Genomic DNA, 114887 nt, shown 5'->3' with positions numbered 1-114887 from the left:
GACCTTGCGGACCGTGAAGGTCTCGCGCACGCCGGCGCCCTGACGGCGGATGACCACGCCCTTGAACTGCTGCACACGGGAGCGGTTGCCCTCGATGACGCGGACGTGGACGTTGACGGTGTCACCCGGGCGGAAGGCCGGGATGTCGCTGCGCTTCGACGCGGCGTCGACGGAGTCGAGAAGGTTCATGACCTACTGCTTTCTTCGCTGATGCCACAGGTCATCAACGGGAAGTTGAAAAGGGATGTTCGAGCTGCCGTTCCGTCGGGCGGGCGTCGTTCCCCCTGTGGCAGGGGCGCGCACCGGACGCACACAGCAGCGGCCTATTCTTCCACGGCCTCGCTCGTGCGCCCAAATCGGCCGTCCGTTCCCGGTGCCCAGCCCAGCGCGGCGAGGATCTCGCGGTCCTTCTTGTCGAATGCGGCGGGGTCGGCGCGCTCGATCAGATCGGGGCGGTTGCGGTCGGTGCGGCGGAACGCCTCGTCGCGGCGCCACCTGGCGATCTTGCCGTGGTGGCCGCTGAGCAGCACCTCGGGGATCGTACGGCCGCGCCACTCGGGGGGCTTGGTGTAGACGGGGCCCTCCAGGAGGTCGGCCATCGCGCCGGGCGCGAAGGAGTCGTCCTGGTGGGAGGCGGCGTTGCCGAGGACGCCGGGCAGCAGACGGGCGATGGCCTCGACCATGACCAGGACGGGTGCCTCGCCGCCGGCCAGGACGTAGTCGCCGATGGACACCTCGCGGACGTCGAGGCGGTCGCCGTACTCCTCGATGACGCGGCGGTCGATGCCTTCGTAGCGGGCGGGTGTGAACACCAGCCAGGGGGCTTCGGAGAGCTCGACGGCGAGCTGCTGGGTGAAGGGCGCGCCGCTGGGGGTGGGGACGACCATGACGGGCCGCCCGTCGCCGGAGGCGAGGATCTCGTCCAGGGCCTCGCCCCACGGCTCGGGCTTCATGACCATGCCGGGGCCGCCGCCGTAGGGGGTGTCGTCGACGGTGTGGTGCTTGTCGTGCGTCCACTCCCGCAGGTCGTGGATGCGGACGTCGAGCTGCCCGCGGGCGCGGGCCTTGCCGACGAGGGAGACGTTCAGCGGCTCGAGGTATTCGGGGAAGATCGTGACGATGTCGAGCCGCATCAGCTGTCCTCGCGGGCGGAACGGCTGGAGGCGATCTCCGCCTCGCTGTCGTCGAGCAGGCCGGGCGGCGGGTCGATCACCGCGCGCTGCTCCTCGAGGTCGATCTCGGGGACGATCTCGGCGACGAACGGGACCATGACCTCGCTGCCGTCGGGACGCTCGACGATCAGCAGGTCCTGGTAGGGCAGGTGGGAGACCTCGGTGATCCGGCCGACGGCGGTGCCGTCGCGGGTGACGACATCGAGGTCGATCAGCTGGTGGTCGTAGAACTCCTCGGGGTCCTCGGGGACCTCCTCGGGGTCGACCTCCGCGATCAGCAGGATGTTGCGCAGCGCCTCGGCGGCGGTACGGTCAGCGACGCCCTCGAAGCGCAGCAGCAGCCGGCCGCTGTGCACCCGCCCGGTGGCGATGGTCAGCGGCCCGGCGGAGGACGGATCGGTGGCGAGGACGGCCCCGGGGGCGAGCCGCAGTTCGGGCTCGTCGGTGCGCACCTCTACGGTGACCTCGCCCTTGATGCCGTGGGCCCGGCCGATTCGGGCAACTACCAGCTGCACTACTGCTCCTTGCGGCTGAACCGCCGCCGCTTTCGCGAAGGTGGTCTCTCGCCGTCGTGGTTCCTCGATTGATGGTGGCGGCCCACAGGAGATCGCCGCCAACGGGTACGGGCCGGGGACGGCTCGAAAGCCCTCCCCGGCCCGAGCCGGTGTTCAACTTGTCAGCGGACGTCGTCCACGTCGACCAGGTCGACGCGGATACCCCGGCCGCCGATGGCGCCCACGACGGTTCGCAGGGCGCGGGCGGTACGGCCGTTGCGGCCGATCACCTTGCCGAGGTCGTCGGGGTGAACCCGGACCTCGAGAACGCGCCCGCGGCGCAGGGTGCGCGAGGCTACCTGCACGTCATCGGGGTTGTCGACGATGCCCTTGACGAGGTGCTCGAGGGCTTCCTCGAGCATGCTCAGGCCTCGGTCGACTCGGAGGTGGACTCGGCCGCAGCCTCATCCGCCTTCTTGTCGGCCTTCTTCGCCTTCGGGGTGATGGCCTCACCCTTCGGCTCGTCACCGGAAGCCTTGGCGGCGGCCTCGAAGAGGGCGCGCTTGTCGGCCTTGGGCTCGGCGACCTTCATCGGCGCCGGGGCCGGCAGGCCCTTGAACTTCTGCCAGTCGCCGGTGACCTTGAGGATGGCCAGAACGGGCTCGGTCGGCTGCGCACCGACGCTCAGCCAGTACTGGGCACGCTCGGAGTTGACCTCGATGCGCGAGGGGTTCTGCACCGGGTGGTACAGGCCGATCTCCTCGATGGCCCGGCCGTCACGGCGGGTACGGGAGTCGGCGATGACGATGCGGTAGTGAGGCGAACGGATCTTGCCCAGACGCTTCAGCTTGATCTTGACTGCCACGGGAGTGGTGTCTCCTGGTCTTGACGTGGTGGGGCACAACGAGATGCCACGTGGGGTTGCGGTACTCGGGTGCCCGATGGACGCGTCAGCCGGAGGAGAGAGGGGTCCTGTGCGGCTGTCGAGTACAGCTGGCCATTGTGCCACACGCGGTGCGGTCAGCCGACCGCGGCCACCTCGGGGATGCGGAAGGGCTTGCCGCAGCCGCCGCAGACGATCGGCGCCTGGGCCAGCACGGACGGTACGACGCGGACGTTGCGCCCGCAGTCGCACACGGCCTTGACGCGGACGCCGCCTCCGGAGGAGCCGTGCCGGGCGGCCGGGCCGCGGAAGCTGCGGGCGGTGTCGGTGGCGGTGGCCACGGTGTGTGCTTTGAGGGCTCTGGCGAGGCGCTCGATGGTGGGGCGGTAGCGCCTCCGGGCCTCGGGACTGAGTGTGACCAGGGAGAAGCCGCTGCTGGGATGCGGTTCGTCGACATGGTCCAGGCCCAGCTCCTCGGCGATCGCCAGGAACCGGCGGTTGTGGTAGCGGCCTGCCCGGGAGGTGTCGCGGATGCCGCGGGCGGCGGCGATGCCGTGGACTGCCTCGTGGAGCAGCCGTTCGAAGGAGAGTTCGGCGCCGCAGGCGGACGAGGACTCTCCGATCAGGGACTCGGGCGCGGCCAGGTCCGGCAGCTCGGGGTGGTGCCGTTGAATATCGGCCCACGCGAGCGCCAGCTCGGCGGCGAGAACAGGCGGTGTCGTGCTCACGTCGTGACAACGAGCCGGGGTCGCCCAGTGTTCCGATTCCGGGCCATCCCAAATAATTTGCACGTACCAGTCAGTTTCTGGTCATGGGCCGTGCCGTGGGCCAGTCGCCCGCAAGCCGGGGCGTACCCCCGCGTACACCGCACGGCGTAATACGCGCGCCCGCCGGGGCCGCGGTCCCGACGGGGATCGTACGGCCCACCGTAGGGCCACGGGGCACCGTCCGCCGAACGGGGCGGCACGGCGATCGGCGGGCTCCGGCGTGGCGGACCGGCGCGGGCCGGGGCAGGCTGAAACGGCGCGCACGGCGGGGGGCCCGGCGCATACGGGGGCGCGCGGGAGACAACCCCGGCGCACCCTCTGGACGACCGGACGGATGCGCAGTTGTCTGGATTGCGGGGGCGCACAACGCTCGGACACGGGGGCGATCGGCACTGAACAGCTTCGGTTCTCGGCGAATAGGGGCCCTTCCATGTCACCCACGCTCGTGCGGCACCAGCTTCCGGACCCCGCCTCCCCGCACGGAGCGGGCCCTCGCGATCCGGCCGGTTCGCAGGCGCGGGCCCGGGACTGGGCCGAGATCCAGGAGCGGATGCTGGTGCCGCTGTACGAGGCCGCGTACGACCGGCTGGGGATCGGCGCCGGCACCCGGCTGCTGGGGCTCGGCTGCGGTTCCGGGCTCGCGCTGCTGCTGGCGGCGGCGCGGGGGGCACAGGTCAGCGGGGTGGACGCGGACGCGTCGCGGCTGGAGCTGGCGCGGGAGCGGCTCTCACCGAACGGCGGCCCGGGGGCGGCCCGGCTGGTGCACGGCGGGCTGGAGGCGGCGTCCGGGGACGCGCCGTTCCATGTGATCACCGCGTTCCATCCGTCGGACTGCGGGAGCACCGTCGAGGAACTGACGGCGTCGCTGACCGCGGCGGCCGTTCTCGCGGAGCGCGGCGGCGCGGTGGTGCTGGGCGGCTGGGGCCCCGCGGAACGGTGCGCCACCGCCGGGGTGCTGCGGGTCGCACGGCGGCTGGCCGACCCCCTGCACAGGGGCGGCGGCTGGCGGCCCGGCGGGCGGGACGACCTGGAGGACCTGGCGGAACGGGCGGGACTGCGGCCCGACGGCTCGGGGCGGGTGGCCTGCCCGTTCGGCTATGCGGACCTGCCGAGCGCGGTGCGCGGCCTGCTGTCGACGGGAGCCTTCGACGCCGCGCTGGAGGTGACCGAGCGACGGCAGGTGGAGAAGGAGCTCGGCGAGGCGCTGCACCCGCATCAGCGGGCGGACGGGACGGTCTGGATGCCGAACGTGTTCCGGTACGTGGTGGCCCGTCCGCTGCGCTTTGCCTGAGCCCCACGTTGTCGGCTTTCCCGCCGTAGGGGTTTCACTGGTGCGCCTGCGGCGGGCGGTGCCGCTGCGCGGGGCTGACCGGCAGCGGCACCGGGCTTACACGGCTCCGCCGCTACAGCCCGGCACCTCCCCGTTGAGGGTGGGAGAAGACCGGTGGGGGTGTCCCTAATCCCGTACGTGCGAGCAGTGGACGGATCGTGCTCGCCCCCACTGGCCTCTTCTCCCCCCACCGTCGGGAGGGGACGGACCGCAGGACGGAGTCCGGAGGGCCGGCACCGCGGCCGACAACCAACCCCCGCCCGCCGCAGGCGCACAGAGAAACCCCACGGCGGGACAGCCGACGACGTACGGCCAAAGCCAAGCGCAGCGGCAACGTCGGACTAACCCATGAACTTCTTGAACTCCTCCGGGAGCTCGAAGTCCTGCGGCTGCTCACCCTGCGGCAGCCCGAACGGGCTGCCCGCCGGACCGGCCTCGCGGCGGGCGGCCGCGGCCTGCTCCTCGGCCTTGCGCTTCATCGGGTTACCGCTCTTGCGCTTGCCCTTGGCCTGCTTGACCTGCTTCTTCTTGCGGGCGGCGCCGCCACCCATGCCCGGCATCCCCGGCATCCCGGGCATGCCGCCGCCCTGGGCCATCTTCGACATCATCTTGCGGGCGTCGAAGAAGCGCTCGACCAGGTTCTTGACGGTGCTGACGTCGACGCCGGAACCCTTGGCGATACGGGCGCGCCGCGAGCCGTTGATGATCGTCGGGTCCTGGCGCTCGCCCGGCGTCATCGACTTGATGATGGCGGCGGTGCGGTCCACCTCGCGCTCGTCGAGGTTGTTGATCTGCTCCTTCATCTGCCCCATGCCGGGCAGCATGCCGAGCAGCTTGGAGATGGAGCCCATCTTCCTGACCTGCTCCATCTGGGCCAGGAAGTCGTCGAGGGTGAACTCCTTGGGACCCTTCGCCAGCTTGGCCGCCATCTTCTCGGCCTCGGCCTGGCTGAAGGTCTGCTCGGCCTTCTCGATGAGGCTGAGCATGTCGCCCATGCCGAGGATGCGGGACGCCATGCGGTCCGGGTGGAACGCGTCGAAGTCGTCCAGCTTCTCGCCGTTGGAGGCGAACATGATCTGCTTGCCGGTGACGTGCGCGATGGAGAGCGCGGCACCACCGCGGGCGTCGCCGTCGAGCTTGGAGAGGACGACGCCGTCGAAGCCGACGCCGTCGCGGAAGGCCTCGGCGGTGTTGACCGCGTCCTGGCCGATCATCGCGTCGACGATGAAGAGGATCTCGTCGGGGCCGACCGCGTCACGGATGTCCGCGGCCTGCTGCATCATCTCCTGGTCGATGCCCAGGCGGCCGGCGGTGTCGACGATGACGACGTCGTACTGCTTGGTCCGGGCGTGCTCGATGGAGTCCTTGGCGACCTGGACGGGGTCGCCGACGCCGTTGCCCGGCTGGGGCCCGTAGAAGGCGACGCCGGCACGCTCGGAGACGACCTGCAGCTGGTTGACGGCGTTGGGGCGCTGGAGGTCACAGGCGACCAGCAGCGGGGAGTGGCCCTGGCCCTTGAGCCAGCGGCCGAGCTTTCCGGCGAGGGTGGTCTTACCGGCACCCTGCAGACCGGCCAGCATGATCACGGTCGGCGGCTGCTTGGCGAAGCGCAGCCGGCGGGTCTCGCCGCCGAGGATGCCGATGAGCTCCTCGTTGACGATCTTGATGACCTGCTGGGCGGGGTTCAGCGCCTGGGAGACCTCGGAGCCGGTCGCGCGTTCCTTGACCTGCTTGATGAAGGCCCGGACGACGGGGAGGGCGACATCGGCCTCCAGCAGGGCGATCCGGATCTCGCGCGCGGTGGCGTCGATGTCCGCCTCGCTCAGGCGGCCCTTGCCCCGGAGGTTTTTGAAAGTACTCGCCAGGCGGTCGGAAAGCGTATCGAACACGGCGGTCGTCGATCCTCGGGGTCGGGGGCAGGGTGCAGTCGCGTTCTAGGGTATCCGCCCCTGCAAGCTCGGCGGTGCGGGTCGGTGTGCGGTGCGCTACAGCAGGGGTCAGAGCAGGGCTGCCTGCACCGTCTCGGCGAGCTGCCGCGCCTCCGTCTCGGCGAGCGGTGTGCCGTCCTGGCGCGTGACGTAGACCGTGTCCACCGCATTGGCCCCCAATGTGGAGACGTGCGCACTGCGCACCCACACCCCGGCCCCCTCCAGCGCCCGCCCGATCCGGTGCAGCAGGCCGTGCGCGTCCTGGGCCCGTACCTCGATGACGGTCGCGGTGCGGGAGGTGCCGGGGGCGACGGTCACCCGGGGCGGCGGGGCGAGGGTGGCGCGGGCGCGGCGGGCGTAGGCGCGTTCGCGCTCGGCGAGGCGGGCGGGGATGTCGAGGGAGCCGTCCAGGGCGCGGACCAGGTCCGCGCGCAGCCGGCCGGCGTCGGGCAGCGAACCGTATTCGGCGGCCACCCGCCAGGTGAGCAGGAGGACCGGGCCGTTCCCTATGGGATCGAGGGTGCGCAGGTCGGCGGCGCGGACGGTGAGGCGGTGCAGGGCGAGGACCCCGGCGGCGGCGGGCAGCACGCCGGGCTGGTCGGGGACGGCGATGAGGAGTTCCACGCCGACGGGCTCCTGGGCGCCGTCCTCGGCGGGCGCTTCGGCGCGGGTGTGCAGGGCCAGGACGGGGCCGCCGGTGCGCCCGGCCTCGACCGCCAGCCGCTCCTGCTCCGCGGTCGGCTCATCGGTGCCGCCGGTGTCCGGTTCGGCCTCCCCGGCGAGCCGTGCGGCGACCCGTTTGGCCAGGTCGGCGACGAGTCCGCCGCGCCAGGCGCTCCAGGCGGCGGGTCCGGTGGCGAGCGCATCGGCCTCGGTCAGGGCGTGCAGCAGCTCCAGGGTGCCGGCGTTGCCGACCGCGTCCGCGACCGCGCCGACCGTGGCCGGGTCGTCGAGGTCGCGGCGGGTGGCGGTCTCGATGAGCAGGAGGTGGTGGCGTACGAGGGTGCCGATCACGGCCGTGTCGCGGGGCTCGAAGCCGAGCCGGGCGGCGATGTCCCGGGCGAGGGGTTCGCCGGCGGCCGAGTGGTCGCCGGGCAGGCCCTTGCCGATGTCGTGCAGCAGCGCGGCGATCAGCAGCAGGTCGGGGCGGTGCACCCGGCGGGTGAGGGCGGAGGCGCGGACCGCGGTCTCGACCAGGTGGCGGTCGACGGTCCAGGTGTGGACGGGGTTGCGCTGGGGGCGGCAGCGGACCCGCTCCCATTCGGGCAGCAGCCGCGTGACGATGCCCTCGGCCTCCAGGGACTCCCATACGGGCACGGTGGGTGCGCCCGCGCCCAGGAGGGTGATCAGCTGCTCGCGGGCCTCGGCGGGCCAGGGCTCGGGCAGCGGTGCGGCGGCCGCGGCGGTGGCGCAGCGGCGGATGGCGTGGGTGGCCAGCGGCAGCCCGGCCTGAGCGGCGGCGGCCGCGGCGCGCAGCACCAGTACGGGGTCGTGTTCGGGCCGGGCGCTGCGGGCCAGGACGGCCTCGCCGTCGAGTTCGACGACGCCGTCGGCGAGCGGTGAGCGTTCCCCTCTGCCTGCGGTACGGCCGGAGAGCAGGCCGCGCAGGGTGGGCCGGACGGAGCGGGCGCGCAGGATCCGGCTGACCTCGCGCCAGGTGACGTCGGCGGCGTAGGAGACGGTACGGGCGGCTTCGTAGGTCCGGCGGAGCAGGGCGTCGGCGTCCGGCTCGCCGAGGGCGTCCGCGACCTGGGCCTGTTCCTGAAGGGAGAGGCGGTCGCTGGCGCGGCCGGTGACCAGGTGGAGCGCGTCGCGGGTGTCCAGGAGGCGGGTGCGGGCGTCCTCCAGGCCGCCGCGGGGGGCGTCGGCGAGCCAGGAGGCGGCGACGGCCCGTAGCGCGGTGGCGTCCCGCAGTCCGCCCTTCGCCTCCTTGAGGTCCGGTTCGAGGAGGAACTGCAGCTCGCCCTGGCGTTCGGCGCGCTCCTGGCAGAGTTCGTGGAGTTCCGGCAGCCGCTTGGGGGCGCTCTCGCGCCAGTCGGCGTAGGCGGCGGTGCGCAGTGCGGCGGTCAGTCCGGGGTCGCCGCCCAGGTGGCGGGCGTCCAGCAGGCCCAGCTGGACCTTGAGGTCGTCGCGGGCGGCCTTACGGGCCTCGGCGGGGGTGCGTACGGAGTGGTCGAGCTCGAGGCCCAGGTCCCAGACGGGGTACCAGAGGTGGTCGGCGAGCTTGGCGACCGCGCCCGTGTCGGCGCTTCCGTTGTGCAGGAGGAGGAGATCGAGGTCGCTGCGGGGGGAGAGTTCGCCGCGGCCGTAGCCGCCGACCGCGACGAGGGCGATGCCGGAGACGGCGGCCTCGGTGGCGGCGCGGTCCAGCAGCGCGGCGAGCCAGTCGTCGGTCAGCCGGGCGAGGGCGGCCCGGCGGGCGGGCCCGGCGGCCGTGTCGTCCTGGAGAAGGCGCAGGCGGGCGGCGGGGTAGCCGCCGGTTGTCTCGTCCGTCAACAGATGCTCCAAGGCCGCGTCGTGCGCGGTGGGCCGGCCGTCTCCGGCCGGCCCACCGCAACCATCAATTGAGCAGCCCCCGCGGCGAGCGACGACCTCCGCGGGAGCGGTGCCGGTTCCGGCGCGTCAGAGCGCGTCGGGTCCGCGTTCCCCGGTCCGTACGCGCACCGCGTCGTCCACCGGGACGCTCCACACCTTCCCGTCCCCGATCTTGCCGGTGCGGGCCGCCTTGACGATGACGTCCAGCAGCTGCTGTGTGTCGGCGTCCTCGACCAGGACCTCGATGCGGATCTTGGGCACCAGGTCGACGGTGTACTCGGCGCCGCGGTACACCTCCGTGTGCCCGTGCTGTCTGCCGTAGCCGCTGGCCTCGGTGACGGTCAGGCCGTGCACGCCGAAGGCCTGCAGGGCGTCCTTCACCTCGTCCAGCCGGTGCGGCTTGATTACTGCCGTGATGAGCTTCACGCGTCCACCTTCTTCGTCAGGGTCTCGCCGAGTGCCGGGCCCTTGCGGGCCATCGCGCCGCCGCCCGCGCCGGTGAAGTCGTACGCCGTCTCGGCGTGTGCGGCCTGGTCGATGCCGGCGATCTCGTCGTCCGCCTCGATCCGGAAGCCCATCACCAGGTCGATGACCTTGGCAAGGACGAACGAGACGACCAGGGAGTACAGCAGGACGCTGACGACCCCGATGGCCTGCTTGCCGAGCTGGTCGAAGCCGCCGCCGTAGAACAGGCCCTTGGCCTCGCTCTGCACCCCGCCGGTGGCGAAGAGCCCGATCAGCAGCGATCCGGTGATCCCGCCGACCAGGTGGACGCCGATGACGTCGAGGGAGTCGTCGTAGCCGAACTTGTACTTCAGGCCGACGGCCATCGCGCACAGCACACCGGCGATCACACCGATCGCGATGGCGCCGAGCGGGCTGACGCAGCCGCAGGCGGGGGTGATCGCGACCAGTCCGGCGACCGCGCCGGAGGCCGCGCCGAGCGTGGTGAAGGAGCCGTGCCGCAGCTTTTCGTAGGCGAGCCAGCCGAGCATCGCGGCGGCGGTGGCGACCTGGGTGTTGATGAAGGCGACCGCGCCGATCCCGTCGTCGTTGCCGAGCCAGGAGCCGGCGTTGAAGCCGAACCAGCCGAACCACAGCAGTCCGGCGCCGAGCATCACCAGGGGCAGGCTGTGCGGGCGCATCGGGTCCTTCTTGAAGCCGATGCGCTTGCCGACGACGAGGATCACGCCGAGCGCCGCGGCACCGGCGTTGATGTGGACGGCCGTACCGCCGGCGAAGTCGATGACCTCCAGCTTGTAGAGCCAGCCGCCCTCACCCCACACCCAGTGGGCGACGGGGAAGTAGACGAGGGTGACCCACAGGGCGATGAACAGCGCCCAGGCGGTGAACTTCACCCGGTCCGCGAGCGCGCCGCTGATCAGCGCGGGGGTGATGATCGCGAACATCAGCTGGAAGACGGCGAAGACGTAGATGGGGATGTTGTAGGTGCCCCACAGCTCGGTCAGGCCGATTCCGCTGAGGCCGGCGAAGTGACCGTCCCAGCCGATGAAGCCGCCCTTGTCGGTGCCGAAGGAGAGTCCGAAGCCGTAGAAGACCCACAGCAGGGTCACGATGCCCAGGCTGATGAAGCTCATCATCAGCATGTTGAGCACGCTCTTCACGCGGACCATGCCGCCGTAGAAGAAGGCGAGACCAGGGGTCATGACCATCACCAGTGCGGAGCAGATCAGCATGAACCCGGTGTTGGCCGCGCTCAGTTTCGGTGCCTCTGCTGCGAGCGTCACGATGCCTGGGGCCATCGGCGTCTCCTCGTCGTCGATACGGCCCGTGCGGGAGGGGTGGGGTGGGCCGACTTCGCGATGAGGTTGTCGCAGGGTGGTTTCGGCCAAACCTTGCCGGTGTTTCGCGGCAGTGACGAAGATGCCGTGCGTGTTACGCCGAGGTGAACTGCGCTGCAGGGGCGCCATCACCCGTACGGACCACCACAACCCACGCAAAACCCGGCCACGGCGCGCCGCCCGCAGACCTGGCGTGGGGAAGCCGAGTCGGGCTGTACGGGGCGGCGGCCGTGGCCGGGGGCCGGGGGCGGTGGGGTCAGACGGCCTCCATCGCGTGGTCGGGCAGCTGGCGGGCGAGCTCATCGCTCAGCCGGCGCACCTCGGCGACGCCGGAGAACTCGCGGGCCGCGGTGTCCACCGTCTTGCGCAGCCGGGTGTTGACCCGCTCGGAGCGGACCTGTTTGGCGAACGGGATCGCCTGCTGCGCCATCGCGGCACAGGCCTCCGGCTCCTTCTGCAGCAGATGGACGGTGGCCATTCCGATCAGATTGAGGGCATAGGAGCGCTGGTGCTCGGGGTCCTTGCCGAACAGCTCGACGGCGCGCTGCATGACGGGCTCGGCGAGCGAGGCGTAGGTGGGGCTGCGGCCCGCGACATAGGCGAGGTCGCGGTAGGAGTGGGCGTTCTCGGCGTTCAGCTCGGCCTCGGAGAAGAAGCGGATCCAGTCCGGCTCGGGGTCGCCCGGCATGACGTCGGAGAAGGTGTCCTCGGCCATCCGGACGGCCCGCTTGACCTTGCTGGGCTGGCCCATTCCGGCGTAGGCGCGGGCCTCCATCGCATACAACATCGCCTGGGTGCGGGCGGTGGCCGTCTCGCGGCTGCCGTACTGGGCGAGGTGGATCAGCTCCAGCGCATCCTCGGACCTGCCGAGATGGATCATCTGGCGGCTCATGCTGGAGAGGATGTACGAGCCCAGGGGGCGGTCGCCGGCCTCCTTGGAGGCGTGCAGGGCAAGGACGAAGTACTTCTGTGCCGTGGGCTGGAGCCCGATGTCGTAGCTCATCCAGCCGGCCAGCTCGGCGAGTTCGGCGGCGACCTTGAACAGCCGCTTGGAGATCTCCTCGGGGTGCGGCTCCTGGAGCAGGTCGGTGACCTCGTGGAGCTGGCCGACGACCGCCTTGCGCCGCAGGCCGCCGCCGCACTGGGCGTCCCACTGGCGGAACATCGCGGTCGTGGACTCCAGGAGTTCGAGCTCGGGCCGGGAGAGCCGGGCGGGCCGCCGGGAGCGCTCCGGTGCCGGTTCCGCACCGCCCTGGCCGGCGGGCACCGGCACCAGCCAGCGCTGCATCGGCTCGATCAGGCTGGGTCCGGCCGCCAGCGCCAGCGAGGTGCCCAGGAAGCCGCGGCGGGCCAGCATCAGGTCGCTGCGGGAGAACTCGCTGATGAGGTTGACCGTCTGGGGGCCGGCCCAGGGCAGGTCGACGCCGGAGGTGGACGGGGACTGGTGTGCGGTGCGCAGGCCCAGTTCCTCGATGCCGACGACGCAGCCGAACCGCTCGGAGAACAGTTCGGACAGGATCCGCGGGATGGGTTCGCGCGGCTGCTCGCCGTCGAGCCAGCGGCGCACCCGGGAGGTGTCGGTGCTGATGTGGTGGGCGCCCATGTTGCGCGCCCGGCGGTTGACCTGTCGCGCCAGCTCGCCCTTGGACCAGCCACTGCGCATGAACCACGAACCCAGTTGTGCGTTGGGTCGCTTGGCGGCGTCGGTGCCGCCCGTGCCGCCGTTGCCGGCCACTCGGAAGCCCCCATCCCGATCGTTGCTCGGTAGTTGCTCGGTGCTTGGTGCGAACCGCGCACAGGACGCCGCCCGTTGCGGCTCCTGTCCTCGGTACATCTACCCGATCACGTATTCCGGCCACACCTTCTGGCCTGTGCCCGACCGGTGCGTTGCCACCGGCATACCCGTGCGAATGATGCCTCTCCGGGGTTCGCGCACCGAAAGTAATCCTACGATCACGCCCGTCGCGAGGGCGATTGCTGAAACGCCACCATTCGCCACCCCTTCGAATGAACTGCCCGGCAGGCTCTCACGATTGACTTGACAGAGGTCGGAACGGACCGGGCGGAGCGGAGCGCATGAGGGTGTGTGCCGCGCGCCGCACCACCCGGCGCACCACGACACGCCGCGCCGGGCACCGGCACCGCCGATCGCCGACGGTGCGGCGCGGTGCGGGAGTTGGGGGTCCGCCGGGCGGTTCACCGGCTCGTAACCACAGGCAGGCAGCACCCGTTGGAGGGGGCATGGGCTTCACGATCGGCGGCATCCGGGAGATTCGGTCCGGCGCGCGGCGCCGCGCCCGCTCGTCCGAGATCACGGCGGTGGCGGAGTACACCGGGCTGTGGGGCTGGGATGTCGTCCCCGGTGCCCGCGCGGCCCGCTCCGGCAGCGGCCGCACCGACTGCTCGTGCGGTGCCGCCGACTGCCCCTCCCCCGGTGCGCATCCGCTGGACTTCGGCAAGGAGCTGGCGGCCGGGGCGACGCTGGAGGAGGCCACGGCGGCCTGGGCGCAGACTCCCGGTGCGGCCGTGCTCCTCCCGGTGGGCCGGTCGTTCGACATCCTCGACGTCCCGGAGGCGGCGGGCCGTGGCGCGCTGGCCCGGCTGCAGCGGATGGGGCTGCCGCTGGGCCCGGTGGCCGCCACCCCGACCGGCCGCGCGCTGTTCTTCGTCGCCCCCGGAGCGGCCGCCGATCTGCCGGGCCTGCTCTACCGGACGGGCTGGGACGACGCCGATCTCGATCTGCGCCCGCTGGGCGAGGGCGACCACATCACCGCGCCCCCGTCCGACCTCGGCGGCCACGGCCCGATGCGCTGGCTGCGCCCGCCGGCCCTGGAGACGGCGGACCGTCCGCCGCAGGCGCGGCTGGTGGTGGGCACCCTGGCGTATCTCTGCGCCCGGGTGTGCGTCTGACCCTCCGTGCCGCCGGTCCGCGACGGCCGGCGCCGCCCCCGGCCTCGTTACGGTGTGCCGACGGGCTCCGCTGCCCCGGCGCGTCCGAGGAGCGTGTGGAGGACGGCGTCGGCGTGGGTCCACAGCACCGCGCCCCCGATTCCGGGAACGAGGTGCCGGACGGCCCCCGGGATGCGCCGGGTCAGTCCGGCTCCCCGGTCCGGTGAGTGGCCGCCGTCCTCCTCGCCGTACCACAGGTCCACCGGGATCCGGATCGAGGCGAGATCGATGTCCCACCGGCCCATGGCCAGCACGGTGTCCCGGGCGTAGCCCTGCGGTCCCGGGGCGAAGGCCTCCTCCAGCGCCTGGCGGTAGGCGGCGGCGAACCCGGGCTCCTGATAGACCGCGAGGTCACAGTCGGGGCTGCCGGACCTCACCATGTCCCACATGGCGTCCGGCGTGAATCCGGCGAAGATCCGCTCGGCGGCATCCGGGTCGGACGCCGCGAGGTCCACCAGCCGCCGCAGCTCATCCGGCAGCACCGCGGCGAACCGCGGGTCGGCGATCTCGTCGGCCCCGGAGACCACCGCCAGTGCGCCGATCACACGGTGTGCGGCGCAGGCGAGGGCGAACGGCGCCCCCTGCGAATTGCCCACCATGGCGGGCCGGCCGAGGTCCCGCCGGGCGGCGAAGTCCCTGATGTCATGGGCGAAGTCGGCAAAGGTCCGCCCCGGCGCGGGCGAGGAGGCACCCAGGCCGGGCCGATCCAGGCTGATCAGCCGGATTCCCCGTCCCGCTACGGCCTCGGGGCCGAATCCCAGGCGCCGGCTGGTGGCCGCCCCCGGGGAGAGCAGCACCGGCGTACCGTCCGCCGGGCCCCACTCCGCCCAGCCCAGCAGCCGCCCGTCGGGGAGTTGTTCCGCGCCGGTGCGAGCCGGGGCGGCGATGTGCGTCGTCATGATCCCAGCGTGACGACTGTGGCGGGCGCGCTCCAGGGAATTATGCGCGCGGGGCGACAGCCGGCTCAGGAGCTGCCGGTCCGGCATCCCGGGACAGACGTCGGCCCCCGGTGCCCGCTGTGGTGCGGGTCCGGGGGCCGATGACAGCCAGGCGCGTGGCCTGGAGACGGCGTCAGCCGATCAGCGCGTCGACGAAGGCCTCGGGCTCGAACGGCGCGAGGTCGTCCGCGCCCTCGCCCAGGCCCACCAGCTTGACCGGTACGCCCAGTTCGCGCTGGACGGCGACGATGATGCCACCCTTGGCGGTGCCGTCCAGCTTGGTCAGCACCACGCCGGTGATGTCCACGACCTCGGCGAACACCCGGGCCTGGACCAGGCCGTTCTGGCCGGTGGTGGCGTCCAGGACGAGGAGCACCTCGCCGACCGGGCCGTGCTTCTCGACGACCCGCTTGACCTTGCCGAGCTCGTCCATCAGGCCGGTCTTGGTGTGCAGCCGGCCGGCGGTGTCGATCAGGACGACGTCGGCGGCCTCGGCGATGCCTTCCTTCACCGCGTCGAAGGCGATGGAGGCGGGGTCGCCGCCCTCGGGTCCGCGGACCGTACGGGCGCCGACCCGCTCGCCCCAGGTCTGGAGCTGGTCGGCGGCGGCGGCGCGGAAGGTGTCGGCGGCGCCGAGGACCACGGACTTGCCGTCGGCCACCAGGACGCGGGCGAGCTTGCCGGTGGTGGTGGTCTTGCCGGTGCCGTTGACGCCGACGACCATCACGACGCCGGGGATCTCGTCGCCGTTGGTGCCGATGCCGTTGTGGGTGTGCACGGAGCGGTCGGCGTCGGTGCCGATGAGGGCGAGCAGTTCCTCGCGCAGCAGGGCGCGCAGGTCCTCGGGGGTGCGGGTGCCGAGGACCTTGACGCGCTCGCGCAGGCGGTCGACGAGTTCCTGGGTGGGGGTGACGCCGACGTCGGCGGTCAGCAGGGTGTCCTCGATCTCCTCCCAGGTCTCCTCGTCGAGGTGTTCGCGGGAGAGCAGCGTCAGCAGGCCCTTGCCCAGGGTGTTCTGGGAGCGGGAGAGCCGGGCGCGCAGCCGGACCAGGCGGCCGGCGGTCGGTTCGGGGACCTCGATGGCCGGTGCCGGGGGCGCGGCGGGCGCCTCGGGTTCGGCGACGGCTGCCGGGGCCCCGGCCTCGGGCAGTCCGACTTCTTCGATGGTGCGACGTTCTTCGTCGCTCGGGGCTTCGGCCTCCTCGCCGACGTGCGGCTCGGCGGGAGGTGCGGTGACGGAGGGAGTGGCGGGCGCGGAAGGGGCGGCCGGCGGGGACGGCGGCAGCTGCTTCTTCTTGCGGCCGCTGACGACTAGCCCGCTGATCGCGCCGAGCACGACCACGGCGATGACTACAGCAAGGATGACGGTTTCCATAACCCCTCCAGTATCAGCCACGCCCCGCCGGCGGGGACGGCACGCGCCGAACCCGGATGCGCGGCCTCCGGATTCTGTGTCCGGGCGTACGGCACCGGGCCGCGCCCCAGAATCTGGATTTCCGACATCCCGAATTGATTCTGGACGTGTAGCATCCGGATTCACTCCCCGGGACCCGCCCGCGGAGCACCGGAAGGGGAATCTGGATGTTTGACATCCTGGTTTTGGGCGGCGGCTTCGCCGGACTGTGGAGCGCCGCCGCGGCGACCCGCCTGCTGCGCACCCATGCGGACCTGCACCCCGAGGCCGCCGGTACAACGGTCGCGCTGCTCACCCCGCTCCCCGACCTGACCCTGCGCCCGCGCCTCTACCAGGCCGACCCGGCGGGCTTCCGGGTCCCGCTCGACCGGGTGCTGGGACCGGTCGGCGTGCGCCGGATCGCGGCCACCGCGACCGCGGTCGACACCGGGCGGCGCCGGGTCACGGCGGTCGCGGCCGACGGCTCCCGTACGGAAGTGGGCTACCGGCGGCTGGTGCTGGCCACCGGGAGCGCCGTCGTCCGGCCCGAGCTCCCCGGCGCCCCGCTGCTGCACGACATCGACACCCTGGCCGCCGCCGTGAGGCTGGAGGACCATCTGCGGGCGCTGCCCCAGGCGCCGGACGGGCCGGGCCGCTGGAGCGCGGTGGTCGTCGGCGCCGGGTTCACCGGGCTGGAGCTCGCCACCGAGCTGGTCGGCCGGCTGCGCGCCAAGGCTGCCCCCTGCGGCGCCGAGGGCCAGGTGCGGGTGATCCTCGTGGAGCGCGCCGCCGCCGTCGGGGAGGGGCTGGGCGAGGCGGCCCGCCCGGTGATCATCCGGGCGCTGGACGAGCTGGGCGTCGAGCGGCGCCTCGGCGTCACGGTCACCGGCCTCGACGAGCACGCGGTGCACCTCTCGGACGGCAGCGCGCTGCCCGCCCGTACGGCCGTGTGGACCGCCGGGATGCGGGCGAGCGCGCTGACGGAGCGGATACCCGCACCGCGGGACGGCCTGGGGCGCCTCGCCGTCGACGCCCGGCTGCGAGTTTCCGGCGTCGAGGGCAGCATCTATGCAGCCGGGGACACGGCGGCGGCCATGGCGGAGGACGGCCACCCGGTGCCGCAGAGCTGCCAGCATGCGACGCCGCTCGGCAAGGTGGCGGGCCACAACGCGGCCGCCGATCTGCTCGGCCTGCCGCCGGTCGGCTTCGCGCCCGACCCGTACTCCACCTGTCTCGATCTCGGCGCGGCCGGCGCGGTGGCCACGGCCGGCTTCGGGCGCACGCTGCGCCGCGGACCGGACGGCTTCGCGAAGGAGCTGAAGCGCGCCATCAACGAGACATGGATCTCTCCGCCGGTCGACGACCCCGAAGAGCTGCTGCGTCGGGCCGACCACCGGGTGAGCCAGCGGCAGTCCGCTCCGCATCCCGCCTGACCTGCCGTCTTCTGCCTGGTCAGCGGCGTGGGCACGGATTCTCCGACGAGCGCGTGTGACGCTCGCCCTTGTCGGAGGATCCAACGGTATGTACGAGTAGAAGTTAGTCCAAAGTACGATGGTGGACGGCCGCGCAACGCGCGTAGAGTCCTGGCAGCTTCCGGCCAGGCACCACAGCCGCTGCCTGCACCTCCTTCCCGGGGGTGCCTCCAGATCCCCCGCACGGAGACACCTGCACCAATGGGCACCAGCACCGCGTCCACCACTCCCGAAACCGAAGGCGCCGTCGAGACACGAGGCATCGAGCCCGTCCCCGACAACGAGCGCCAGGGCCGCGTCCGCGAGCTCTTCCCCACCTGGGTCGCCGCCAACATCAGCGTGTTGTTGCTCACCATGGGCGCCTCCCTGGTGGTCAACAACGGGCTGAACTTCTGGCAGGTCCTGCTGGTCGCCGGCATCGCCGCCACCATCGCCTTCGGCATGGTCGGCGTGCTGTCGGTCTCCGGTAAGTGGGGCGGCGCGCCGGGCGCGATGCTCTCCCGGGCCGCCTTCGGCGTCCGCGGAAACTACTTCCCCGGCGCGATCCTGTGGGTCGCCCGCTTCGGCTGGGAGACGATCAACGCCGTCACCGGCGCCTACGCCGTCCTGACGGTGCTGAACCTGCTGTTCGGCATCAAGAGCAACAACGTCCTGGTGGTCGTCACCCTGCTCGCCTTCGTGGCCGTTACGTACCTGGTCAGCGGCCTGGGCCGCAAGGCGCTCAACATCTGCAACAAGTACTCGACGTACCTGTTCGGCCTGTTCAGCATCATGGTGCTGGTCTATCTGATCGTCACGATGGACTGGAGCGCGATCTTCGCGAAGAAGGCGGGCACCACCGCCATGGTGATCGCGGGCGTCGGCACCATCGCGGCCGGCGGCATCAGCTGGGTCCCCACCGGTCCCGACTTCGCGCGTTACTTGCCGCACTCCGCGTCCGGCAAGAAGATCGTCGGCACGACGGTCTCCGGCGCGGCCCTGGTGCTGCTCCCGATGGTCCTGATGGGCGGCGTGATGGCCGTCTCCAGCCCGAAGCTGGCCGGCCAGAACACCGACCCGATGTCGTTCCTCGGCACCATCCTGCCGACCTGGCTCGCGATTCCGTACCTGATCACCGCGCTGGTCGGCATGGTGCTGATCAACAGCCTGTCGATGTACTCCGCGGGCTTCACCGCCCAGACCATGGGCGTCAAGCTGCCGCGTGCCCTGGCGGTCAGCATCAACGCCGTCATCAGCCTGGTCGGCGGTCTGTTCATGATGCTGGTGGCCAAGGACTTCATCGGCCAGTTCATCGCCTTCCTCACGCTGCTCGCGGTGTCCTTCTCCGCATGGATCGGCGTGTACGGCGTCGACATGGCGCGGCGCCGCAAGAGGGCTGTGCGCTACGACGCGGACGGCCTGATGGACACCGGCCGCACCAGCCGCTACTGGTACGTCGGCGGCTTCTGCTGGCAGGCCATGACCGCCTGGGCCGTCGCGCTGGCCTCGGGCCTGTGCTTCACCAAGGTCCAGTGGTTCACCGGCCCGCTCGCCACCACCTGGATCGGCGAGAACGGCCTGGGCTGGGCCGCCACGATCGCGATCTCCGCGCTGGTCTTCGCGGTGCTGCCCGCGGCCAGGGAGAACGCCCCGGCGGACGCGCCCGAGCAGGCGGCCGACGAGGTGCCGGCGCAGGCCGGCTGACCTCCGGCGGGCCGGTCCCGCACCCTGGCGGTCTGACGCAACGTCAGCTAGCGTCCCCTTCGCCCACTGCCGGCGAAGGGGACGTCGTCATGTCTGCTCGGCCCAGCACGGTCCTGCGCATCAACCTCGTGGACCCCTCGCCCACCCCCGAGGCACTCGCCGCCCGCTACCGCGCCGCCGTCGAGATGGCCGCCTTCGCCGACGACCGCGGCCTGACCATGGTCCAGACCGAGGAGCACCACGCCACCGCCAACGGCTGGATGCCCTCCCCGCTCACCTTCGCGGGCGCCGTCTTCGGCGCCACGCGCCGTATAGGTGTCACCGTCTCCGCCCTGATCACGCCGCTGCACGACCCGCTGCGGCTGGCCGAGGACATCGCCGCGCTGGACCTGCTCAGCGGCGGCCGCCTGATGACCGTCGCCGGGCTGGGCTACCGGGAGGAGGAGTACGCGGCGCACGGCAAGGACTGGGCGGGCCGCGGCGCGCTCCAGGACGAGGTGCTGCAGACCCTGCTCGCCGCCTGGACCGGCGAACCGTTCGGCTATCGGGGCTGCACGGTCCGGGTCACCCCGCGTCCGTACACCCAGCCGCATCCCCTGCTGCTGATCGGCGGCAGCTCCCGCGCCGCGGCCCGGCGCGCCGCCCGTCTGGGGCTGCCGTTCTTCCCCAGCGCCCGCCTCCCGGAACTGGCGGCCTATTACGAGGAGCGGCGCGCCGCGTACGGCACCGAGGGCTGGGTCCTGCAGCCGCCCGAGCGGACCGCGCTGCTGCATCTCTCCGAGGACCCGGACCGGGCCTGGGCCGAGTACGGATCCCATCTGCTGCACGAGGCGCAGACGTACGCTTCCTGGCAGCCGGCCGGTATCCGCTCCGCGGTGCGCTCCGCCGCCACGGACGCCGGGACGCTGCGCAAGGAGGGCGTCTACCGGATCGTCACGCCGGAGGAATGCGTCGAGCTGGCCCAAGAGGCGGGACCGCAGGGCTCGTTGATACTGCATCCGCTGTGCGGCGGGATGCCCGTCGACGAGGGCTGGCGTTCGCTGCATCTCTTCGCGGAGCGGGTGCTGCCCCGCCTCGAGGCTGGTGCGGCGGCCCGTACAGCCGGTTGACCTGCGGCGATGGTGGCGCCGGGCGGCGTTGTCAGTGGCGGATGTCACTATCTGTCACATGAACTTCTTCGACGGACCGACCGCCGGTTCCCCGCCGCCCGAAGCATCCGCAAACGCCATCGCGCTCGCCGCCTACGAGCCCTGCGACGACGAGGACTTCGCGCCCGCCGACTGGTTCGTGCCGGCCCAGGTGCGGCAGGTCGAGGAGGTCGGCGCCGGGCCCGACGTCCGCATCATGCTGACCGGTTGGGAGGTCTGGCCGGGTTCGGTGACGGTACGACTCGGGGTCTTCCGGCGGCGGATCCGGCCGCAGGGCGAAGCGGAGGACGACGACCCTTCGCGCCCCGGCGGGCTGCGCGTCGGCGTGCAGCTGGCCGACGGGCGCAAGGCCACCACGCTCGACGCCGAGGAGTGGACCGCGGCCGGACCGGCCCGCCCCACCCTCAGGCTGACCGGCGGTGAGGGCGGCGCCTTCCACTATCAACTGCAGCTGCATCTCTCCCAGTTGCCGCCCGAGGGGACCACGCAGCTGGTGGTCGCCTGGCCGGACGAGCGGGTGCCCGAGACCCGCACGGCCATCGACGAAGCAGCGCTGCGGGCGGCGGCCGGTGAGGTCCTGGAGATCTGGCCGGACGCCGGTCCGCCCGCCCCGCCCCCGGACGGCGAAGGGGAGCAGAACTTCCTCTTCGCGAGCTTCGGGCCGCACGAGATCATGGCGCAGCCTCCGGAGCCGGAGCAGTCGGGCCCGGATCTTCCCGACCCGTCGCGCGCGGACTGGGAGGACATGACCTACGACGGCTGGAAGGACGTGGAGCTGGTCCGGGCCCGCCTGGCGAACGGCGCCGACCCCCGCCGTATCGGGCCCGACAGCGCCGAGGCACCGCTGCATCTGGCCGCCGCCCAGAGCCCTCCTGAGCTCGTCGCCGAACTCCTCGCGCGGGGCGCCGAGGTGGATGCCCGCGACGACGACGGCTGCACCCCGCTGTGGCACGCCGTCTGCCGCGGCGCGCAGGGGAACGCCGGGCTGCTGCTGGAGGCGGGGGCGGATGCCTGGAGTCCGCAGCTCGGCGGCCGTTCGCCGGGCCGGCTGGCCCTGACGACGGCCATGGCGCCGCTCTTCGCCGGACTGCCGGGCGCCGTGCCGCTGACGGCCGAGGAGCGGGCCGCCCAGCAGGAGGCCGATGAGCGGACGGCCGTGTTCGCGGGGGTGCACACCGAAGGCGTCTCGATCGCCTTCGTCCCCGGCATCGACGAGGACGAGGCCGTCCGGCGCCTGGGCGGCGCCCCGTGTACCTGCCCGTCCGACGAGGACGACGAGGACGACGACGATCCGGACGACCTCCTGTACGGACTCGATCCCTGGGAGTTCGACGACCCGGAGCGCCATGTCGGGGTGACGGGAGTGCCCGGTGGATGTGTGCTGGTCCAGCCCGCGTCGTACGAGCTGAGCACCGGCTCCGTCCTCGATGCCCTCTCGCCGGGCACCGCCGCCTACGGCCTGTACTTCAACCCCAAGGGCGGCACCTTCGGCACGCTCTCCCGCGACGGCCACACCGAGCTCAGGGAGGAGATCGGCCGGCCGGTCCATGGTGACGGCTCACCCGAGGACTACTGGCTCTACCGGTTCTGGAACTGGGACGTGCCGGACGGAATGTGGAGCGCCGGCATGATCGCGTACGCCTCCGCGCAGGCGGGACTGCGGGTCGCGGACGCCGGACCGATGGACGGCCCGCCGGGGCGCTGGGTGGAGATACCCGAGGGCAGCCCGCTCCTGGACTAGTCCGGCCTCGCACCCCGGAAAAGGTGCTGCCCCGGCTCGGGTGAGCCGGGGCAGCAGCCAACAAGTGAGGAGAAGGACTGGCGGGGGGGGTTAGCCCATCTCCTCCAACGCCTTGCCCTTGGTCTCCTTGACGTACTTGAGCACGAAGGGGATCGAGAGCAGAGCGAAGACCATGTAGATCACGTAGGTACCCGAGAGGTTCCAGTCGGACAGGCTCGGGAAGCTGGCGGTGATGGCCCAGTTGGCGATCCACTGCGCGGAGGCGGCAACGCCCAGCGCGGCGGCGCGGATCTTGTTCGGGAACATCTCGCCGAGGAAGACCCAGACCACGACACCCCAGGAGAGGGCGAAGAAGAGGACGAAGGCGTGCGCGGCGATCAGGGCGATGGTGCCCTCGGTGGTGGGCAGCGTGCCGGCCGCGGTCTTGGCGGAGAAGGCCCAGGCCTCCAGGCCGAGCGCGACGGCCATACCGGCCGAACCGATCAGTGCCAGCGGGCGGCGGCCGATCCGGTCGACGAAGATCATCGCGATCACGGTGCCGATGATGTTGATGATCGAGGTGGTGAAGCTGTAGAAGAACGAGCTGCTCGGGTCGATGCCGACGGACTGCCACAGCGTCGAGGAGTAGTAGAAGGCGACGTTGATGCCGACCAGCTGCTGGAAGACCGAGAGGCCGATGCCGACCCAGACGATCGGCAGGAAGCCCATCTTGCCGAGCAGGTCCTTGAAGGTCGACTTGTGCTCGCGACGCATCGCGTCCTGGATCTCGGTGACCCGGGTGTCGAGGTCGACGGTGTGGCCCTCGACCTCGGAGAGCACCTCCTTGGCGCGGTCGACCTTGCCGACGGAGATCAGGTAGCGCGGCGACTCGGGGATCGCGAAGGAGAGCAGACCGTAGAGGACGGCCGGCACGACCATCACGCCGAGCATCCACTGCCAGGCCTCCAGGCCGGCGATGACGCCGCGCTGGTTGCCGTCGGCGAGGTTGAGGATGCCCCAGTTGACGAGCTGGGAGATGGCGATGCCGATGACGATCGCGGCCTGCTGGAAGGAGCCGAGCCGGCCGCGGTAGGCGGACGGCGAGACCTCGGCGATGTAGGCCGGGCCGATGACCGAGGCCATACCGATCGCGAAACCGCCGATGATCCGCCAGAAGGCCAGGTCCCAGAGGGCGAACGGCACGGCGGAGCCGACGGCGCTGACGGTGAACAGCACCGAGGCGATCTGCATCACGCGGATGCGGCCGATGCGGTCGGCGATCCGGCCCGCGGTCGCGGCGCCGATGGCGCAGCCGATCAGGGCGATGGCGATCACCTGGGCGAGGCCGGCCGAGCCGACGTCGTAACGGCTGCGGATCGCCTCGACGGCACCGTTGATCACGGAGCTGTCATAGCCGAAGAGGAAGCCGCCCATCGCGGCAGCCGCGGTGATGAAGATGACATGGCCGAGGTGGTCCGGGTGGGCCTTGCGGCCTTCCGGGACCGTCGGCTGCGCGGTGCTGGTCAACGTGAACTCCAGTGGCCCGGCTGCGCTGCCGGGCGTCGGGGGCTGGCCCTTCCAGTGGCGCATAGGTTGGGGACACCCACCACTTGAAGGTAAAAGCAACGTTGCAGAGACTATGCCTTCAAGTTTCGAAGTCAATAGGCCGTGACGAATTCGTTTCCTCGTCGGATTCCCAAGGCTCTCGACACCCTTCGTTCAAGTTATGAAGAGAGAGCGACGCGAAGCCGACCGACGATCATCGCAACCGCTGGCTGATGACCTTCGAGACGCCGTCGCCCTGCATCGACACGCCGTAGAGCGCGTCCGCGACCTCCATCGTCCGCTTCTGGTGAGTGATCACGATCAGCTGGGAACTCTCCTGGAGCTCCTCCATGATCCGGATCAGCCGCTGCAGATTGGTGTCGTCCAGCGCCGCCTCGACCTCGTCCATCACATAGAACGGACTGGGCCGTGCCTTGAAGATCGACACCAGCAGCGCCACCGCGGTCAGCGACCGCTCGCCGCCCGACAGCAGCGAGAGCCGCTTGACCTTCTTGCCCGGCGGCCGCGCCTCCACATCCACCCCGGTGGCCAGCATGTCGTCCGGGTCGGTCAGCACCAGCCGCCCCTCACCGCCCGGGAACAGGCGCGCGAAGACCCCCTCGAACTCCCTCGCCGTGTCATGGAAGGCCTCGGTGAAGACCTGCTCCACCCGCTCGTCGACCTCCTTGATCACCCGCAGCAGGTCGGCCCGGGTCTTCTTCAGGTCTTCCAGCTGCTCGCTGAGGAACTGATGACGCTCCTCCAGCGCCGCGAACTCCTCCAGTGCCAGCGGGTTCACCTTCCCGAGCTGCTGATACGCCCGCTCGGCGGCCCTGAGCCGCTTCTCCTGCCCGGCCCGCGCATAGGGCACGGGCTGGTTCCGCGGATGATCCGGGTCCTCGGGCAGCTCCTCGCCCTGCGCCGGCGGCGACGGCGGTACGAGCTGATCGGGGCCGTACTCGGAGATCAGGGCGGCCGGCTCCACTCCCAGCTCCTCCAGCGACCGGGTCTCCAGCTGCTCGATCCGCAGCCGCTTCTCCGCGCCCAGCACCTCGCCGCGGTGCACCGAATCGGTCAGCTTGTCCAGCTCGGACTTGAGCTCCCGGGCCTGTTCCCGCTCGGCCACCAGCGCCGTCTCCCGCTCGGCCTTGGCCCGCTCGGCGGCGGCGCGTTCCTCCTCGGCCCGTACGACCGACACCTCCACATGCGCCAGCAGCTGCCGCGCGCCGGAGGCGACAGCCGAGGCCACCGCCGCCTCGTGGCGCAGCCGGGCGCGCCGCTGCTCGGCCCGCGCCCGCGCCTGCCGCTCGGCGCGCGCCCCCCGGTCCAGCGCATCCGCCCGCCCGGCCAGCGCCTTCACCCGCTCCTCATGGGTACGGGCCTGGAGGCGGGCCTCCATCTCCGTCTGGCGGGCGTTGGCGCCGTCGGCGGCGAGCCGGTCCCGTACGGAAGTGTCGGGCTCCTCGTCCCCCGCGGCCGGGTCCTCCTCGGCCACCGCCAGCCGCGCGGCCAGCTCCTCGGCCTCCTCGGTGGCGCGCAGCAACGCGTCCTCCGCCTTCGCTGCCGCGGCGGCGGACCGCTCCGCCTCGCCCGCGGCCCCCCGCGCCTGTCCGCCGAGCCGTCCGAGGTCCCCCGCGACCTTCGATTTCTCCCGGTCCGCGGCGCGCCGCCGCTCGCCCAGCTCCTCGACCAGCGCGGCACACCCGTCGCGCCGTTCCTTCGCCGCCCGCTGTGCCGCCGCCAGCTCCTCGCAGCGCGTCTCCAGGCCTTCCAGCTCCGCCGCCGCCTCGTCGACCGACGCCTGCACCTCCAGCAGACTCGGCGCCCCGGCCGACCCGCCCTGCGCGAAGTGCGCCCCCAGCAGATCCCCCTCCCCGGTCACCGCCATCAGCTCGGGCCGCGCCGCCACCAGCTCCTCGGCGTCCTCCAGCGTCCCGACCACCACCACATTCCGCAGCAGCCGTGCCACCGCCGCCCTCAACTCCGCCGGTCCGCGCACCAGTTGATCGGCCCGTACGGGTTCGGAACGGGGCGCGGGCACACGGGGAACGACGGGGGCGGGGACAGGGGCGGCGATGTCTCCGGCGGCCGGTACGGGCTCACCGGCCGCCGGAGCGGGACCCGGCACCCGGCCCGCCACCGCCTCGGCCGCCCCGTTGGCCCCACTGGCACCACTGGCACCATTCACCTCACTGGCCCCACCCGCCGCGGTATACGCGGCCTCCGCCGCGCCCGCCCCCTCGACGCGGCCCAGCACCATCGCCGCGCGCCCCGCGTCCTGCTTGCGCAGCATCCGGATGGCCTCGGCGGCGGTGGCGGTATCGGTGACGGCAACGGCGTCCGCGGCCGCGCCGAGGGCCGCCGCCACCGGGATCTCAAAGCCGGGGGTGACGGTCAGCAGCTCCGCCGCCGGGCCGAGAAGGCCGGTCAGACGGTCGGCGGCGGCCAGCAGCGCCCCCGTGCCGTCCTTGCGGCGCAGGCCGAGGGCCAGCGCGTCGTGGCGGGCGGAGGTCGCAGCGCGCGCCCGTTCGGCGGCGGTCAGCGCCTCGCGGGCGGCGGTCAGCCCGCTCTCCGCCGCGGCCAGCTCCCGGCGGGCCGCCTCGTACTGTTCGCCAAGCTCCTCGTCGTCCGCGTCCAGCCCGTCGACCTCGGCCCTGAGCCGCTCGTACGCCTCCTGGGCCGCGGCCGCCCGCTCCTGGGCGCCGTCCCGCGCCTCGGCGAGCCGGCCGATCTCCGCCCGCGCCGAGGCCGCCCGGCCGCGGGCCGCGGTGACCTGTCCGCTGAGCCGGGCGAGCCCTTCGCGCCGGTCGGCGATGGCCCGGGCGGCGTCCCGCAGCCGGCGTTCCTCGTCCGCCAACTGCCGCTCCAGCTCGGCGCGGTGTTCGACGGTGTCCTCCAGCGCCCGGCTCGCCGCCTCCAGCGCGGCCGTCAACTCCGCCTCCTGCTCGCGGATCCGGGCCGCCTCGCGCTCCATGTCGTCCGGGTCGCGCCCCTGGCGCTCGTCCGGCGGGGCCTGCGCGGCGCTCTTGACCCGCGCCTCGGCCAGCGACACCGTGCCGCGTACCCGCTCCGCCAGCTGGGACAGCTCGTACCAGGTCTGCTGGGCGCGCTGCACCCGCGGCGCCAGCGCCCGCACCTCCGCCTCCAGCACCGCCTCGCGCTGCAGCGCGGTGCGCAGCCGGGTCTCGGCGGCCTCCTTGCGTTCCTTGAGCGCGGCCTCGTCCTCGATCTCGGCGCGCAGCGCACGGCGCAGCGTGACGAGATCATCGGCGAGCAGCCTCAGCCGGGCGTCGCGCAGATCCGCCTGGATGACGGCGGCCCGCCGGGCGACCGCGGCCTGCCGCCCCAGAGGTTTGAGCTGGCGGCGCAGCTCATCGGTCAGGTCCTGGACGCGGGCGAGGTTGGCCTTCATCGCATCCAGCTTCCGCAGCGCCTTTTCCTTGCGTTTACGGTGCTTGAGGACGCCCGCCGCCTCTTCGATGAAACCCCTTCGGCCCATCGGGTCGGCGTGCAGTACGGAGTCGAGCTGGCCCTGTCCGACGATGACGTGCATCTCGCGCCCGATGCCGGAGTCGGAAAGCAGCTCCTGGATATCGAGCAGCCGGCAGGTGTCGCCGTTGATCTGATACTCGCTGCCGCCGTTGCGGAACATGATCCGGGTAATGGTGACTTCAGCGTATTCGATGGGCAGCGCACCGTCGGAATTGTCGATGGTGAGCGAGACCTCGGCCCGGCCGAGCGGTGGGCGGCCGGTCGTCCCGGCGAAGATCACGTCCTCCATCTTGCCGCCGCGCAGCGACTTGGCGCCCTGCTCGCCCATAACCCAGGACAACGCGTCCACGACATTCGATTTGCCGGAACCGTTGGGTCCCACGACGCAGGTGATACCGGGCTCGAAGCGGAGCGTCGTGGCGGAGGCGAACGACTTGAAGCCTCGCAGGGTCAGACTCTTCAGGTGCACGCCGTTGGACTCTACCGGCCGTCTCCGGGCGGGCGGCCCCAACATTCCGCCGCCGCCCTTTCGCAGGGTGTACCGGGCCCGGGTATCGCCCCGCGGATGCTTTTGAGCGTGCCTTCGGCCGTGCGGCGGCGTTCCTTTTCGGTTTCACCAGGGAAAGTGCCGGGCACATCATGGCGTAAGGAAGACGCCGCGGTGCGGAAGGGGCCGCAGAGGCGGGACGGATACGGCGACCGGACGGACTCGGCAAAAGGCCGGGGAAACGACGAAGGGACGCCGAAGCGTCCCTTGCAGATCTTGAAGGAGCGGCGGTGCCTCAAGCGGCTGGCGAGCAGCCCGACCGGCCCTGATGTTGTGGGTCAGGTGAGCGCGGGCTCCGCCTGGGGTACGTCGATGTCGAGCATCGAGTCGTCGTGACGTGCGGCAGCGGACAGCATGTCGTTTTCGGCCTGCATCCGAATAAGTTCGGATTCAAGGTCCTGGACGCGCTGCTGAAGCCGTCGCATCTCGGAGAGGACTCGGGGGTCGGAGCCGCCGACGTAACCGAGAAGCGCCTTTGCCATGATGGATGGTCCTCCACACTGAGTGACCGACCGAAGCGGTGTGGGTCGTGAGGGATTCGCACCCGCGGTGCTTGTCATTCCTGGTGTCTTCAATGCCAAACAGCTAAGGTGCGCGGGGATTCCAGAGTCTCACCAAAAGGTTTGAGGGTCAACACGATCACACCCCGTATCCTCGGGTGCCCGAGAGTGCGCGGCCGTCTCGGCTCTGCGCAAGCTCTCCAGAAAGGTCCCGCGGGGTGTGGAGATCATCCGTACAGCGGCAGCCTTGCACGGGTCGGCCGAGTTGGCAACCACCAGGCGTTATCTCCTGCGCGCAGCTGACAAAGGCATAGCCCAAAGATCATTTTTGTCGGCCGTACGGTGAGCGCCGCCGCCCCGCTCAGCGGATTTCGAAGCCGTCGTATCCGCCGCGGGGCGTGTCCCATATCTCAGTGACACCGTCGACCCGGCCGGGCGTGTCACCGGTCCGCAGCCAGTCCAGCAGTTGGTCACAGCGGTCCTTCGGCCCCTCTGCCACCACCTGGACGCGGCCGTCGCCGAGATTGCTCGCGAATCCTGCGAGTTCACCGATACGCAGGGCGTTCGCGCGGGTGAACCAGCGGAATCCGACCCCTTGGACACGACCCCGCACCCACGCGGTCACCCGGACGTCTTCGTTCATGTGTGCACGTTAACCGGCCAATTGCCCGTTGAGCACCTCGGCCCGGCACGCCATGCCGTACAGTCCCCCGACATCGGAACTCACCCTTTCGGGTGAGTCGACTTGACGTCGAGGACGGAAGGAAGACCGCGGATGGGCCGCCATCGACGCTCTGCTCCCCCCGCGCCGGAACCCCTACGTACCCGGTCTGCTGACGCACCGGCAGGCGCGCCGGCGGGCACCGCCCGGCACGCCGGTCACCGCGCCGCGCGCGGCCGCCGGACGGCGCCGGTGCGCACCGGGCTGCTCGGCGCCTCGGCCGCGGTGGCCATGGGGGCCGTCGCGGTCGCTTCCGGACTGATCCCGGGCGGCGGCCAGTTCGAGGTGAGCGGCGGCGAGCGCGGCGAGCGGGTACGTGCCGATTCGCTGCCGGAGGCCGACCTGCCGGGCGGCAGTTCCGTGCGCCCGACGGACCGCGCCACGGCCCCGGCCAGCCGCGGCGCCGAACGGCCCACCGCCCCGCGGACCCGCCCCCGGCCGCCGGCCGGGGAGACCCCCGCCCCGTCCTCCTCGGCGTCCCCGTCGGCCTCGCCCGCCCCGCACCGTACGGCCAAATCCCCGGCCGGAAAGACCGGTTCCTCGCACGGCCCCGCGAAGACCTCCGATCCGGCCTCCGCCCCGGCCTCCGAGACCTCCGCGGCCCCGTCGCAGAGCGCGGACCCCGAGTCGTCCGCCGAGGCCGAGGTGCTCTCCCTCGTCAACCAGGAGCGCGCCCAGGCCGGCTGCGCACCGGTGACCGCCGGCAGGCAACTCGCCGGACTGGCCCGGAGCTTCAGCGACGACATGGCCGAGCGCGGCTTCTTCGACCACACCGACCCGGACGGCGACACGCCCTGGGACCGCGCCCGTGAACAGGGCATCGACAACCTCGGCGGCGAGAACATCGCCCGCGGCCAGGCCAATGCCCAGTCCGTGATGGACTCCTGGATGGACAGCCCCGGCCACCGCGCCAACATCCTCAACTGCGAGTACAAGACGCTGGGCGTCGGAGCGCACTTCGGGCCGGGCGGGCCGTGGTGGACGCAGGACTTCGGGTTCTGAAGTTTCCGCAGGTGGGGTGCCAGGCGCCGGTCAGGATTCCCGGGCGGGCGGCCCCGGACGGTCCCGCAGGGCCCGCTTGCGTTCCTCGCGGCGCACGCCGGCGAAGAAGGTCGCACCGCCGAACTCCGCGCTGACCACCGCCGCGATCGCGGCCATCAGCTCCGGCGCGCCGCCCTTGGGAGGGACCTGCACGAACTCGGTCACGGTCACGGTGGGGGTGGGCGTCGAAGCCGGATGCGGGGTGTCGGCGGGCGGGTGCGTGACGCCGGGACTCCCGGGGAACGTTCCGGCGCCACCCCCGCCGACGGTCTCATGGGGAATCGTGATGGTGGTGCCCGAGTACAGCCCCGCCTCTCGCGCTTTCAGATAACGGAAGACGACGGCGACGAGCAGCAGCACCGACACCCCCATCAGGGCAGCCTCGACCCAGACCAGACGCGACCGCCGCACGCCGCCGCGCCGTTCGCCGTCCCGCCACGACGAGCCGCCCGGCTTGTGGTCGCTCACTCCCCCAGGCTGCGCCACCGGCACGGCGCAGGCGAGCCAGGCATGGCATCCGGGGCCGTCGCGTCAGCCCGCCGGCACGGGCCGCGGCGGCCGCTGGCACCGCGGGCAGAAGTAGCTGGAGCGGTTCATCCAGGGGCGGCGGCGGATGGGGGTGCCGCAGCGGCGGCAGGGTTCGTCCTCGCGGCCGTAGGCGTCCAGGGAGCGGTCGAAGTAGCCGGACTCGCCGTTCACGTTGACGTAGAGGCTGTCGAAGCTGGTGCCGCCGACGGCGAGCGCGGCGTTCATCACGTCCCGTACGTGGCCGAGCAGCTCGGCGGTGCGGGGGCGGGTGAAGGTGGCGGTCGGCCGGTCGAAGTGGAGCTTGCTGCGCCACAGCGCCTCGTCGGCGTAGATGTTGCCGACGCCGCTGATCAGCGACTGGTCGAGCAGGGCCCGCTTGATGGTGGTCCGGCGGCGGCGCAGCGCGGTGTGGAAGGCGGCGTCGTCGAAGGCGGGGTCGAGCGGGTCCCGGGCGATATGGGCGATGACGTCGGGGAGGTGGTCGGCGTCGCCGGGGACGGTGTCGTGCAGGGAGAGGCCGCCGAAGGTGCGCTGGTCGACGAAGCGGAGTTCGGTGTCCAGGTCGTCGGCGAAGCGGATGCGGATGCGCAGGTGCTTCTCGTCGGGGGCGTCCTGGGGCTGGACCAGCAGCTGGCCGCTCATGCCGAGGTGGGCGAGGACCGCCAGGCCGTGGGTGACGGAGGGGGTGACGCGGGGGCCGATGCCTTCGGCGGCGGTCTGTGCGGCCGGGCCGCCGCCGGTCACCGGGAGCCAGAGGTATTTGCCGCGGCGGCGTGCCGTACCCAGGCGCAGGCCTTCGAGGCGGGCCGCGAAGTCGGCCGCGCCGGCCGTGTGGCGGCGGATCGCGCGCGGGTGGCGGACCTCGACGGCGTCAATGGTGCGGCCGCTGACCCAGCGCTCCAGTCCTCGGCGTACGACCTCCACCTCGGGCAGTTCGGGCACGGGAGACGCTCCTCGCGATCGGTCCTGGTCCTGGTCCTGGGAAAGACCTCTGACCCCGTCGGGGGCGGCGCGCGGCCGTCCCGGACGGGGTCAGAAGGGGTGATTCAGTGCGCCGGCGACGTGGTGTCGCCGGAAGCCGGAGCCGAGTCGTCGCCCGGCGACGCAGTGTCGCCGGAAGCCGACTCCTTGGCCTTGGCCGCCTCGTCCGCCGCGGCGCGAATCGATCGCCACGCGGACTCGGCCGCCTGCTGCTCGGCTTCCTTCTTGCTGCGGCCGGTGCCGGTGCCGTACGAGACACCACCGACGCGGGCGGCAGCAGTGAAGGTCTTCTCGTGGTCCGGGCCGGTCTCGGTGACCAGGTATTCCGGCACGCCGAGACCTTCGGTCGCGGTGAGCTCCTGGAGGCTGGTCTTCCAGTCCAGGCCCGCGCCCAGGCTGGAGGACTTCTCGATGAGCGGGTCGAAGAGCCGGTGCACCAGCTCGCCGGCCGCGTCGAGGCCCTGGTCGAGATAGACCGCGCCGATCACCGCTTCGAGGGTGTCGGCGAGGATGGAGGCCTTGTCCCGGCCGCCCGTGCCCTCTTCGCCCCGGCCGAGGCGGATGAAGGCACCGAGGTCGAGGCCGCGGCCCACCTCGGCGAGCGCACGCGAGTTGACCACCGCGGCCCGCAGCTTGGCCAGCTGGCCTTCGGGCAGGTCGGGGTGGATGCGGTACAGCGTGTCGGTGACCACCAGGCCGAGCACCGAGTCCCCGAGGAACTCGAGCCGCTCGTTGGTGGGCAGACCGCCGTTCTCGTAGGCGTACGAGCGGTGCGTCAGCGCACGCACCAGAAGGGCGGACTCGAGCTTGTACCCGAGCCGCCCTTCCAGAAGCGTGTGGGACGAGGCCGTGTCTGCCGGAGGTTCATCCCCGCGTTTGCGGGGGGACGGATTGGCGTCTGACATGGAGCCCGTCACCCGCCGCTCAGACCTCGAGGACCTGGCGCTTGTTGTAGGTGCCGCAAGCGGGGCACGCGATGTGCTGCTGCTTCGGCTCGTGGCAGCGCTCGCACGCCACCAGGGTGGGGACCGCAGCCTTCCACTGCGACCGGCGGTGGCGCGTGTTGCTGCGCGACATCTTCCGCTTCGGAACAGCCACGGCTACTTCTCCTGAGGTTCATCCCCGCCGTCGCGGGGGAGGGTGTCCTTCTCGTCGTCGGTCACGACGAGTTCCTGCAGTGCCGCCCAACGTGCGTCGACGGCGTCATGGTGGTGGTCCGGGTCGTCCGCCAGCCGCGCTCCGCAATCGGAGCACAGGCCGGGGCAGTCGTCCTGGCACACCGGCTGCAGCGGCAGTGTGAGCACCACCGCGTCCCGCAGCACGGGTTCGAGGTCGAACAGGTCGTCCTCGACGAAGAACGTGTCTTCCTCGTCCTCGGCGTCGTCGCCGGACTCCGCGGGGCGGCTCCGGTCGTCGGCGTCGGGGTAGGAGAACATCTCCTGGAAGTCCGCATCGAGCTCTCGCTCCAGCGGCTCCAGACACCTTACGCACTCCCCCTTCACGGCTGCACGGGCGGTACCTGTGACAAGCACCCCGTCCATGACCGATTCCAGGCGGAGGTCGAGTTCGATCGGCGCGCCCTCGGGCACTCCGATGACCTCATTGCCGAGGTCACGGGGGGCCTCGACGGTGCGGGAGAGCCGCTTGAGCGTGCCGGGACGACGACCCAGCTCGCGTGTGTCGAACACGAGCGGGGAACGGTGGTCGAGGCGGGCGTTGATGGCTTCCTGCTTTCTGTACTGCGCTGTCAGCCGCCCGGAACCGGATGGGTATGCGGGCAGCAGTGATCGCGAACGTAGACGCGACCGAACAGTCAGGATACTGGACCGTTCCCGATAGGCCCAATCCGCTTCCGGCCGTTACGGCGGCGGTTACCCGCCCGCCTACTGGCGCCGCTGTTCGTACTGCTCCTCGTACTGCCGGATCTGATCCATGTTGATCATGCTGGTGTCGAAGAGGCTGGTTTCGTCCAGCGCCCCGGCCTGGGCATTCGGGTCCTGGGGGGCGTGCGGGGGCTGCGGCGGCACCTGCTGCTGGAGGTAGGCGTTCGGGTCGTAGCCCTGCTGCTGGGACTGCTGCTGCCAGTCGTAGCCGTACGGGTCCTGCTGGTGCTGGGTGTACGCGACCTGCTGGGGCTGCTGATAGCCGTAGGCGTCCTGCTGCTGGTACGCCGCCGGGTCCGCGTAGTAGCCCTGCTGGAACTGTTCCTGGAACTGTTCCTGGGGCTGGAGCGGCTGCTGGGGGTCAGGGAGCTGCTGGTGCTCCTGGGGCTGCGGCGGGGCCTGGGGCGCGGCCTGGGGCGGCTGGGGGTCCTGGCCGGCGCCGATGCCCGCCAGCTCGGCGAGATACTCCGCGTCGGCCTGCGGCTGCGCGGCCCCCGGGTCGCCCGCGGTCGCCATGTGCACGCCGAGCTCATCGATCGCCCGCGCACCCTGGAGCTTGTCGCGGCCGCGGCCGACCGCCTCCAGCGTCTTGGTGAGTACGGCCTGGAAGGCGCCGAACTTGGCGTCCACGTAGGCGTCGGCGCGCTGCTTGAGGGTCTCCGGGTCGGCGCTGCGCTCGGGGGCCTCGGTGTCCTCGTAGCCCTGCTCGTCCAGACCGGGTCCGCGGCCGAGCAGCTTCTCGCGGCCGCGGTCGACGGAGCCGATGGTCTTGGTGAGCACGACCTCGAAGTTGGCGAGCTTGGAATCGACGTAGTCGTCGGCCTCGGCGCGGATCTCCTCGGCCTCGCGGCGGGCCTCCGCCAGGATCCGGTCCGCCTCGTCCTGGGACTGCCGGGCGACCTCGGTGTCGGAGATCAGGGAGCCGCGCTGGGCGTGCGCGGACTCGATGATCCGCTCCGCCTCGGCCCGTGCCTCCTCGACCATCTGCTCCCGCCCGCCGAGCAGCTCCTGCGCCTGGGCGAGGGAGCCGGGCAGGGCCGCCCGCACCTCCTCGAGCAGGGCGAGCAGCTCGGCGCGGTTGACCACGCACGAGGCCGACATGGGCATGGACCGGGCGCCGCCGACGGTCGCGACGATGTCGTCGAGCTTCTTCTGCACGTCCACCTTGGGCTCGCCACTCTCTGAAGGGATGGAACGAGGGAACGGGACGACTGTACGACCACGGGACCCCGGCCCGACACCCGCTGATGCCCCGTCAGGAAAACGCCGGGGCGGTGCGCGCCGGGGCGCCGCCGCGGCAGGTCACCGCTTCTTGCGCAGGCGTTCGGTCAGGGCGTCGAGGACGAACGGCGGCACCAGGTGGGAGACATCGCCGCCCCAGGCCGCGACCTCCTTGACGAGGCTGGAGGAGAGGAAGCTGTAGGTGGGGTTGGTGGGGACGAAGAGGGTCTCCACGCCGGACAGCCCGTTGTTCATCTGGGCCATCTGGAGCTCGTAGTCGAAGTCGCTGACGGCGCGCAGGCCCTTGACGATGGCGGGGATGTCGCGCTGCTTGCAGAAGTCGACGAGCAGGCCGTGGAAGGACTCGACCTCGACATTGCCGTACTCGGCGGTGGCCCGGCGGATGAGATCGATGCGCTCGTCGACGGTGAACAGGCCCTGCTTCGACTGGTTGATCATCACGGCGACATGGACGACGTCGTACAGCTTGGAGGCACGGGCGATGATGTCCAGGTGCCCGTTGGTGATGGGGTCGAACGACCCCGGACAGACGGCGCGGCGCAACTTCGTCTCCTCGCTCTGCGGTCCGGTGTGCTGCGGTCCGGTCATGACACGCTTGTTGACGTCGATTCGGCGGACGTCGAAGCGGCGCGACCGTACCAAAGCGTGGCCTCGCCGTAGCGACGGGCCTTGATCGCTTCGAAACCGTCCGGCCAGGGGAACGTGCCGCTTCTGGTGCTGCGTTCCACGGTGACGAGTGCTTCCTCCGCAAGCCACCCCTGACCACGGAGTGTGAGCAGGATCTCGCGAAGATCGGCGTCGGTGGCGGCGTACGGCGGGTCCAGGAAGACGATGTCGTACGGGTCGCCCGGGGCCGGGGCCGCGGCGGTCTGCTCGGCCTTGCCGGTGCGCAGTTCGGCGCCGGGCAGGCCGATGGCGTGGATGTTCTCGCGGATGGTGCGGGCTGCGCGGGTGTCGGACTCGACGAGCAGAACATGAGCGGCGCCGCGGGAGAGCGCCTCCAGGCCGACGGCGCCGGAGCCGCCGTACAGGTCGAGGACCCGGGCGCCGGTGAGCGGGCCGTCGAGCGACTCCCAGGTGGAGAACAGGCCTTCGCGCGCCCGGTCGGAGGTCGGGCGGGTGCCGTTTCCCGGCGGTACGGCCAGGCGGCGGCCGCCGGCCGTACCGGCGATCACGCGGGTCATGGGCCCGTCCTTACGTGGGTGGGGTGGTGGGTGGTGGGAAGTGCGTGGGGTCAGGTGCGGGGAGCCCGGTGGGCTCCGCTCCCACGATATTCCGTCCCTGCGGGGTGAGCGCCCGGCGGACGCCCCTGCCGCCTTACGGGAGAGGTGATCGATCTCACCCGGCGCCTCTCCCCCGCCTCCTCCCGACCCCGGCTCCCCTCACCCCTTGTCCAGATACTGCTCCCGTTCGTCGTCCAGCAGGGCGGAGAGGGCGATCCTCAGCTCGGGGTAGCCGGCGAGCTCGGGATCGGCGGTGACGACCGCGGTGGCCTCCTCCCGGGCGGCCGCGATGACCTCCTCGTCGTCGATGACCGCGAGCATCCGCAGCGAGGAGCGGACACCGGACTGCGCCTGGCCCAGGACGTCGCCCTCGCGGCGCTGCTCCAGGTCGATACGGGAGAGCTCGAAGCCGTCGAGGGTGCCGGCGACGGCCGCCAGCCGGGCGCGCGCCGGGCTGGCCTCGGGCATCTCGCTGACCAGCAGGCACAGACCGGGGGCGGAACCGCGGCCCACCCGGCCGCGCAGCTGGTGCAGCTGGGAGACGCCGAAGCGGTCCGCGTCCATGATCACCATGGCGGTGGCGTTCGGGACGTTCACACCGACCTCGATGACGGTGGTGGCGACCAGCACGTCCAGCTCGCCGGCCGCGAACTTCCGCATCACCTCGTCCTTGTCGTCCGGTGCCATCCGGCCGTGCAGCACCGCCACCTTCAGACCGGCCAGCGGCCCCTTGGTGAGCTGCTCGGCGACGTCCAGCACCGCGAGCGGCGGCCGCTTCTCCTCGATGTCCTCCGGTGAACCCCCCTTGGCCGCACCGGAGTTGGCGCCCTTCTTCCCCTTGGGCGCGTCCTCCTCGTCGCCGATCCGCGGGCACACCACATAGCCCTGATGCCCGGCCTCGACCTCCTCGCGGACCCGCTCCCAGGCGCGCGCCAGGAAGTGCGGCTTGTCCTTGGCGGGCACCACATGGCTGGCGATCGGCGAGCGTCCGGCGGGGAGTTGGTCCAGTACGGAGGTCTCCAGATCGCCGAAGACGGTCATCGCGACCGTGCGCGGAATGGGTGTCGCGGTCATCACCAGGAGGTGCGGCGTCTGCTTCTCCTTCTGCGAGTTCCCCTTGCCGCGCAGGGCGTCGCGCTGTTCGACGCCGAAGCGGTGCTGTTCGTCGACGACGACCAGGCCGAGGTCGTGGAACTGCACCTTGTCCTCGATCAGGGCATGGGTGCCGACGACGATCCCGGCCTCGCCCGTGACCAGATCGAGCAGCGCCTGCCGGCGGGCCGCGGCGCCCATGGAGCCGGTCAGCAGCACCACCTTGGTGCCCTGCTCGGCGCCGCCCAGCATGCCGCCCTCGGCCAGCTCGCCCATCATCTCCGTGATCGAGCGGTGGTGCTGCTGGGCCAGCACCTCGGTGGGCGCGAGCATCACCGCCTGGCCGCCGCTGTCGACCACGCCGAGCATGGCGCGCAGCGCGACCATGGTGTTGTGGGTGACCGTGAAGTGGTCGGTCACATAGGCGTGGTCGGGGTGCGCAACGCTGATGCACTGGACGGGTTTGCGGCCGACGTGCTCGATGGCCTCGATGGCGCGGCGGAAGCCGGTGCTGCCGATGGACGCCTCATCCGGCAGCGCCACGTGGACGTCGCACGCACCGTCCCGTACGGGGAGGAGCCGGGCACAGCCGCCCAGGGACCGCACCAGCCATGCGAGGTCGTCGGCCAGGGGCACGGGCACCGCGCGACAGACCGTCTGGCCCCCTGCGGGCCGCCCTCCGGCGTCCAGCAACCCTCGCAGCACGGCCAGCCGGTCCTTGACGGACGCATGGCGATACGCGTCCGGCACCCGGTCGTCCGGGCTGCCGCCGTCGCCCCCGAGCCGCCGGCCCACCAGATAAGGATCCAGCGGCCGGTCCCCGCCGTCGTCGAGGTCCACGGGCACGGCCGCCGCGATGGACCACTTGGGCCGTCCGTCAGCCGTCAGCAGATCGCCCCGCAGCTCGCGCGTCGTCAGCACCCGCTCCCCCGTACCGCGGGCCCTGACGATCCACAGATGCTCGTCATCGCACTCCACCGTGCTGCCGTCCGACAGCACCAGCCGCCACACCTCCCGCTCCCCCTGCGGGAAGACGCCGTCCACGAAGGCGCGCTCGCCGGACGGCACCACGACCTCCGTACCGACCGCCATCTCCCCCATCGGCCGGAAGCCCCGCGGTGTCAGCACCAGGGCGTCCAGCGGCTGGGCCTTGCCGGAGCCCACCTCGCCCTGGAGGAGGCGGTGCATGGGGTGGCTGGTGGCCAGGTCGCCGAAGATCTCCCGGCTGACCTTCTGCTGGCCTTCGGTCAGGGTGAACGGCAGCTTGGCGTCGAAGGCGTCGAGCAGGCCGTCCTTCTTCACCGTCCGCGGGGTGGCCGGGAGTTGGGTCTCGGCCAGGCGCCGCCGGGCGAGCGCCACCTGGAGGACGAATGCCTCGTCCCACTTCAGCCGGGCGCGGGCGTCGGCGATCTCGGCCTTGGTGCGTGGCCGGTGGATCTTCCGCAGGGCGTCGGGGAGCGGAATCAGGTCGCGGCCCTCGCGCAGCGCGTCCGGCAGCGGATCGACGGCGTCCCCGGCGCTGGGCAGCACCGCGTCCACCGCCTTGGCGATCTTCCAGGAGGCCATCTGCTGGCAGGCAGGATAGATCGGCATCAGCTGGTTGGCGAAGGCATCGACGGCGGCGGCCCCGACCACGCCGTCCTTGTCGAGCAGTTCGTATTCGGGGTGGGCGAGCTGCAGTTTGCGGTTGAAGACGGAGACCTTGCCGGCGAACATCGCGCGGCGGCCGGGCAGCAGCTCCTTGTGCGGTTTGTGGATGCCCTTGCCGAAGAACACCAGCCGCAGCCGGCCGCTGCCGTCGGTGAGGGTGACCTCCAGGCGCTGTCCCCGGCCGGCGTTGAACGCGTGCACCCGGGCGTCGGCGACCTGGGCGACGACCGTGACGTGTTCGTCCAGCGGGAGGTCCGCGAGGCGGGTCAGTTCACCGCGCTCCGCATAGCGCCGGGGGTAGTGGTGCAACAGATCGCCGACCGTATGCAGGCCGAGGTGTTCGGCCAGCACCTTCGCGGTGCTGCCACCGAGAATCTTCTTCAGGGGTTCGTCGAGCGCTGCCACGCACCTATTGCACACCACAGGTCTGACATCGGGGGATCCGCCGGACCCCGAAGCGCGGTGATCCCCTCGCCCGGCGCCCTCACTCCACCCCGATGAGCAGCGGCACCGCGTACTGCCCGCCCTCGTAGACCACGGTGTCCACGGCAAGATGGCGCTCGCGGACATGGCGTTCCAGCCGCTCCCCGAGGGTGTCGGGAACGTCCGCGCCGAGGACGAGGGTGACCATTTCCCCGCCGGCGGACAGCATCCGGTCGAGCACGGTCGTCGCGGTCGCGGTCAGGTCGGCGCCGATCACCGCGACATCGCCGTCGATCAGGCCGAGGACGTCCCCGGCCTGGCAGACGCCGGCCATGGTCCACGACTGGCGCTCGGCGACGGCCAGCTCGGCGTAGCGGGTGGCGCCGGCGGCCGCGGTCATGGCGACGACGTCCTCGTCGAAGCTGCGGCCCGGCTCGTGGACGGCCAGCGCGGCGATGCCCTGGACCGCGGAGCGGGTGGGGATCAGGGCGACCCGTACGCCCTCGGTGCGGGCCTGTTCGGCCGCGGCCGCGGCAGTGTGCCGCAGCTCGGTGTCGTTGGGCAGCAGCATGACCTCGCGGGCGTGCGCCTGGCGGATGGCCTGGACGAGTTCGCCGCTGGCGGGCGGCTCCCCGGGCCGTACGGAGACCGTGGTCGCGCCGGCCTCGGCGCACAGCCCGGCGAGCCCGGGGCCCGGTACGACGGCGACGACGGCCCGCGCCGCCATCTCGGGCTCCTTGGTGCGGGGGGTACCGGCGAAGTGCGTGATGCGGATGCGGTACGGGCGGCCGGCCTCGATGCCGGCCTCCACGGCGGCGCCCGCGTCGTCGACGTGCACATGGACGTTCCACAGGCCGTCGCCGCCGACGACGACCAGCGAGTCGCCGAGCCCGTCGAGACGGGTGCGCAGCCGGGCCACTGCGGAGTCGTCGGCCTCCAGGAGGTAGATCACCTCGAAGGCGGGGCCGCCGCCGTCGGGGGCCGCGCAGCCGTCCGCCCCCGTGGCCTCGGGGCCGCCCGCCTCGGGGAGCGGGTCATCGGCCCGTACGGTGACGGGCGCCGAGACGTCCCCGGACAGCGCGTCGGCGAGCGCACCGAGCAGGGCGACCAGTCCGCAGCCGCCGGCGTCCACGACGCCCGCCCGGCCGAGGACCGCGAGCTGACCGGGGGTGGCCTTCAGGGCGGTGCGGGCGCCGTCGTGGGCGGCCCGCGCGACGGTGGCGGCGTCCCCGGTGGCGCGTTCCGCGGCGTCCGCGGCGGCGGTGGCCACCGTCAGGACGGTGCCCTCCACCGGGTGCGCCACGGCCTCGTACGTCGATGCGGCGGCCCGGCGCAGCGCCCGGCGCAGCGCCTCGGCGGGGCCGTCGTCGCGTGCGTCCCTGTCCGGCTCGTCCCCGGCCGTCAGGACCTCCGTCATACCGCGCAGCAGCTGGGCGACGATCGTGCCGGAGTTGCCGCGGGCGCCGATGAGGGCGCCGTGGGCCATGGCACCGATGGCGTCGGCGAGACGGGGGGCGGTGCCGGTGGAGGCGTGGCCGTCGAAGGCGGCCTCGACGGCGCGCGTGGCCGATTCGAGGGTCAGATAGAGGTTGGTGCCGGTGTCGCCGTCGGCCACCGGGTAGACGTTGATGGCGTCGATCCGCTCGCGCTCCCGGCCGAGCGCCTCCAGGGCCAGCCCGCACCAGGCGCGTACCGCGGCGGCGTCGAGCGGGTACGGCACATCGTCCTCCTGGATCACGGGATGCACCGCAGAGTAGCCGCGCTCCGGCCGGGCGGCCGGGGCGGGTGCCGGGAGGCGCATGGTAGTTTCGTTGTGCGGGAGCGGTCGTTGTATGCTGCTCCGGTTGCCCGATGAAAATCGGGCCATTTCCTCTCCTGGCGACGCCGGTCGGTCAATGCACTCGGCCCGTCAGGATTTCACCGTAAGTGCATCTGAAGTCTTTGGAGTGACCCGTGGCTGCCAACTGCGACGTCTGCGGCAAGGGGCCGGGCTTCGGCAAGAGTGTCTCGCACTCGCACCGCCGTACCAACCGTCGTTGGAACCCCAACATCCAGACGGTCCGTGCGGTGGTCGGGCGCACGCCGAAGAAGCTGAACGCCTGCACCTCGTGCATCAAGGCCGGCAAGGTCTCGCGCTGACGCCTTCGCCGTAGCGCAGCCCAGCCGGTTGCTTGTGAAGCCGGTCCACCGTCGTGGTGGACCGGCTTTTGCCGTTCCCGGGGCGGGGTTCAGCCCCGCAGGCGCCAGCCGTGGTCGACCGGCCCGATGCCCGTGCCGAGCCGGAAACCGGCCGCGATCGCGCCGGTGACGTACTCCTTGGCCGCGGCGGCGGCCTGCGGCACGGTGTCTCCCTTGGCGAGCTGTGCGGCGATCGCGCTGGCGAGGGTGCAGCCGGTGCCGTGGGTGTGCCGGTTGTCGTGGCGGGGGGCGCGCAGCCAGTGTTCCTCGGTGCCGTCGGTAAGGAGGTCCACGGCGTCCCCGGAACCGGCACCGGCGGCCAGGTGGCCGCCCTTGACGAGCGCCCAGCGCGGCCCGAACTCCAGCACCGCGGCAGCGGCCCGCCGCATATCGGCCTCCTCCCGGACGTGTACGCCGGTGAGCTGGGCGACCTCGTCCAGGTTGGGGGTGGCGACGGTGGCGGTCGGCAGCAGCTCGGTGCGGACCGCGTCCAGGGCGCTCTCGGCCAGCAGCGGATCGCCGTGCTTGGAGACGCCGACGGGATCGATGACGACCGGGACGTCCAGGCCGGCGAGGAGTTCCGCGACGGTCTCGACGAGCCCGGCCGAGGAGAGCATCCCGGTCTTGACGGCCTGAACGCCGATGTCGTCGACGACGCTGCGGAACTGGGCCCGTACGGCCTCGGCGGGCAGCTCCCACGCGCCCTGCACACCGAGCGAGTTCTGCGCGGTGACGGCGGTGAGCACGCTCATACCGTGCGTGCCCAGGGCCAGCATCGTCTTGAGGTCGGCCTGGATGCCGGCGCCGCCGCCGGAGTCGGAGCCGGCGACGGTCAGCACGCGGGGAGGTGTGGGCATACCGCCGAATCTACTCGCCCTCCCGTCACCCGACCTCCACCCCCAGAAGACGCCGCTACCGCGCCGCCCCCTCTACTCGTTGTCCCCGAAGTGGTCCCAGCCGGCCTTCGCCCAGGGGGCGCCGTCCACGGTGACCTGGGGCAGCGCGGACGGGTTGAGGACCTCGCCGATGACCTTCCACCGCGCGGGCAGCTTCACGTCCGGCGGGAAGGTGGCCACGATGGCGTGGTCCTCGCCGCCGTTGAGCACCCACTGCATCGGGTCGACGCCGACGGCGGTGCCGATGTCGGACATCTGCGAGGGGATGTCGATGGCGGCGGAGCGCAGATCGATACGGACCTTGCTGGCCTCGGCGATGTGCCCGAGGTCGGCGACCAGCCCGTCGCTGACGTCCGTCATGGCCGTGGCGCCGAGTCCGGCGGCGGCGGGGCCCGCGTGGTACGGGGGCTCGGGCCGGCGGTGCGCCTCGACGAAGGCGCGCGGCGAGCGGAAACCGCGGGCGAGCACGGCGTGCCCGGCGGCGGACCAGCCGAGCCAGCCGGTCACCGCGACCACATCGCCGGGCTGGGCGCCGCCGCGGGTGACCGGTTCGGCATTGCGCAGATCGCCGAGCGCGGTGATGGCGACGGTGATGATCTCGCCGCGTACGACATCGCCGCCGACCACCGCGGCGCCGGCCACCTGGCATTCGTCGCGCAGCCCGTCCATCAGCTCGGTCGCCCAGGTTGCGGGGAGTTCCGCGGGGACGACCAGCCCGAGCAGGATCGCGGTGGGCACCGCGCCCATGGCCGCGATGTCGGCGAGGTTCTGTGCGGCGGCCTTGCGGCCGACGTCGTAGGCGGTGGACCAGTCACGGCGGAAGTGCCGGCCTTCCAGGAGGACGTCGGTGCTGGCCACCACCCTCCGGTCGGGCGCGGTGACCACCGCGGCGTCGTCCCCCGGCCCGATGCGTACGGCCGGGGTGGAAGTGAGCCGGGCGGTGAGCTCCTTGATCAGCCCGAATTCCCCCAGCTCGCCCACGGTGCCCTTCATGCTGTTGCCCTTCCCATGCGTACGGACCGTCCGTACTTGGCTGACGACTGCGCCGCACTCGCCGCTTTCACCGCGCGGGTCTCCCCGCTCCGCACGGTGACGCGGTACCGTGGCGTCCCTTCTTCCCACATGATCCCGGTAGCCGCCCTGGAGGTCCCGTGGTACAGGCGTACATCCTGATCCAGACCGAGGTCGGCAAGGCCTCCGCCGTGGCAGAGGTGATCGCGAAGATCCCCGGCGTGCTGCAGGCCGAGGACGTGACCGGACCCTATGACGTGATCGTGCGGGCGCAGGCCGACACCGTGGACGAGCTGGGCCGCATGGTGGTCGCCAAGGTCCAGCAAGTGGAGGGCATCACGCGGACGCTCACCTGCCCGGTGGTTCATCTGTAGTTCCCCCGTATGCTCGGCCGGGTGATGTCCGTGCGCCGCCCGTACCTGGCCCTTCCTTCGCTGCTCACCGTGCTGTTCGCGGCGGCGGGCTGCGCTTCGCCGGATGTCGCGGTGCCCTCCCCCCAGGGCGGCGCGGCGCGCCACTGCCGGGCGCTCCACAAGGAGTTGCCGAAGACCGTGGACGGGCTGCGGCGCGGTACCGCCGAGCCCGTCTCCGACTTCACTGCCATATGGGGCGATCCTGCCGTGACACTGCGCTGTGGAGTGGCCAAGCCCGACGTTCTGACGTACGGGAGTGAACATTACAACCCCAGGGCGGACGCGGCGGAGGTCGACGGCGTCCAGTGGCTGTTCGAGAAGCAGGACGACGGTTACCGCTTCACGACCGTGCTGCGCAAGGCCTATGTCGAGGTGACCGTGCCGGGGAAGTACGCCCCCGAGGTCAATGTGCTCACCGACCTCGCGGGCGCCGTCAAGAGGACCGTTCCGACGGGCGTCTAGAGCCGCTCAGCGCAGCCCCGTGGAGCGGGTCAGCGCGGCCTGCAGCAGCCGGTCGATCAGCTCCGGGTAGCTCACACCGCTCTCCTGCCACATCCGCGGGTACATCGAGATGGGCGTGAAGCCGGGCAGCGTATTGATCTCGTTGATCACGAACTCGCCGTTGTCCTGCAGGAAGAAGTCCGAACGCACCAGGCCCTCGCAGGAGGCCGCCTCGAAGGCCTCGACGGCCAGCCGCTGCACCTCGGCGGTCTGCTCGGGGGTCAGCGGGGCGGGCACGATGCCGTCGGCCGAGTCGATGTACTTGGCCTCGAAGTCGTAGAAGTCGTGCGCGGTGACGGGCGGGATCTCGGCCGGGACGCTGGCGCGCGGGCCGTCCTCGAACTCCAGCACCCCGCACTCGATCTCGCGGCCGCGCAGCAGCGCCTCGACGATGACCTTGGGGTCGTGGCGGCGGGCCTCCTCGATGGCGTCGTCCAGGCCCGCGAGGTCGTCGACCTTGGTGATGCCGATGGACGAACCGGCCCGTGCGGGCTTCACGAACAGCGGCCAGCCGTGGTCGCCGGCGAAGTCGACGATCTTCTTGCGGGCGGCCGCAGGGTCCTGTTCCCACTCACGGGGGCGGATGACCTCGTACGGGCCGACGGGCAGCCCGAAGGAGGTGAACACCCGCTTCATGTAGTCCTTGTCCTGGCCGACGGCGGAGGCGAGGACGCCCGAGCCGACGTAGGGGACGCCGGAGAGCTCCAGCAGGCCCTGGAGGGTGCCGTCCTCGCCGTAGGGGCCGTGCAGGACGGGGAAGACGACGTCGACCTCGCCGAGGGCCTTGGGCACCGAGCCGGGCTCGGTGTAGACGATCTCGCGGTTGGTCGGGTCGACCGGGAGCACAACCCCGCCCTCGGTGGACTCGGCGAGCGCGGCCACGGTGGGCAGCTGCCGGTCCGCGATGGCCATCCGCTCGGGGTCGTCGGCGGTCAGCGCCCAGCGCCCGTCGGTGGTGATGCCGATGGGCAGCACGTCGTACTTCTCGCGGTCGATGGCGCGCATGACGGCGCCGGCGGTGACCACGGAGATGCCGTGCTCGGAGCTGCGGCCGCCGAAGACGACGGCGACGCGGGGCTTGTGGGAGGAGGTCTGGCTGCTCATAACGCGTTGAGAGTACCTGCTGGGTGGCCGGGAGTCAGTGCTCGGCACCGGGTCGTACCGCCGGACGGGCCCCGGCCCCTTCAGTGCCTCTCCGGCTTGGCGGTGCGCGACATCAGGTCCTTGAGGGCGAGCATCGGCGGCTTGCCCTCGTGGACGATGTCCACGACCGTCTCGGTCAGCGGCATGTCGACGCCGTGCCGGCGGGCCAGATCCCGAACGGACTCGCACGACTTGACGCCCTCGGCGGTCTGCTTGGTGACCGCGATGGTCTCCTCCAGCGTCATGCCGCGGCCCAGGTTGGTACCGAAGGTGTTGTTGCGCGACAGCGGCGAGGAGCAGGTGGCGACCAGGTCTCCCATGCCGGCCAGGCCCGCGAAGGTGTGCGCGTCGGCGCCCATGGCCAGGCCCAGGCGGGTCGTCTCGGCCAGGCCCCGGGTGATCAGGGACGCCTTGGCGTTGTCGCCCAGGCCCATGCCGGTGGCGATGCCGACGGCGAGCGCGATGACGTTCTTGACCGCACCGCCCAGTTCGCAGCCGACCACGTCGGTGTTGGTGTACGGGCGGAAGTACGGGGTGTGGCAGGCGGTCTGCAGCCGCCGGGCGACCGCTTCGTCGGCGCAGGCCACGACCGCGGCGGCGGGCTGGCGGGCGGCAATCTCCTTGGCGAGGTTGGGGCCGGTCAGCACTGCGACGCGAGCGGCGGGAACCTTGGCAACTTCCTCGATGACCTCGCTCATGCGCTTGGCAGTGCCCAGTTCGACACCCTTCATGAGGGAGACCAGGACCGTGTCGTCGGCCAGCAGGGGCGCCCACTCGGTGAGGTTCGCGCGCAGGGTCTGCGAGGGGACGGCGAGGACGGTGAAGTCCGCGTCACGGGCCGCTTCCGCCGGGTCGGTGGTGGCCCGTACGGACTCGGGGAGGGTGACCCCGGGCAGGTAGTCGGGGTTGGTGCGGCCGGTGTTGATGGCGTCGACGACGCCCGCGCGGCGCCCCCAGAGGGTCACCTCGCATCCCGCGTCGGCGAGCACCATCGCGAATGCGGTGCCCCAGGACCCCGTGCCGAAGACGGCGCAGCGCGTCACTTGCTGTCATCCTCCTGTGCCTGCGGGGTGCTTCCGGCCCGCTCGGTAGCGGCGACGGCCCCGCCCCGGCCGGGCTCCATGAGCGCGTCCGTGGCGGCCTTGGCGGCCTCTCGGGCGGCGCGGCGCTCGCGGGCGATGGCCTTGCGGTAGTCGTACGGTTCGGCGGGCGCGGGCTCGTCGCGCAGCAGGGCCAGCTGCTCGGTGATCGCGGCCATGATGGTCTCGGTGACGGCGCGCAGCACCTCGGCGGTGGGCTCCTTGCCGTAGAACTCGCTCAGGTCGACCGGCGGGCCCGCCTTCACCCTGAGTGTCTTGCGCGGGAAGAGCCGGAGCTTCTTCTCCTTGGCGTACGGCGGCATCACCGCATTCGCGCCCCACTGGGCGACGGGAATGACCGGTGCCTTGGTCAGCAACGCCACACGTGCGGCACCGGTCTTGCCCTGCATGGGCCACATCTCGGGGTCGCGGGTGAGGGTGCCCTCGGGGTAGAAGGCGACGCACTCGCCCTTGTCGATCGCGGCGACGGCGGCCCGGAACGCGGTGGCCGCGTCGGTGGTTTCCCGGTAGACGGGGATCTGTTCGAGGCGCCGCATCATCAGTCCGACAAAGCCGCTCTTGAAGAGCCCGGACTTGGCGAGGAATCGCGGAACCCGTCCGGTGTTGTACTGATAGTGCGCATAGGCGAGCGGGTCGAGATACGAGTTGTGGTTGACCGCGGTGATAAATCCGCCGTCAGCCGGAATGTGCTCCATTCCCTGCCAGTCCCGCTTGAACAGAACCAAGAGCGGCGGTTTGCAGATGACCGCGGCCAAGCGGTACCAGAAGCCGATTCTGCGGCGGGACACTTGGACACCCTCCTTGTGGGACCTGCGAAGCTGCGCCGGGCCGGCAGCCGCACAAGTGTCGCTCCGGGTACCCGCTATGTCGAGAACACCGTAACCCCGCCGCTGTCGGTCGACGGCGGGTGCGGGCGAGAATGCTGCGGATGACAAGAGACGGAGCGGATGCGGGCTGGAGCCTGGTCGTGCCGCTGAAACCCCTGGTGCGGGCCAAAAGCAGGCTCGCAAAGGCCGCCGGTGAACGCTTCCGGCCGCAGTTGGCCCTCGCATTCGCCCTGGACACCGTGTCCGCCGCGCTGGCCTGTGACGATGTGCGCGATGTGGCGGTTGTCACGGACGATCCGGAGGCCGGGGAGCGGCTGGCGGCCCTGGGGGCGCGCATCGTGCCCGACACTCCGGGCCGCGGGCTCAACGCCGCGCTTGCGCACGGTGCGGACGCGGTACGGGCGCGCCGCCCCGGTGCCCCGGTGGCGGCGCTGAACGCCGATCTTCCGGCGTTGCGTCCGGCCGAGCTGGAACTGGTGCTCCATTCCGCCGCGCTATTTCCCCGCGCATTTCTCGCGGATGCGGCGGATATCGGGACAACACTTCTCAGTGCGACTTCCGGCGTGGAATTGGCACCGGCATTCGGCGGCGCTTCGCGGGCGCGTCACCTGGCGTCCGGGGCGCGGGAGATCACCGCGCTCGAGGTGCCGTCGGTGCGGCGGGATGTGGACACCGGTGAAGATCTGCGGGCGGCGCTGGCGCTGGGCGTGGGGCCGCATACGGCGCGCCAGGCGCCGCGGCTGGCGTTCGGTGCCCGCACAGGCCCTCAGAGCCTGCCGTCCGGCGTCAGAGCGTCTGGAGCGTGATGAGGACGATCCGCCGGCCGTCGCCCGCGCCCTCCGCGCCCGCTTCGGCGCCGTCGCCCCCGCCCGCCTCACCCGCGAACTCGATCCGCACCCGCTGACCAGGGCGCAGCAGCCGCAGCCCGCCCGCGTCGAACGCCGCCGCGTCGAAGGGCAGCGGGGTGCCGTCGTCCAGCAGCACGCTGCCGGAGCGAGTGGCGTCGTCGTAGGTGTACGCGGTGGCCTGCATGGGAGAAAGCCTAGTTCAGGGCCCTGCCGTGAACGCACCGCGGGCCGGGCTCCCCGAAGGGAGACCGGCCCGGCGCTTGGCGTCGCCGCTGTTCACCGCTTGCGGGCGGTGGTCTTCTTGGCGGTGGTCTTGCGCGCCGTGGCCTTCTTGGCGGGCGCCTTCTTCGCCGTCGCCTTCTTGGCGGGGGCGGTCTTCTTCGCGGTGGCCTTCTTGGCCGTGGTCTTCTTCGCCGCCGTCGTCTTCTTGGCTGCGGCCTTCGCGGGTGCCTTCTTCGCCGTCACCTTCTTCGCGGTGACCTTCTTCGCGGGTGCCTTCTTCGCCGCGGCCTTCTTCGCCGTCACCTTCTTGGCAGCGGCCTTCTTGGCAGCTGCCTTCTTCGCGGCGGCCTTCTTCACCGTCGGGGCGGCCGCGCCCGTCAGGCTGCCCTTGGGGGCCTTCTTGACGGCAACCTCGCCGCCCTTGGGGAGCTTCTTCGAGCCGCTCACCAGGTCCTTGAAGCCCTGACCGGCGCGGAATCGCGGCACCGAGGTCTTCTTGACCCGCACGCGCTCACCCGTCTGCGGGTTGCGGGCATAGCGGGCCGGACGGTCGACCTTCTCGAACGAGCCGAATCCGGTGACCGAAACACGGTCGCCGCCGACAACTGCACGGACGATTGCGTCCAGTACCGCGTCCACCGCGTCCGCGGCGTTCTGGCGGCCGCCGAGCTTGTCGGCAATGGCTTCTACGAGCTGCGCCTTGTTCACGTCTTCCCCTTCGGAGACATTGCTGGAACGAAAGTTTCCAAGCTTTTTCGCACGTTAGGCAGATACATACCGCAAATCAAACACGAAACGGGCTAATCACCCTTGTGCCGCAACAATCTCGACCTTCACGGACTTGAGTCGCGGTGCACATCTTCGGGATAACGACCTTCATCGAGGTCTTCCATGAACCACTCCAGACGCCTTGCCGCGTCCGCAAGATCGTGTTTAGCCGCGGCCGTGATGACGAGCAGCTTCCGGGTCAGCGCCATCCGTACGCCCTCCGGGACTTGCAGTGTCCGCACTCTTGCGTGTGCGTCCTTGAGTCGGTCGGCGACGAACCCGTAGAGCTCGAGTTGGCCGTCGCGTTCCATGCGCTAATTGTGCCATCTGCGGCGAGTTGTCGCTTCACGGGGCCTCAACAGCCGCCTCAGCAAGCCGAAGCGCCCCCTGCCAACTGCACAGGGGGCGCATCGTACGCAATAACTCTTTGAGCCAAAAACCCGAGGTCAGGCCTCGAGGTCAGACCTCGAGGGTCCGCGGTTTGAACGACGGGCGATTCGCCTCGTACGTCACGATGGACGACTCCTCCCGAAGGGTGAGGCTGATGTCGTCCAGGCCTTCGAGCAGCCGCCAACGGGCGTTCTCGTCCAGCTCGAAGTCCGCCGTCAGCTTGGAATGTCCGGGAGCCTCGGCGCGCACCTGCCGCCCGACCAGGTCGACCGTCACCTCGGCGGTGGGGTCGGCCTCCACCAGCTTCTGCAGCCGGTCGACGGTCTCCTGCGGCAGGACCACCGTCAGCAGGCCGTTCTTGAGGGAGTTGCCGCGGAAGATGTCCGCGAACCGCGAGGAGATGACGGCCTTGAAGCCGTAGTTCTGCAGCGCCCAGACGGCGTGCTCACGCGACGAGCCGGTGCCGAAGTCGGGGCCCGCCACCAGGACGGTGGCACCCTTGTACACCTCCTGGTTGAGGACGAAGGCCGGATCCTTGCGCCAGGCCTCGAACAGCCCGTCCTCGAAGCCGTCGCGGGTGACCTTCTTCAGCCAGTGCGCCGGGATGATCTGGTCGGTGTCGACATTGCTGCGGCGCAGCGGGACGGCCCGGCCGGTGTGGGTGGTGAAAGCTTCCATGGTTCAGACTCCCGCGGGCGTGGCGACGGCTGCGTCGGACAGGTCGGCCGGTGAGGCCAGATGGCCGAGAACCGCCGTTGCGGCGGCCACCTGCGGCGAGACCAGGTGGGTGCGGCCGCCCTTGCCCTGGCGTCCCTCGAAGTTGCGGTTGGAGGTGGACGCGGAGCGCTCGCCGGGCGCCAGCTGGTCGGGATTCATACCCAGGCACATCGAGCAACCCGCGTGCCGCCATTCGGCGCCCGCCGTGGTGAAGACCTTGTCCAGGCCCTCGGCAACGGCTTCGAGGGCGACCCGGACCGAGCCGGGCACGATCAGCATCCGTACGCCATCCGCGATCTTGCGCCCTTCCAGGACCGACGCCGCCGAGCGCAGGTCCTCGATACGGCCATTGGTGCACGAACCTACGAAGACGGTGTCCACGGTGATCTCGCGCAGCGGCTGACCTGCGGTCAACCCCATGTATTCCAGGGCCTTTTCGGCGGCCAGCCGCTCCGAGGCGTCCTCGTACGAAGCCGGGTCGGGGACGCTTGCCGAAAGCGGCGCGCCCTGGCCGGGGTTGGTGCCCCAGGTGACGAAAGGCGACAGGGAGGCGGCGTCGATGTGCACCTCGGCGTCGAAGACCGCGTCGTCGTCGGTGCGCAGCGTCTTCCAGTAGGCGACCGCGGCGTCCCAGTCCTCGCCCTTGGGGGCGTGGTCGCGGCCCTGGAGGTAGTCGAAGGTGGTCCGGTCGGGGGCGATCATGCCGGCCCGCGCACCCGCCTCGATCGACATGTTGCAGATGGTCATCCGGGCTTCCATCGACAGCTTCTCGATGGCCGGGCCGCGGTACTCCAGGACATAGCCCTGGCCGCCGCCGGTGCCGATCTTGGCGATGATCGCCAGGATGAGGTCCTTGGCGGTGACACCCTCGGGCAGCTCGCCGTCGACGGTGATCGCCATGGTCTTGAACGGGGCCAGCGGCAGCGTCTGGGTGGCCAGGACGTGCTCGACCTGGCTGGTGCCGATGCCGAACGCCAGGGCGCCGAAGGCTCCGTGGGTGGAGGTGTGACTGTCACCGCAGACCACGGTGGTGCCGGGCTGGGTCAGTCCCAACTGCGGTCCCACAACGTGGACAACGCCCTGCTCGACATCGCCCAGCGGGTGCAGCCGCACGCCGAACTCCGCGCAGTTCTTGCGCAGCGTCTCCAGCTGGGTGCGCGAGACCGGGTCCGCGATGGGCTTGTCGATGTCGAGGGTCGGGGTGTTGTGATCCTCGGTGGCGATGGTCAGGTCCGTACGGCGCACCTGGCGGCCGGCCTTGCGGAGGCCGTCGAACGCCTGCGGGCTGGTGACCTCGTGCAGCAGGTGCAGATCGATGAAGAGGAGGTCGGGCTCGCCTTCCGCGCGCCGGACGACATGATCGTCCCAGACCTTCTCCGCGAGTGTCCGTCCCATCGCTTTCCCTCCGGCCGGCCGCTGTGCCGGCCTTGCTCGTCCATGCGCGGTGCCCGCGGAAATCCCCTTGACGGGCGCGACGCCGGGCCCTGGTCGAGGGCCACACCTACAGACTGACGACTTCCCTGGAAAATTGAACTTGCGTTTCACAGTGTGAGACGTGAGTATCGTTGCATGGACAACTCTAGCGGCGTCGGCGTTCTCGACAAGGCGGCTCTCGTACTGAGCGCTCTGGAGTCCGGTCCGGCCACCCTCGCCGGGCTGGTCGCGGCGACAGGGCTTGCACGACCCACGGCCCACCGGCTGGCCGTGGCTCTGGAACACCACCGGATGGTGGCGAGGGACATGCAGGGCCGGTTCATCCTGGGCCCGCGGCTCTCCGAGCTGGCCGCGGCGGCCGGCGAGGACCGCCTCCTGGCCACGGCCGGACCGGTGCTGACCCACCTGCGCGATGTGACGGGCGAGAGCGCCCAGCTCTATCGCCGGCAGGGCGATATGCGCATCTGCGTGGCGGCGGCGGAACGGCTGTCCGGACTGCGGGACACCGTCCCGGTCGGCTCCACGCTCCCCATGAAGGCGGGCTCGGCCGCCCAGATCCTGATGGCCTGGGAGGAGCCGGAGCGGCTGCACCGCGGCCTCCAGGGCGCCCGCTTCACGGCCACCGCCCTGTCCGGCGTACGGCGCCGCGGCTGGGCCCAGTCGATCGGCGAGCGCGAGCCCGGCGTGGCGTCCGTCTCCGCCCCCGTACGCGGCCCCTCCAACCGCGTGGTGGCCGCCGTGTCCGTCTCCGGCCCCATCGAGCGGCTGACCCGCCACCCGGGCCGGATGCACGCGCAGGCGGTCATCGACGCGGCCGCCCGCCTCTCCGAGGGCCTGCGGCGGAACGGCTGACGGCGACGCCCCGGCCCCGTACGGATCGTCCGTACGGGGCCGGGGCCTCTTCACGGGCCGGAAACACTGCACGGGGCCGACTTCCCTGCAGATCAGGCAGCCGGGCCGCTCAGCCGCCCGCGGGCACCCCGCGACGGAGCGGGCCGGGGCAGGAGCCGTTGCCGGTTGCGGTGCTGCCGTGCACACCGCGACCGACCCCCTGGCCGGGTCAGGCGGCCAGCCGCTCCGCCGCCCGCTCCCCGCGGCGGCCGACCGGCACCACTCCGCGGACCGCCCCCAGGCCGAAGGGCGGCATGTTGACGTAGATGCTCTCGTACGAGCCCGCCGGGACGGCATAGGTCTCGTGCCAGACGCCGACCTTGCCCCGGCCCGCCCGCACCCGCCGGTTGAACGCCGCCCAGGCCGGCCGGTGCTCGCCGCCCTGGTCACTGGCGTACGCCAGCAGCTTCTCCTTCGATTCCCAGTACTGCAGCGCGCCGAAGACCCGCAGGCCCGGCAGGGGCCGGTACCCGAGCAACCCCCGCTCCTTCTCCTTCCCCAGCTCCTTCATCATCCGCGGCATCGCCAGGAACACCGGCAGCCAACTGCGCACCGCCCACCAGCTGTTGACCCGCATCCCGATGAGGAAGACCACCGCCTCCCCGTCGCCGTCCGCCGTCATCCGCCCCTGCACCGGCTTACCGCCCATGACAACCCCCTTGGCCGCATTGGATAGCTGTTGGATAGCCTCGCTATCCATGTTTAGATAGTGACACTCTCCAATGCGAGATGCAAGGGGAACCGGAACGGGAAGCCGGAACGGGAAGCCGACGAGGAAAGGGCGCAGGCACGGTGCGACTGGCGGAGCTGAGCGAACGCAGCGGGGTGTCCACCCCCACGATCAAGTACTACCTGCGCGAACGGCTGCTGCCGCCGGGCCGCCGGATCACCGCCACCCAGTCCGAGTACGGCGAGGAGCATCTGCGCCGGCTGCGGCTGGTGCGGGCCCTGATCCAGGTCGGCCGGATTCCGGTGACCACCGCCCGCGAGGTGCTGGCCGCCATCGAGGACGACTCGCTCAATCACCACCACCGGCTGGGCGCGGCCGTCGAGGCGCTCCCCCACGGCCCGGAGGCCGACGAGACGGACCCCGCGACCGCCGCCGCCCGGCGCACCGCCACCGAGCTGCTGGAGCTCCTCGGCTGGCGCTTCAACCTCGAAGTCACGGCCGCCTCCCGGCCTTTCGGCATGCTCGTCGCCGCCATCGCGGCACTGGATCACCTCGGCTACGCCTGCGACACCGCGCATCTGCTGCCGTACGCCCGCCAGGCGGAACAGCTGGCGGTCTTCGACCTGGATCTGGTCGAGGAGTTCCCGACACCGGAGGGGCAGGTGGAGGCGGCCGTGGCCTTGACGGTGCTCTACGAGCCCGTACTGCTGAGCCTGCGCCGCCTGGCGGAGGCGGAGGAGTCCAACCGGCGCTTCGGCACCGACGGTTGAACGCGAGAAGGCCCCCCGCATGATGCGGGGGGCCTTCTTCTCTGTACCCCCGACCGGATTCGAACCGGCGCTACCGCCTTGAGAGGGCGGCGTGCTAGGCCGCTACACAACGGGGGCAAGTCTTGCTGCAGTTGAGATTCTCGTCTGCAGTTGAGCCTGTCGCGAGGACACGCTGCGCTGGGCTACCAGGACTCGAACCTAGACTAAATGAACCAGAATCACTCGTGCTGCCAATTACACCATAGCCCATGGTGGTTTAGACCAGTACCCCCGACCGGATTCGAACCGGCGCTACCGCCTTGAGAGGGCGGCGTGCTAGGCCGCTACACAACGGGGGCCCTAGCGATCCTCAACGTCGTCTCGTCCGGGAGCGACCCGAAGGAAACGGAGTGAAAGGATCTGTACCCCCGACCGGATTCGAACCGGCGCTACCGCCTTGAGAGGGCGGCGTGCTAGGCCGCTACACAACGGGGGCTTTGCAGATAAGCTCTGCGAGCTGGCCTACCAGGACTCGAACCTAGACTAACTGAACCAGAATCAGTCGTGCTGCCAATTACACCATAGGCCATCAAAGCGCAACCCCCGGTGATGGGGGTCTTGTTTGACTTGCGCTTCCCGGCCGGGCCTTTCGGCCCTCTCGGGCGGCGCAGGAAGAACATTACCTGATCGTGGACGGCGCACCAAAACCGATAACTCCGCGCAACAGCTCGGGCAGCTCCGCGAGGCTCCCGATGCGCCGTACGCCGGGCGGCGGCTCCTCCCCGCTGCCCGTACGGTCCAGCCAGACGGCGGTCAGACCGGCGTCCCGGGCCCCGAGCGCGTCGATGTCCAGCCGGTCGCCGACGTAGGCCACCTCGTGCGGCGGCAGGCCGAGGGCGTCGCAGGCCGCCAGGAACGCCTCCGGGGCGGGTTTGGCGTGTCCCAGCTCATCGGCGCACAGCACCGCCTCGAAGTAGCCGTGGATCCCGAGAGCGTCCAGCTTGCGCTCCTGACTGGCAGTGCCGGAGTTGGACAGCACCGCCTGCCGGACGAGGGGCGCCAGCGCCTCCAGGGCGGGCGCGGAGTCGGGGAAGAGCGTCCAGCACGCCTGGTAGTGCGCTACGTACCGCCCGAACCAGGCGTCCGCCTCGTCGTCGGACAGCGCCACCCCGAGGAACGTCCGGGCGCGCTCCCTGCGGTGCTCGGCGAACCCCAGCTCGCCGGCCAGAAAGCGGCCGAACTCGCACTCCATGGCCGCCTGCCACCGCGCCAGCGCCGCCTCCTCGCCACCGTAGGCCGCCGTCAGCCCCTCGGCCGCCAGGTGGCGCAGAACGCCGGCGCGGTCCGATCCCGTGTAGTCGAAGAGGGTGTCGTCGAGGTCCCAGAGGACGGCTTGGAGGGGCATGGGGCTTCAGTTCACCCAGTCCTTGAGCGGCTCGGTGTCGAGCTTGATGCCTACGGGGTCCGGGAGGGTCGCTGGCTTGCCGAATGGCACGATGACGGCCTTGTCGTAGCGGTCACCGTCGGGCTCCGAGTAGACCGTGACCTCGCAACTGTCGCGGTCGATCAGCAGGTAGACCGGGATGCCCGCCTCCGCGTAGGCACGGGGCTTCTCCCGGCGGTCCCGGCTGTCGGCGTCCCGGTCGAACGAGGTCACCTCGGCAGCCATCAGGACGGCTTCGGGCTCGCTCCACTCACCGTGCCCGGCAAAGGAGCCGGGCCTGGCGAGCGACGCGTCAGGGATCGCCCTGCCCTCGCGGTACGCCTTGATCTGGAGGCCCCTCTCGGCATACAGCCCGAGGTCGGGACGGTGCTGCATGCACACCTGCTGAAGCCACCGGATGATCTCGGCGTGGTCCCCGTCCGGCACTGCCTTGATCCCCAACCTTCCATTGATGAATTCCAGACGCAGCCCCTCAGCAGTCCGGGCGGCGAGACGAGCCAGCTCTTCAAATTCGCTCAGCAGCATGTGCGGCCGGTCGGCGAGCGCGGTCACGGTCAGCCCTCCTCTTGTCTCTGCCTCTATCACGGTCATTGTCCCCACCTTCCAGGTTGTAGTCCGGTCCTGGATACAACGAGGGCCCGGAAGCCGTACCGGCTTCCGGGCCCAGGTCACTCGTACGAGGATCAGACCGCCAGCTTCGCCAGCGCCGCGTCGATGCGGGCGACGGTGCGCTCCTTGCCCAGGATTTCCAGGGACTCGAAGAGGGGCAGGCCGACCGTGCGGCCGGTGACGGCGACGCGGACCGGGGCCTGGGCCTTGCCGAGCTTGAGGCCGTGCTCCTCGCCGGCGGCGAGGACGGCGGCCTTGAGGGGCTCGGGGCCGGCGGTCCAGTCGGCCTCGATGAGCTTGGCGCGGGCGGTGGTCAGCAGGGCCACCGGGTCGCCCTTCATGGCCTTCGTCCAGGAGGCCTCGTCCTCGACCGGCTCCTTGCGGAAGAGGAAGTCGACATTGGCGGTGATGTCGGACAGGACGGTCAGACGGGTCTGGGCGTGCGGGGCGATCGCCTCCCAGGCGGCCCGGTCGAAGTCCTCGGGCTCCCAGTTGGCGTACGGGGCCGTCAGCCAGGGCTCGCAGGCCTCGGTGAAGGCCTTCACGTCCAGCCGGCGGATGTGCTCGGCGTTGATCGCCTCGGCCTTCTTCAGGTCGAAGCGGGCCGGGTTGGCGTTGACGTCCGCGATGTCGAACTTCTCGATGAGCTCGGGGATCGTGAAGATGTCCTCGTCCGCGGAGAAGGACCAGCCGAGCAGCGACAGGTAGTTGAGCAGGCCCTCGGGGAGGAAGCCGCGCTCGCGGTAGATGTTGAGGCTGGCCTGCGGGTCGCGCTTGGAGAGCTTCTTGTTGCCCTCGCCCATGACGTAGGGCAGGTGGCCGAAGGCGGGGATCGCGGAGGCGATGCCCAGCTCGATCAGGGCCTTGTACAGCGCGATCTGGCGGGGGGTGGAGGAGAGCAGGTCCTCGCCGCGCAGGACATGGGTGATCCCCATCAGGGCGTCGTCGACGGGGTTGACGAGCGTGTAGAGCGGTGCGCCGTTGGCGCGGACGATGCCGTAGTCCGGGACGTTGTCCGGGGTGAAGGTCAGCTCGCCGCGCACCAGGTCGGTGAAGGTGATGGGCTCGTCGGGCATGCGGAAGCGGACGACGGAGGTGCGGCCCTCGGCCTCGTACGCGGCCTTCTGCCCGTCGGTCACCTCGCGGCACTTGCCGTCGTAACCGGAGGGCTTGCCGGCCTTGCGGGCGGCGTCGCGGCGCTCGTCCAGCTCCTCGGTGGTGCAGTAGCAGTGGTACGCGTACCCGCCGGCCAGGAGCTTGTCGGCGATGTCCTTGTAGCGGTCCATGCGCTCGGACTGGCGATACGGCGCGTTCGGGCCGCCGACCTCGGGGCCCTCGTCCCAGTCGAAGCCGAGCCAGTGGAACGAGTCCAGCAGCTGGTTGTAGGACTCCTCGGAGTCGCGGGCCGCGTCGGTGTCCTCGATCCGGAAGACCAGGCTGCCGCCGGTGTGCCGGGCGTAGGCCCAGTTGAACAGGGCGGTACGGACCAGGCCCACATGGGGGTTGCCGGTCGGGGAGGGACAGAAACGGACGCGGACGGGGGTCGCGTTAGCCACGCTTGATCACCTTGTTGGTGAGAGTGCCGATGCCTTCGATGGTGACGGCGACCTCGTCGCCGACGTTGAGCGGGCCGACCCCGGCCGGGGTGCCCGTGAGGACGACGTCGCCGGGAAGCAGCGTCATCGCCTCGGTGATGTGGACGATCAGGTCCTCGATCGGACGGATCATCTCGCTGGTGCGGCCGAGCTGGCGCTGTTCGCCGTTGACGGTGCACTGGATGGTCAGATCGCGGGGGTCGAGCTCGGTCTCGATCCAGGGGCCGAGGGGGCAGGAGGAGTCGAAGCCCTTGGCCCGGGTCCACTGCTGCTCGCGCCGCTGGACGTCACGCGCGGTGATGTCGTTGGCGCAGGTATAGCCGAGGATGACGTCCTTGACCCGCTCGCGGGGCACCTCGCGGCACATCCGGCCGATGACGACGGCGAGCTCCGCCTCGTGGTGCACCTCCTGGGAGAAGGAGGGGTAGGCGATGGGGTCGCCGGGGCCGACCACGGAGGTGGAGGGCTTGAAGAAGGTGACCGGGGCGTCGGGGACCTCGTTGCCCAGCTCGGCGGCGTGTTCGGCGTAGTTGCGGCCGATCGCGACGATCTTGTTGGGCAGGGTGGGCGGCAGAAGCCGGATCTTGTCCAGGGGGACCTTCTGGCCCGAGCGCTCGAATGCGGCGAACGGGTGTCCCTTGATGACGTCGAGTTCGTCGCCCTCGACCACGCCGAAGCCGACGTTGCCGTCGATGGAGAATCTGGCGATGCGCACGGGTTGCCGCTGCCCCTCATTGATCACTGGCCGGAGTTGACACTCCAGGCTATCGCGGGGGCGCGGCAGGCCCGCGCTGTGTATTACGCCGGTACGTCCTGCTCGGGCGCGACCATCAGGACGGTGCGGCGGGGGTTGGCCGTCTGGGCGGGCAGTTCGGCGGTGTGTTCCGGGGCCGCCGCGGTGGCGAGCTCGTCGGCGTCCTTGAGATGCGCCAGGGTGGTGCGCCGCGGGTTGGCTATGTTGCGGAACATCATCGTGGTCTTCACTGCTTCACGCCTCGCGTTGTGATCGTTGTGGTTGTGATCATTGTGTGGAGGACAAGGAAAAGGGCTTGCACCCGCATGCCTTGCCGTTGCTGCCTTATGGGTGCCCTTGTCGCATCGGGCAACCGTGTAAAGCGTCAGGCTATGCACGCCATTCCCTGCGAAGCCGTGGAGAAGTCCGCGATCTTCCTGTGAGTTTCCTCACGAGGGCTAGGACAAATGCCGCAATTCTCATGATCGCTATCCCGGGGCGAATCGGACATTGACGGATTGAAGCGCATGTTCCGCTCCCGATCACCGCACCTGGGACAGGGTTCCCGGCCGGTCGATTCGCTGGTAAAAGTCCGTTATCGGGGACCGAATCCTCTACATCCCGTCACACGCTCCGCACATTGCGTCACGCATGTCACAGGCATCCGCTCCGCTCTTGTTGGAGATCCGGCACTGTGCTGGAATTCCACGGACCGCCGCACGTTTCAGCCGGCGCGCAGGGCGCAAGGTGGCGCCGCGCGGTGGTGCCGCTCTCTCGGCCAGAGGGGGCAGCCCGCCGGTCACTCACGACCGCCAATGGGGGGACTTGCGGTCTCCTATGACTCGACACCGTCCCGCCGTTGACGCGGAGGGGCGCCTGGTCCAGAGGTTGCGACGCTAGTGCAGGGACGTTTCAAGAGGGATGGCAACGCTGCGGCGGACCCGGAGCTGCGTGGCGGGACCGACCGCGCCTCCGCGCCCCAGCCCGCCCAGAGCAGCGGTGTGCCGTCCGACCGTGGCGGCCAGGCACCGGGCGGTGACGCCGCGGACGGCGCCACGTCCGGTGCGTCGAAGGGGTCGAAGGGTACGACCGGTCCCGGCAGCCGAATAGCGCTGCGCAACTGGCGCATCAGCACCCGTCTGGTCTCCCTGCTGGCGCTGCCCGTGGTCGCCGCGACCACCCTGGGCGCGATGCGTATCGACACGCAGCTGGACAACATCGACGCGCTCGACCAGATGCAGCTGCTCACGGAGATGACGCGGCAGGCCACCGAGCTCGCCGACGCCCTCCAGGTGGAGCGGGACAAGTCGGCCGGCCCGCTGGCCGGCACCGGCAACGTCAAGGACGATGCGAACGTCGTGGCGCCGCGCGAGGCGACCGACCGCGCCCGGCTCTCGTTCAACCAGGCCACCGGTGACGTCCGCGCCGGGGACTCCACGATGGCCGGCGTCCGCGCCACCATTCTGGAGATCGGGCGCCAGCTCACCACCCTCAACGAGATCCGCGCCAGTGCCTACAAGGACCCCAACAACGCGGCGCGCACGGTCAACGAATACAACCAGCTGATCAACTCCCTGCTCTCGCTCTCCCAGGACATGGCGCAGGCGACCAGCAACCCGGAGATGATCCAGTCGACGCGTGCCCTGGCGGCGTTCTCGTCGGCCAAGGAATACGCGTCGATGCAGCGTGCCCTGGTCAGCGCCGGCCTGGCGCACAAGGGCGGCGCCCAGCTCTCCACCAACGACCGGCAGGCCGGCCGTACCGCCGAGAACGACGAGAAGGCCTCCCGGGACCGTTTCGCGCTGATCTACGCCAACAACGCCATCTCCCTGACCCGTGGTCTGGACGGCAACAACGACGAGATCAAGTCCGCGTACGCGTTTGCGCACCGCGCCTTCGCGAACAGCACCGGCATCCGCAGCAAGGAGTACAAGTACCTCGACTGGTACGACTCCGACTCGGTCAAGATCGCCGAGATGTCGCGGATCGAGACCACGCTGCTGTCCGAGATGCAGCAGAAGTCCCGCGAGCTGCGCAACGACGCGACCCAGGACGCGATCCTCAACGGTGCGCTGATCCTGCTCGTCCTCGGCGTCTCGCTGGTCGGCGCGTTCGTCGTGGCGCGGTCCATGGTCCGCTCGCTGCGCCGGCTGCAGGACACCGCGCAGAAGGTCGCCCAGGACCGGCTGCCCGAGCTGGTCAAGCAGCTGTCGGAGTCCGACCCGCAGGACGTGGACACCTCCGTCGAGTCGGTCGGTGTGCACAGCCGGGACGAGATCGGCCGGGTGGCCGCGGCCTTCGACGACGTGCACCGCGAGGCGGTCCGCCTCGCCTCCGAGCAGGCGCTGCTGCGGGGCAACGTCAACGCGATGTTCACCAACCTCTCGCGCCGCTCGCAGGGTCTGATTCAGCGTCAGCTGTCGCTGATCTCCGAACTGGAATCGCGCGAGGCCGACCCGGACCAGCTGTCCTCGCTGTTCAAGCTGGACCACCTCGCCACCCGAATGCGCCGTAACGGTGAGAACCTCCTGGTCCTCGCCGGTGAGGAGCCGGGACGCCGGTGGACGCGGCCGGTGCCGCTGGTCGACGTCCTGCGTGCCGCCGCGTCCGAGGTGGAGCAGTACGAGCGCATCGAGCTGAACGCCGTCCCGCAGACCGAGGTCGCGGGCCGGGTCGTCAACGACCTCGTGCACCTGCTCGCCGAGCTGCTGGAGAACGCCACCTCGTTCTCCTCGCCGCAGACCAAGGTCAAGGTCACCGGTCATGCGCTGCCCGACGGCCGGGTGCTGGTCGAGATCCACGACACCGGTATCGGCCTGTCCCCCGAGGACCTCTCCGCGATCAACGAGCGGCTGGCCAGCCCGCCGACCGTGGACGTTTCGGTGTCCCGCCGGATGGGTCTGTTCGTGGTCGGCCGCCTGTCGCTGCGGCACGGCATCCGTATCCAGCTGCGGCCCTCCGACTCCGGTGGCACCACCGCGCTGGTCATGCTGCCGGTCGATGTCGCCCAGGGCGGCAAGAAGCCCGCTCCCTCGGCCGGCCCCAAGAGCGGTGCCGACGTGGGCGGTGCGCCCTCCAGCCGGCTCTCCGGGCTCCAGCCGCGCGGTCAGGTCGGTGCGGGCCCCTCGGCCGGGCGCCCCGCGCTGCCCGCCCGTGGTGGCCCCGGCGGAGCCGGCGGTCCTGGCGGCGGTGCGGCGAGCGCCTTCGGTGGTGCGGGCGCGGCCCGCCGTCCGAACGGCCCCGGTGCGCCCGCCGACGGCCGTCCGGCCGCCGGTCAGCCCGGCGCGCTGCCCGCCCGTGGCGCGGACGCCGGCCGCCCGCCCGCCGGACGGAACCCCGCTGCGCCCTCTGCTCAGAACCCGACCGTCGCACCCCCGACGGGTGCGCCGCAGCGCGAGGAGCGGCCGCAGCTGCCGCCGCGCGGGCCCGCGGCCGAACTGCCGGGTGGTCCCGGCACGTCCGGCGGCCGGGACGGCGCCACGAGCTGGGGCGCACGCCGTGAGCGCGGCGCCGACGACGACTGGCCGCTGGCGCCCCGCGAGACGCAGGACCGGCCGCGTGGCCACGAGGAGCCGGAGAACACCGGCAGCTTCGAGCGTCCCGCGCCCGGTGGCGGCCCCGCCGACACCACGGCCTTCGCCCGCCCCGACTTCAACGGTCCGCCGCCCGGTGCACAGGGCGGGCGCGGCCCGGCCGACACCACGCAGTTCACCCGGCCGGGCGCCGGTGACACCGGCAGCTTCGCGCTGCCCGGCGGTGAGCGGCAGCCGGCGGGTGCCGGCGGCGGCGCCGGCGGTTCCGCTGAGCCGGACCCGTACGAAACCGGGCAGTTCGCGACGACCGGCCAGTTCCCGCGGCCCGAGCCCGAGCCGGACCCGTACGAAACCGGCCGGCTCCCGGTGCAGCAGCCCCGGTCCCGGGACGAGCTCGGCGACGCCGACGCGGGCCCCGGTGACGGCCGTACGCCGATCTTCGACACCATCGAGTCGAACTGGTTCAGCCACCCGGCGTCCGCCGCTGCCGGGGTGCCGCCCCGGCAGGGCGGTGCCCCCGAGGCCGATGCGCCGTCGCTGCCGCGCCGCGAGGCCGCGCAGGACACCCCTGCCGCCGCGGACTCCGGCCAGTGGCGCAGCTCGCCCAACGACGAGACCTGGCAGCGTGCGGAGCAGATCCGTCAGCCCGCCGCCGGCGGTATCACCACGTCCGGACTGCCCCGCCGGGTCCCGCGCGCGAACCTCGTCGCGGGCACCGCGCAACAGCAGCAGTCTCCCCAGACCGGTCCGCAGGTCTCGCGTGCGCCCAGTGACGTGCGCGGGCGGCTGACCAATCTCCGCCGGGGTATCCAGCAGGGCCGGCAGGCCGGAGGGACCTCCTCCACCGGCAACCACGGCATTGTTGACCCCACTCACCAGCAGGAGCGTTAGTTGAGTCCGATGAGCCAGGCGGCGCAGAACCTGAACTGGTTGATCACCAACTTCGTGGACAACACCCCAGGGGTGTCCCACACCGTGGTGGTCTCCGCGGACGGGCTGCTCCTCGCGATGTCCGAGGGCTTCCCGCGCGACCGCGCCGACCAGTTGGCGGCGGTGGCTTCCGGCCTGACCTCGCTGACCTCGGGTGCGTCCCGGATCTTCGAGGGCGGTACCGTCAACCAGACCGTGGTGGAGATGGAGCGTGGCTTCCTCTTCATCATGTCCGTCTCGGACGGATCGTCACTGGCCGTGCTCGCACACCCCGAGTGCGACATCGGCCTGGTCGGTTACGAGATGGCCCTGCTGGTCGACCGCGCGGGTACGGTGCTGACGCCGGATCTGCGCGCCGAACTGCAGGGCAGCCTGCTGAACTAGGCGTCCGCAGCGCCGTATTGTCCAGCTTTTCCACCCACCTGGTGCCGCACCCCCCACCGGCCCAACCCGACGACACGTCAGTTGTCCCGCCCGGAGGACCCATGACCCCGCCACCCGCCACTTCCGGCCCGTACGGCGCCTACAGCCAAGCGCCGTACGGGAGCGAAGGTGACCAGCCGCTGGTGCGCCCGTACGCCATGACCGGAGGCCGGACCCGGCCGCGCTACCAGCTCGCCATCGAGGCGCTGGTCAGCACGACCGCCGACCCCTCCCAGCTGCCCGGACTGCTGCCCGAGCACCAGCGGATCTGCACGCTGTGCCGTGAGGTCAAGTCGGTGGCGGAGGTCTCCGCGCTGCTGCACATCCCGCTGGGTGTGGCGCGGATCCTCGTGGCGGACCTGGCAGAGGCGGGGATGGTGGCCATTCACCAGCCCGGCGGAAGTGGCGAGGCCGGCGGCGCGCCGGATGTGACCTTGCTGGAGAGGGTGCTCAGTGGACTTCGCAAGCTCTGACGCGGGCTTCGAGCAGAGCGCGGCCCGCGCCACGACCTCGGCGAAGATCGTGGTGGCGGGCGTCAGGACCGCTTCTGGTTCATGTGGGACGACCTGGTCCGCGGCGCCATCGGCGCCGTGGTGCTGGTCGACACCCGCCGCCTGGCCGACTGCTTCCCCGCCGTCGACTACTTCGAGAACAGCGGGCTGCCGTTCGTCGTCGCCCTCAACGGCTTCGAGGGACACCAGCCCTATACGCCCGAAGAGGTCCGTGAGGCGCTGCAGATCGGGCCCGGTACGCCGATCATCACCACCGACGCGCGGCACCGCAGCGAGGCCAAGAGCGCGCTCATCACGCTTGTCGAGCACGCGCTGATGGCCCGCCTTCAGTAGGTCGGAAATCCGGGGAGGGAAAGTCCGCGCGGTTTCCGCGCGGTTCCCGTATGGATCTGTGTCCTTCGACACGCCCGCAGATTTGCTTCATAACGTTTCGACAGTGAATCAGCTGGCGTTCGACACCCCTCGCGCATGTGTGGCTTCGCTGTGCTCACAATTCCCTCGCCATTTGGCGCCGCTCGCCCTTAACGCCCCATTTATCTCTCGCTCTCACGGGCCTTCTCCGGCTTTGTGCAGTGTTTGGAACGCACCGCCCTGACGTGCTGAAATTCGCTGAACTACGGAGTAGTAACGCCCAGAAGAAACGGCACACCACGTACGTGCCGGCGCCGAGAGGTTGTTGGTCGAGTGAGGCGAAGCAAGGAGAGCCCCGAGCCGCAGGAACCGCGGCGGGGCAACTTCACCCCGCCGCCGCGAGGCGGGGTACCGGCTGCCGACGTGCCCGAGAACCCGGTCGCGAAGCCTCCGGTCAGCGGCAGTAAGTACTCCCCGCGCAACTGGCGCGTGGCCACCCGCCTGAACGCCATCCTGCTGATTCCCGTATTGCTCGCCCTGGTTTTCGGCGGTCTGCGGGTCAACAGCTCGTTCGCCACCTGGCAGGAGGCGCAGGACGCGGAGAACACCGCGAAACTCGTTCGCGCCGCGCTTTCCTACAGCAATGCCCTGATCGACGAGCGGGACCGCACCGCCGCCCCGCTGCTGAAGGGCCAGAAGGACGACCCGGCCGTCGAAGAGGCGCGCAACGCCACGGACGACGCCGGGGAGGCCTTCCACCAGGCCGCCAACGCCATGCCGGACAAGCCGGGCCTCAAGCGCCGGCTCGCCGCGTTCGAGGAGGTCGAGCCCAAGCTCGACGAGCTGCGCAAGACGGCCTACACCTCCCGGCTGCACGGCGTGCAGACCGAAGAGGGCTACGTCAGGATCCAGCACCCGCTGATGGAGTTCGCCAACGAACTCGGTCTGGGCACCGGCAACATCACCTCCTACGGCCGCACCGTCTACGCCGTCGCGCTGGCGAAGGCCGCCGAGTCGCTGCAGCGCTCCATCGGCACCCATCTGCTGGTCGACCCGGCGTCCCCGCAGGGCGGCAAGGAGCACAAGCTCCAGCTGACCTCGTTCGCGTCGTACCGCTATCTGGAGGGCATCGCCATCGGCGAGTACACCTCCGGCGGTACGCCCGAGGACGTCGAGCGGCTGAAGAAGGACGCCGCCGCCCTGAAGGCGAAGGCGCAGGAGCTGGTGGCGCAGGCCAAGCAGCAGGCGGACGCGGCCGGCCGGCCGTTCCGTACGCCGCCGTCCATCGACCAGATGTCGACCCTCATCGCCACCGGCGCGGCACCGGAGACGCTCGCCCCGCGCGGCATCACCTCCGACACCTGGTTCGCGGCCGCGACCGGCAAGTTCACGATGTACCGGTCCATCGAGAAGGACCTCGCGGACAAGGCGGTCAACGAGGCCGCGCAGATCTCCGCCGACGCCAAGCGGTCCACCTTCGTGGACTCCGCGATCGCGCTGGCCGCCCTGATCATCGCCTTCGTGGTGGCCGGGCTGATGGCCCGCCGGATGAGCCGCAGCATGCGCCAGCTGCGCACCGCCGCCTTCGGCATCGCCGAGCAGCGGCTGCCGATGCTGGTCGACCAGCTCTCCCGTACGGACCCGGGCCGGGTCGACACCCGTGTCCAGCCGATCCCGATCTCGACCACGGACGAGATCGGCGAGGTCGCCCGCGCCTTCGACCAGGTGCACCGCGAGGCCGTGCGGCTCGCCGCCGAGCAGGCGCTGCTGCGGGGCAACGTCAACGCGATCTTCACCAACCTCTCGCAGCGCAACCAGGGTCTGATCGAGCGGCAGCTGACGCTGATCACCGACCTGGAGAACAACGAGGCGGACCCGGACCAGCTGGAGAGCCTCTTCCGGCTCGACCACCTCGCCACCCGTATGCGGCGTAACGGCGAGAACCTCCTGATCCTCGCGGGCGAGGACCCGGGCCGCCGCTGGAACCAGCCGGTGCCGCTGGTGGACGTGCTGCGCGCGGCGACGTCCGAGGTCGAGTCGTACGAGCGAATAGAGCTCACCGGCGTCCCCGAGAGCGAGATCCACGGCACCGCCGTGACCGACCTCGTGCACCTGCTGTCCGAGCTGCTGGAGAACGCCACCACGTTCTCCTCACCGCAGACCAAGGTGCGGGTGGCCGCGACCCGGCTGCCCGACGGCCGGGTGATGATCGAGATCCACGACAAGGGCATCGGGCTGACCCCCGAGGACTTCGCGGACATCAACCACAAGCTGGCCAACCCGCCGAGCGTGGACGCCGCGGTCTCCCAGCGGATGGGCCTGTTCGTGGTCGGCCGGCTGGCCGACCGGCACGGCATCCGCGTCCAGCTGCGCCCGTCGGGCGAGCAGGCCGGCACCACCTCGCTGGTCATGCTGCCCGAGGCGATCACCCACGGCGGTGGCGGCGAGGAGCAGTTCGAGGACGACTTCACGGTCTCCCGGATCGTTCCCGAGCACGAGCAGGCGGCGTACGAGGACCGTCAGCGCACCGCCGCCGAGCTGGGCTTCGACGACACCGGTTTCGTTTCCTCCGACGCCGCCGAGCTGGACCCGGTGGGCCGCTCCCTGCTCCGCGAGGAGCGCCGTGCGGCGCTCGAGGCCCAGGCGAACGGCCAGCCGGCCACGGCCGACCCCGCTGACCCCTTCGGGGGCTTCGGGGACCGGGCGGGCTTCCCCGAACAGCCGTCGCATTCCGGCCAGGGGGCATATGCGGAAGCCGATCAGCCGCTCTACGACGACCGGTCCTACGGCAGTGTGGCGTTCGGCGACCCGGGCACCTCGGGTACCACTGGCCAGCACCCGTACGTTTCCGGCGAAGCGCCCGACCAGGGCGACCGTGCCGAACGACCGGCGTTCGACGGCTACTTCGGGACCGAAGCGGAATCTGACCGGAATACAACTGCCGCTCCCGCTGATGCGTCCGAGCGCGTAACATTCGACCGTCCGGGCCCCTCCCCGAGCGACTCCCCCATGCTGACCGACGCCGGCCTTCCGCGCCGCGGAGGCCGTGGTCAGCAGTCACCGCAGGCTCAGCCTCAGGCTCAGCAGCAGTGGCAGGAGCAGCCCGTGGAGCCGATGGCGCCCCCGCAGCAGCGGAACGCCGCGGTCAACGGCCAGGACAGCTCCGAATGGCGCAGCTCCAACGACGAGCGCTGGGAGCGGGCGGAGCGGCTGCGCCAGCCCTCGGCTGGCGGGGTCACTGCCTCCGGTCTCCCCCGGCGGGTGCCCAAGGCCAACCTGGTCGAAGGCGCCGCGGAGCAGACCCCGCAGGGCGGCCCTCAGGTCTCCCGCGCCCCGGAGGACGTACGCGGCCGGCTGAGCAATCTGCGCCGTGGTGTCCAGCAGGGACGCAACGCGGGCGCGGAACCCCAGAATGACCGACAGGGCTTCGGCCCCGGCAGCACCTACGATCAGGAGCGTTAGTGTGAGCCCGATGAGCCAGGCGGCGCAGAATCTGAACTGGTTGATCACCAACTTCGTGGACAACACCCCTGGGGTGTCCCACACGGTCGTGGTCTCCGCGGACGGACTCCTCCTCGCCATGTCCGAGGGGTTCCCTCGTGACAGAGCCGATCAGTTGGCGGCGGTGGCCTCCGGGCTGACCTCGCTGACGGCCGGCGCCTCCCGCATCTTCGAGGGCGGGAGCGTGAACCAGACCGTGGTGGAGATGGAGCGCGGCTTCCTCTTCATCATGTCCGTCTCGGACGGATCGTCGCTGGCCGTGCTCGCGCACCCCGAGTGCGACATCGGCCTCGTCGGTTACGAGATGGCCTTGCTGGTCGACCGCGCGGGCAATGTTCTGACGCCCGATCTGCGCGCCGAACTGCAAGGGAGCCTTCTCAACTAGCAGACAGGCAGTGCGTTTCCCGCCACCGCGCCTTATGGTTCGGTGGCGCGACCGGCGTCAGATTGGCAAGTTGGAGGAGGAGACGTGGCAACGCCCCCTAGCGGATACCCGTACGGTTCCGGGCCCGAGCCCGGTCCTGGTGGCGAGACCCAGCAGAACCGCTTCAACTTCCCGTCTGCGCCGAGCCACCGGCCGCAGCGGTCCGAACCGCCGCGGCCGCCGCAGCACCAGCATCCGCCGCAGCGGCCGTACGGCTCCCAGCCGTACGAGCCGTCGCCGTACGAACAGCCGCAGGCGCCCCGCATCCAGCCGGTGCAGCCTTCGCGGCCCAAGCCCGAGCCCGCCCCCGTCGGGGGAACGCACAATCCGCTCGTGCGCCCGTACGCGATGACCGGGGGCCGGACCCGGCCGCGCTACCAGCTCGCCATCGAGGCGCTGGTCAGCACGACCGCCGACCCCTCGCGGATGCAGGGCCAGCTGCCGGAGCACCAGCGCATCTGCCACCTCTGCCGCGAGATCAAATCGGTGGCCGAGATCTCGGCCCTGCTCTCCATTCCCCTCGGCGTCGCCCGGATCCTCGTCGCCGACCTGGCGGAGGCCGGACTCGTCGCCATCCATCAGCCCGGCGGGGACGAGACCGCCGGCGGACAGCCAGATGTGACACTGCTCGAAAGGGTGCTCAGTGGACTTCGCAAGCTCTAGCGGTGCAGCCCGCTCCACCACCTCCGCGAAGATCGTGGTGGCGGGCGGCTTCGGCGTGGTCAGGACCGCTTCTGGTTCATGTGGGACGACCTGGTCCGCGGCGCCATCGGCGCCGTGGTGCTGGTCGACACCCGCCGCCTGGCCGACTGCTTCCCCGCGGTCGACTACTTCGAGAACTCCGGCCTCCCGTTCGTCATCGCCCTCAACGGCTTCGACGGACACCAGCCCTACACGCCGGACGAGGTGCGTGAGGCCCTGCAGATCGGCCCGGACGCACCGATCATCATCACCGACGCGCGCCACCGCAGCGAGGCCAAGAGCGCGCTCATCACGCTCGTGGAGCACGCCCTGATGGCGCGCCTGCGGTAGTTGACGCCTACGAGCTCCCCGTGCTCGTACGCTCCGCCGTATACGCCGAAGGCCCCCGGACACCTGCCAGGTGCGGGGGCCTTCGGCGTGCCCGCACGCACCGGGCCCGCACGCACTGGGGCCCGTACGCGCCGTGCGTACGGGCCCCAGGTCGTCGCTCAGGGACGGCGGCCAAGTGCGGCCGCTACTTCTTGCCGGGCGCGGGGCACTCCTTCCAGGCGAAGTGGTAGAGGGTGTTGATGCTGCCGTCCGTGGAGTCCATCGCCATGAAGCTGGTGGCCGAGGGCTTGGCTGCCGTGGCGTCCACCCGCAGTTCGGTGTTGATGTTGAAGTACCGCTGTTCCCCGCACGGGGCGTAGACCAGCGCATCGATGTCGGTCTCGTCCGACGTCTGCCAGTTGGTGTCGTAGGGACCGCTGAACGTATGGCGCTTGCGGTTGGTCTCCTGCGAGCCCTGGAAGTAGTAGCCGGCCTGTTCCAGCCCCTTGGCACCCGGGGCCAGGGAGGCGTAGCCGCGGTAGTCGGCCCGCGCGATCGCGTAGGTGAAGCCCTGGGGAACATGCACGTTCAGCGCGATCTGGCAGTTCTTGCGGGCGTCGGTGGGCTTGCTGTCGCCGCCCGCCTGGGCGAGGTATTCGCTGTAGGTGACGGTGAACGCGGTGTTGTCCGGCGCGATGGCCACCGCGGCGCTGCCGGGTCTGCAGCCCGAACCGTTCACCGTGGCGACATCAATGGTGATCTTGCCCGTCGGCGGTTCGTCGCCGACCCGGGCCATCGGAGTGGGGGCTGCCGATCCGGCGAGGAGCAGGGCCGCCGCCGCGGCAGCAGCACCGAAAGTGCTGAGCATGGCACTTCCTTCCGGTCGTCCTGGCACGGGCCCGCGTCGCGGGATCGCCAGGAGGGGGATGACGAGTGCATGCCAGCACGGGGATCTCTGCCTGAACAGACAGGCCCATGCGGATTAGGGCGAACCTACGCCTGGTTTTGGACGCCCCACGTTGTCGGCTTTCCCGCCGTGGGAGTCCGCTGCGCTTTGCCTGGGCCGACGTGTCGGGCTTTCTCCCGGTTGCGCCTGCGACGGGATGGTTGCCGCTGCGCGGGGCTGTCCGGCAGCGGCACCGGGCTTACACGGCTCCGCCGCTACAGCCCGGCACCTCCCCGTTGTGGGTGGGGAAAACACGTGGGGGTGCCCGTAGGCGGTCGGGCGCGCCCAGTGGACGAGTCATGGGGATCTGGACACTCGACGCGCGCCCCCACCGGCCTCTTCACCCCCACTCACGGGAGGGGCCGCACCGCAGGACGGAGTCCGGAGGTGTGGCACCGCACCCGTACAAACCCACGCCCGCCGCAGGCGCAACGGCGAGAAGCACCTACGGCGGGGCGGACGAAAACGTGGGGAGAGGCCTAGCGTGGCGTCACCGCCGCCAGCTGGTCGCCCCGTGGAACCCGTACTGCCGCTCAAGTCGCCGCCAGCGGGCGGCAGTCGTGCGGGGCTGGGCCTGGGCGGCAGCCGGGCCGTGGGCGGCGCGGGCCAGGAGGACGGCGGTGAGGGCGGCGAGTTCTTCCTCGCTGGCCTCGCCCTTCTCGACGCGGATGGAGCGGGCGGTATCGGCAGGGTTCACAGCAGTTGTCTCGATTCTGCGGAGTCGTGGTGGCTGCGTGCGGTGACTACTGGGGCGGGTTGCCGTGCTTGCGCGCCGGCAGGTCCGCGTGCTTGGTGCGGAGCATCTCCAGGGAGCGGATCAGCACCTGGCGGGTGTCGGACGGGTCGATGACGTCGTCGACCAGGCCGCGCTCGGCCGCGTAGTACGGGTGCATCAGCTCGGACTTGTATTCCTTGACCATGCGCGCGCGCATCGCGTCGGGGTCCTCGGCGTCGGCGATCTGCCGCCGGAAGATGACACCGGCGGCGCCCTCGGCGCCCATCACCGCGATCTCGTTCGTGGGCCAGGCGTAGGTCAGGTCCGCACCGATGGACTGCGAGTCCATGACGATGTACGCGCCGCCGTAGGCCTTGCGCAGCACGATGGAGATACGCGGGACCGTGGCGTTGCAGTACGCGTACAGCAGCTTGGCGCCGTGGCGGATGATGCCGCCGTGCTCCTGGTCGACGCCCGGGAGGAAGCCGGGGACGTCCAGGAGGGTGATGATCGGGATGTTGAAGGCGTCGCACATCTGGACGAAGCGGGCGGCCTTCTCGGACGCCTCGATGTCCAGCACACCGGCCAGCGACTGCGGCTGGTTGGCGATGATGCCGACGACGCGGCCGTCCAGGCGGGACAGCGCGCAGATGATGTTGGTCGCCCAGCGCTCGTGGATCTCGAGGTACTCGCCGTCGTCGACGATCTCCTCGATGACCTTGTGCATGTCGTACGGGCGGTTGCCGTCGGCCGGTACGAGGTCGAGCAGGACGTCGCCGGAACGGTCGGCCGGGTCCTCGCAGTCGACCGTCGGCGGGTTCTCCCGGTTGTTGGACGGCAGCAGCGAGAGGAGGTAGCGGACCTCCTCCAGGCAGGTGGCCTCGTCGTCGTAGGCGAAGTGGCACACACCGGAGGTCTCGGCGTGCACATCGGCGCCGCCCAGGCCGTTCTGGGTGATCTCCTCGCCGGTGACGGCGCGCACGACGTCCGGACCGGTGATGAACATCTGGGACGTCTCGCGGACCATGAAGACGAAGTCCGTCAGGGCCGGCGAGTACGCGGCGCCGCCGGCGCAGGGGCCGAGCATGACGCTTATCTGCGGGATGACACCCGACGCCTTGGTGTTGCGCTGGAAGATGCCGCCGTAGCCGGCCAGCGCCGAGACGCCCTCCTGGATACGGGCGCCGGCGCCGTCGTTCAGCGAGACCAGCGGCGCACCGGCCTGGATGGCCATGTCCATGATCTTGTGGATCTTGGTGGCATGCGCTTCGCCGAGCGCGCCGCCGAAGATCCGGAAGTCGTGGGCGTAGACGAAGACGGTGCGGCCGTGGACCGTGCCCCAGCCGGTGATCACGCCGTCGGTGTAGGGCTTCTTGGCCTCCAGGCCGAAACCCGTCGCCCGGTGCCGCCGCAGCGGCTCGACCTCGTTGAACGACCCCTCGTCCAGGAGGAGGTCGATCCGCTCACGGGCGGTGAGCTTGCCCTTGGCGCGCTGGGCCTCGGTGGCCCGCTCGCTGGGGCCTCGCCGGGCCTGCTCACGGATGGCGTGCAGTTCGGCGACGCGCCCGCGGGCGTCGTTGGCACCGGCGGGCGCATCTTCGACAGTGGTCATGTATCGACGGTACGTGTGCGGACCCCGCGGCACCGATGTTGGTTTCGTACAACGTCGGGTCCGATTTCGTGGGCAGGCAGCACAGAAACGCACCGTGTGTGTTGCGCGTCCGGGCCTCCGCACAGGTGGCGGAAGATTGCTCCGACTGTATGAGGCCGACAAACCGCGGACCGGCGGCGTGGTATCCGGTGGTAACTGCCGGCGGTCCGGTTCAGCCCAGGGCGACCGTGCAGCGGTGGGTGGCGCAGGCCGTGCCGGGGGTGAGCCGCAGGCGGAGCGTGGGGCCCGTTCCCAGGACCTCCACGGAGGGATCGTGGCGGAGGACCGCGCGCACCGGCCGGGACCAGGTGATCTCCAGTGGGGCGCCGGTGCGCTCGGGGGCCGCCGCGCAGAGCGTCGCGGTCCGCCCGTACTCCCGTACCAGGACGCTCGCCGGGCCGCCACTGGTGAGCTCCCCCGCACCGCCCGCCCGCCAGAAGTTGGCGGCCGTTACGCCGAGGGAGTGCACCGATACGGCCTGACGGGTGGAGTCGTTGGCGAGCACGGCCAGCCAGTGCCGGTCGGCGGCGCGGGCGGCGAGGGTGCGCGCCGTGGCACCCGGCATGAGCAGATAGGCGTAGCGGGCGTCGGTGGGGTCGGTGCCGTGGTCGTGCCAGAGGGTGAGATAGCGGCGGGTGAGCGGGGCCGGGTCGGAGCCGGTGTTGATGTCGTGCCAGGAGCCGGTGCGGTCCTCGCGGCGTACGGTCAGCGAGGCGCCGCCGGGGAAGACATAACCGACACCGCCGCCGTGGCCGTCCAGGTGTGCCCAGTGGGCTCTCCTGTGGCAGGTGGTGTGGCCGAGGGTGCCGGGCTGGGGTACGCCGTCGACGGTCAGCAGGGCGTCGCCCCGCTCCCCCAGACAGCGGTTGTCGACGACCGTCTCGGCCGGTACGCCGTCGCGTGCGGTGATCCCGGCGCCCAGGCAGACGACGGTGTCCGCCAGGAAGAACCAGGACTTCTTGGCGGTGAGGGTCGAGGACAGGCCCCGTACGTCCTGTCCGACAGCGGCGTATGCGCCGTCCGTGGTGCCGCCGACCCATCGCACGGCGGGTTTGGGTTCGCCCCAGCCGCCGCCTTCGTTGTCGGCCAGCCGCTTGGTGGACACCGTCGTGCCGGGCAGCCGGTAGGGGTCGACGGTGGGCCAGAAGGCGTCGGTGTACTGATCGCCGCCGAAGTCGGCGCCCCACCAGGAGAGCATTCCGGCGCCGGTGTGCCAGCCGCGCGGGTTCTCGCCGTTGCCGTTCTCGTAGTACGTGATCCGGTCGGAGGCCATGGACAGCCCGGCGGCCCAGCCGGGGCGGCGGTGCACGGCGCGGTCCATGGCGGGGAAGAGGCGGTGACCGACGGGTTCCGGGGCGGCGGGCGCGGGGCCGTCGGCGATGGCGGCGAGGCGGGCCAGGTCGGCGACCGTGTACTGCCGGTCGGTGAGCACCGGCAGCGTACGGTCGCGCGCGATCCAGCCCTTGATCATGCCGTGCCAGCGCGCCCGCTCCCCGGCGCTCGCGGCCTCGGCGAGCAGGGCCACGGCGGCGATCAGCGCATGCCCGTGGTAGTGGTCGCTGCGCATGACGCGCCGTTCGTCGCTGCGCAGGTAACCCCGGCTGATGGCACGCCCGTTGACGCCGTCCATCATCAGGCCGTTGTGGAGCAGGGGCGCATACGCGTGCTCGACGCTGTCGAAGATGATCTGCCGGGCGGGGTCGGTGACCGCCCAGGCCGACCCGTCGAGGAGGGCGAACAGCCGCCCCAGCCCGTCCAGCAGCACATAGCCGTACGTGCCCGAGTAGGCGACCCAGCTGTGCTGGACGAAGGAGCCGTCGGCGTAGAGGCCGTCGCCCTTCGTCACATACGGGAAGACCGGCGAGAGGGCGTCGCGGGCGAGGGCGATCTTGGCGGGGGCGCGGCCGAGGATGCCGCGCAGGGCGACGACGCGGCAGAGGTCGACGCGGTTGGCGCCGGTGCTGGTGCCCGTGTAGTCGCCGAGCGCGGCGTCGGGGACGAAGTGGTCGACGGCGGCGAGGTAGCAGGCGCGTGGGGCGTCGCCGAGCCGTTCGTCGACGATCGCCAGGGTGTCCAGCAGCAGCCGCGGGGTGCCGATCTGCCAGTCCCACCAGTTGCCGTAGCGGGTGGTGTCGGTGTTGTAGACGGTGGCGGAGAGGTGGTCGAGACCGGCGATGACGGCGGCGACGAGATCCGGGTCCCCGGTGTGGCCGGTGCCGGGCTGGGCGTATGCCTGAGCCATGGTGTTCAGCCGGCCGTAGCTGCGGGTGATCCCGGACGAGGGGTCGTACGGGCAGTCGGGCCAGAGGGAACGGGCCTCGGGCCGCATGCGGGTGCGGAACCCTTCCGCGAGATCGCCGGTTTCCTGGAGCGCCGCGGCATAGGGCGCGGCGGCCGGGTCGAAGCCGGTGCCGAGGGTGAGGTCGACCCAGCGGGCGCGGAGGACGGCGTATGCGTCGTCGGGCGCGGCGTACGCGGGCCCGGCGGGTGACGAGAGGCCCAGCGTCCCCGCCGTCGAGACGGCGAGGAATCCTCGGCGGGACCACGGGGACGGATCGGGGAATCTCGGCACGGTCGGTCCTCTCGACAGCATCAACGAGGTGGTGGCGCTGAGCACTTGAGGGCGTTGGGACGGTGTAGCACGGCCGGTGCGCGGCGGCAACGACCGCGGCGGAACGGCGTCCGGAGCCACCCGAAAACCAATCGATTGAACTTTGAACTAAATCTGCTACGCTCAATTTCGTTGAACGTTAAATCAACCTGCCGCTACCGAGGAGGAGCCATGGCTCTGTTCACCCGCACCAAGCGCAACGCCGCCCCCGCCGGCACCACGACCCCCGCTGCCGCCCCGGTGGCGGACCCCGCGCTCGCCGCGCTGACCGGCGACTACACCATCGACCCGGCCCACAGCAGCATCGGCTTCACCGTCCGGCACGCCATGGTCACCAACGTCCGCGGCACCTTCGGCGAGCACGAGGGAGTCCTGCGCCTCGACGGCACCGACCCCGCCCGCTCCACCGCCACCCTCGACATCAAGACCGCCGCCATCGACACCGGCATCGCCGACCGCGACGCCCATCTGCGCAGCGCCGACTTCTTCGACGCCGAGGCCTTCCCGCTGATGAGCTTCCGCAGCACCGCCGCCGAGCAGATCTCCGGCGACCGCTTCCGCATCACCGGCGACCTGACCATCAAGGACGTCACCAAGCCGCTCACCATCGACCTGGACTTCCACGGCTCGGCCACCGACGTCTACGGCGCCGAGCGGGTCGGCTTCGAGGGCCGCGCCGAGATCCTGCGCTCCGGGTGGGGCCTGACCTGGAACGCCGCGCTGGAGGCCGGCGGCGTGATGGTCAGCGACAAGGTCAAGCTCACCTTCGACATCTCCGCGGTCCGGGTCTGACGGCCACCGACACCGACGCGGAGGACGCAGCGGAACGCGAGGGCCCCGGCAGCCGTGCCGGGGCCCTCGCGTTCCGCTGCGTCCGCGGCTGCGACCGCGTCGTCGTGCTACCCCTGTGGCTCCACCCCGGCCCGCAGCAGCCCATAGGCATACGCGTCATCGAGCGCCTGCCAGCTCGCCGCGATCACGTTCTCCGCCACGCCGACCGTCGACCACTCCCCCTGACCGTCGCTGGTCGAGACGAGGACCCGGGTGATGGACCCCGTTCCCTGGGCGCCCTCCAGGATGCGGACCTTGTAGTCGACCAGCTCCAGACGGGCGAGCTGCGGATAGATCCGCTCCAGCGAGCCCCGCAGCGCTCGGTCCAGCGCGTTGACCGGGCCGTTGCCCTCGGCGGTGGCGACGATCCGCTCGCCCTTGGCCCACAGCTTCACGGTCGCCTCGTTGGCGTGGGTGCCGTCGGGGCGGTCCTCGACGATCGCGCGCCAGGATTCGACGGTGAAGTAGCGCAGCGGCGCGCCGCGGACCTCCTCGCGCAGCAGCAGTTCGAACGACGCGTCGGCGGCCTCGTACGTGTAGCCCGCCAGTTCGCGCTCCTTGACCCGCTCGACGACCCGGCCGACCAGCTCGCGGTCGCCGCCCAGATCGATGCCGAGCTCCTTGCCCTTGAGCTCGATGGAGGCCCGGCCCGCCATGTCGGAGACCAGCATCCGCATGGTGTTGCCGACCAGCGCCGGGTCGATGTGCTGGTAGAGGTCCGGGTCCACCTTGATCGCGGAGGCGTGCAGTCCGGCCTTGTGGGCGAAGGCGGAGACGCCGACGTAGGGCTGGTGGGTGGAGGGGGTGAGGTTGACGACCTCGGCGATGGCGTGCGAGATCCGGGTGGTCTCGGCGAGCTTGCCCTCGGGCAGGACATGCCGCCCGTACTTGAGCTCCAGAGCCGCGACGACCGGGAAGAGGTTGGAGTTGCCGACCCGCTCGCCGTAGCCGTTGGCGGTGCACTGGACGTGGGTGGCGCCCGCGTCCACGGCGGCCAGGGTGTTGGCGACGGCGCAGCCGGTGTCGTCCTGGGCGTGGATGCCCAGCCGGGCGCCGGTGTCCGCGAGGACGGTCCGTACGACGGCGGTGATCTGCGCGGGCAGCATGCCGCCGTTGGTGTCGCAGAGGACGACGACATCGGCGCCGGCCTCGCTCGCGGTGCGGACGACCTGCTTGGCGTAGACCGGGTCGAGGGCATAGCCGTCGAAGAAGTGCTCGCAGTCCAGGAACACCCGGCGGCCCTGGGCGCGCAGATAGGCGACGGTGTCCCGCACCATCGCGAGGTTCTCCTCCGGCGTGGTGCGCAGCGCCAGTTCCACGTGCCCGACATGGGACTTGGCGACCAGGGTGATGACCGGGGCCTGCGAGTCCAGGAGGGCGGCGACCTGGGCGTCGTCCTCGACGCGGACGCCGGCCTTGCGGGTGGCGCCGAAGGCGACGAGCTGAGCGTGCCGGAAGCCGATCTCCGTACGGGCCCGCTCGAAGAACTCGGTGTCGCGCGGGTTGGCGCCGGGCCAGCCGCCCTCGATGAAGCCCACGCCGAAGTCGTCCAGGTGCCGGGCGATGGTCAGCTTGTCGCTGACGGTCAGGTTGATGCCCTCGCGCTGCGCGCCGTCGCGGAGCGTCGTGTCGAACACATGGAAGTCGTCGGACACGGCCTGTGCGGGCACGTCCGTGGGTTCGGGTACGTCCGTCATGCTGGTCTGGCTCCTGTCGGGTCTCGGTCTACCGGATGACCGGTTCCACCGTCCCTCCATGGTCCCTCGCGCTCCGCGTCCGGTGAGTGGTGGGCCGGAAACGAAAAAACCTCTCGCGGGTGCGAGAGGTCTGCGCGCGGGTCTGGGACGACGATGGCCGCGCCGTACTCGGTTCGTACGGGGCGGTCACTGCGGACCGGCGCGCCTGCTGCCAATAATCATGGCGAACGAGAGCACGGGGGCAGTCTGGCACAAACCGCCCCCGCGCCGCCGTCCGTCTCAGGATGCGAGCAGGCGCTCGCCTTCGGTGTCGTCCGCGGCGCCCTTGCCCACGCGGTGGGGATCGATGTCGCGGGTCTGGCGCGGTGGGATTCCCTCCCTGGCGCCCGTGGTGACGGTGCGCCTTGAGCCGGGTTCCTGGTTCCTTCCCACCTTGGGGTGCGAAATGCCGTCACGACGTGTTGATCGATGCCCGGCTCTCTCAAACCGGCCTTCGGCGTCCGGCCCGGCGTATTCCACGGATCCCTCCGTGGCGCCGCTCACGGATTCAGCGACTCGTCGAAGAATTCCGCTACCTCCTGGCGTACCTGCTCCCGGGTCGTGCCCGGCAGCCCCACCACCAGGTGGGTGCCGAAGCCGTCGAGGAGAGCCCGGGTGCGGGTGGCGAAGCGTTCGGGGTCGACGGGCCGGAATTCGCCCTTGGAGGTGCCTTCGACGAGGAGGGCGACCAGGTCGCGGTGCCAGGCGAGTTCCAGGTCGAGCTGGCGTTCGCGGGTTTCGTCGTCGGCGTTCTGGGAGCGGTTCCAGACCTCCAGCCAGAGGGTCCAGCGCGGGTCGCGGTGGCCGACGGGGAGGTAGAGGTCGACGAGGGCGTCCAGGCGTTCGCGGGCGGGGACGCGGCGGGAGAGGGCGGCCCGGCGTTCGGTGCCGAGCTGCTCCTCGCTCCACTGGAGGGTCTGGAGGAGCAGCTCGTCCTTGGTGCCGAAGTAGTACAGGATGTGGCCGCTGCTCATGCCGACCTCGCGGCCGAGGCCCGCCATGGTCAGCCGGTCCAGGCCCTCCGCGGCGATGGTGGCCATCGCCGCGGCGAGCACCTGTTCGCGGGGCTGGTTGAGCCGCCGCCGGGGACGGCGCGCAGGTACGGGACCGGGCACGGGAGGGACCTCCGGGGACGGCGGGGCCTGGCGTGGTTCAGACCTTGGGCTGCTGCTGGGTGATGCAGTGGATACCGCCACCCGCTGCGAAGATCGTACGTGCGTCCACCAGGGTCACGGTCCGGCCCGGGAAGAGCCCACGGAAGATCGCGGCCGCTTCCTCGTCCCGCGGGTCGTCGAAGGCGCAGAGCACGATGCCGTCGTTGCACTGCAGGTGGTTGATGTAGGAGTAGTCGACGAGCTCGCCGTCCTCCTCGATGACGGTGGGGGCCGGGATCTCGACGACCTCCAGCTGACGGCCCTTGGCGTCGGTGGAGGCGCGCAGCAGCTTGACGATCTCGTTGCAGATCGCGTGGTCGGGGTGGTCCGGGTTGGGCTGGGTGTGGACCATGACGACGCCGGGGCGGGCGAAGGCGGCGACGATGTCGACATGGCCACGGGTGCCGAACTGACCGTAGTCGGCGGCGAGGCCGCGCGGCAGCCAGATCGCCTTGGTGGTGCCCAGGTGGGCGTGGATCTCGGCCTCGACCTCTTCCTGGGTGCGGCCGGGGTTACGGCCCGGGTCGAGCTGCACGGTCTCGGTGAGCAGGACGGTGCCCTCGCCGTCGACGTGGATGCCGCCGCCCTCGTTGACCAGGCCGGTGGCGTAGCGGCGGGCGCCGGCCAGGGCCGCGACCTGCTCGGCTATCTTCTCGTCCTTGTCCCATCGGGCCCATTCCTGGGCGCCCCAGCCGTTGAAGACCCAGTCGGCGGCGGCGAGGTTGCCCTTGCCGTCGGTGAGGAAGGTGGGGCCGATGTCGCGCATCCAGGCGTCGTTCAACTCCCGCTCGACCAGCTCGATGCCGTCGCCGAGCAGGGCGCGGGCGCCCTCCAGCTGGCCGGGTCCGGCCACGACGGTGACCGGCTCGTACCGGCGGACCGCGCGGGCGACGGCGGCCCATGCCTGACGGGCCTCGGCCAGCGTCTCGCCGCCCTCCTCACCGAAGGTGAAGTTGGGGCCGGGCCAGGCCATCCAGGTGCGCTCGTGGGGTGCCCACTCGGGGGGCATGGCGAAGCCGTCGGCGACGGGAGTGTTCATGGGGTTCCTCGTGATGAACGGAGCGGGACGAACGGGGCGGACGGGCGGCTACGGGGTGGCTGCCGGTCCGTTCAAAGGAAGTAGAGGCGCGACAGCGACACCGTGTCGGCCGGGTCGGAGCGCATCGGGTCGCCGTCGAGGGTGACCAGACCGCTGCTGCCGTCCACCTGGACCTGTCCGACGCGGGAGTTGTGGACGAGGTCGGCGGGGCCGATGCCGCGGGTGCCGCGGACGGCGACGCGCCGGCGGCGGGTGGGCATACCGTCGTTGCCCTGCGCGGCCGCGGCGCCGGCGACGAAGGCGACGGAGATCTCGGCGGGGGTGGCGCCGTGCGCGCCGAACTGCGGGCCGAGCACCAGCGGTTCGCAGGTGTCGGTGGCGGCGTTGGGGTCGCCGGTGACGCCGTAGGCGGGGAAGCCGGACTTCAGCACCAGCTGGGGTTTCGCACCGAAGTACTGCGGGGTCCACAGGACGATGTCGGCCATCTTGCCGACCTCGATCGACCCGATCTCGTGCGAGAGGCCGTGGGCGATGGCGGGGTTGATGGTGAGCTTGGCGACGTAGCGCAGGACCCGGGCGTTGTCGTCGTGGGCGCCGTCGCCCTCCATGGGGCCCAGCTCGGCCTTCATCTTTCCGGCCATCGCGAAGGTGCGGCGTACGGTCTCGCCCGCGCGGCCCATGCCCTGGGCGTCGGAGGAGGTGATGCCGATCGCCCCGAGGTCGTGCAGCACGTCCTCGGCGCCCATCGTGCCGGCCCGGATGCGGTCGCGGGCCATGGCGGCGTCGCCCGGCAGGTCCGTCTTCAGGTCGTGAACCGAGACGATCATGCCGTAGTGCTCGGCGACCGCGTCCCGCCCGAAGGGGAGGGTGGGGTTGGTGGAGGAGCCGATGACGTTGGGGACACCGGCCATCTTCAGGACGTTGGGGACGTGTCCGCCGCCGCAGCCCTCGATGTGGAAGGCGTGGATGGTGCGGCCGTCCAGGACGCGCAGGGTGTCCTCGACGGAGAGGCATTCGTTCAGGCCGTCGCTGTGCAGCGCGACCTGGACGTCGTGGTCCTCGGCGACGCGCAGCGCGGTGTCCAGGGCGCGGGCGTGCGCGCCCATGTCCTCGTGCACCTTGAAGCCCAGGGCGCCGCCCTCGGCCAGCGCCTCGACGAGGGGTGCCTCGCCGGAGGAGGAGCCGCGGCCCAGGAAGCCGATGTTGACCGGCCAGGCGTCGAAGGCGCCGAAGGCATGGCCCAGCGCCCAGGGGGAGTTGACGCCGACGCCCCAGACGGGGCCGAATTCCTGGCCGATGATCGTCGTCACGCCGGAGGCCAGGGAGGCTTCCATGACGCGCGGGGACAGCAGGTGGACGTGGGTGTCGACGGCGCCGGCGGTGGCGATCATGCCCTCGCCGGAGACGATGGACGTGCCGGTGCCGACGACGACCTCGACATCCTCGAGGGTGTCGGGGTTGCCGGCCCGGCCGATCGCGTGGATACGGCCCTCGCGGATGCCGATGGACGTCTTGCGGATGCCCTGGACCGCGTCGATCACCAGGACGTTGCTGATCACCACATCGCAGGTCTCGCGCAGCGAGGCGGCCTTGAGGTGCAGTCCGTCGCGGGCGGTCTTGCCGAAGCCGGCCAGGAACTCGTCGCCGTGCTTCTGGGAGTCGGACTCGACCCGGACGACCAGGCCCGAGTCTCCGAGGACGACCCGGTCACCGGCCCGCGGGCCGTGCACCGATGCGTACTCGTGCGGGTCGATGCTGCTGCTCACGCCTGCTCCTCCGCTCCCAGGTAGCCGCACGCGGCGGCGCGCCGCAGTGCCTCGGTCTTCGCCCCCGGTGCGTCCAGCGGGCCGTCGACCAGACCGGCGAAGCCGATCGCGATCCGGCCGCCGCCGATCGGGACCAGCCCGACCTCATGGGTGCCGCCCGGGTCGAACCGCTCGGACGAGCCGGCCGGGACGCACAGCCGCATGCCGTAGGCCGCCGCGCGGTCGAAGTCCAGCCGCGGGTTGGCCTCGAAGAAGTGGAAGTGGGAGGTGACGCTGATCGGCACACTCGCGGTGTTGTGCACGGTCAGCGTCACCGCGGGCACCGGCTCGGGGTCGGCCGGACCGGGCAGTACGGCGCCGGGCGCGGCGGCCGCGGCGGCCGTGGCGGGGTGGTCGGCGACGCCGATCGGGTCGCTGACCACCGCGAGGCGGGAGCCGTCGTCGAAGACGGCCTCGACCATCACGTCGCCGATCACCTCGGCCACGCCCGGCAGCACATCGTCGGGGCCCAGCACGCTGCGGCCCGCCTCGATGGCCTGAGCGAGGCGGCGCCCGTCCCGCGCCGCCTCGCAGACTGTGTCCGCGATCAACGCGGTCGCCTCGGGCACATTCAGTCTCAGCCCGCGGGAGCGGCGCGAGCGCGCCAGCTGTGCCGCGTTGAAGAGCAGCAGCCGGTCGCGTTCCGTGGGGGTCAGCCGCATCCCGTCGCACCTCCAGCTCGGTGACGTCAGTCTCGAAGACTTGATTAGAGCACCACTCTAACTCCGAAAAAGTCAATCGGAAAGCATTGACCTGGGGCATCTTCATGAGTCACATTGAGCGCCGCTCTAAAAGTTCGATGCACAGCGAGACGAATAGAGCGTCGCTCTAAAGATGATCACAGTGATCGTCGCGAGCCCACCAGGAAAAACACACCAGATATCGCCCGACCCCCACCGGGCGATCGCCGCTCATGGAGCCCTGCGCACAGCAGCCACCGAGCACCGAAATCACACTGTTCCGGCCTCTCAGGGGAGCCCTCATGCCGATTGAACAACGCGGAGTCGACACGATCCCGGACGAGGAGCGCACCAGCGGTCCCCGCGACCTCATCTCCATCCTGCTCGGGTCGAACCTCGCCCTCGGCGTGGTCATCTTCGGCTGGCTACCGGTCTCCTTCGGCCTGGACTTCTGGGGCTCGGTCTCCTCCCTGGTGGCGGGCACCCTGGTCGGTGCAGTGCTGACCGCCCCGCTCGCACTGGTCTCCCTGCGCAGCGCGACCAACCTCTCCACCAGCAGCGGCGCCTTCTTCGGCGTACGCGGCCGGCTCATCGGCTCGGTCATCGGCCTGCTGCTCTCGCTCGGCTACACCGCGCTGACCCTCTGGGTCGGCGGCGATGCGATGGTCGGCTGTCTGCACCGCCTCATCGGGCTCCCGACCGGTGGTGCGACCTACGCCCTCGTCTACGCGCTGCTGGCCGGCGCCACCGCCGTCGGCGCGGTGTACGGCTACAAGGTGCTGCTGCGGATGAGCAAGGTGCTCTCCGTCGGACTGACGGCGCTGCTCGCGATCGGTGTGATCGCGTATCTGCCGCACTTCACCACCGCGCCGGTGCACGGCGTGTCCTACGCGATGGGCGGCTACTGGCAGACCTGGCTGCTGTCCGCGGTCTCCGCCGGTCTGAGCGGCCCGATCGCCTTCATCACCCTGCTGGGCGACTACAGCCGCTACATCTCCCCCCGCCGCCACAGCTCGAAGAAGGTCTTCACGGCCACCTACCTCGGCCTGGCCGTCGGGCTGCTGGTGCCGCAGCTCTTCGGCACCTTCAGCGCCCTCGCGGTCGGTGCGGGCAACGACTACGCGGGACCGCTGGTCGCCGGCGCGCCGTTCTGGTACCTGGCGCTGCTGCTGCTCAACGCCTCGGCCGGCTCCGTCGGCAACTCCGGTCTGATGCTCTACAGCATGGGCCTGGACCTGGACGCGATCCTGCCGAAGGCCACCCGTACCCAGGCCACCTATGTCGTCGCCGCGCTCTCCACGGCGCTGGTCTATGCCGGTCACTTCCTGTGGGAGGCGCAGGACGCGATGACGTCCTTCGTCCTGCTGATGACCGCCATCGGTACCCCGTGGGCGGTCATCACCGTGATCGGCTTCGTGCGCTGCCGCGGTACGTACGACGCGGACTCCCTGCAGGTCTACAACCGCGGCACGGTCGGCGGGGTGTACTGGTTCAGGGCGGGCTGGAACGTCCAGGCCACCGTCGCCTGGGTGCTGGGCTCCGTGGTCGGCGTGCTGGGGGTGAACACGTCCTTCTACCAGGGCCCGCTGCTGACCTGGACCGGCGGTATCGACGTCAGCTTCCTGCTCGCCGCCGCCACGGCCGCGCTCGCGTACGTCGCCCTCAACGCCCGGCAGCCGCGCCCGGTCCCGGCGCTCCGCCCCGCCGCGGCGGGCGCCCCCGCCGAGGCACCCGCGGAGGTCGGCTGACCCGGCGGGTGCACGACCGAGGCCGCCCCCGACGCGCTGTCGGGGGCGGCCTCGGTGGTGTACGGGCCGGGTCAGCCGAGGGGGTGCATCCAGCCGTGCCGGTCCTCGGCGACGCCCCGCTGGATGTCGAGGAGCGCCTCGCGCAGCTTCAGCGTGACCTTGCCGGGCTCGCCGTTGGACTGGGTCCACTCGCCACCGGCGCTCTTGACCGTACCGACCGGGGTGATCACGGCGGCCGTACCGCAGGCGAAGACCTCGGTGAGCGTGCCGTTCTCCGTGTCGGTCCGCCACTGGTCGATGGAGACCCGGGCCTCCTCCGCCTCGTGGCCCAGGTCGCGGGCGACGGACAGCAGGGAGTCACGGGTGACACCGGCGAGCAGCGAGCCGGTCAGCGTGGGGGTGACGATCTTGTCGCCGTAGACGAAGTAGAGGTTCATCCCGCCGAGCTCCTCGACCCACTTGTGCTCCACGGCGTCGAGGTAGGCGACCTGGTCACAGCCGTGCACCGCGGCCTCGGCCTGGGCGAGCAGCGACGCGGCGTAGTTGCCGCCGGTCTTGGCGTCGCCCATGCCGCCGGGGACGGCGCGCACCCGGTTCTCGGACAGCCAGATGGAGACCGGCTTGACGCCGCCGGCGAAGTAGGCGCCGGCCGGCGAGGCGATCACGACGAAGAGGTACTCGTTGGCGGGCTTCACGCCCAGGCCGACCTCGGTCGCGATCATGAACGGGCGCAGATAGAGCGACTCCTCGCCGCCGTGCGCGGGCACCCAGTCCTTGTCCTGCTGGACGAGCACGTCACAGGCCTCGATGAAGGTCTCGACGGGCAGCTCCGGCATGGCCAGACGCCGCGCGGAGGCCTGGAAGCGCCGGGCGTTGGCGTCGGGACGGAAGGTGGCGACGGAGCCGTCGGGCTGGCGGTAGGCCTTGAGCCCCTCGAAGATCTCCTGCGCGTAGTGCAGGACGTTGGTCGCCGGGTCGAGGGAGAGCGGCCCGTACGGCACGAGCTCGCCGTCGTGCCAGCCGCGGCCTTCGGTCCACTTGATCGTCACCATGTGGTCGGTGAAGTAGCGGCCGAAGCCGGGGCCGGCCAGGATCCGCTCCCGCTCCGTGGCGGACAGCGGGTGCGAGGAGGGCTTGAGCTCGATCGTGGGCGTCGTCATGTATGCGTGTCCTTCACTGCGTGGTCCGCACCGGTGCGGTTGGCGGCGGCCGCGTACGACGGTTCTTGACGTACCGGTCGTTACTGGGACGTCCGAGTTTCCTCGCGGACGGCGGCCCCAGGTCCGATTATCGCTCGTGGGTGTCCGCCGCCGTCCGGGTGTACGCGGTCTCCGGGTCCGATGGTCGCATCCAACCCGGCGGTAGCACAGGGCGGGAGGTCAGGTGGGATGCGGCCGGGGATACCGGAATACGGACAGCGCCGGGACCCTCTCGGGGCCCGGCGCTGTCGGTGGGTGCTGCTGAGTGCGCTGCCCGGGCCTCAGCCCGCTACTCGCGCGGCGAGGGCGTCGCCGATCTCGTCGGTGGTACGGGCACTGCCGTCGCGGGCCTCCAGGTCGGCGGCCACCGCCTCCTCGATACGGACCGCCTCGGTCTCGTAGCCGAGGTGGCGCAGCAGCAGGGAGACGGACAGGATCGTCGCCGTCGGGTCGGCCTTGCCGGTGCCCGCGATGTCCGGCGCGGAGCCGTGCACCGGCTCGAACATCGAGGGGAACTCGCCGCTGGGGTTGATGTTCCCGGAGGCGGCCAGGCCGATGCCGCCGGTGACGGCCGCGGCGAGGTCAGTGAGGATGTCGCCGAAGAGGTTGTCGGTGACGATCACGTCGAAGCGCTCGGGCTGGGTGACGAAGAAGATCGTCGCGGCGTCGACATGCAGATAGTCGGTGGTGACCTCGGGGTACTCCTGGCCGACCTTGTCGAAGATGTTCTTCCACATGTGGCCCGCGTAGACCAGGACGTTGTTCTTGTGAACCAGCGTCAGCTTCTTGCGGGGGCGGGCGTTGGCGCGCTCGTAGGCGTCGCGGACCACGCGCTCCACGCCGTAGGCGGTGTTGACGCTGACCTCGGTGGCGACCTCGGCCGGGGTGCCGGTGCGCAGCGAGCCGCCGTTGCCGGTGTACGGGCCCTCGGTGCCCTCGCGGACCACGACGAAGTCGATGTCGGGGCGCCCGGCGAGCGGGGTCGAGGTGTTCGGGAACAGCTTGCTCGGACGCAGGTTGACGTAGTGGTCGAAGGCGAAGCGGAGCTTGAGCAGCAGCCCGCGCTCCAGGACGCCGGAGGGTACGGACGGGTCGCCGATCGCGCCGAGCAGGAGGGCGTCGTGCTGCTTGAGCGACTCCAGCTCCGCGTCGGGGAGCGTGTCGCCGGTCTCGTGCCAGCGCTTGGCCCCGAGGTCGTACTCCTGGGTTTCCAGCTTGACGTCCTGCGGGAGGACCGAGGTCAGGACCTTCAGGCCCTGGGCCACGACTTCCTGGCCGATACCGTCACCGGGGATCACTGCGAGGCGAATGCTGCGAGACATGCCTGGACCCTACTCTCCGTCCCATTGATTGACACGTAACGTCCGTCATACGGACACCGCGCACGAGCGCCGCCATACGGGCACCGTCGTCCGGGCGCAGTCGCACGGGCACGGCCGTACGGACACATGCCATGTGCATGGGGAGCCGGTCAACTGCCGTTCACCCGTACGTCCCACTGTGGACGGCTCGCGCTGCGAAATTCAACGGTATGACTGGACGTTCCCGGGGGACCGGCCCCCTGCCCTCGCACCTCCCGCGCGTCGGGATACCCGAGCAGCTCGCGGCCCGGATGAGCATGCCCGAACAGCACGAATATCTCCGGACGAAGCTGACCCGGCGCGGCCTGCTGCGCACCTCGGCGGCCACCGCGGGGGTGGTCGCGGGCTCCGGTCTGCTGGCCGGTTCGGCCCAGGCCGTCTCCCCCGCACTCTCCCCCACCCTGCTGTCCTCGACGGCGACAGCCACGGTGGACGGTTCGCTGGTGGCCCCCTTCGGCCGGCACCTCTCCTTCGGCGCGGATCCCCGGACCCAGATGCGGGTGGCGTGGCAGGTGCCGTTCGCGGTCCGGCGGCCGTATCTGCGGGTGGGCCTCAAGCCCTGGGACCTGGGGCGCAAGATCGAGGCCGAGGTACGCGCTCTGCACACCCCCGCACTGTCCTCGAAGCTGCCGGCCGTGGACCAGTACTACCTGCATGCGGCGCTCGACGGCCTGCGCCCCGGCACCACCTACTACTACGGCGTCGGCCATGACGGCTTCGACCCGGCCGGCCCGCGCCACTTCTCCACCCTCGGCACCTTCCGCACGGCCCCGGCCCGCGCCGAGAAGTTCGTCTTCACCGCCTTCGGCGACCAGGGCGTCAGCTATGACGCGCTCGCCAACGACCAGCTGATCCTGGGTCAGAATCCGGCGTTCCATCTGCACGCGGGCGATATCTGCTACGCGGACTCCGACGGCCAGGGCTCCGACCACGACACCTATGACGCACGGGTGTGGGACCAGTTCCTGGCGCAGACCGAGTCGGTGGCCAAGTCCGTGCCGTGGATGGTGACGACCGGCAACCACGACATGGAGGCGTGGTACTCCCCCAACGGCTACGGCGGCCAGAACGCCCGCTGGACGCTGCCCGGCAACGGCCCGGACGCCGAGAACGCCCCCGGCGTCTACTCCTTCACCTATGCCAATGTCGCGGTCGTCGCCCTGGACGCCAACGACGTCTCGTACGAGATCCCGGCCAACCAGGACTACACCGGCGGCAAGCAGACCCGCTGGCTGGACCGCCGCCTGGGTGAACTGCGCGCCACGGACGGGATCGACTTCATCGTCGTCTTCTTCCACCACTGCGCCTTCTCCACCACCAATGCGCATGCCTCGGACGGCGGGGTCCGCGATGCCTGGCTGCCGCTCTTCGAGAAGCACCAGGTGGATCTGGTGGTCAACGGCCACAACCACATCTACGAGCGCACCGACGCCCTCAAGGGCGGCCGGGTCAGCAAGAAGATGCCGATCGGTGAGCGGGTGGACTCCTCGCGCGAGGGCATCGTGTACGTCACCGCGGGCGGCGCAGGCAAGAAGCTCTATGACTTCCCCGTGCCGGACAGCTACGAGGGCCACGTCAAGGACCTCGACGAGGTGAAGACCTACCACTGGACCAAGGACCGCACCAAGGCCGTGGACACCGTGGAGTGGTCGCGGGTGCGCTACACCGGCTTCTCGTTCATCGCGGTCGAGGTGGAGCCGGGGCACCGCCCCCGGATGAAGGTCACCGCGCTCGCCGAGACGGGTGAGCGGGTGGACCACTTCGAGGTGACGCGCCAGGTGACGCGCTAGGTCACGCACCAGGGCAGGCCGTTGCCCCGGGCGCGCCGTGGGGGGTGCGCCCGGGGCATCAGTGCCCGGTGGCGCCGCCGTTGTCGCGGCGGTCGAGCGCGCGCTGGAGGGCGGCCGCGGCATTGCGGCGGTCGGTTTCGCTGGTGGTGCGGACGGAGTGGCGGGTCCTGCGGACGGCGGTCTCGGCCATGATTCACGTCTCCAATGCCAAAGCCCCGAGAACACGAGGGGTGCGTCGATGCAGACACGGCCGGAAGGGGCGGGGGCCGCGGCGCGGCAGGGGTCACCTGCACCGGCGCACCGGGCCGCATCCGCCACGCTCGATGGAGCGTTACGTTCGGCTTCTACAAAGCTAGGCCAGCTCGGCCGTGATGTCTGCACAATTACTTGGCCTTCCTACTATCTGAGACGGACGCCACGCCGCGGCCCTGCGCCATGGCTCTGGGGTGAGGGGTACTCAGCCACCCGTTGGGCCGTTTGAGTACCGCATGAGTGCCGTACATGAGTACGAACACCGTCCCGCGGCCGGTGGTTGCACGGCGAGAGTGGCCCCATGAACGGCCTGTACGCACTCAAGCCCTGGTACGCGGCCCGGCTCGGCGGAATCCGCGGCGCGCTGGCCCGCCGGGAGGTCTCGCCCGACGCGCTGACCGCCGCCGGCGTCCTCGCCGCGGCCGGCGCCGCCGCGGCCCTCGCCTGGCTGCCGGCCCCGCTCGCCGCCCTCCCGGTCACGGCCCTGCTGGCGGCCCGGCTCGCCTTCGCCAACCTCGACGGCGCGCTGGCCCGCGACACCGGCCGCTGCACCCGGCGCGGCGCCGTCCTCAACGAACTCGGCGACCGCGCCGCCGACCTTCTGGTCATCGCCGGATTTCTGACGCTCGCCCCGCTGTGGCTGGTGGCGGTCGCCGCGCTGGCCGCGACGCTGCCGTCCTGGGTGGCGCTGGCGGGCGCGGCGGCCGGGGCGCCGCGCCGGAACGGCGGCCCGGTCGGCAAGACGGAGCGCTGTCTGCTCGCGGCGGTGGCCGCCGCGACGGGGTGGGCGGTGCCGGTGCTGATCGTGCTGGCGGCCGGCTCCGCCCTGACGGGGGCGCTCCGACTGGCGTGGCTCTGGCGGGAGTTGGGCACCGCGGACGCTTCGGAGGCCGGGCGATGAGCGCCCTCGTGGGTCCCCTGGGGGGTGCCGCGGGCGGTCTGCTCCTGACCGGCGGCGAGGCCGTCGGCCGGGTCGCGCCGGTGGTCGGCGGGGTGCTGGGGCTGGGCGGCGTGGCCGTCGCCGCGCTGCCCTCCCGGGTGCGGATGCGCCGCGAACTGCGCCGCCGCTGGCGCACCTGGGCGCTGGCCGCCCCCGTCTTCCTGGGCTCGCTGTTCTTCGGCGAGGCGGGCGCGGCGGTGCTGGCGGCGGGCCTCGGCCTGATCGCCGTCGGCGAATACGTACGGATGGCCCCCGGCGGCACGGCGGGCGCCGAGCGGTATGTCCTCGCCGCCGCGGCCGTCGTCCTGCCGCTGCTCGGCTGGCTGCGCCCGCAGTGGCTGGACGCCCGGCTCATGGCGGTGCTGCTGCTCGCCGCCGCCCTGCCCGCGCTCCTCTCCGGCGACCACACGACGGGCGCGGCCCGCGCCGCCCGCACCCTCTTCGGCCTGCTGTGGATCCCGGCCGCCCTCACCGGCCTCGTCCTGCTCGGCGGCACCGCCGTCGCGGTCGGCGTCGCGGTGGCGCTCGGCGACGTGGGCGCCTGGTGCGGAGGTACGGCACTGGGCCGCCGGGGCGCCCTGGCCCGCCCGCTCTCCCCGCTCTCCCCCAACAAGACCTGGGCCGGGGTGCTCGGCGCGGCGGTCGCGACGGCCGCTGCGCTGGCCGCCGTCGGCGCGTTCACGCCGCTCCTGTGGGGCGCCGTGCTGACCGGCTGCGTCCTCGGCGACCTCCTCGAATCCATGGTCAAGCGGGAGGCCGGGGTGAAGGACGCCGGAAGCTGGCTGCCGGGGTTCGGCGGGCTGCTGGACCGTATCGACTCGCTGCTGGTGGCGGTGCCGCTGGCGATGGTGGTGACGCTGTGAGAACCGCTCGTGAATGCCGTACCGCCGCGCGGGCCGCCGTCCGTGGCGGCGCCCGGACGCGCCCTGGGGGCCGACGGGACCGGACCGCCCGCCGGCGCCCCGTCCCGTACGCCCGCCGCCGCGCCCGCCGCCCCCTCCTCAGCCGGCGCTCCCGCCGGCCGCATCGCCCCCGCCTCCTCGGCGGCAGCCACCCCGCCCGCCGGCTCCGTCCCGTCGCCCGGCTCCCCCGGGTGGCGGTCCCGTCCACCACCGCCGCCTGGATGCGCCGCGCCCTGTGGACCGTCGTCCTCACCCTCACCGGCGGCATCTCCCGCCACGGCCAACTCCCCCGTGGCGGCTGTGTGGTCGTCGCCAACCACTCCTCGCACGCGGACACCGCGGCCCTGCTCGCCGCCCTCGACGCCCGGCACGCCCCGCTGATCGGCGCGGCCGCCGACTACTGGTTCGCCACCCCCTGGCGCCGCCGCGTCTGCCGCCGGCTCGCCGCGGGCTTTCCCGTACGGCGCACCGGCGGCGGCCTCGACGACCTGCTGGACACGGCCGGGGCGCTGCGGGCCGGGCGCGCCGTGGTCCTCTTCCCCGAGGGCACCCGCGGCCGTGACGGCGAGGTCGGCGACTTCCGCCGGGGCGCCCTGCTCCTGGCCGAACGGGCCGGCGTCCCGGTCGTCCCGGTGGGCCTCGCGGGCACCGACCGCCTCCTCCCCAAGCACGGCAAGCTCCGCCGCACCCAGGTGCGCGTCCACATCGGCGCGCCCCTGTACGGCCCCGTCGCCCCGTCCCACGCCCGCGACGCCGTCCAGTCCCTCACTGACCGCGCGGCGGCCTCGGACACACCCGACTCCCGGCTCCGTCGCCGCGCCGCCGCCGTCATCGCCTCCCGCTGGGGCCTCCCGCTCGCCTTCGTCTGGGCGTTCGCCGAGGCGCTGAGCTGGCCGCTGATGCCCGAGCTCTTCCTCGCCGCCGCCTGCGTGGCCGCACCCCGCGCCGGTCTCCGCCTCTCCCTCGCCGCCCTGGCCGGCAGCCTCGCCGGCGGCCTCCTCGCCCTCCAACTCGCCGCCTCCGGCGCCCACTTGCCCGCCCCGCTCACCACGGACCGGATGCGCGCCGAGGTCACCCGCCAGTTCGCCGCCGAAGGTGCCGCGGCCGTGCGCCATCAGCCCTGGGACGGCATCCCGTTCAAGGTGTACGCGGCGGAGGCGGGCCGCGCGCACGTCCCCGCCACCGACTGGCTCCTGGCCTCGGCCCGCGCCCGCGGCTCGCGCACCCTGACGGTCGGGCTCGCCTTCGCCGCCCTGGGGGCCCTGGCCCGGCCGTGGCGGCGGCGGTATGCGGGGTATCTCGTGCTGCTGGGGGGTGGGTTCTCTGTGGGGCTGGGGCTGATCGTTATGGGTTGGAGCTGATCGTCATACGACCGGGTGAAAGGCAGGGGTTTCGCAGGCCTGTGGCATATGGCGGCTCTAGCTTGGCGGCGTCGCTTGTGCCATCCGGCCAAGCCCGCCCACACTTGAGGAGGAGGTGCTGCACCATGACCGCTCTCGCATACGAGGCGCCGGAGGCCGCGATGCCCGAACCTGACCGGGACGCGTACCTGTGGGAGACATGGAAAGCCTTGGAACTCCCCGAGGGCCTTCACGCCGAGATCATCGAGGGGTCCATCGAGGTGTCGCCCACAGGTCGCTATTCGCACGGCCAGATCGCCAACCTGCTGCGGGACAAGCTGGTGGTATTCCTCGCAGACAGTGAATACGTCGCACGCCAGGACATGAACGTCGTCCACGAGCGCAAGGTCTGGATCCCCGACCTTTTCATCACGCTCGATGGCGCCGATGAGCACATGACCGACGATGGCATCGGCGTCAAGGCATCTGCCGTACCCCTGATCGTTGAAGTCGTCTCACCCGGTAACGACGACAAGCTGCGCGACCGCGTCCGCAAGCGCTGCGCCTACGCCCGCGCCGGCATCCCCGTCTACGTCATCATCGACGACTACGACGACCACGGCCACGTCACCGTGCTCACCTCTCCCTCCCCCGAGGAAGCGAACTACGGCGACTCGATGCGGCGGCCGTACGGCAAGGACGTTGCCGTACCTGAAGGCCCCGCCAAGGGTTTCGTCATCGGCGAGTCCATCACCGGCCCGCCCCGCAACGCCCGCTGACCCCGACAACAACGACGGCGGTCCGGCACCCCCCACGGGTGCCGGACCGCCGTCACGCACGCACGGGCATCAGCCCATGTGCGGGTACCGGTAGTCCGTCGGCGGCACCAGGGTCTCCTTGATGGACCGGGTGGACGTCCAGCGCATCAGGTTCTGCTTGGCGCCCGCCTTGTCGTTGGTGCCGGAGGCGCGGCCGCCGCCGAAGGGCTGCTGGCCGACGACGGCGCCGGTGGGCTTGTCGTTGATGTAGAAGTTGCCGGCCGCGAAGCGGAGCTTTTCGCAGGTGACGGCGGCCGCGGCGCGGTCCTGGGCGATGACGCAGCCGGTCAGGCCGTAGGCCGAGGCGGACTCCATCTGCTCCAGCATCTCGTCGTACTTCGCGTCGTCGTAGACGTAGACGCCGAGGATCGGGCCGAAGTACTCGTCCTTGAAGATCTCGTTCTCCGGGTCGGTGGAGACCAGGACCGTCGGGCGGACGAAGTAGCCCTCGCTGTCGTCGTACGTGCCGCCGGCCACGACCTCGATGGTCGGGTCGGCCTTGGCGCGGTCGATCGCGGCCTTGTTCTTGGCGAAGGAGCGGTCGTCGATGACGGCGCCCATGAAGTGCGACAGGTCACGGACGTCGCCCATGGTGAGGGAGTCGACCTCGGCGGCGAACTCCTCCTTGAAGCCGGCGTTCCAGAGGGAGGCCGGGACGTACGCGCGGGAGGCCGCGGAACACTTCTGGCCCTGGAACTCGAAGGCGCCACGGGTCATGGCCGTCTTGAGGACCGCGCGGTCGGCGCTCGGGTGGGCGACGATGAAGTCCTTGCCGCCGGTCTCGCCGACGAGCCGCGGGTAGGTCTTGTAGTTCTCGATGTTGGTGCCGACCGTCTTCCACAGGTACTGGAAGGTCCGGGTGGAACCGGTGAAGTGGATGCCCGCCAGGTCGGGGTGGGTCAGGGCCACCTCGGAGACGTCCTTGCCGTCACCCGTGACGAGGTTGATGACGCCCTTGGGGAGGCCGGCCTCCTCCAGCAGCTGCATGAGGAGGACCGCGGCGAAGGTCTGGGTCGGGGAGGGCTTCCAGACGACGACGTTGCCCATGAGGGCGGGGGCGGTCGGGAGGTTGCCGGCGATCGCGGTGAAGTTGAACGGCGTGATCGCGTAGACGAAGCCTTCGAGGGGGCGGTGGTCCGAGCGGTTCCACACGCCGGGGGCGTTCGCCATCGGCTGCTCGGCGAGGATCTGGCGCGCGAAGTGCACATTGAAGCGCCAGAAGTCGATCAGCTCGCAGGGGGTGTCGATCTCGGCCTGCTGGGCGGTCTTGGACTGGCCGAGCATGGTGGCGGCGGCCATCGTCTCGCGCCAGGGGCCGGAGAGCAGGTCGGCGGCCTTGAGGATGATCGCGGCGCGGTCGTCGAAGGACATCGCGCGCCAGGCGGGGGCGGCGGCCAGCGCGGCGTCGACCGCGTCCTGGGCGTCCTGGACAGTGGCGTTGCCGAAGGTGCCCAGCCGGGCGGCGTGATTGTGGGGCTGAACGACGTCGAAGCGCTCGCCGCCACCCATCCGCCGCTCGCCGCCGATGGTCATCGGCAGCTCGATCGGGTTGTCGGCCAGCTCCTTGAGCTTGGCCTCCAGGCGGCTGCGCTCGGCGCTGCCGGGGGCGTAGGTGTGAACCGGCTCGTTGACCGGCACGGGGACCTGGGTCACAGCGTCCATGGCGGCGGTGTCTCCTTCGCTGTCGTTCGCGGTGGCGATCGTCGGTGGTGGTCGGCGGTGTGCGTACGGGTCGTACGGCGGTGTACGGGTGCGTACGGGGGTCAGAGGTGCGGCCCGGGGTTCCAGCATCCACCCGAACCGGCCGCTACGGGGGCAATCGGCGTGCGCCGTCAGCCCCGGGTGGCCAGTGCCCGCAAGAAGAACGCCAGGTTCGCCGGGCGCTCGGCGAGGCGGCGCATGAAGTAGCCGTACCAGTCGGTGCCGTACGGGATGTAGACCCGCATCCGGTGGCCCTCGGCGACCAGCCGCTGCTGCTCGGCCTCGCGGATGCCGTAGAGCATCTGGAATTCGAAGTCGGCGGGCTTACGGCCGTTGCGGTGCGCCAGCTCCTGGCCGATGGCGACCATCCGCGGGTCGTGCGAGCCGATCATGGGGTAGCCCTGGCCCGCCATCAGGATCTTCAGGCAGCGGACATACGCCTTGTCGACCTCTTGTTTGTCCTGGTAGGCGACGGTCGCGGGCTCCTTGTACGCGCCCTTGACCAGCCGCACCCGGGAGCCTTCCCCGGCGAGGGCGTGGCAGTCGTCCTCGGTGCGGAAGAGATAGGACTGCACCACCGCTCCCGTCTGGGGGAAGCGCTCGCGCAGCTCGCGGAGGATGGCGAGGGTGGAGTCGACGGTGGTGTGGTCCTCCATGTCGAGGGTCACCGTCGTCCCGGCCTCGGCGGCGGCCTCCACCACCGGGGTGACGTTCTTCAGCGCCAGCTCATGGCCGCCCGGCAGTGCCTGGCCGAAAGCAGACAGCTTCACGGACATCTCGGCCTTCACGCCGAGCCCCTGCTCCTTGAGCGCCCCGGCCAGCTGGAGGTAGGCGTCGCGGGTCCGCAGCGCCTCGGCCGGGTCGGTGATGTCCTCGCCCAGATGGTCCAGCGTGACCTCCAGGCCGCGCGCGGCCAGCGAACGTACGACCGTCATGGACTCGGCCAGCCGCTCACCTGCGATGAAGCGGTCCACCACAGGGCGGGTGACGGGAGCGGCCGCGACGATGCGGCGGATGCTGTCGCTGCGCGCGGCGGCGAGAAGCACGGGACCCAGCATGGGGGCACCTCCACAGTTCGGGATGACAAATGCCGGGCGGGCACCGGGGGGACGGCGCACAGCGGCAAGATGAGCCACCTGAAACTTAAGGATCGCGCCATCTTCCGGCCATCGACAGCTGTCACGCCTTCGTGGCCGGGATCTCAGACAGATGTATGAGAATGGTGGGTGAGTGACTGAGGTGACGGTGAAAGGGGCCGGGCGGCGGATGCGGCGCGATTACCAGCAGCTCGTGGACGAGATCTCGGCGGCGCTCGGCGCACCGGCGACGCTGGAGGACCGGGATTTCGGGCTGATCGCATTCGGCGCGCACGAGGGTGACGACGACGAGGTCATGGACCCGGTACGGACCCGGTCGATCCTGCAGCGCCGGTCGTCGGCGGCCGTACGGGCCTGGTTCGAGGCGTTCGGGATCGCACGGGCCAAGACGGCGCTGCGCATTCCGCCGGATCCGGCGGCCGGGGTCTTCCGCGGCCGGATCTGTCTGCCGGTGCGCCATCGCGGCATCGTGCACGGCTATGTCTGGCTGCTGGACGACGGGCATCTGAGCGACCTGGAGCTGGGCGGCAGGGGCGCGCCCCCGGACCCGCGGATCGCGCAGGCGATGGAGACCGCCGCCCGGATCGGCGCCCTGCTGGCCGAGGAGGCCCGCGCCGGGGCCGAACTGGGCGATCTGCTCCGGGAGTTGCTGACCTGTGAGCCGGGTGCGCGGCGGGCCGCGGAGGCCGCGCTGCACGATGCGCTGCGGGGCGCCCTGCGCTTCCCGCCGGGGTCGCCGCTCGCCCTGGTGGCGGTGCTGCCCTGGGACACACCGGACGCCGAGGGCGCGCCGCTGCCCAGCCTGCCGGGGCTGCTGGCGGCCTGTCCGCTGCCCGAGGGGAGCGAGGAGCCTCCGGCCCGGGCCACGCGGGTAATGGCCGCCCTCGTCCGGCTTCGCTCGCCGGGCTCGCTGGCCCCGGCCCATACGGTGGCCGAGCATCTGCTGCGGTCACCGCGCGCGGGCGCCGCACCGGCCGCGGGGGGCCGCACCCCCGCACCCCGCCCCCGCGCCGCCGGAATCGGCACCGGCACCACGGAGTTGGCCGATCTCCCGGCCGCCTGGCGGCAGGCCCTCGCCGCGGCCCGCGCGGCCCGCGCCGAGCCCCGGCTGGGCGCGGTCACCCAGTGGGACACCATCGGCGCCTACCGTCTGCTGACCGTGCTGCCCGCCACCGGCCCGGACCCGGCCGTCGAGGCGCTGCTGGCCCCCGCGCACACCGAACTCGCCCGCACCGCCGAGGCGTTCCTGGACTGCGCGGGCCAGGCCGGCCGCACCGCCCAGGCCCTGGGTATCCACCGCCAGACCCTCTATTACCGCCTGGGCCGGGTGGAGAAGCTGACCGGCCTCGACCTGGACGAGGGCGAGGACCGGCTGCTGCTGCACATGGCGCTCAAGGCGGCGCGGCTGTGAGTCCTGGGGGCTCTATCGGCTGAAGACGACGGCCCCGACCGGCATCGCCGGATTGCCGTAGCCGCGCAGCAGAAGGGTGAAGCCGTGCTCCGGCGCCCGGCCGGCGAGCTCGCCGTGTTCGATGCGCACACCGGCCGCTTCGAGGTCGGCGACGACCTCGCCGTAGGGACGGTCGAGCAGCTGTACGCCGCGGAACCACGCCTCGCCGGTCACCCCTGTGTACGTGATGACCAGCGAGGTCAGCCGGTCGTCGGCGTCGAAGAACAGCACCAGGCCGTGGTCGAAGTACCAGTCCATGGCCGCGCCGCCGTATTCCGGGACGCTCTGCTGGGCCGGTCCGAGCCGGGCGCCCAGTTCCTTGCGGTGAGCGCCGAGCCGTACGGCGCCAGTGCCCTGGCCGGAGACCAGCTCGTGCGCGGTGATCCGCTCGACCGGGTCCGCCTCCGTGTACGTGATCGGGTCGGCGACGAGAGAGCGGCGGAAGAGCCCGACGCAGTCCACGCGGTCGTCGTCGGACCCGGAGGGGGCGGTGAGGTTGAAGCCGGCGTCCGGGGCCTCGACGCCCGAGTCGTCCTCGATCAGGCGGACGCCCCGCGCCCGGAGGGCGGAGACGACCACGCCGTACGGGAGTCCCGTCAGCGGTACGTCCTCGTAGAAGACCGGCGCCGGGTCGAACGCCTCCAGGTAGACGAGGCGTTCCTCGTCGTCGAAGAAGCAGATCAGCCCGCCCTCGACGTAGTGGTCGCACAGCCCGGTGTTCCAGGGCGCCTTGCGGAAGGTCCGCACCTCCCCCAGCAGCTCGCCGAACGCCTCCGCCAGCCGGCCGGCGATCGCCGTGCGCTGGTCGCCGAGCCGCACCCCTTCGGGGACCAGCCCCATCAGTCCTTCGAAGGGCCGTACCTGCCAGCCGTACGCCTCGTCCCCCACCCCTACTCCTCCCCCGCCGGCTTCTCCGGCCCCAGCACCTCGCCCGCCGTCACCCGGCGCAGCGCCTCCGCCAGATCGCGGCCCGACGGCAGCGCCTCCGGCCGGATCAGCGACTGCACCATCAGGCCGGTGAGCAGGGCCTGGTAGAAGGAGCCGACCACCCGGGCCGACTCCGCGTCGACCTCGGTGTCCGGCACCCCTTCGAAGATCGCGACGAGTCCCTCGTTGCCCTCCGGCAGCACTTCCCCGATCGCCTCGCGCAGCCCGGCGTCACGCGGCAGCAGACCCAGCACCTCGACCTGCGCGGCGATGAACTCCCGTTCGCTGCCGATGCGCCCGAGGACCTGGTCCCAGACGGCGGCGAACCGCTCCAGCGGATCCGCGGTCCCGTCCGCGGCCGCGGGCACCTCGCCCACGCCTGCCCCCCACTCCTCGCTGGAGGCGATGACGGCCTGGCGCATCAGGGCGTCCTTGGAGCCGTAGTGGTATCCGATGGAGGCGAGGTTGGCGCCGGACGCGGCCACGATGTCGCGGGCCGTGGTGCGCGCGTACCCCTTTTCCAGCAGGCACCGTTTGGCGCCTTCCAGAAGATCTTCACGATGTCCCATGCCGGCAGCCTACCGCCGGGCCATACATCCGTACCAGACGGGTGTCTTATACGTACGTATGTCGACCGGTCGGCTACTGCTCGCCCGGCCGGGTCACGCCGTAGTGGCGGTAGAGCTCCAGCTCCTGGGAGGGATCGAGATGGCCGTTGGCGTCGATCCGCGGCGCGTTCTTGATCGCGTCCTTGGCGTACGGAACGTGCAGTTCGCCGCCCGCCCGCCGCGCCCCGGCGAGCGGCACGAAGGTCTCCTTCATGCCGAACAGCCCGGTGCGCACGGTGATCCACTCGGGGACGTTGGTGGCGTCGTCGCGGTAGACCTGCTGGACGGTGCCCACCTTGGCGCCCTGCACATCGATCACGGTCAGGCCGGTCAGATTCTGCTGGGTCTCGCCCTGCGGTGCGTTCATGGCGCTTCCTCTCCTTCCGTACGCGCCGGCGAGGGCACGCACAGTTCCCATTGCGCGCCGCGACGCCCCCGGCAGCGACCCGGGAGGGCGGGGAGTCACGGTTGCTACGCCGTTCGGGTGAAGGACGGAAGCGTCCGGGAAAAGGGCCAGGGCCCCGCCGAAGCGGAGCCCTGGCCCCTTGACCTGCGAAATTCCGCGAAGACCCGCGAAATCCAGCGGAATCCCGCGCATACCTGCGGAACGGATCAGCCGAGGTTGACCGCGCGCACGGACGTCGCGCCGATCTCCTCCGCGATCTCGGCGAGCACCGCGGCCGGAATCGTGTCGTCGACAGTCAGCGCGACCAGCGCCTCGCCGCCGACGTTCTCGCGCGCGACCTGCATGTTGCCGATGTTGATGCCCGCCTCGCCCAGGATCCGGCCGACGGTGCCGACGACACCGGGACGGTCGGCGTAGCGCAGGAAAGCCATGTGATCGGCGAGCGCGAGGTCGATGGAGTGCTCGCCGACCGCCACGATCTTCTGGACGTTCTTGTGACCGGCGAGCGTGCCGGAGATCGACACCTCGGCGCCGCCCGCGAGCGTGCCGCGCACCGTCACCACGTTGCGGTGCTCGGGCGACTCGCTGCTGGTGGTCAGCCGCACCTCGACACCGCGCTCCTGCGCGAACAGCGGGGCGTTGACATACGACACCGTCTCGTCCACGACATCCTCGAACACGCCCTTGAGCGCGGAGAGTTCGAGCACCTTGACGTCGTGCTGGGTGATCTCGCCGTACACCTCGACGTCGAGGCGCATGGCGACCTCGCCGGCCAGCGCGGTGAAGATCCGGCCCAGCCGCTCGGCCAGCGGCAGCCCCGGCTTGACGTCCTCGGCGATCACGCCGCCCTGGACGTTGACCGCGTCCGGCACCAGCTCACCGGCGAGCGCCAGGCGCACCGACTTGGCGACCGAGATACCGGCCTTCTCCTGCGCCTCGCCCGTCGAGGCACCGAGGTGCGGGGTGGCGACGACCTGGTCGAACTCGAAGAGCGGCGAGTCGGTGCAGGGCTCGACGGCGTAGACGTCCAGGCCCGCGCCGGCCACCCGGCCCTCCTTGAGCGCGGTGGCCAGCGCGGCCTCGTCCACGATCCCGCCGCGCGCGGCGTTGACGATCCGGACCGACGGCTTGACCTTGTGCAGCGCCTCGTCGCCGATCAGACCGATGGTCTCCGGCGTCTTGGGGAGGTGCACAGTGATGAAGTCGGAGACCTCGAGCAGCTCGTCGAGGGTGAGGAGCTTGACGCCCATCTGCGCGGCGCGGGCCGGCTGGACGTAGGGGTCGTAGGCGACGACCTTCATGCCGAAGGCGGACATCCGCTGGGCGACCAGGACGCCGATCCGGCCGAGGCCGACCACGCCGAGGGTCTTCTCGCTGAGCTCGACACCGGTGTACTTGCTGCGCTTCCACTCGCCGTTCTTCAGGGCGGTGTTGGCCTGCGGGATGTTGCGCGCGGTGGCGACCAGCAGACCGCAGGCCAGCTCGGCGGCGGTGACGATGTTGGAGGTCGGGGCGTTGACGACCATCACGCCGGCCTTGGTGGCGGCGGAGACGTCGACGTTGTCCAGGCCCACGCCGGCACGGGCGACGACCTTCAGCTTGCCGGCGGCGGCGATCGCCTCGGCGTCGACCTTCGTCGCGCTGCGCACGAGGATGGCGTCGACATCGGCGATGGCGGGCAGCAGCTCGGCGCGGTCCGCGCCGTTGCAGTGCCGGATCTCGAAGTCGGGGCCGAGGGCGTCGACGGTGGCGGGCGACAGCTCTTCGGCGATGAGTACGACGGGTTTCGAGCTCACGTGGTCTTCAGTCCTCACTAGTCCTTCGCGGACGGCCGTCCCGACGGCCGAAGGCGGTGAAGGGGGAAAGCCGCGTGGAAGACGCACGACGTTGTGAGCCTGACGCGCTTGTTGGGTTTGAGTGTAGTGGCGCTGGGGGACGCAGCCTGCGCCGAAGCGGAAAGGTCACCCGTGCGGGGTTCTACGCGGTGGACAATGCGGCACCGCCGTCCTTGCGCAGGGGCCGCTCCGGGGATGGACGAAGGGGCCGCGGCCTGCGCCGCGACCCCTTGTCCTCGGGCTTACGCCTCGTTGTCGTCCACCCAGCTCATCAGCTTCCGCAGCTTCTTGCCGGTGGTCTCCAGCAGGTGGTCCTCGTCGGCCTTCTTGTACTCGTTGTACTTCGGCAGACCGGCGTTGTACTCCGCCATCCAGTTGTTGGCGAAGGTGCCGTCCTGGATCTCGGCGAGGACCTTCTTCATCTCGGCCTTGGTGGCGTCGGTGACGACGCGGGGGCCGGTGACGTAGTCGCCCCACTCGGCGGTCTCGGAGACCGACCAGCGCATCTTCTCCAGGCCGCCCTCGTACATCAGGTCCACGATCAGCTTCAGCTCGTGGAGGCACTCGAAGTACGCGATCTCCGGCTGGTAGCCCGCCTCGACCAGGGTCTCGAAGCCGGCCTTGACCAGCGCCGAGGCACCGCCGCAGAGCACGGCCTGCTCACCGAACAGGTCGGTCTCGGTCTCCTCGGTGAAGGTGGTCTTGATGACGCCGGCGCGGGTGCCGCCGATGGCCTTGGCGTACGAGAGCGCCAGGGCGAACGCGTTGCCGGAGGCGTCCTGCTCGACGGCGGCGATCGCCGGGACGCCGCGGCCCTCTTCGTACTGACGGCGGACCAGGTGGCCCGGGCCCTTGGGGGCCACCAGGGCGACGTCCACACCGGCCGGGACCTTGATGAAGCCGAAGCGGATGTTGAAGCCGTGGGCGAAGAACAGCGCGTCGCCGTCCTTGAGGTTGTCCTTGATGGACTCCTCGTAGACCTTGGCCTGGATCGGGTCCGGGATGAGGATCATGATGACGTCGGCCTCGGCGGCCGCCTCGGCGGGCGTCACCACGCGCAGGCCCTGCTCCTCGGCCTTGGCCTTGGACTTCGAGCCCTCGTGCAGACCGACCCGCACGTCGACACCGGAGTCACGCAGGGACAGCGCGTGCGCGTGGCCCTGGCTTCCGTAGCCGATCACCGCGACCTTGCGGTTCTGGATGATGGACAGGTCGGCGTCGTCGTCGTAGAACAGCTCGGCCACTTGGGGTCTCTCCTTGGATGTAGCTGGTTGCCCACACAGTACGCGGGCGGGGTGGGGAAGGTTCGGGGGTCTCGCCATACGGTCCCTACGCTTCGGTAGGACCGTGGCGCCGTGTCGGACCGGTGGCGGGTCAGGCCGAACGGTCCAGCGCGCGCAGCGAGCGGTCCGTGATGGAGCGGGCGCCGCGGCCTATGGCGATGGTGCCGGACTGCACCAGTTCCTTGATGCCGAACGGCTCGAGCATCTTGAGCATCGCCTCCAGCTTGTCACTGGATCCGGTGGCCTCGATCGTGACGGCGTCCGGGGAGACGTCCACGGTCTTGGCGCGGAAGAGCTGGACGATCTCGACGATCTGTGAGCGGGTCTCGTTGTCCGCGCGGACCTTGACCAGGACCAGTTCGCGCTGGATCGCGGTGCCCGGCTCCAGCTCGACGATCTTCAGGACGTTGACGAGCTTGTTGAGCTGCTTGGTGACCTGCTCCAGCGGCAGCGACTCCACGCTGACCACGATGGTGATGCGGGAGATGTCGGGGTGCTCGGTGACACCCACCGCGAGGGAGTCGATGTTGAAACCGCGGCGGGAGAACAGCGCGGCGATCCGGGCGAGGATGCCGGGGGTGTTCTCCACCAGGACGGAGAGCGTGTGCTTGGACATTCGTCTTCTCTCTTCTTCCGTGCGTCCGTGTCGTCCTGGGCTCAGTCGTCTTCGCTGTCGCCGAAGTCGGGACGCACGCCCCGGGCGGCCATGACCTCGTCGTTGGAGGTGCCGGCCGCGACCATCGGCCACACCTGGGCGTCCTCGTGCACGATGAAGTCCACCACGACCGGGCGGTCGTTGATGGCATTGGCCTTGGCGATGACCGCGTCCAGCTCGTCCGGGCTCTCACAGCGCATCGCGACACAGCCCATCGCCTCGGACAGCTTGACGAAGTCCGGGATGCGGGTGCCGGCGGACGGCTGCTTGCCGTCGGCCTCGGGGCCGGAGTGCAGCACGGTGTTGGAGTACCGCTGGTTGTAGAACAGGGTCTGCCACTGGCGGACCATGCCCAGCGCGCCGTTGTTGATGATCGCGACCTTGATCGGGATGTTGTTCAGCGCGCAGGTGACCAGCTCCTGATTGGTCATCTGGAAACAGCCGTCGCCGTCGATCGCCCAGACCGTACGGCCGGGCTGTCCGGCCTTGGCGCCCATCGCGGCGGGCACGGCGTAGCCCATGGTCCCGGCGCCGCCGGAGTTCAGCCAGGTGGCGGGCTTCTCGTAGTCGATGAAGTGGGCGGCCCACATCTGGTGCTGGCCGACGCCCGCGGCGTAGATGGTGTCGGCCGGGGCGAGCTGCCCGATCCGCTCGATGACCTGCTGCGGGGCGAGGCTGCCGTCGTCCGGCTGCTCGTAGCCCAGCGGGTAGGTGTCGCGCCAGCGGTTGAGGTCCTTCCACCAGGTGCTGTAGTCGCCCTGGTGGCCGGCGTCGTGCTCGGCCTGGACGGCGACGATCAGATCGGCGATGACCTCGCGGGCGTCACCGACGATCGGCACGTCCGCGGCGCGGTTCTTGCCGATCTCCGCCGGGTCGATGTCGGCGTGCACAACCTTGGCGTAGGGGGCGAAGGAGTCGAGCTTGCCGGTGACGCGGTCGTCGAAGCGGGCGCCGAGGGTGATCAGCAGGTCGGACTTCTGCAGTGCGGTCACCGCCGTGACCGAGCCGTGCATACCGGGCATGCCGACGTGCTGCGGGTGGCTGTCGGGGAAGGCGCCCAGCGCCATCAGGGTGGTGGTGACGGGCGCGCCGGTCAGCTCGGCGAGCACCTTCAGCTCGGCGGTGGCGCCGGCCTTGAGCACGCCGCCGCCGACGTAGAGCACCGGGCGCTTGGACTCGACGATCAGCCGGGCGGCCTCGCGGATCTGCTTGGCGTGCGGCTTGGTGACCGGGCGGTAGCCGGGCAGGTCCGTGTGCGGCGGCCAGCTGAAGGTGGTCCGCGCCTGGAGGGCGTCCTTGGCGATGTCGACCAGGACCGGGCCGGGGCGGCCGGTGGAGGCGATGTGGAACGCCTCGGCGATCGTCTTGGGGATGTCGGCCGGGTCGGTGACCAGGAAGTTGTGCTTGGTGATCGGCATCGTGATGCCGCAGATGTCCGCCTCCTGGAAGGCGTCCGTACCGATCGCCTTGGACGCGACCTGACCGGTGATCGCGACCAGCGGGACGGAGTCCATGTGCGCGTCGGCGATCGGGGTGACGAGATTGGTGGCACCCGGGCCCGAAGTCGCCATGCACACGCCGACCTTGCCGGTGGCCTGTGCGTATCCCGTTGCGGCGTGTCCGGCGCCCTGCTCGTGGCGGACCAGGACGTGCCGGACCTTCGAGGAGTCCATCATCGGGTCGTACGCAGGCAGGATCGCACCGCCGGGAATGCCGAACACGGTGTCGGCCCCGACCTCCTCGAGCGCACGGATGAGGGACTGCGCACCCGTGACGTGCTCGACGGTGGCGGGCTGCTGCGATCCGCCGGCGTTACGGGCCCGCGGCTGCGGATGGTGGGCCCCGGAGGCCTGCTCGGTCATCTGCGTCTCTTCTCGAAGCTGAGGGTTTTGACGGATTTGTGAGGTCGCTGTGCAACAAAAAACCCCCCGTGCCTAGTGGCAAGCGAGGGGAGCGCGTCGGAGCGGTTCGCTGGGCATCTTCAGCCCTGGCTTCAGCCGACGCGCTTTCCAAGTACGAGAATTCGGGTGCGCATGGCACTGACCCTCCCCCCGCCGTGCACCGAGTGTCAAGTGGGTGGGACGGAGGTCTCACTATTTGAGCGCAATGGCGGATGCCCGAGCGAATCCGGGCCCGCCGCACCGCCCCTCGGGACGGGCAGGCCGCTGCCGCTGAGCACCACCGTGCGGCCGTCCCCGGCGAGATCGGGCACCGGGTACGCACCGCGGTTCAGGGCGCGGCGCAACCGGGGTTCGTCCAGCGGACCGGAGAAGGCCAGGCCCTGGCCGTGGGTGCAGCCCATGGCGCACAGCGCCAGGACCTGCTCGGGCAGATCGACGCCGTCCGCGACGGAGTACATGCCCAGGTCCGCGGCGATCCTCAGCAGCCCGGAGGTGATCTTGTGCAGCCGAGGGGACTCCACGATGCCGTCGATCAGGCCGCGGTCCAGCCGCAGCACATCCACCGGAAGCCGGCGCAGCGCCATGGCGGCGTACCCGCTGCCGAAGCCGTCCAGGGCGATCCGTACGCCGAGGCGGCGCAGCGCCACGAGTCGGCGTTCGAGCTCGTCCAAGGGGACGCGGGGGTCACTTTCGGCCAATTCCAGGACGAGCGAACCCGAGGGCAGGTCATGCCGGGTGAGCAGCGTTTCGACGGTCTTGGGGGGCAGTCCGCGGTCCAGGAGGCGCCGGGCGGAGAGCCGGACGGCGACCGGGACGGGATGGCCCGCGCGGTGCCGCGCCGCGGCCTGCTCGACCGCCTCCTCCAGCTGCCAGCGACTCAGCTCCGCGGCCCGCTCGCCGTCCTCCGTGCGCCGGCCGCGGTCGCCGACCCGCAGGAACTCCTGGGGGGTGAACAGGATGCCCTCGGCGGAGCGCCAGCGGGCGTGCGCGGCGACCGCGGTGATCTTTCCGCTGGCCAGCTCCACCACGGGCTGGTGCAGCAGCGCGAACTCGCCTTCGTGCAGCGCGGTACGCAGCTTGGTGGCGAGCTCGGCGCGCTGCACCACTTCGGCCTGCATCTGGGGGGCGTACATCTCCACCCGGCCCTTGCCGGCCTGCTTGGCGCGGTACATCGCCATATCGGCGTTGCGCAGCAGCGCGGACGGGCTGACCCCCGGGTCGGCGAAGGCGACGCCGATGCTGGCCGCGACGCGGACGTCGCGGCCGTCGATGCGGTACGGCTCGGAGAGCTTGATGCGCAGCCGGTCGGCGATCTCATGGACCCGGAATTCGCGCTGCGCGCGGTCGCGGGTGCCGTCGCCCGTGATCAGCGCCGCGAACTCATCGCCGCCGAGCCGCGCCGCTATGTCCCCCGAGCGCACCGACTCGCCGAGCCTGCGGGCGGCCTGCACCAGGAGCTCGTCGCCCGCCTGGTGCCCGATGGTGTCGTTGACCTGTTTGAAGCCGTCGAGGTCGATATAGAGCACGGCGGTGTCGTGGTCGCTGGCGCGGCGGCCGCTGACGGCCTGGCTGACGCGTTCGGTGAACAGCGCGCGGTTGGGCAGATCGGTGAGCGCGTCGTGGGAGGCGTTGTGCTGGAGCTGGGCCTGGAGGCGGACCCGTTCGGTGACATCGCGGGAGTTGAAGATCAGGCCGCCGTGGTGGCGGTTGACGGTGGACTCGACGTTCAGCCAGCCGTCGCCGCCGACGCGCCGTGAACCGGCCCGGAAGCGGCATTCGATACGGGTGGTCGGCTCCTTCTCCGGTGAGGCGGCGAGGAACCTGCGGACCTCGTGCACCACCCGCCCCAGGTCCTCCGGATGGATCAGCGCGGCCAGCTCGGAGCCGATCAGCTCCTCCGCGTCGCGGCCGTACACCCCCGCCGCGGCGGGGCTCACATAGCGCAGCACACCGGTCGGGGCGGCGATCATGATGACGTCGCTGGAGCCCTGCACCAGGGAGCGGAAGTGGTTCTCCTTCTGGGCCAGTTCCTGGGTGAGGGTGATGTTGTCGAGCAGCATGATGCCCTGGCGGACGACCAGTGCGAGGACGACCGTGCAGCCGGTGAAGAGCACCACCTTGTCGATCCGCCGGCCGTCCAGGACGTTGGTGAGGATGCCCAGCGTGCAGACGGCGGCGGCCAGATACGGGGTCAGGGCGGCGAGCGAGCCCGCGATGGGACGGCTGCCGGGCGGCTGGGCGCGGCGGGCGGCGCGCTGGAAGTCGTCACCGGCGTGCCGGGGGTCGTCGGCCGCCCCGGGGGTACGGCGGGCGACCCAGGGGGCGTACGCGAGCAGCAGCGAACCGGCGAACCAGCCGGCGTCCAGGATCTGGCCCGAGCGGTAGTGGTCGCGCAGCAGCGGCGAGCTGAACAGGGCATCGCACAGCACCGTCAACGCCAGCGCCGCGATGGCGGTGTTGACCGCGGAGCGGTGCGCCGAGGAGCGCCGGAAGTGCAGCGCGAGCACCATGCTCACCAGCACGATGTCCAGCAGCCGATAGGCCAGCGACAGGGCGCCCTGGGCGACGCTGGAGCCCTGGAAGTGGGTGGTGTGGGCGAGCGCGAGGCTCCAGGAGAGGGTGATCAGGGAGCCGGCGATCAGCCAGGAGTCCAGGCCCAGGCAGACCCAGCCGGCCCGGGTGACCGGCCTCTTGGCGAGCACCAGCAGGCCGACGATGGCCGGCGGTGCGAACAGCAGGAAGCAGAAGTCGGCGAGGGAAGGGCTGGGCACCTGGGCCTGCAGAACGACTTCGTACCAGCCCCACACGCCGTTGCCGAGGCCGGCCATCGCGGAGGAGGCGGCGAACAGCATCCAGGCCGGCCGGAAGCGGCCGGTGCGGTGCCGGTGGGCGTACAGTCCGCAGGAGACGGCCGCCACCAGGGCGGCGACGCTGAGGCCGAAGTCGCCCATGAACAGCGCGACTTCACGGGATCCCCAGCCGAAGGCGGCGCCGACGGCATAGCCGCCGCAGATCACGGCCAGGGCGATCTGCGGTACCACGCTCGGCGGGCCGCCGGCGGGAGCCGGCGGCCGGGAGAGCACCGCCCCGGGGGCGCTCACCGCGCTCTCCCGCTCGCCCGTGCGCGACGACGTCGCGATCGGCGCACCTGGAGGTCCAGCACTATTCCCTCGGGCGCTCGTGGATCGCGCGTCTCGCGATTCGCCCATCGGCCGTACATCGCCCGTCGCCCCCCTCGAGTTCCGGATCCTTCGCACCGCGCCGCGCAGCTCCCGGCGCCGTCCCCGATCCGGACGATACACCAGTTCCGTCACTCAGGGACATAGGGTCTCTACACAGCGTGACTGACCATGAGTTGATGAACACAGCATGCAGTCGTACGGCCCCGTAGAGCTACTCGCCACCGCTTCGGCCGGCGGTGGCGACCACGTTCCGGAGGGGCTCCCCGGCCGCGAAAAGCGTCAGCTGGTCCCGCAGAAGCCGCTTCGCACGGGGCAGGAAGGCAGAACTGGGGCCACCGACGTGTGGAGTGATGAGCACGCCGGGAGCGTGCCACAGCGGATGCCCGGCGGGCAGGGGTTCCGGATCGGTCACATCGAGTGCCGCGCGCAGCCGTCCGGAGGTCACTTCGGGGAGCAGCGCGGCGGTGTCGACGATCGCGCCGCGGGCGACGTTCACCAGGAGTGCGCCGTCCTTCATCCGGGCCAGGAAATCGCGTCCGACCAGGCCACGGGTCTCGTCGGTGAGCGGAGTGGCGAGGATGACGACGTCCGCGTCGGGCAAGAGGGCGGACAGGGCGGAGAGTGGATGCACAGGGCCGCGCACAGTGTCACGTGCGGTGCGCGCGATGCGCGCCACCCGCGCGCACTCAAAAGGCGTGAGCCGGTCTTCGATGGAACTGCCGATCGAACCATAGCCCACTATGAGGACGGACTTGTCCGCAAGTGCGGGCTGGAAACCGGCCCGCCATTCCTCCGCCTCCTGGCCCCGTACGAAGTCGGGGATTCCGCGCAGCGCCGCCAGGGTCAGCGTCAGCGCCAGCTCGGCCGTGCTGGCGTCGTGCAGCCCCCGGGCGTTGCACAGCCGGGCGCCGGAGGGCATCGACGGCAGGCCCGGCAGGAGGTGCTCGATCCCGGCGGTCAGGGCCTGTACGGCCTCGACCCGGCCCATCAGCGGCAGCGGGCGCAGGCAGACCTCCGCGTCCTTCATGTACGGCACGGCGTAGAAGACGCAGTCCCCGGGGTCGCCGGGGTACTCGGGGACGGCGTCCCAGTGGAGGTAGCGGAACCCCTCGGGGAGGCCGTCGATCTCGTCGGGCGGGATGGGCAGCCAGACGTCCCTGGTACCGGCGGGACCGTGGGTTGTTGTCATGATCGCAGGCTATGCGAAGAGACGTTTGGTTCAGACGTTAGTTTGGTGACGGCCCTTGATCGGGGGCGAGGGGACGGAGGCACGGCCAGGTGGAGCGCAGGACAATCGGTGCGGCGGCCCTCGAGGTGGGCGCTGTCGGACTGGGCTGTATGCCGATGAGCTGGGGATACACCGAGTCTCAGCGCAGCGGTGAGGGCTCACTGCGGGCCCTGCACACCGCGCTCGACCGGGGCTGCAGCCTGCTGGACACCGCCGATATGTACGGCCCCTTCACCAACGAACTCCTCGTCGGCCGGGCGCTCAGGGAGCGGCGTCAGGACGCCTTCGTCTCCACCAAGTGCGGGCTGCTGGTCGGCGAGCAGCACATCGTCGCCAACGGGCGCCCGGGCTATGTCAAACGCGCCTGCGACGCCTCGCTGCGCCGGCTGGGGACCGACCGCATCGACCTCTACCAGCTGCACCGCGCCGACCCCGAAGTACCCATAGAGGAGACCTGGGGCGCGATGGCGGAGCTGGTGGCGGCGGGAAAGGTGCGGTCGCTGGGGCTGTGCGCGGTGGGCGCGCGGGCGGTGCGGCCGACCCGCGCGTCCCGTACCGGCCGCCGGCCGGGCGCCGGGCGCGGCGTGCCGTCCCGGATGCACGACGGCACGCTGCGCCAACTGGAGCGCATCCAGCAGGTGTTCCCGGTCAGCAGCGTGCAGGCCGAGCTGTCGGTGTGGTCGCCGGAGGCGCTGGAGGAGCTGCTGCCGTGGTGCGAGTCCCGGGGCGTCGGGTTCCTGGCGGCGATGCCGCTGGGCAACGGCTATCTGACCGGCACCCTCACCCCCGGCCAGGGCTTCGAACCGGAGGACATCCGAGCCCGCCATCCCCGCTTCACCGCCGAGATGATGGCGGCCAACCAGCCGGTGGTGGCGGGGCTGCGGCGGATCGGCGCCCGCTACGGCGCGACGCCCGGCCAGGTGGCGCTGGCCTGGGTGCTGGCCCAGGGCCGCCATGTGGTTCCCGTACCGGGCACGAAGAAGGAGCAGTGGGCGGCGCAGAACGCCAAGGCCGCGGATCTGGTGCTGAGCAAGGAGGACCTGGCGGAGATCGCGGGTCTGCCGCCCGTCCGGCAGTCCTGGTAGCCCCGCATGTGGTGTTCTTGACCACGCCCGGACGACGAGAGGACCCCACCGTGCAACGCCGTACCCAGACCGCCCTGTTGGCCGCCGCTTCGCTGCTCCTGGCGGCCGGGTGTTCCTCCGGCGGCGCACCGGCCGCCGGCGGGAGCGGTTCCGCGTCCCCCGAGAGCAGGCGCACCGGCGCACCGGCGTCGCCGGGCCCCGGTCCGTCGAGCACCGCGCCGCCCGCCAAGGGCTCGGTCAAGGTGGTCTCCACCCTGACCACCGGGCTGAAGTCGCCCTGGGGCGTGGCGGTGCTGCCGGGCGGGGATCTGCTGGTCGCCTCCCGCGACACCGGGAAGATCGTCCGGGTGTCGGCGGACGACGGGAAGACCACGGAGCTGGGCTCGGTGCCGGGCGTGGACCCGGGCGGCGAGGGCGGGCTGCTGGGCATCGCGGTGTCCTCGGCGTTCGGCACGGACCACCAGGTCTATGCGTACTTCACCACCGCTTCCGACAACCGCATCGCCCGCATGATCTACGACGAGAAGCGCCCCGCGGGCGACCAGCTCGGTGCTCCCGACACGATTCTGCGGGGCATCCCCAAGGGCCAGATCCACAACGGCGGCCGGATCGCGTTCGGCCCGGACAAGATGCTGTACGCCGGCACCGGCGAGACCGGCGACACCGGGCTCGCACAGGACAAGGAGTCGCTGGGCGGCAAGATCCTGCGGATGACGCCGGACGGCGAGCCGGCGCACGGCAATCCCCGCGCGGATTCGGTGGTCTACGACTACGGCCACCGCAATGTGCAGGGGCTGGCCTGGGACGGCGGGAAGCGGCTGTGGGCCTCGGAGTTCGGGCAGGACACCTGGGACGAGCTCAACCTCATCGAGCCGGGCGGGAACTACGGCTGGCCGGAGGTCGAGGGCAAGGCCAAGGGCGGCGCCAATGCCTCCGGGTACACCGATCCGGTGGAGGTGTGGAAGACCAAGGACGCCTCGCCCAGCGGCATCGCCTACGCCAAGGGCTCCGTCTGGATGGCGTCGCTGCGCGGCGAACGGCTGTGGCGGATCGCGCTGAACGGCACCAAGCCGGTGGCCGCCCCGCAGGCCTTCCTGAACGGCAAGTACGGGCGGCTGCGCACCGTCGTCGCGGCCGGCGACGGCTCGTTGTGGCTGGTCACCAGCAACACCGACGGGCGTGGCCGGCCCCATGGGGGCGATGACCGGATTCTCCGCCTGAAGGTGAGCTGATCCGGTTCGGGAGAACTGATCCCTTTTCCGGGCGGCCTGCCTAGACTCGGGTGCGGGGGACGGGTCGCACCGAAAGGGGACACGTGTTCAACGTTGTGGAGGAACTGTTCGCACCCGGCCGTAAGCACACCGACGAGGAGCGGCAGAAGATGTCGCTCGTCGTCGATGACGTGGGGGACGGCGATCCCGGGGAGGGCCCGATAGACCTCTCGTCCGGGACCGTCGTCGTCAAGGCGCCGCGTCCGCGGCCGTCAGCCGAGGGGCATCCGGAACATTTGGCGTGAACCGCATTCGGGGCCCGCTCCGGCCGCCTCGGCCGGAGCGAAGCCCAAGGCCTCGTAGAAGGCGCAGGCGGCACTCGCGACGGCGCCCGGGTGGTCGGGGCCGAAGGTGATCACCTCCACGGTCCCCGGGCCCCGTACGAACCTGCGCAGGGCATCCGCCGGCAGCGCCCGGCCGACGCCCCTCCCCCGTGCCCGCTCGGCGACGACGAGCCGGCGCACGTGGTACGTCGGGGACTCCCCCGCACCCGTCGCCTCCTTCACGCTGAACAGCAGCCCGCCGAGGGGGACTTGACGCTGTGGCGACACCGCGACCAGCGCGGTGGACCTGCCGATGTGCCGGTCCACCGCGGCACGGAAGCCGGGGTCACCGGCCATCGGGCCGGACCAGTGCTCCACCTGGGCCGCCGGCTCCAGGAAGCCGGGGACGTCCCTCTCGCGGGCGGCCCTGATGATCACCGGCTCGTCGGCTCTCCGAACAGCCGGAGTCGGTGGGCCACCGCGCCCGCCTCGCCGCGGCCGGAGACGCCCAGCTTGGCGAGGATGTTGGAGACATGGACGCTGGCGGTCTTGGGCGAGATGAACAGGGCGTCGGCTATCTGGCGGTTGCTGCGGCCATCGGCGACCAGGCGGAGTACGTCGCGTTCCCGGCGCGTCAGGCCCAGCGATTCGGCGGGGGCTGCGGGGGTGCGGGGCTCGGCGGCCGGGGAGGGTGCGGCAGCCGCGGTCAGGCCGGGGAGGGGTATGCGGGCGCGCTGGGCGAGGAGTTCGGCCTCCTCGGCCAGGGGGCGGGCGCCCAGTGTGGTGGCGGCGGCGTGGGCCTGGGCGAGGAGGAGGACAGCGGTCTCGCGCGGGGTGCGGCCGTCCAGTCCCGTGGTGGCGCGCTCGGTGCCGTGGAGCAGCGATTCGGCCCAGCGGTAGCAGGCCAGGGCGTGCTCGTGCGGGCGCTCCAGGGGCTCGAAGGCGCCGGCCGCGGCGGCCCAGGCGTCGGGCGCCTCCCGGCCCTCGGCGCGGCGGAGTTCGGCGTCGACCGCGAGGGCGTACGCCGCCCAGACCGGGGAGAAGCACGGCAGCCGCCCGGCGGCGTCGCGGATCCGGGCGAGGACCTCGGCCCGGCCGGGCTCGGCGGCGGGCAGTCCCCGGGCATCCGACTCGGCGGCCGTGGCCGACCACAGCAGCGGCCAGGCGTAGCGCGCGGTACCGGGCGGGAATCCGGCGTCCAGGGTCTGCTCGAGGACGCCGCGGGCGTCGAGCAGCCGGCCCCGGCCCGCGGCGAGGCGCAGGGCATGGCGGGCCATCGGGATGGCGTGCTGGGGCTGGGGGTCGTGGGTGCCGTAGCTCTCCTGGGCGAGGGCGAGCCGGCGCTCGGCGGCGGTGAGATCGCCCGCGTCCAGGGCCAGCTCGGCGCGGCGGTTGACGGCCAGCGCCATGGAGCGGCGGCTCTGGGAGAGCTGGCCGGCGTCGTCGGCGGCCCGGCCCGCCTCCTCCCAGCGGCCCAGCGAGTGCAGCGATTCGGCGAGGTTGCCCGCCACCCAGCTCGCGGTGTCCTTCAGGCCGTAGCGGAGGGTGAGTTCGACGCCCCGGTTGGCGACCTCGACGGCCTCGCGGGAGCGGCCGACGCCCTCCAGGGCGGAGGAGAGGTTGATGTGGCCGCGGCCGATGACGGAGAAGTAGCCGCGGTCCATGGAGCGTTCGAGGGCGGTACGGAAGTCGGCCAGGCCGCCCTCGACCTCGCCCGCGTCGACGCGCAGGCCGGCCAGCGTCACCCGGGAGTTGAGCTCAGCCTCTTCGTCGCCGACCGACTGGGCCAGCTCCACGGCCCGTTCGGCCGTCGTGAACGTGCCGGGCCCCGGTGTGTGCAGCACCTGCCAGCCCGCGACTCGGTCCATGACCGCGGCGTGCACCGAGGACGGCGGCAGCCCGCTCATCAGCTCCTGTGCCTTGCCCAGATCGGCCCAGCCGTTGCCGCGGCCGGTGCGCTGGACGAGCCGGGAGCGCTGCATCAGGAACCACGCCTCGCGAAGGGGGTCGTGCTCCTCGCGCAGCGCGCGCAGGGCGCGCTTGGTGATGGTGAAGGCCCGCTCGCCGTCGCCGGACAGCCGGGCGGCCACCGCGATCTCGGCGAGCAGGTCGAGGAAGCGCAGCGCCTCCTCGTTGCAGCCGCACGCCGGGTATGCCTCGGCGTAGTCCACCGGGCGCACGCTCTGGCGGACCTCCACCGGTGCGTCGTCCCACAGCTCCAGGGCGCGGTCCAGCAGCCGCAGCTGCTCGGCGTAGGCATGGCGGCGGCGGGCCTGGACGGAGGCGGCGAGGACGGCGGGCAGCGCCTTGGCGGCGTCATGGGCGTGGTACCAGTAGCTGGCCAGGCGGGTGGCGCAGGCGTCGGCGCGGACCAGGGAGGGGTTGGCCTCCAGGGCCTGGGCGTAGCGGCGGTTGAGGCGGGTGCGCTCGCCGGGCAGCAGATCGTCGACGACGGCCTCGCGGACGAGGGCGTGCCGGAAGCGGTAGCCCGTACCGTCCTGGGTGGGCACCAGGGTGTTGCTGCCGACGGCTGCCCGCAGCGCCTCGATGAGGGTGTCCTCGGGCATCCCGGCGACGGCGGCGAGGAGTTCGTACTCGACCGTGGAGCCGCCCTCGGAGACGATGCGCACCACCCGCTGGGCGTCCTCGGGCAGCGCCTCGACGCGCACCAGCAGCAGATCGCGCAGCGGGTCGCTCAGGCCGTGCAGACAGCCGTCGGCGATGCTGCGGGCCAGCTCCTCGACGAAGAAGGCATTGCCCTCGGAGCGCTTGAAGACCCGGTCGACGGTGGTTTCCTCGGGCTCGCTGCCGGTGATCCCGGCGAGCTGGGAGCGGACCTCGGCGCGGTTGAAGCGGGCCAGCTCGACGCGCCGGACCGTCCGCGTCCGGTCGATCTCGGCGAGGAAGGGGCGCAGCGGGTGGCGGCGGTGGATGTCGTCGGAGCGGTAGGTCGCGACCAGGAGGACGCCGGACTTGTGCAGCGCCCGCAGGAGGTAGGCGAGGAGTTCGCGGGTGGAGCGGTCGGCCCAGTGGAGGTCCTCGATGACGAGGACGAGGCTGCGCCGTGCGGCGAGCCGCTCCAGGAGGCGGGCGGTGAGCTCGAAGAGGCGGGCGCGGCCGGTCTCCTCGTCGTGGGCCTCGCCCGCCGCTTCCCCCAACTCCGGCAGGATGCGGGCGAGTTCGCCCTCCTGACCGGCGACGGCGGCGGCGAGTTCGTCGGGCAGATGGGCATTGAGGGTGTGCAGGACCGCGGAGAAGGGGGCGTACGGCAGGCCCTCGGAGCCGATCTCGATGGAGCCGCCGAGCGCGACCAGCGCGCCCTGGGCGCGGGCCGATTCGGTGAACTCCTCGATCAGCCGGGTCTTGCCGACCCCGGCCTCGCCGCCGATGAGGATCGCCTGCGGCGCTCCGGACGCCGCGGTACGGGCGAGCGCGTCGCGCAGCGCGGCCAACTCGGCCGCGCGGCCGACGAACACGGGACTGACGGACCTGGTCTGCACGCTGCTGAGCATCGCACAGGGGTCCGACAATCCGGCACTGTGTTTCTCCACACGGATGGTGGCGCAGGGTC

At 71.4% G+C, this 114887-nt stretch carries 99 protein-coding genes, 5 tRNA genes and 3 pseudogenes (2 of these 107 running past the window's edge); 32 read left to right on the top strand and 75 right to left on the bottom strand.

The features are described 5' to 3' along the window. The 6 genes from rplS to ADL29_RS03240 all read right to left on the bottom strand — a co-directional run. A protein-coding gene (rplS, locus tag ADL29_RS03265; protein ID WP_046925779.1) for a 50S ribosomal protein L19 crosses the window boundary here: on the bottom strand, positions 1-189 show its 5' portion. The gene continues 159 nt to the left of window position 1, outside the view; 189 of the gene's 348 nt are visible here — the first part of the coding sequence; the start codon lies at positions 187-189; its stop codon lies off the left edge, out of view. A 134-nt stretch (positions 190-323) separates the two neighbouring features. Continuing rightward, positions 324-1133, bottom strand: coding sequence for a tRNA (guanosine(37)-N1)-methyltransferase TrmD (gene trmD / locus ADL29_RS03260; protein ID WP_053922187.1), 810 nt, complete (start codon positions 1131-1133; stop codon positions 324-326). Further along, positions 1133-1687, bottom strand: a complete 555-nt coding sequence (rimM, locus tag ADL29_RS03255) for a ribosome maturation factor RimM (protein ID WP_046925781.1) — start codon at positions 1685-1687, stop codon at positions 1133-1135. Before rimM ends, trmD begins: the two co-directional genes overlap by 1 nt. A 161-nt stretch (positions 1688-1848) precedes the next feature. Next, a complete protein-coding gene (locus ADL29_RS03250) occupies positions 1849-2088 on the bottom strand; it encodes an RNA-binding protein (RefSeq protein ID WP_030071708.1) in 240 nt (79 codons plus the stop codon). A 2-nt stretch (positions 2089-2090) separates the two neighbouring features. Further along, positions 2091-2531: a 30S ribosomal protein S16 gene (gene rpsP, locus ADL29_RS03245; RefSeq protein ID WP_053922186.1), complete on the bottom strand. Its 441-nt coding sequence runs from the start codon at positions 2529-2531 to the stop codon at positions 2091-2093. 155 nt (positions 2532-2686) lie between these two features. Beyond that, a complete protein-coding gene (locus ADL29_RS03240) occupies positions 2687-3277 on the bottom strand; it encodes a hypothetical protein (protein WP_046925783.1) in 591 nt (196 codons plus the stop codon). Between the two features lie 469 nt (positions 3278-3746). On the opposite strand from ADL29_RS03240, the gene ADL29_RS03235 reads away from it, so the two are divergent. After that, positions 3747-4607 (top strand): methyltransferase domain-containing protein, encoded by an 861-nt coding sequence (locus ADL29_RS03235; protein ID WP_053922185.1) that lies wholly within the window; start codon positions 3747-3749, stop codon positions 4605-4607. A gap of 380 nt (positions 4608-4987) precedes the next feature. Here ADL29_RS03235 and ffh read toward each other — a convergent pair whose 3' ends face one another. The 5 genes from ffh to nsdA all read right to left on the bottom strand — a co-directional run bounded on the left by ffh (position 4988) and on the right by nsdA (position 12646). After that, positions 4988-6535 (bottom strand): signal recognition particle protein, encoded by a 1548-nt coding sequence (ffh, locus tag ADL29_RS03230; RefSeq protein ID WP_053922184.1) that lies wholly within the window; start codon positions 6533-6535, stop codon positions 4988-4990. Between the two features lie 108 nt (positions 6536-6643). Then, entirely contained in the window at positions 6644-9070 is a 2427-nt protein-coding gene (locus tag ADL29_RS03225; protein WP_053922259.1) for a [protein-PII] uridylyltransferase, read from the bottom strand. Positions 9071-9196: 126 nt separating this feature from the next. Then, positions 9197-9535 (bottom strand): P-II family nitrogen regulator, encoded by a 339-nt coding sequence (locus ADL29_RS03220; RefSeq protein WP_046925787.1) that lies wholly within the window; start codon positions 9533-9535, stop codon positions 9197-9199. Next, entirely contained in the window at positions 9532-10872 is a 1341-nt protein-coding gene (locus ADL29_RS03215; RefSeq protein WP_053922183.1) for an ammonium transporter, read from the bottom strand. The genes ADL29_RS03220 and ADL29_RS03215 overlap by 4 nt, the downstream gene beginning before the upstream one ends. A 295-nt stretch (positions 10873-11167) precedes the next feature. After that, complete coding sequence (gene nsdA / locus ADL29_RS03210; protein WP_053922182.1) at positions 11168-12646, bottom strand: transcriptional repressor NsdA; 1479 nt, start codon at positions 12644-12646, stop codon at positions 11168-11170. A 506-nt stretch (positions 12647-13152) separates the two neighbouring features. Here nsdA and ADL29_RS03205 point away from each other — a divergent pair. Beyond that, positions 13153-13821 (top strand): bifunctional DNA primase/polymerase, encoded by a 669-nt coding sequence (locus ADL29_RS03205; RefSeq protein WP_046925790.1) that lies wholly within the window; start codon positions 13153-13155, stop codon positions 13819-13821. A gap of 47 nt (positions 13822-13868) precedes the next feature. Here the strand turns inward: ADL29_RS03205 and ADL29_RS03200 are convergent, their stop codons facing one another. Then, positions 13869-14759 (bottom strand): alpha/beta fold hydrolase, encoded by an 891-nt coding sequence (locus tag ADL29_RS03200; RefSeq protein WP_053922181.1) that lies wholly within the window; start codon positions 14757-14759, stop codon positions 13869-13871. Positions 14760-14931: 172 nt separating this feature from the next. Further along, on the bottom strand, positions 14932-16173 hold the full coding sequence (gene ftsY, locus ADL29_RS03195) for a signal recognition particle-docking protein FtsY (RefSeq protein ID WP_053922180.1): 1242 nt from the start codon (positions 16171-16173) through the stop codon (positions 14932-14934). 206 nt (positions 16174-16379) lie between these two features. Between ftsY and ADL29_RS03190 the strand changes: the two genes are divergently transcribed. From ADL29_RS03190 to ADL29_RS03175, 4 genes are all read left to right on the top strand, one after another. After that, the gene (locus tag ADL29_RS03190; RefSeq protein WP_078970677.1) at positions 16380-17624 is read left to right on the top strand and encodes an NAD(P)/FAD-dependent oxidoreductase; all 1245 of its coding nucleotides are present in this window, start codon (positions 16380-16382) and stop codon (positions 17622-17624) included. Positions 17625-17864: 240 nt separating this feature from the next. Further along, positions 17865-19346 (top strand): purine-cytosine permease family protein, encoded by a 1482-nt coding sequence (locus ADL29_RS03185; RefSeq protein WP_053922179.1) that lies wholly within the window; start codon positions 17865-17867, stop codon positions 19344-19346. Positions 19347-19435: 89 nt separating this feature from the next. Further along, entirely contained in the window at positions 19436-20455 is a 1020-nt protein-coding gene (locus tag ADL29_RS03180) for an LLM class flavin-dependent oxidoreductase (RefSeq protein WP_053922178.1), read from the top strand. Positions 20456-20513: 58 nt separating this feature from the next. Next, positions 20514-22235 (top strand): ankyrin repeat domain-containing protein, encoded by a 1722-nt coding sequence (locus ADL29_RS03175; RefSeq protein WP_053922177.1) that lies wholly within the window; start codon positions 20514-20516, stop codon positions 22233-22235. Between the two features lie 90 nt (positions 22236-22325). Here the strand turns inward: ADL29_RS03175 and ADL29_RS03170 are convergent, their stop codons facing one another. The 4 genes from ADL29_RS03170 to ADL29_RS03155 form a co-directional block, all read right to left on the bottom strand. After that, positions 22326-23741 carry a sugar porter family MFS transporter gene (locus tag ADL29_RS03170; protein ID WP_053922176.1) on the bottom strand — a complete coding sequence of 472 codons (1416 nt, stop codon included), beginning with the start codon at positions 23739-23741 and terminating at the stop codon, positions 22326-22328. 232 nt (positions 23742-23973) lie between these two features. Further along, positions 23974-27720, bottom strand: a complete 3747-nt coding sequence (locus ADL29_RS03165; protein ID WP_053922175.1) for an AAA family ATPase — start codon at positions 27718-27720, stop codon at positions 23974-23976. 356 nt (positions 27721-28076) lie between these two features. Next, complete coding sequence (locus ADL29_RS03160; RefSeq protein ID WP_046925798.1) at positions 28077-28280, bottom strand: hypothetical protein; 204 nt, start codon at positions 28278-28280, stop codon at positions 28077-28079. Positions 28281-28659: 379 nt separating this feature from the next. Then, on the bottom strand, positions 28660-28941 hold the full coding sequence (locus ADL29_RS03155) for an acylphosphatase (RefSeq protein WP_046925799.1): 282 nt from the start codon (positions 28939-28941) through the stop codon (positions 28660-28662). A 132-nt stretch (positions 28942-29073) separates the two neighbouring features. On the opposite strand from ADL29_RS03155, the gene ADL29_RS03150 reads away from it, so the two are divergent. After that, a complete protein-coding gene (locus ADL29_RS03150) occupies positions 29074-30021 on the top strand; it encodes a CAP domain-containing protein (protein ID WP_078970676.1) in 948 nt (315 codons plus the stop codon). Positions 30022-30051: 30 nt separating this feature from the next. On the opposite strand, the gene ADL29_RS03145 is transcribed toward ADL29_RS03150, so the two are convergent. From ADL29_RS03145 to ADL29_RS03100, 10 genes are all read right to left on the bottom strand, one after another. Then, positions 30052-30528, bottom strand: a complete 477-nt coding sequence (locus ADL29_RS03145; RefSeq protein ID WP_053922173.1) for a hypothetical protein — start codon at positions 30526-30528, stop codon at positions 30052-30054. A 63-nt stretch (positions 30529-30591) separates the two neighbouring features. Next, positions 30592-31530 (bottom strand): bifunctional DNA-formamidopyrimidine glycosylase/DNA-(apurinic or apyrimidinic site) lyase, encoded by a 939-nt coding sequence (gene mutM / locus ADL29_RS03140; RefSeq protein WP_053922172.1) that lies wholly within the window; start codon positions 31528-31530, stop codon positions 30592-30594. A gap of 104 nt (positions 31531-31634) precedes the next feature. Continuing rightward, positions 31635-32474, bottom strand: coding sequence for a ribonuclease III (gene rnc, locus ADL29_RS03135; protein ID WP_053922257.1), 840 nt, complete (start codon positions 32472-32474; stop codon positions 31635-31637). A gap of 19 nt (positions 32475-32493) precedes the next feature. After that, positions 32494-32667 (bottom strand): 50S ribosomal protein L32, encoded by a 174-nt coding sequence (rpmF, locus tag ADL29_RS03130; protein ID WP_028802425.1) that lies wholly within the window; start codon positions 32665-32667, stop codon positions 32494-32496. A gap of 2 nt (positions 32668-32669) precedes the next feature. After that, positions 32670-33290, bottom strand: a complete 621-nt coding sequence (locus tag ADL29_RS03125) for a YceD family protein (RefSeq protein WP_107094869.1) — start codon at positions 33288-33290, stop codon at positions 32670-32672. A gap of 162 nt (positions 33291-33452) precedes the next feature. Continuing rightward, positions 33453-34616, bottom strand: coding sequence for a F0F1 ATP synthase subunit B (locus ADL29_RS03120; RefSeq protein WP_053922171.1), 1164 nt, complete (start codon positions 34614-34616; stop codon positions 33453-33455). Between the two features lie 138 nt (positions 34617-34754). Continuing rightward, positions 34755-35282: a pantetheine-phosphate adenylyltransferase gene (gene coaD / locus ADL29_RS03115; protein ID WP_053922170.1), complete on the bottom strand. Its 528-nt coding sequence runs from the start codon at positions 35280-35282 to the stop codon at positions 34755-34757. Next, positions 35279-35878 carry a 16S rRNA (guanine(966)-N(2))-methyltransferase RsmD gene (gene rsmD, locus ADL29_RS03110; RefSeq protein ID WP_046925808.1) on the bottom strand — a complete coding sequence of 200 codons (600 nt, stop codon included), beginning with the start codon at positions 35876-35878 and terminating at the stop codon, positions 35279-35281. The genes coaD and rsmD overlap by 4 nt, the downstream gene beginning before the upstream one ends. Before the next feature lie 198 nt (positions 35879-36076). Beyond that, positions 36077-39064, bottom strand: coding sequence for a helicase-related protein (locus ADL29_RS03105; RefSeq protein ID WP_053922169.1), 2988 nt, complete (start codon positions 39062-39064; stop codon positions 36077-36079). A 79-nt stretch (positions 39065-39143) separates the two neighbouring features. After that, complete coding sequence (locus ADL29_RS03100; protein ID WP_053922256.1) at positions 39144-40802, bottom strand: DAK2 domain-containing protein; 1659 nt, start codon at positions 40800-40802, stop codon at positions 39144-39146. Between the two features lie 233 nt (positions 40803-41035). Here ADL29_RS03100 and rpmB point away from each other — a divergent pair, with 233 nt between their 5' ends. Then, positions 41036-41221: a 50S ribosomal protein L28 gene (gene rpmB / locus ADL29_RS03095; RefSeq protein ID WP_043266286.1), complete on the top strand. Its 186-nt coding sequence runs from the start codon at positions 41036-41038 to the stop codon at positions 41219-41221. 89 nt (positions 41222-41310) lie between these two features. On the opposite strand, the gene thiD is transcribed toward rpmB, so the two are convergent. Together thiD and ADL29_RS03085 are read right to left on the bottom strand one after the other, a co-directional pair. Further along, positions 41311-42117, bottom strand: coding sequence for a bifunctional hydroxymethylpyrimidine kinase/phosphomethylpyrimidine kinase (thiD, locus tag ADL29_RS03090; protein WP_053922168.1), 807 nt, complete (start codon positions 42115-42117; stop codon positions 41311-41313). Between the two features lie 72 nt (positions 42118-42189). Further along, on the bottom strand, positions 42190-43149 hold the full coding sequence (locus ADL29_RS03085; RefSeq protein ID WP_053922167.1) for a thiamine-phosphate kinase: 960 nt from the start codon (positions 43147-43149) through the stop codon (positions 42190-42192). 158 nt (positions 43150-43307) lie between these two features. Between ADL29_RS03085 and ADL29_RS03080 the strand changes: the two genes are divergently transcribed. Then, complete coding sequence (locus ADL29_RS03080) at positions 43308-43541, top strand: Lrp/AsnC family transcriptional regulator (RefSeq protein ID WP_046925812.1); 234 nt, start codon at positions 43308-43310, stop codon at positions 43539-43541. Positions 43542-43565: 24 nt separating this feature from the next. Next, positions 43566-44042, top strand: coding sequence for a DUF3515 domain-containing protein (locus ADL29_RS03075; RefSeq protein ID WP_245689106.1), 477 nt, complete (start codon positions 43566-43568; stop codon positions 44040-44042). Positions 44043-44048: 6 nt separating this feature from the next. Here ADL29_RS03075 and ADL29_RS03070 read toward each other — a convergent pair whose 3' ends face one another. From ADL29_RS03070 to ADL29_RS03060, 3 genes are all read right to left on the bottom strand, one after another. Then, positions 44049-45185: a D-alanine--D-alanine ligase family protein gene (locus ADL29_RS03070; protein ID WP_053922165.1), complete on the bottom strand. Its 1137-nt coding sequence runs from the start codon at positions 45183-45185 to the stop codon at positions 44049-44051. Positions 45186-45265: 80 nt separating this feature from the next. Next, positions 45266-46267, bottom strand: a complete 1002-nt coding sequence (locus ADL29_RS03065; protein WP_046925815.1) for an NAD(P)H-dependent glycerol-3-phosphate dehydrogenase — start codon at positions 46265-46267, stop codon at positions 45266-45268. Next, on the bottom strand, positions 46264-47112 hold the full coding sequence (locus ADL29_RS03060; protein WP_046925816.1) for a lysophospholipid acyltransferase family protein: 849 nt from the start codon (positions 47110-47112) through the stop codon (positions 46264-46266). Before ADL29_RS03060 ends, ADL29_RS03065 begins: the two co-directional genes overlap by 4 nt. Before the next feature lie 131 nt (positions 47113-47243). Between ADL29_RS03060 and cofC the strand changes: the two genes are divergently transcribed. Continuing rightward, complete coding sequence (gene cofC / locus ADL29_RS03055) at positions 47244-47957, top strand: 2-phospho-L-lactate guanylyltransferase (protein WP_107094868.1); 714 nt, start codon at positions 47244-47246, stop codon at positions 47955-47957. Here the strand turns inward: cofC and ADL29_RS03050 are convergent. The 5 genes from ADL29_RS03050 to leuC form a co-directional block, all read right to left on the bottom strand. Further along, positions 47938-48183, bottom strand: coding sequence for a hypothetical protein (locus ADL29_RS03050; protein ID WP_053922164.1), 246 nt, complete (start codon positions 48181-48183; stop codon positions 47938-47940). The two genes, cofC and ADL29_RS03050, sit on opposite strands and share 20 nt — an antisense overlap. Before the next feature lie 92 nt (positions 48184-48275). Next, positions 48276-48929: an HU family DNA-binding protein gene (locus tag ADL29_RS03045; RefSeq protein ID WP_053922163.1), complete on the bottom strand. Its 654-nt coding sequence runs from the start codon at positions 48927-48929 to the stop codon at positions 48276-48278. A 125-nt stretch (positions 48930-49054) separates the two neighbouring features. Next, a complete protein-coding gene (locus ADL29_RS03040; protein ID WP_046925819.1) occupies positions 49055-49300 on the bottom strand; it encodes an SCO5555 family protein in 246 nt (81 codons plus the stop codon). Between the two features lie 148 nt (positions 49301-49448). Then, positions 49449-50057: a 3-isopropylmalate dehydratase small subunit gene (leuD, locus tag ADL29_RS03035; protein WP_053922162.1), complete on the bottom strand. Its 609-nt coding sequence runs from the start codon at positions 50055-50057 to the stop codon at positions 49449-49451. A gap of 3 nt (positions 50058-50060) precedes the next feature. Then, complete coding sequence (gene leuC, locus ADL29_RS03030) at positions 50061-51491, bottom strand: 3-isopropylmalate dehydratase large subunit (protein WP_053922161.1); 1431 nt, start codon at positions 51489-51491, stop codon at positions 50061-50063. A 174-nt stretch (positions 51492-51665) separates the two neighbouring features. Between leuC and ndgR the strand changes: the two genes are divergently transcribed. Beyond that, entirely contained in the window at positions 51666-52382 is a 717-nt protein-coding gene (gene ndgR / locus ADL29_RS03025) for an IclR family transcriptional regulator NdgR (RefSeq protein WP_030414225.1), read from the top strand. A gap of 208 nt (positions 52383-52590) precedes the next feature. Here the strand turns inward: ndgR and ADL29_RS03020 are convergent, their stop codons facing one another. Continuing rightward, on the bottom strand, positions 52591-53070 hold the full coding sequence (locus ADL29_RS03020) for a DUF4188 domain-containing protein (RefSeq protein ID WP_211274233.1): 480 nt from the start codon (positions 53068-53070) through the stop codon (positions 52591-52593). Between the two features lie 143 nt (positions 53071-53213). Here ADL29_RS03020 and ADL29_RS03015 point away from each other — a divergent pair, with 143 nt between their 5' ends. Further along, on the top strand, positions 53214-53861 hold the full coding sequence (locus ADL29_RS03015) for a MerR family transcriptional regulator (protein WP_211274232.1): 648 nt from the start codon (positions 53214-53216) through the stop codon (positions 53859-53861). Between the two features lie 44 nt (positions 53862-53905). Here the strand turns inward: ADL29_RS03015 and ADL29_RS03010 are convergent. From ADL29_RS03010 to ADL29_RS02965, 10 genes are all read right to left on the bottom strand, one after another. Beyond that, positions 53906-53978, bottom strand: a tRNA-Glu gene (locus ADL29_RS03010). A 60-nt stretch (positions 53979-54038) separates the two neighbouring features. After that, positions 54039-54110: transfer RNA gene (locus ADL29_RS03005), tRNA-Gln, on the bottom strand. 16 nt (positions 54111-54126) lie between these two features. Beyond that, positions 54127-54199, bottom strand: a tRNA-Glu gene (locus ADL29_RS03000). Between the two features lie 64 nt (positions 54200-54263). Beyond that, positions 54264-54336, bottom strand: a tRNA-Glu gene (locus ADL29_RS02995). 21 nt (positions 54337-54357) lie between these two features. Next, positions 54358-54429 (bottom strand) — tRNA-Gln (locus ADL29_RS02990). A gap of 90 nt (positions 54430-54519) precedes the next feature. Continuing rightward, on the bottom strand, positions 54520-55245 hold the full coding sequence (locus ADL29_RS02985) for an HAD family hydrolase (RefSeq protein ID WP_053922159.1): 726 nt from the start codon (positions 55243-55245) through the stop codon (positions 54520-54522). A gap of 6 nt (positions 55246-55251) precedes the next feature. After that, the gene (locus ADL29_RS02980; RefSeq protein WP_245689105.1) at positions 55252-55875 is read right to left on the bottom strand and encodes a Uma2 family endonuclease; all 624 of its coding nucleotides are present in this window, start codon (positions 55873-55875) and stop codon (positions 55252-55254) included. Between the two features lie 92 nt (positions 55876-55967). Then, on the bottom strand, positions 55968-57449 hold the full coding sequence (gene gltX, locus ADL29_RS02975; RefSeq protein ID WP_053922157.1) for a glutamate--tRNA ligase: 1482 nt from the start codon (positions 57447-57449) through the stop codon (positions 55968-55970). Next, complete coding sequence (locus tag ADL29_RS02970) at positions 57442-58203, bottom strand: fumarylacetoacetate hydrolase family protein (protein WP_046925826.1); 762 nt, start codon at positions 58201-58203, stop codon at positions 57442-57444. The genes gltX and ADL29_RS02970 overlap by 8 nt, the downstream gene beginning before the upstream one ends. 83 nt (positions 58204-58286) lie before the next feature. Further along, complete coding sequence (locus tag ADL29_RS02965) at positions 58287-58472, bottom strand: hypothetical protein (RefSeq protein ID WP_046925827.1); 186 nt, start codon at positions 58470-58472, stop codon at positions 58287-58289. Positions 58473-59120: 648 nt separating this feature from the next. Between ADL29_RS02965 and ADL29_RS02960 the strand changes: the two genes are divergently transcribed. From ADL29_RS02960 to ADL29_RS02925, 8 genes and pseudogenes are all read left to right on the top strand, one after another. Continuing rightward, positions 59121-62645 (top strand): sensor histidine kinase, encoded by a 3525-nt coding sequence (locus ADL29_RS02960; RefSeq protein ID WP_053922156.1) that lies wholly within the window; start codon positions 59121-59123, stop codon positions 62643-62645. 9 nt (positions 62646-62654) lie between these two features. Then, complete coding sequence (locus tag ADL29_RS02955) at positions 62655-63068, top strand: roadblock/LC7 domain-containing protein (RefSeq protein WP_039632486.1); 414 nt, start codon at positions 62655-62657, stop codon at positions 63066-63068. Between the two features lie 101 nt (positions 63069-63169). Beyond that, complete coding sequence (locus ADL29_RS02950; RefSeq protein WP_053922155.1) at positions 63170-63580, top strand: DUF742 domain-containing protein; 411 nt, start codon at positions 63170-63172, stop codon at positions 63578-63580. A gap of 63 nt (positions 63581-63643) precedes the next feature. Further along, positions 63644-63952 (top strand): annotated as a pseudogene (locus ADL29_RS02945) (GTP-binding protein); the annotation flags it as partial. Between the two features lie 351 nt (positions 63953-64303). Then, a complete protein-coding gene (locus tag ADL29_RS02940; protein WP_053922154.1) occupies positions 64304-67432 on the top strand; it encodes a nitrate- and nitrite sensing domain-containing protein in 3129 nt (1042 codons plus the stop codon). Between the two features lie 10 nt (positions 67433-67442). Further along, positions 67443-67856, top strand: coding sequence for a roadblock/LC7 domain-containing protein (locus ADL29_RS02935; protein WP_044368295.1), 414 nt, complete (start codon positions 67443-67445; stop codon positions 67854-67856). 84 nt (positions 67857-67940) lie between these two features. After that, positions 67941-68558, top strand: a complete 618-nt coding sequence (locus ADL29_RS02930; RefSeq protein WP_053922153.1) for a DUF742 domain-containing protein — start codon at positions 67941-67943, stop codon at positions 68556-68558. After that, positions 68539-68927, top strand: a pseudogene (locus tag ADL29_RS02925) (GTP-binding protein). Before ADL29_RS02930 ends, ADL29_RS02925 begins: the two are co-directional and overlap by 20 nt. A gap of 184 nt (positions 68928-69111) precedes the next feature. Here ADL29_RS02925 and ADL29_RS02920 read toward each other — a convergent pair. From ADL29_RS02920 to ADL29_RS02905, 4 genes are all read right to left on the bottom strand, one after another. Then, the gene (locus tag ADL29_RS02920; protein ID WP_046925833.1) at positions 69112-69774 is read right to left on the bottom strand and encodes a DUF4360 domain-containing protein; all 663 of its coding nucleotides are present in this window, start codon (positions 69772-69774) and stop codon (positions 69112-69114) included. 568 nt (positions 69775-70342) lie between these two features. Then, positions 70343-70549, bottom strand: coding sequence for an acyl-CoA carboxylase epsilon subunit (locus ADL29_RS02915; RefSeq protein ID WP_046925834.1), 207 nt, complete (start codon positions 70547-70549; stop codon positions 70343-70345). 46 nt (positions 70550-70595) lie between these two features. Beyond that, positions 70596-72179: an acyl-CoA carboxylase subunit beta gene (locus ADL29_RS02910; protein WP_046925835.1), complete on the bottom strand. Its 1584-nt coding sequence runs from the start codon at positions 72177-72179 to the stop codon at positions 70596-70598. 211 nt (positions 72180-72390) lie between these two features. Further along, a complete protein-coding gene (locus ADL29_RS02905; RefSeq protein WP_053922253.1) occupies positions 72391-74811 on the bottom strand; it encodes a polysaccharide lyase 8 family protein in 2421 nt (806 codons plus the stop codon). Positions 74812-75000: 189 nt separating this feature from the next. Between ADL29_RS02905 and ADL29_RS02900 the strand changes: the two genes are divergently transcribed. Then, positions 75001-75621 carry a YceI family protein gene (locus tag ADL29_RS02900; protein WP_053922152.1) on the top strand — a complete coding sequence of 207 codons (621 nt, stop codon included), beginning with the start codon at positions 75001-75003 and terminating at the stop codon, positions 75619-75621. Positions 75622-75728: 107 nt separating this feature from the next. Here ADL29_RS02900 and cimA read toward each other — a convergent pair whose 3' ends face one another. The 6 genes from cimA to ureA form a co-directional block, all read right to left on the bottom strand. Then, complete coding sequence (gene cimA / locus ADL29_RS02895; protein WP_053922151.1) at positions 75729-77357, bottom strand: citramalate synthase; 1629 nt, start codon at positions 77355-77357, stop codon at positions 75729-75731. 279 nt (positions 77358-77636) lie between these two features. After that, positions 77637-77876, bottom strand: a complete 240-nt coding sequence (locus ADL29_RS43280; RefSeq protein ID WP_157878360.1) for a hypothetical protein — start codon at positions 77874-77876, stop codon at positions 77637-77639. A 20-nt stretch (positions 77877-77896) separates the two neighbouring features. Beyond that, positions 77897-78511, bottom strand: coding sequence for a TetR/AcrR family transcriptional regulator (locus ADL29_RS02890; protein ID WP_046925839.1), 615 nt, complete (start codon positions 78509-78511; stop codon positions 77897-77899). A 37-nt stretch (positions 78512-78548) separates the two neighbouring features. Next, positions 78549-79589 carry an agmatine deiminase family protein gene (locus ADL29_RS02885; protein WP_046925840.1) on the bottom strand — a complete coding sequence of 347 codons (1041 nt, stop codon included), beginning with the start codon at positions 79587-79589 and terminating at the stop codon, positions 78549-78551. Between the two features lie 71 nt (positions 79590-79660). Beyond that, positions 79661-81355, bottom strand: a complete 1695-nt coding sequence (locus ADL29_RS02880) for an urease subunit alpha (RefSeq protein WP_107094867.1) — start codon at positions 81353-81355, stop codon at positions 79661-79663. After that, positions 81352-82056 (bottom strand): urease subunit gamma, encoded by a 705-nt coding sequence (gene ureA, locus ADL29_RS02875; RefSeq protein ID WP_053922149.1) that lies wholly within the window; start codon positions 82054-82056, stop codon positions 81352-81354. The genes ADL29_RS02880 and ureA overlap by 4 nt, the downstream gene beginning before the upstream one ends. 320 nt (positions 82057-82376) lie before the next feature. On the opposite strand from ureA, the gene ADL29_RS02870 reads away from it, so the two are divergent. Next, positions 82377-83822 carry a cytosine permease gene (locus tag ADL29_RS02870; protein ID WP_053922148.1) on the top strand — a complete coding sequence of 482 codons (1446 nt, stop codon included), beginning with the start codon at positions 82377-82379 and terminating at the stop codon, positions 83820-83822. Between the two features lie 71 nt (positions 83823-83893). Here the strand turns inward: ADL29_RS02870 and ADL29_RS02865 are convergent, their stop codons facing one another. Together ADL29_RS02865 and ADL29_RS02860 are read right to left on the bottom strand one after the other, a co-directional pair. Then, positions 83894-84982: a branched-chain amino acid aminotransferase gene (locus ADL29_RS02865; RefSeq protein ID WP_053922147.1), complete on the bottom strand. Its 1089-nt coding sequence runs from the start codon at positions 84980-84982 to the stop codon at positions 83894-83896. Positions 84983-85302: 320 nt separating this feature from the next. After that, the gene (locus ADL29_RS02860; RefSeq protein ID WP_053922146.1) at positions 85303-86343 is read right to left on the bottom strand and encodes a 3-isopropylmalate dehydrogenase; all 1041 of its coding nucleotides are present in this window, start codon (positions 86341-86343) and stop codon (positions 85303-85305) included. Positions 86344-86552: 209 nt separating this feature from the next. Between ADL29_RS02860 and ADL29_RS02855 the strand changes: the two genes are divergently transcribed. Further along, positions 86553-88172 carry a fibronectin type III domain-containing protein gene (locus tag ADL29_RS02855; protein WP_245689103.1) on the top strand — a complete coding sequence of 540 codons (1620 nt, stop codon included), beginning with the start codon at positions 86553-86555 and terminating at the stop codon, positions 88170-88172. Positions 88173-88230: 58 nt separating this feature from the next. Here ADL29_RS02855 and ADL29_RS45910 read toward each other — a convergent pair whose 3' ends face one another. After that, positions 88231-88362: a hypothetical protein gene (locus tag ADL29_RS45910; protein WP_281181739.1), complete on the bottom strand. Its 132-nt coding sequence runs from the start codon at positions 88360-88362 to the stop codon at positions 88231-88233. A 363-nt stretch (positions 88363-88725) separates the two neighbouring features. Between ADL29_RS45910 and ADL29_RS02850 the strand changes: the two genes are divergently transcribed. The 4 genes from ADL29_RS02850 to ADL29_RS02835 all read left to right on the top strand — a co-directional run bounded on the left by ADL29_RS02850 (position 88726) and on the right by ADL29_RS02835 (position 92385). Then, a complete protein-coding gene (locus ADL29_RS02850) occupies positions 88726-89325 on the top strand; it encodes a CDP-alcohol phosphatidyltransferase family protein (RefSeq protein ID WP_053922144.1) in 600 nt (199 codons plus the stop codon). Further along, entirely contained in the window at positions 89322-90227 is a 906-nt protein-coding gene (locus ADL29_RS02845; protein ID WP_053922143.1) for a phosphatidate cytidylyltransferase, read from the top strand. Before ADL29_RS02850 ends, ADL29_RS02845 begins: the two co-directional genes overlap by 4 nt. Before the next feature lie 230 nt (positions 90228-90457). Then, positions 90458-91627 (top strand): lysophospholipid acyltransferase family protein, encoded by a 1170-nt coding sequence (locus ADL29_RS02840; RefSeq protein WP_053922142.1) that lies wholly within the window; start codon positions 90458-90460, stop codon positions 91625-91627. 125 nt (positions 91628-91752) lie between these two features. Continuing rightward, positions 91753-92385: a Uma2 family endonuclease gene (locus ADL29_RS02835; RefSeq protein WP_053922141.1), complete on the top strand. Its 633-nt coding sequence runs from the start codon at positions 91753-91755 to the stop codon at positions 92383-92385. Between the two features lie 69 nt (positions 92386-92454). On the opposite strand, the gene pruA is transcribed toward ADL29_RS02835, so the two are convergent. Further along, complete coding sequence (pruA, locus tag ADL29_RS02830; RefSeq protein WP_053922140.1) at positions 92455-94086, bottom strand: L-glutamate gamma-semialdehyde dehydrogenase; 1632 nt, start codon at positions 94084-94086, stop codon at positions 92455-92457. Positions 94087-94256: 170 nt separating this feature from the next. After that, positions 94257-95183, bottom strand: coding sequence for a proline dehydrogenase family protein (locus ADL29_RS02825; RefSeq protein WP_046925851.1), 927 nt, complete (start codon positions 95181-95183; stop codon positions 94257-94259). 208 nt (positions 95184-95391) lie between these two features. Between ADL29_RS02825 and ADL29_RS02820 the strand changes: the two genes are divergently transcribed. Continuing rightward, the gene (locus ADL29_RS02820; protein WP_053922139.1) at positions 95392-96633 is read left to right on the top strand and encodes a PucR family transcriptional regulator; all 1242 of its coding nucleotides are present in this window, start codon (positions 95392-95394) and stop codon (positions 96631-96633) included. 12 nt (positions 96634-96645) lie between these two features. Here the strand turns inward: ADL29_RS02820 and ADL29_RS02815 are convergent, their stop codons facing one another. The 9 genes and pseudogenes from ADL29_RS02815 to ADL29_RS02775 all read right to left on the bottom strand — a co-directional run bounded on the left by ADL29_RS02815 (position 96646) and on the right by ADL29_RS02775 (position 108658). Continuing rightward, positions 96646-97560 carry a hypothetical protein gene (locus ADL29_RS02815; RefSeq protein WP_053922138.1) on the bottom strand — a complete coding sequence of 305 codons (915 nt, stop codon included), beginning with the start codon at positions 97558-97560 and terminating at the stop codon, positions 96646-96648. A gap of 2 nt (positions 97561-97562) precedes the next feature. Further along, the gene (locus tag ADL29_RS02810) at positions 97563-98168 is read right to left on the bottom strand and encodes a TetR/AcrR family transcriptional regulator (protein ID WP_046925854.1); all 606 of its coding nucleotides are present in this window, start codon (positions 98166-98168) and stop codon (positions 97563-97565) included. Between the two features lie 82 nt (positions 98169-98250). Next, a pseudogene (locus ADL29_RS02805) lies at positions 98251-98574 on the bottom strand (PRC-barrel domain-containing protein); the annotation flags it as partial. Between the two features lie 245 nt (positions 98575-98819). Next, a complete protein-coding gene (gene serA / locus ADL29_RS02800; protein ID WP_053922137.1) occupies positions 98820-100409 on the bottom strand; it encodes a phosphoglycerate dehydrogenase in 1590 nt (529 codons plus the stop codon). Positions 100410-100690: 281 nt separating this feature from the next. Continuing rightward, on the bottom strand, positions 100691-101692 hold the full coding sequence (gene ilvC, locus ADL29_RS02795; protein WP_053922136.1) for a ketol-acid reductoisomerase: 1002 nt from the start codon (positions 101690-101692) through the stop codon (positions 100691-100693). Between the two features lie 130 nt (positions 101693-101822). Then, positions 101823-102347, bottom strand: coding sequence for an acetolactate synthase small subunit (gene ilvN / locus ADL29_RS02790; RefSeq protein WP_046925857.1), 525 nt, complete (start codon positions 102345-102347; stop codon positions 101823-101825). A gap of 41 nt (positions 102348-102388) precedes the next feature. Continuing rightward, positions 102389-104248 carry an acetolactate synthase large subunit gene (locus tag ADL29_RS02785; RefSeq protein WP_053922135.1) on the bottom strand — a complete coding sequence of 620 codons (1860 nt, stop codon included), beginning with the start codon at positions 104246-104248 and terminating at the stop codon, positions 102389-102391. Positions 104249-104454: 206 nt separating this feature from the next. Continuing rightward, positions 104455-107388: a putative bifunctional diguanylate cyclase/phosphodiesterase gene (locus ADL29_RS02780; protein WP_053922134.1), complete on the bottom strand. Its 2934-nt coding sequence runs from the start codon at positions 107386-107388 to the stop codon at positions 104455-104457. Between the two features lie 292 nt (positions 107389-107680). After that, positions 107681-108658, bottom strand: coding sequence for a 2-hydroxyacid dehydrogenase (locus tag ADL29_RS02775; protein WP_053922133.1), 978 nt, complete (start codon positions 108656-108658; stop codon positions 107681-107683). Positions 108659-108747: 89 nt separating this feature from the next. Here ADL29_RS02775 and ADL29_RS02770 point away from each other — a divergent pair, with 89 nt between their 5' ends. From ADL29_RS02770 to ADL29_RS02760, 3 genes are all read left to right on the top strand, one after another. Then, positions 108748-109782 (top strand): aldo/keto reductase, encoded by a 1035-nt coding sequence (locus tag ADL29_RS02770; protein ID WP_053922132.1) that lies wholly within the window; start codon positions 108748-108750, stop codon positions 109780-109782. 50 nt (positions 109783-109832) lie between these two features. Next, entirely contained in the window at positions 109833-111014 is a 1182-nt protein-coding gene (locus ADL29_RS02765; protein WP_053922131.1) for a PQQ-dependent sugar dehydrogenase, read from the top strand. 83 nt (positions 111015-111097) lie between these two features. Next, entirely contained in the window at positions 111098-111298 is a 201-nt protein-coding gene (locus tag ADL29_RS02760) for a DUF6191 domain-containing protein (protein ID WP_046925863.1), read from the top strand. On the opposite strand, the gene ADL29_RS02755 is transcribed toward ADL29_RS02760, so the two are convergent. The 3 genes in view from ADL29_RS02755 to ADL29_RS02745 are tightly spaced (at most 57 nt apart) and all read right to left on the bottom strand, a layout consistent with a single transcriptional unit that may run on beyond the window. Then, positions 111266-111754: a GNAT family N-acetyltransferase gene (locus ADL29_RS02755; RefSeq protein WP_053922130.1), complete on the bottom strand. Its 489-nt coding sequence runs from the start codon at positions 111752-111754 to the stop codon at positions 111266-111268. The genes ADL29_RS02760 and ADL29_RS02755 overlap by 33 nt on opposite strands. Next, complete coding sequence (locus ADL29_RS02750; RefSeq protein WP_053922129.1) at positions 111751-114828, bottom strand: helix-turn-helix transcriptional regulator; 3078 nt, start codon at positions 114826-114828, stop codon at positions 111751-111753. The genes ADL29_RS02755 and ADL29_RS02750 overlap by 4 nt, the downstream gene beginning before the upstream one ends. A 57-nt stretch (positions 114829-114885) precedes the next feature. Further along, positions 114886-114887 carry a 2-nt sliver of a hypothetical protein gene (locus tag ADL29_RS02745; RefSeq protein ID WP_046925866.1) on the bottom strand. Its footprint extends 187 nt past the window's final position, so a 2-nt sliver of its 189-nt coding sequence is all that appears in the window; the start codon falls outside the window, past its right edge; the stop codon is cut by the window's right edge — 2 of its three bases fall inside, at positions 114886-114887.

The organism is Streptomyces chattanoogensis (assembly GCF_001294335.1).
Classification (GTDB): Bacteria; Actinomycetota; Actinomycetes; order Streptomycetales; family Streptomycetaceae; genus Streptomyces; species Streptomyces chattanoogensis.
The sequence above is the reverse complement of the archived record's forward strand: the minus strand, read 5'-3'. Positions and strand labels throughout refer to the sequence as shown.

Bases quoted from the DNA above. Each gene is read 5' to 3' on its own strand.
- trmD (WP_053922187.1), bottom strand. From the start codon at position 1,133: ATGCGGCTCGACATCGTCACGATCTTCCCCGAATACCTCGAGCCGCTG.
- ADL29_RS03250 (WP_030071708.1), bottom strand. From the start codon at position 2,088: ATGCTCGAGGAAGCCCTCGAGCACCTCGTCAAGGGCATCGTCGACAAC.
- ADL29_RS03235 (WP_053922185.1), top strand. From the start codon at position 3,747: ATGTCACCCACGCTCGTGCGGCACCAGCTTCCGGACCCCGCCTCCCCG.
- ADL29_RS03215 (WP_053922183.1), bottom strand. From the start codon at position 10,872: ATGGCCCCAGGCATCGTGACGCTCGCAGCAGAGGCACCGAAACTGAGC.
- ADL29_RS03205 (WP_046925790.1), top strand. From the start codon at position 13,153: ATGGGCTTCACGATCGGCGGCATCCGGGAGATTCGGTCCGGCGCGCGG.
- ADL29_RS03200 (WP_053922181.1), bottom strand. From the start codon at position 14,759: ATGACGACGCACATCGCCGCCCCGGCTCGCACCGGCGCGGAACAACTC.
- ftsY (WP_053922180.1), bottom strand. From the start codon at position 16,173: ATGGAAACCGTCATCCTTGCTGTAGTCATCGCCGTGGTCGTGCTCGGC.
- ADL29_RS03190 (WP_078970677.1), top strand. From the start codon at position 16,380: ATGTTTGACATCCTGGTTTTGGGCGGCGGCTTCGCCGGACTGTGGAGC.
- ADL29_RS03185 (WP_053922179.1), top strand. From the start codon at position 17,865: ATGGGCACCAGCACCGCGTCCACCACTCCCGAAACCGAAGGCGCCGTC.
- ADL29_RS03180 (WP_053922178.1), top strand. From the start codon at position 19,436: ATGTCTGCTCGGCCCAGCACGGTCCTGCGCATCAACCTCGTGGACCCC.
- ADL29_RS03175 (WP_053922177.1), top strand. From the start codon at position 20,514: ATGAACTTCTTCGACGGACCGACCGCCGGTTCCCCGCCGCCCGAAGCA.
- ADL29_RS03160 (WP_046925798.1), bottom strand. From the start codon at position 28,280: ATGGCAAAGGCGCTTCTCGGTTACGTCGGCGGCTCCGACCCCCGAGTC.
- ADL29_RS03155 (WP_046925799.1), bottom strand. From the start codon at position 28,941: ATGAACGAAGACGTCCGGGTGACCGCGTGGGTGCGGGGTCGTGTCCAA.
- ADL29_RS03150 (WP_078970676.1), top strand. From the start codon at position 29,074: ATGGGCCGCCATCGACGCTCTGCTCCCCCCGCGCCGGAACCCCTACGT.
- rnc (WP_053922257.1), bottom strand. From the start codon at position 32,474: ATGTCAGACGCCAATCCGTCCCCCCGCAAACGCGGGGATGAACCTCCG.
- coaD (WP_053922170.1), bottom strand. From the start codon at position 35,282: ATGACCGGACCGCAGCACACCGGACCGCAGAGCGAGGAGACGAAGTTG.
- rsmD (WP_046925808.1), bottom strand. From the start codon at position 35,878: ATGACCCGCGTGATCGCCGGTACGGCCGGCGGCCGCCGCCTGGCCGTA.
- thiD (WP_053922168.1), bottom strand. From the start codon at position 42,117: ATGCCCACACCTCCCCGCGTGCTGACCGTCGCCGGCTCCGACTCCGGC.
- ADL29_RS03085 (WP_053922167.1), bottom strand. From the start codon at position 43,149: ATGAAGGGCACCGTGGGCGAGCTGGGGGAATTCGGGCTGATCAAGGAG.
- ADL29_RS03075 (WP_245689106.1), top strand. From the start codon at position 43,566: ATGTCCGTGCGCCGCCCGTACCTGGCCCTTCCTTCGCTGCTCACCGTG.
- ADL29_RS03070 (WP_053922165.1), bottom strand. From the start codon at position 45,185: ATGAGCAGCCAGACCTCCTCCCACAAGCCCCGCGTCGCCGTCGTCTTC.
- cofC (WP_107094868.1), top strand. From the start codon at position 47,244: ATGCTGCGGATGACAAGAGACGGAGCGGATGCGGGCTGGAGCCTGGTC.
- ADL29_RS03050 (WP_053922164.1), bottom strand. From the start codon at position 48,183: ATGCAGGCCACCGCGTACACCTACGACGACGCCACTCGCTCCGGCAGC.
- ADL29_RS03040 (WP_046925819.1), bottom strand. From the start codon at position 49,300: ATGGAACGCGACGGCCAACTCGAGCTCTACGGGTTCGTCGCCGACCGA.
- leuD (WP_053922162.1), bottom strand. From the start codon at position 50,057: ATGGAAGCTTTCACCACCCACACCGGCCGGGCCGTCCCGCTGCGCCGC.
- leuC (WP_053922161.1), bottom strand. From the start codon at position 51,491: ATGGGACGGACACTCGCGGAGAAGGTCTGGGACGATCATGTCGTCCGG.
- ndgR (WP_030414225.1), top strand. From the start codon at position 51,666: ATGGACAACTCTAGCGGCGTCGGCGTTCTCGACAAGGCGGCTCTCGTA.
- ADL29_RS03020 (WP_211274233.1), bottom strand. From the start codon at position 53,070: ATGGGCGGTAAGCCGGTGCAGGGGCGGATGACGGCGGACGGCGACGGG.
- ADL29_RS02985 (WP_053922159.1), bottom strand. From the start codon at position 55,245: ATGCCCCTCCAAGCCGTCCTCTGGGACCTCGACGACACCCTCTTCGAC.
- ADL29_RS02980 (WP_245689105.1), bottom strand. From the start codon at position 55,875: ATGACCGTGATAGAGGCAGAGACAAGAGGAGGGCTGACCGTGACCGCG.
- ADL29_RS02955 (WP_039632486.1), top strand. From the start codon at position 62,655: ATGAGCCAGGCGGCGCAGAACCTGAACTGGTTGATCACCAACTTCGTG.
- ADL29_RS02950 (WP_053922155.1), top strand. From the start codon at position 63,170: ATGACCCCGCCACCCGCCACTTCCGGCCCGTACGGCGCCTACAGCCAA.
- ADL29_RS02935 (WP_044368295.1), top strand. From the start codon at position 67,443: ATGAGCCAGGCGGCGCAGAATCTGAACTGGTTGATCACCAACTTCGTG.
- ADL29_RS02920 (WP_046925833.1), bottom strand. From the start codon at position 69,774: ATGCTCAGCACTTTCGGTGCTGCTGCCGCGGCGGCGGCCCTGCTCCTC.
- ADL29_RS02910 (WP_046925835.1), bottom strand. From the start codon at position 72,179: ATGACCACTGTCGAAGATGCGCCCGCCGGTGCCAACGACGCCCGCGGG.
- ADL29_RS02905 (WP_053922253.1), bottom strand. From the start codon at position 74,811: ATGCTGTCGAGAGGACCGACCGTGCCGAGATTCCCCGATCCGTCCCCG.
- ADL29_RS02900 (WP_053922152.1), top strand. From the start codon at position 75,001: ATGGCTCTGTTCACCCGCACCAAGCGCAACGCCGCCCCCGCCGGCACC.
- cimA (WP_053922151.1), bottom strand. From the start codon at position 77,357: ATGACGGACGTACCCGAACCCACGGACGTGCCCGCACAGGCCGTGTCC.
- ADL29_RS02885 (WP_046925840.1), bottom strand. From the start codon at position 79,589: ATGAACACTCCCGTCGCCGACGGCTTCGCCATGCCCCCCGAGTGGGCA.
- ureA (WP_053922149.1), bottom strand. From the start codon at position 82,056: ATGCGGCTGACCCCCACGGAACGCGACCGGCTGCTGCTCTTCAACGCG.
- ADL29_RS02870 (WP_053922148.1), top strand. From the start codon at position 82,377: ATGCCGATTGAACAACGCGGAGTCGACACGATCCCGGACGAGGAGCGC.
- ADL29_RS02865 (WP_053922147.1), bottom strand. From the start codon at position 84,982: ATGACGACGCCCACGATCGAGCTCAAGCCCTCCTCGCACCCGCTGTCC.
- ADL29_RS02860 (WP_053922146.1), bottom strand. From the start codon at position 86,343: ATGTCTCGCAGCATTCGCCTCGCAGTGATCCCCGGTGACGGTATCGGC.
- ADL29_RS02855 (WP_245689103.1), top strand. From the start codon at position 86,553: ATGACTGGACGTTCCCGGGGGACCGGCCCCCTGCCCTCGCACCTCCCG.
- ADL29_RS45910 (WP_281181739.1), bottom strand. From the start codon at position 88,362: ATGGCCGAGACCGCCGTCCGCAGGACCCGCCACTCCGTCCGCACCACC.
- ADL29_RS02850 (WP_053922144.1), top strand. From the start codon at position 88,726: ATGAACGGCCTGTACGCACTCAAGCCCTGGTACGCGGCCCGGCTCGGC.
- ADL29_RS02845 (WP_053922143.1), top strand. From the start codon at position 89,322: ATGAGCGCCCTCGTGGGTCCCCTGGGGGGTGCCGCGGGCGGTCTGCTC.
- ADL29_RS02835 (WP_053922141.1), top strand. From the start codon at position 91,753: ATGACCGCTCTCGCATACGAGGCGCCGGAGGCCGCGATGCCCGAACCT.
- pruA (WP_053922140.1), bottom strand. From the start codon at position 94,086: ATGGACGCTGTGACCCAGGTCCCCGTGCCGGTCAACGAGCCGGTTCAC.
- ADL29_RS02825 (WP_046925851.1), bottom strand. From the start codon at position 95,183: ATGCTGGGTCCCGTGCTTCTCGCCGCCGCGCGCAGCGACAGCATCCGC.
- ADL29_RS02820 (WP_053922139.1), top strand. From the start codon at position 95,392: ATGCGGCGCGATTACCAGCAGCTCGTGGACGAGATCTCGGCGGCGCTC.
- ADL29_RS02810 (WP_046925854.1), bottom strand. From the start codon at position 98,168: ATGGGACATCGTGAAGATCTTCTGGAAGGCGCCAAACGGTGCCTGCTG.
- ilvN (WP_046925857.1), bottom strand. From the start codon at position 102,347: ATGTCCAAGCACACGCTCTCCGTCCTGGTGGAGAACACCCCCGGCATC.
- ADL29_RS02785 (WP_053922135.1), bottom strand. From the start codon at position 104,248: ATGACCGAGCAGGCCTCCGGGGCCCACCATCCGCAGCCGCGGGCCCGT.
- ADL29_RS02775 (WP_053922133.1), bottom strand. From the start codon at position 108,658: ATGACAACAACCCACGGTCCCGCCGGTACCAGGGACGTCTGGCTGCCC.
- ADL29_RS02750 (WP_053922129.1), bottom strand. From the start codon at position 114,828: ATGCTCAGCAGCGTGCAGACCAGGTCCGTCAGTCCCGTGTTCGTCGGC.